Raw genomic sequence first — 112,924 nt, forward strand, 5'->3', positions numbered from 1 at the left:
CCCGGAACACCAGCTTCTGCACATGCCCGATCCCGCGCAGCACCGGCTCGCCCGCCGTACCCATGGCCTGGAGCGCGAACCCGCACAGCAGCGCCACCAGCAGGGTCTGCAACACCTCGCCGCCGGTGAAGGCGGAGACCAGCGTGGTCGGGATGATCCCGAGCAGGAACTCCTGCGTGCTCTCGGCCCCGCCCGCCTTGGCCTGCGCCTCGCCCGCGCTGCGCGCCGCCTCGGTCAGGTGGAGCCCGCTGCCGGGCTCCAGCAGATTGCCGACGAGCAGGCCGATGGCGAGTGCCACCGTCGACATGACCATGAAGTAGCCGAGGGCGAGCCCGCCCACCGCGCCGACCTTCGCGGCTTTGCGGACCGAACCGATGCCCAGCACGATGGTGCAGAAGATCACCGGCGAGATCATCATCTTGATGAGGTTCACGAAGCCGGTGCCCAGCGGTTTCAGTTCCACGGCCACGCCGGGCGCGGCGAAACCGACGGCGATGCCGAGCAGCACCGCGCCGATCACCGCGATGTAGAGATAGTGCGTTCTGTCGCGCCTGGCGGCCACGATGCCTCCTGGTGGTGAAGTCGTCCGGGGAGACCTTCACCCAGGGCTGTGACCCCGGTCACCCTTGCGTTCATTGAGTTCACGACACCGTGCACACTGAGCGCCATGTTCCGCTTCCCCCGGCCCCCGCGCAGCCTCGCCGGCCAGCTCTTCGCCATGCAGGTGCTGCTGGTCGCCGTCGTCGTCGCGGGCTGCGCCGTCTACGCCTACGCCACCGCCCGGGGGCAGGCCGAGGAGGCCGCCCGGCGCCAGGCCGGAGCGGTGGCCCGCGCGGTCGCCGACTCGCCCTCCGTCCGCGAGGCCGTACGGGGAGCGGAGCGCGGCACCGACCCGTCCGCCGAGCTCCAGCCGTACGCGCAGAAGGTCCGCGTGGACTCCGGGGTGGACTTCGTGACGATCATGGCCCCCGACGGGAGGCGCTGGACCCACCCCGACCCGCGCCGGATAGGCGAGCCCTTCATGGGCAACACCGCCCCGGCTCTGCGCGGCGAGACCTTCAGCGAGACCTACACCGGCACCCTCGGCCCCTCCATCCGCGTGGTCACCCCGCTGGAGGACGGGGACCGGATCGTCGGACTGGTCAGCGCCGGGATCACCGTCCGCGCCATCAGCGACCGGCTCGCCGCCCAGCTGTCCGCCCTCGGCTGGGTCGCGGGCGGCGCGCTCGCCCTGGGAGGCGTGGGCACGTACGTCGTCAACGCGCGGCTGCGCCGCCACACTCATGGCATGAACGCCGCCGAGCTCAGCGCGATGTACGACTACCACCAGGCGGCCCTGCACGGGGTCCGCGAGGGCCTGCTGATGCTCGACGGGCAGCGCCGGATCACCCTCATCAACGACGCGGGCCGCGAGCTGCTGGCCCTGCCCGGCGAGGTCACCGGCACCCGCGCCGCCGACCTGGGACTGCCCGCGCCGCTCACCGGGGTGCTGCTCGCCGACCGGCCCCGCGTGGACGAGGTGCACCTCACGGCCGACCGGGTCCTCGTGGTCAACAGCGCCCCGGTGGCGGGCGGCGGCCGGCGCGGCACCGTCGTGACCCTGCGCGACCACACCGAGCTCCAGGCGCTGACCGGCGAGCTGGACCACGAGCGCGGATTCACCCAGGCCCTGCGCTCCCAGGCCCACGAGGCCGCCAACCGGCTGCACACCGTGGTCTCCCTCATCGAGCTGGGGCGCGCGCAGGAGGCGGTGGAGTTCGCCACCGCCGAACTGGAGCTGGCCCAGGCCCTCACCGACGAGGTGGTCACGGCCGTGGGGGAGCCCGTCCTCGTGGCGCTGCTGCTCGGAAAGGCCGCGCAGGCGCACGAGCGGGGCGTGGAACTGGTGGTGACCGCCGACAGCCGCAGCCTGGCCGACCTGGACGGGCTGCCGCCCGCCCGGGACCTCGTCACCGTGCTCGGCAACCTCATCGACAACGCGGTCGACGCGGTGAGCGCCGTCCCCGGCGCCCGGATCGCCGTCACCCTGCGGCCGGAGCGGGACCAGCTGCTGCTGCGGGTCGCGGACAACGGCCCCGGACTGCCCGAGGGGGTGGACGTCTTCCGCCGCGGCTGGTCCGGCAAGGGCGAGGGGCGCGGCCTCGGTCTCGCCCTGGTCCAGCAGGTGGCGCAGCGCTACGGCGGTGCGGTGGTCGCCGCCCAGGGTCCGGGCGGCGGCGCGGAGTTCACCGTACGGCTGCCCGCCGCGGCCCCGCCGGACGGGGTGCCGGGATGACCGGGAGCGAGGTCCGCGTCCTCGTCGTCGAGGACGATCCGGTGGCCGCCGACGCGCACGCCCTGTACGTCGGCAGGGTGCCCGGCTTCACGGCCGTCGGAGCCGTCAACTCCCTGGCCGAGGCCACCCGGGTCCTGGAGCGGACCCGCGTCGACCTGCTCCTGCTCGACCTGGGCCTACCCGACGGGCACGGCCTGCGCTTCGCCCGGGGGCTGCGCGCCGCCGGGCATCCGGTCGACGTGATCGTGGTGACCTCGGCGCGGGACCTGGCCGTGGTCCGCGAGAGCGTCTCGCTCGGCGTGGTCCAGTACGTCCTGAAGCCCTTCGCCTTCCCCACCCTGCGCGAACGCCTGCTGCGCTACGCCGAGTTCCGCGCGACGGCGGGCGAGGCGGCGGGCCAGGACGACGTGGACCGGGCGATGGCCGCCCTGCGCGCGCCCCGCCCGGCCGAGCTGCCCAAGGGGCTGAGCGCGCCGACCCTGGACCGGGTCGCCGCCCTGCTGCGGGCGGCGCCCGAGGGGCTGACGGCGGCGGGGGCGGCCGAGGCGGCCGGGATCTCCCGGATCACCGCCCGCCGGTACCTGGAGCACCTGGTGGACACCGGCCGCGCGGACCGGACCCCCCGGTACGGCCAGGTCGGCCGCCCCGAACTGCACTACCGCTGGCTGGCGGCCGCGGCGGCCGGCTCGGTGTCGAAGGTGTAGAACTTCCGGTGGTCGAGCAGGTCCGCCGGGGTCACGTCGTTCCACGGCCGCATGGTGTCGTTCAGGTCCACCACATTGGTGGTGCCCGCCGCCGGCAGGTAGGTGGACTGCGGGTGCCTCGCCTGCCAGTCGGACCACAGCTTGTCGATGAAGGCGTGGTGCATCCAGAACACCGGGTCGTTGGGGGAGACCCCGGTGGACATCTGGCCGCCGACCCAGACGTGCACCCGGTTGTGAAGGTTGGCGCCGCGCCAGCCCTCCAGGTGGTTGCGGAACCCGTTGGAGGAGCTGTTCCAGGGGGCCATGTCGTAGACCGGCATGGCCAGTACGGAGTCCACCTCGGCCTTGGTCGGCAGCTCGGGGACGCCGCTGCCGAGCGCGCGCCGCAGGTAGGAGCGGCCGTCGACGCGTACCTCTATGTTCCACTTGCCCGTCGCGTAGGCGAAGGGCCCGTCGATGACCTGGCCGTCGCGGGCCCGCCCGGTGCCGCCGAGGAAGTCGGGGGCCCAGAGGGAGGAGCGGCTGGTGCGGTCCACCGTCCAGTCCCAGTAGGGCAGCGCCACGCTCGCGTCCACTTTCTGCAGCGCCTGCTCGAACTCCAGCAGGAAGCGCCGGTGCCAGGGGAGGAAGGAGGGGGAGCGGTGGCCGACCCGGTCGCCCGAGTCGGTGTCGCTCATGATGAAGCCGTTGTGGGTGGTGACGAAGCGGTCGTAGGCGCCGGTGCGCTTGAGCTCCAGCAGGGCCGAGGTGAAGGCGCGCTTCTCCGCGGGGGTCAGCGTGGCCTGGTTCTTGCGGACGGTCACGCCGCACCTCCGAAGGGGACGAGGGGGGCGCCCTGGAGCTCGCGGACCGCGGCGCGGGCGAGCAGGGTGGGGCTGTTGAAGGTCTCGTAGTGGTTGATGACGCTGATCCAGCTGCCGTCGGCGTTGCGCATGACGTGCAGTTCTCTGCCGTCTATCCGGACGGTCGGCTGGCCGGGCGAGTGGTGGTCGCCGTGGCCGCCGTGGTGTCCTCCGCCGCCCTGGGTGATCTGGATGCGGCGGCCCTGGTAGACCTCGTCGACCGTGCCCGGGGGTGTGGGGGTCGCGGGGGTCGCGGCGGCGCTCGTGGCGATGCCGGTGGTGGCGGCGGTGAGGCCGAGGACGGTGAGGGCGCCGGCGGTCGTCCCCAGCGCCTGGCGTCGAGTGATCATGTGCATGGCCGAAGAGGTATCAGGGCGCGGGAAAGGCGTGGCCGTTATCCGGACATGAACGGATAAGTTGCCGGTAGAACAAGTTGGATGATCTTCCCGTCCGGACCGGCTCCGGTGCGTCGAACGGGAAGATCTGCGGCGCTGAGTCTACTGGACAGTAATTTATGCGGCGGCCAGGGGTCCCTATGTGCGGGGTCACACGGGGGAGTCGGCCGGAAACGGAGCGTCAGGCGCCCTCGTGGGCCCATCCGGGGTGTGTGGGCGGGCGATCGCGCGGCTCGTCGCACCCACCGCGACCGGCCTCCCGGATTGGGGGGATTCCTCACTTATAGTCCCGCTATGGCTCTTCATGTGACGAAGGACGCGAGCGCCGCCCCGGACACCGACACGGACGTGTTCGCGTCCACGCTGAGCGGCCAGATCCTCCCCAAGTACCGGATCCCCGAGGACCACTCGCCCACCGAGGTCGTCTACGAACTCCTGCGCAACGAACTCCTCCTGGACGGCAACGCCTCCCAGAACCTGGCGACCTTCTGCACCACCTGGTCGGACGAGGGCGTGCACCGCCTGATGAACGTCTGCCTCGACAAGAACATGATCGACAAGGACGAGTACCCGCAGACCGCCGAGATCGAGTCCCGCTGCGTCAACATCCTCGCCGACCTCTGGAACGCCCCCGCCGGAACCACCGCGACCGGCTGCTCCACCACCGGCTCCAGCGAAGCCGCCATGCTCGGCGGCCTCGCCCTCAAATGGCGCTGGCGCGAGCGCCGCCGCGCCGCGGGCCTGCCCACCGACCGGCCCAACCTGGTGTGCGGGCCCGTCCAGATCTGCTGGGACAAGTTCGCCCGCTACTTCGACGTCGAACTGCGCCAGGTCCCGCTGGAGCCCGGCGCCACCGGCCTGCTGCCCCACCAGCTCGCCGAGTACGTCGACGAGAACACCATCGGCGTCGTCGCCATCCTCGGCGTGACCTACACCTGCGACTACGAGCCCGTCGCCGAGCTCGCCGCCGCACTCGACCGGATCCAGGCCGAGCACGGCTGGGACGTCCCCATCCACGTGGACGGCGCGAGCGGCGGCTTCGTCGCCCCCTTCCTCCACCCCGACGTGGTCTGGGACTTCCGGCTCTCCCGCGTCGCCTCGATCAACACCTCCGGCCACAAGTACGGGCTCGCGCCCCTGGGCGTCGGCTGGATCGTCTGGCGGACCGCCGACCTGCTCCCCGCCGACCTCGTGTTCAACGTGGACTACCTCGGCGGCGACATGCCGACCTTCGCCCTCAACTTCTCCCGCCCCGGCGGCGAGATCGTCGCCCAGTACTACCTGTTCCTGCGCCTCGGCCGGGCCGGCTACACCCGCGTCCAGCAGGCGTGCGCGGACACCGCCCAGTACCTGGCCGGGGAGATCGAGGCGATGGGCCCCTTCACCCTCCTCTACGGGGGCGAAGGCGGACTCCCCGCCGTCTCCTACAAGCTCACCGACCCCGACGGCGCCGGATTCTCCCTCTACGACCTCTCCGACCGGCTGCGGATGCGCGGCTGGCAGGTGCCCACGTACCCGCTGCCCGCCAACCGCCAGGAGACCGTCATCCAGCGGGTCCTGGTCCGCCACGGTGTCACCCGGGACCAGATCGCCCTGCTGGTGGAGGACATGCGCCGGGCCGTGGACCACCTCAGGGCCACGCCCCCGCCGGCCCCGGCCACCCCGCCGCGCTCCGGCTTCCACCACTGAGGGCGGCCGGTCGGCAGGGAGACGGCGGGGCCGTCAGCGGCGGCCGCTCTACCGGGCCCCGAAGTTCTGCGTCCACCAGGGGCCTCCCGCGCCCTGGTGGATGCCGACGCCCAGGTCCTTGAAGGAGCAGTTCAGGATGTTGGCCCGGTGCCCCGGGCTCTTCATCCAGGAGTCCATCACCGACGCCGCGGTCTGCTGGCCCCGCGCGATGTTCTCCCCGTACGTCGACCAGCGGTACCCGGCCGAGGTGGTCCGGTCGCCCGGGTCCCTGCCGTCGGGGTTGGTGTGGTCGAAGAAGTTCCGGGCCGCCATGTCGTCGGAGTGCCTCTGCGCCGCCGCCCGCAGCTGCGGGTCGTCCTTGAGCGGGCCGCAGCCGGCCGCCGCACGCTCGCTGTTGACCAGGGCCAGCACCTGCCCGGCCACACCCGACGGCGGCGCGGGGGCCGGCGCGGGCGCCGAGGCGCGCGGGGTCGGCGAGGAGCTGCGGCTCGCCGTGGGGCTCGCGGACGGGCTCGCCGAAGCGGAAGCCGAGGCGGAGGCCGAAGGTGAAGCGGACGCCGAGGGCGATGCCGAGGCCGAGGGGGAGGCCGACGGCGAGGGCGGGCCGGCGGACTCCGGCGCGGCCAGCGCCGCCACCGGCGCGCCGGTCGCGCCGCCCTCCTCCTTCGTATCACCGGAACCGGGCAGTCCGCCGAGGTAGACCAGGCCGCCGCCCGCCACACAGGCCGCGATCACCGCACCGCCGACCACACGGCGCCTGCTGCGCCGCCGCTGCCGCTGGCGCATCGCGCCCCGGCCGCCGCCCGCATCGGTCACCGGGGTCAGCTGCGTCGCCGCCTCCGCGAACTCGCCCTCGGCGCCGCCGCCGAGCGCGGAGGCGGAGGCCACCGGTGCGAACCCCGTCTCCGTGGCCGCGCGTACCCCGGCCAGCAGCGCCGCCGACACCGGTACGAGCGCCAGCCCGGCCAGCAGCCCCTCCGCCGGGACCAGCCCGCCCCACAGGCCCGAGCAGCGCACGCACTCCCGCGCGTGCCGGGCTATTCGCTTGCGCCACAGCGCCGACGGCTGCCCGTCCCAGCCCGCCAGCAGCCCGTGCAGCTCCTCGCAGCGCGGCCGCGAGTCCAGCGCCCGCTCCACGACCCGCGCCGACTCCAGCTGCGCCTTCATCCGCTGGATCCGGACCGCCGTGTGCTGCGGCGTCAGCTCCAGCGCGGAGGCCACCTCCGCCCGGGTCAGCTCCCCGGCGCACTCCAGCCACCACAGCGACAGCAGCCCCCGGTCCTCGGGCTCCAGCCAGCGCGTGGCCCGCGCCGTCTCGCGGCGCTGGCCCGACAGCTCCAGCCGTACGACGGTCAGGTCGACGAAGTCGGCCCCCGGGTCGGCCACGTCCTGCGCGGTGTCCAGGGTGCTCTCGCCGAAACCGCTCTGCCGGGCCTGCCAGTGCGCCCGTACCCGGTTCATCGCGATGGCCACCAGCCAGGACCGGAAGGACTCGTCGTCGCGCAGGCCGCCCAGCCCGTCGAGCGCGCGCAGCATCGTGTCCTGCACCACGTCGTCCACGTCGCAGGAGCCGTTCAGGGCCCGGCCGACGATGTTGTAGACGAGCGGGAGGTGAGCGCCGACGAGCGCGTCCTGCGCGCGGGGATCGCCCGCGCGGGCCGCTGCCACCAGTGCTGCGGTGTGCTGAGTAGTCATGTGAATGTCCCTGTCCGTACCGGCGGTCGATGATGCCCGATACCTGGGAGACCGTGGAGAGGGGCCTCGATAACAGTTATCCGGAAAATAATTCCGGATGGCGATTCACGGGCCCCCAGCGGGGTCACAACAGCGGTGCCAGCGCCTCGGCCGCGGCCCGCAGCGCGGGGGCGTACCGCTCGATCTCAGCCCGGGGGACCAGGAAGGCGACGGTGGTGACGCTGACCCCGCCGACCGGCCGGCCCGAGGGCCCGAGGACCGCCGCGCCGACGCAGCGGATGGTGGGCTCGTTCTCCTCGTCGTCCACCGCGAAGCCGCGCGCCCGTACTCCGGCCAGTTCGGCGAGGAGTTCCGGCACGGTGGTGAGCGTGTGCGGGGTCCGGCGCGGCAGGCCGGTGGCGGCCGCGAGGGCCCGTACCTCCGCCTCGGGCAGATGAGCGAGGACGCTCTTGCCGATGGCCGTGCTGTGCAGGGGCATGCTCATGCCGATCCGGGAGGCGGTCCGGACGGGCTGGTCGCCCTCCACCTTGCGGATGTAGGTGATGGTCTCCCCGCCGCGCAGGGCCAGATGCACCGTCTGACCCGTCGTCCGCTGGAGCTCGCCGAGGACGCGCCCGATGGTGGCCGGCTCCCCGCCGCCGACCAGCGCGGACAGCAGCCGCAGCCGCGGCCCCACGCCGTAGCGGCTCTCCGGCTCCGGGCGGACGAAGCCCTGCTCGGTCAGGGAGGCCAGGACCCGGAAGGCGGTGGACTTCGGTACGGCGGCCGCCGCGGCCAGGTCGGTCAGCCGGTGCGGGCCGCCGGGCGCCGCCACCGCCTCCAGCAGGCGCAGGGACTTCTCCGCCGCCGAACCGGCGGCGGAGGTGCGGCCGGTGCGGCCGGGGTTCGGGGGGCCGTCGGGCGGGTTTTCTCCGGCGTTCGTGGTCACGGCGGTTCCCGGTGTGTGTAGGGTCTGGACCAATCGGTTCCGCTGTACGGTACGCCGTTCCACTACGTGGAACAAGATGGGGGAGGTTTCCATGCCCGGCCGATCACCCGGACATCCGTACGCCGTGCTCGCCGCCCAGCGGCTGCTGCCGGTGCTGCGCAGCCCCGGCGCCGACGAGGCCGTCCGCGCCACCGCCGCCCTGCTCGCGGCCGGCTGCCGCGCCGTCGAGCTGACCACCACCGTCCCCGGCTGGGCCGAGGCCGTCGCCCGCACGGCCCGGCTCGACGACGCGCACGGCCGCCGCGCGCTCATCGGCGTGGGCACCGTCACCACCGCCGAGCAGGCCGAGACCGCCCTGGACGCGGGCGCCGCCTTCCTCGTCTCCCCGTACCCCGCGCCGGAGGTCCGCGCGGTGGCCGTGCGCCGCGAAGCCGTCTTCATCGAGGGCGGGTTCACCCCCGGCGAGATCGCGGCCGCCGTCCGGGCCGCCGGATCCGCGAAGGTCTTCCCGGCCCATGTGGGAGGCCCGGACTTCGTGCGCTCCCTCCGGGCCGTACTGCCGGAGGCGGTGATCGTCCCCACCGGCGGCATCCGGCCCGCCGAGGTCCCCGACTGGCTCGCCGCGGGCGCCACCGCCGTCGGTGTCGGGAGCGGGCTGCCGGCCGAGCCCGAGGCGCTGGCCGCGCTGTTCGCCGTGCCCGCGCCCGGAGGCGGCCATTGCGGCCCCGTGAATCCGGGGTGCTGACCGTGCCCGGGAGCGCCGACACGGCGTACGACGTGCTCGTCCTGGGTGAGGTGCTGGTCGAGATCCACACCGACACCGCCCTCGGCCGCGCCGCCGAGGGCACCCCGGCCCGTATCTCCTACTCCGGCGACGCCCTCAACGTGGCCGCCGCCGCGGCCGCCGCCGGGGCGCGCACCGCGCTGCTCGCCGTGGTCGGCGAGGACGAGCTGACCGCGCCGCTGCTGCGGCGGGCCGCCCGGCTCGGCGTGGACGTCTCCCACGTCCGCCGCGCCGACCGGCCCAATGGGGCCTACCTGCTCAGCTCCGATCCGGACGGCGACCGGGGCTTCGTCTACTGGCGCACCGGAAGCGCCGGTTCCACCCTCGCGCCCCGGCATGTCGACTCCTGGCACGAGCTGCTGACGCGCTGCCGCGCCCTGGTCACCAGCGGCATCACCGGCGCCCTGTCCCCGAGCAGCCGCGAGGCCGTCGTGGCCGCCGCGCACCTCGTGCACGGCGCGGGCGGGCAGGTGACGTACGACCCCAACTTCCGCGCCCGGCTCACCGGCCCGGCCGAAGCACGCGCACTGCTCGCCCGGATCGCCCCGCTGACCGGGCTGCTCAAGGTGTCCTGCCCGGCCGACGCCCGGGCCCTGGCCGACACCGAGGACGCCACGGCCGCCGCCGCCCGGCTGCGCGCGCTCGGGGCCCGTACGGTCGCGGTCACCGCCGGGTCCGGACCGCTGCTCCTGGCCGACGCCGAGGGCGTGACGGCCCATCCGGTGCCCGCGAACCCCGCCCCCGTGGACGCGACCGGCGCCGGGGACTGCTTCACCGGCACGGCCACCGCCCGGCTCGCCCTCGGCGACCCGCTCGCGGAGGCCGTGGCCCTCGGCCTCGCCGCCGCCTCGCTGTCGGTCTCGGGCCGGGGCGGTACGGGCCGGGTCCCGGCCCTCGCGGAGACGGCCGCGCTGGCGGCCGCCCACCGGGGGATCAGTACTCCTCGGCCGACGTCTCCGGCTCCGTGACCCAGCCCGCGGCGAGGACCAGCCGCGAGGTGCGGTGGACGGCGAGGAAGCCGAACGGCCGGTCGAAGCGGACCCGCGCCCTGCGCACCCGGTAGCGGAGGCGCGGCGGCATGCCGGCGCCGACGAGGTCGAGGGGGGTGATCGCCGCCGCCTCGAAGCCCTCGGCGTGGAACCGGGCCAGTGCCGACTGCCGGGCGGAACCGATGGCCAGGGGCTCGCCGCTGATGCCGGGGAAGTGGCCGCGGCCGGTGTCGCACGCGGCTTCCAGGCCGAACAGCCGGGCGTGGTGGAGGAGATCGTGCTCCGCCCGTATCCCGAAGGCCGTCGTGTCGATCTCCAGCCTCCGTTCGGGCGACGCGGAGCGCACGGTCCCGACGGACAGCCCCGGGCCGGGCTCGCCCGGCGGCAGCAGGCTCGCCCCGGTGGACGGCAGGGCCCGGGTGACGGCCGCGATCCCGCTGGTGAGCGTGGCACCCGCCGGTGCGCCGGGCTCGCCGAGGACGAGGTGCACGTCCACCCCGGCCGAGCCGACCACCTCCAGCAGCGTGACCGCACCGCCCGTGCCGTGGGCGACCCTGACCCGGTCCAGCAGGGCGGTGCTGCGGTACAGCATGCGCAGGGTCAGGCCGCTCCACGGCCCGCTCCCGGCCTCGGACAGCGTCTCATGGAAGGGCCGGATCCAGCCGATGCGCAGGGCGAGAGCGGAGGCGAGTACGAGCGAGGAGTCCTTGTTGAGGGCGACCGGCATCCGCTCGATCAGCCCGTGCGTCCGCTCGCGGGCCCACGCGTCCAGGACCTTCCGGTCCGTGTCCGGATCCCCGGTCAGGAGGCCCCGGGTGCCCGGCGGGAGCCGCCGTGACCAGGGCTCGCGCAGCGGCAGCCCGTCCCGCACCCACAGGCCCGTCGCCGCTTCCAGCCCCCGTACGCGTCCCAGCGCGGCCAGCAGCTCCCGCGCGGCCCCGGCCGCGGTGTCGGCGGACATGCCCAGCGCCTCGGCCAGTTCGGCGCGGGCGGGGCCCTGCGCGCCGTCCGCGAGCAGCGCCAGCAGGGGCCAGACCCCGGCGGCGGTGAACACGGTCCCCGCGTCCCCGTCGGTCCGCGCGGCCCAGTGTGCCGTGAGCCGGTTGACCGCGCTCACCGTCGAGTTCCTCATGCGGGGGAGGGTACGTGGAAGGCGCCGCCGGGCCGGATGGATTTTCCGCGGCCCGGCGGCGCCGGTCAGGGGGAGGCTGCTGCTGAGGGAGGGTCAGCGGCCGCGCAGCCCGCGGTCGACGGCCGTCAGCAGCTCGCCGTCGGAGGTGTCGGCGTCCAGCGACCAGAACATGGCGCCGCCGAGGCCGTTCTCGCGGACGTAGCGGGACTTGGCGCGCAGCACCTGCGGGTCGTCGTAGGTCCACAGGGTGGTGCCGTCGAACAGCCAGGCGTGGCCGCCGCGCCGGTCGCGGTGGATCTGGTAGCTGCCGGAGTCGGCCAGCTTCTTGAGCGCCTTGTAGTCCTCGTACCCGGCGGCCCAGGTGGCGGGCGCCGGGCCGGTGGCGGGCTGCCCCATGCCGTCGCCGCCGCCGCTCACGCCGGTCCAGCCCTGCCCGTAGAAGGGCATGCCCATCACCAGCTTGTGCGCGGGGGCGCCGCGCCGCTTCCAGGCGTCGACGGTGCCGTGCACGCTGAAATCGTCGCGGGCGTAGAGGGCGGACTGCTGGGCCGTCTTCGGCTCCCCGGAGACGTGGAAGTCGTAGCCCTGGAGGGTGACGAAGTCCAGGTCGCGCATGATGCGGCGGACGTCGAAGCCCGCGTCGATCTTGGCGGGGGCGGTCGGGACGAAGGCGCTCAGCTCGTACTTCGTCTTCCGCTTCTGGCTGCGGGCGTAGGCGTCGAGCTGGGTGCGGAACTCCTTGACCAGCTCGGTGAAGTTCCGCTTGTCCTCGGGGCGGTAGGTGGTGTCGGTGTCACCGGCGGAGCCGGGCCACTCCCAGTCGAGGTCGATCCCGTCGAACAGGCCGGCGGCGGCACCGGCGCCGCCGCGGGCGCCGTCCTGCGGGAGATTGCCCTTGAGGTAGAGGTCGACGCAGGAGGCGACGAGGGCCTTGCGAGAGGCAGGGGTCAGCGCGGCGTCGGAGAAGTGCGTGGACCAGCTCCAGCCGCCGAGGGAGATCAGCACCTTGAGACCGGGGTGCTTGGCCTTCAGCTCGCGCAGCTGGTTGAAGTTCCCGGCGAGCCGCTGCTCGGCGGTGTCCGCGACACCGTCCACGGAGTTCGCGGCGTCGAGGGGGCGCACGTAGTCGGCCCATGCGTCGGCCTCGCCGGGGACGTTGCCGGTGAAGCACTTGCCGTCGGCGCTGATGTTGCCGAAGGCGTAGTTGATGTGGGTGAGCTTGGCGGCGGAGCCGTTCGCTTCGAGGTCCTGGACCTGGAAGTCCCGCCCGTAGACGCCCCACTGGGTGAAGTAGCCGACCTTCTTGTACGAGCCGCCACCGCGCGCGGTGTCGTCACCGCCGGCGCCGGAGGCGGAGGCGGCGGGCGCGAAGGCGGCCAGCAGGGAGAGGGAACAGGCGGCGACGGCCAGTCTGCCGAACGTGCTGCGGCGCATGGGCTTCCTTTGCGGCTGCGGGGAGGAGCGGGGGCGTGAGCGCGTGCGGCGGTGCGGGGTGCGGGGTGCGGGGTGCGGGGTGCGGGGTGTGGCGGTGCGGCGGGTGCATGCCGGAAACTATTGGTCTGGACCAGCCGGGTCAAGGGGGCGGCGCGTAAATCGATGGAACGCGCGGCCGGGCCGTGGCAGGGTTGCACCCACCAAAGGGGTGTAGCTCAGTCGGCCAGAGCAGCGGTCTCCAAAACCGTAGGTCGCAGGTTCAATTCCTGCCATCCCTGCCAATGCGGCGCCGCGCGGTGCCGCGCAGTGAGGGAAAGCCGCGCGGGTGCGCGGCTGTTCCGCCGGTCAGGGGCAGCTCTCCTCCAGCTTGACCGTGTGGAAGACGAGCTTGGTGTCGGTCGTGGCCCGGCTGCCGGCGGCGGGGGTCTGCGAGCAGACCTTCCAGTTCCGGTCGAGCACCTGCATCCGGCTCTTGCCGAGCGCGTCGGTGGACCCGAGGTAGAAGAACCCGGCGGCCTGCGCCTGATCCTGCGCGGCCTGCAGAACCTGCCCGACGGCCAGGGGAACGGTCGCCGGAGGGGCAGCCGGGGGAGCGGCGAGTACGGCCGCGGTGTGGTGGGTGCGCATCGCGCCATGCTTGCCGGAATGCGGCGGCTGTGTGGGGTGAGTGGCCGTCTTGTGACATCGGGGTCGTCGGCCGTGGGGGCGGGGTGCCCCCGCACCGGGGTGCGGGGGCCGCCGCGAGAAGGTGCCCGTCGGTCGCTGTCCCCGGGGGGCCGACGGGCGGGTCCGAGTAGCTGCCGCAGCCACGGGGCAATCGCTCGGATGTGATGGGCCGACCGTACCCGCGGGCACTGACAACGGCTCCGCACGCGCGGCGGCCCTCCCGGGGGGAGGGACGGGAGGGGCGCCGGCCCGGGGGAGGTCCGGTGCGCCACACCGTAGACCCGCGGGCGGGCGGAGCGGTAGGCATATGCCGGGGTGGATTTCGGAGATAGGGAGTGTCCGGCATGACGGTCCGGGGGGGCATCCGCGGCCTCGCTTCCCTGGCGCAAGGCGGGCGTGTGGGAGGCGGCTTCCGGTGGGCGGCCGGGGTGGTGTTGCGCCGGCTGTGGGGGACCCGTCCTCTCGTACCGGTACCGGATGTACCTGCCCGAGTCCTCGCTGTTCACGCGGTGCGTCGGGCTCAGCTGGTGTTCCGGTTGCCGGGTCTACTCCGGGGCGATGGTGCATGTCCCGCGCGAGCGCGTGCTCGCTGACATGCTGGCCGGGTTGCCGGAGGAGCGGCGGGAGCGGTTGCTGCGGAGCGAGGCACGGCTGGTGCGGTACCTGGACGCGCGATTGCGGGCGGGCGGGATGGCGCCCCGCCCGCCCGGCGCGGGGCCTAGCCGGCCGTGCCCGCCGGCGGCTCCTGGTAGCCGTACGGGCGGGTGATGATCTCCATCGCGTGGCCCGTCGGATCCATGAAGTAGACGCCCCGGCCGCCGTCGTGGTGGTTGATCTCGCCCGGGTGCTTGCGCTGCGGATCGGCGAAGTAGTCGACCCCCGCCGAGCGGATCTTCGCGAATGCCGCGTCGAACTCCTCCTCCGAGATGAGGAACGCGTAGTGCTGCGGGGTGATGGTCTCCGGCGGGACGGTCGCGAAGTCCAGGGTGACGCCGTTGGCGGTCTCCACCGGGATGAAGGGACCCGTCTGGGGGCCGGCCTCCAGGCCGAGGACATCGGCCAGGAAGGCGGCGGCCTCCCGGGCGTCACGGGAGTGGATGATCGTGTGATTCAGCTGTACAGACATGGGTGAATGCCTCCGGAAGGCATCTTACGGACACCTCCATGCCTCACCCGGTCGGTGACCGACACGCGATGCCGTGATCACGATCCTAGGCACCGGGCGGCGCCGGAGTCCAGGCGGTTTCCCACCCCTGCCCGTGCCGCCCGTGCCCCGCCCCGGATCATGAACTCCCGTACACCGCCTTGACGTTGTCCTGCGCCGGGTGCGCCCGCCCTGCGGGGCCCGCCGCGAAGGCGCGCAGCAGGTTCTCCGTCACCCGGGTGGTCAGCGCCCCGGAGTGCGCGTCCAGCCCGTGGTTGCGTCCGCTGCTGCCGTCGCCCGTCGCGTCCAGCGCCTCCACCCACCGCATCGTGCCGGTCGCGAAGACCCCCGCCCCGCTCGGCACCGTGTAGTACGCCGTGTCCTGATGGCTCGGCCGCCCCTCGCACACGACCGGCGAGTGGGCCAGGATCTCGATCGGCCGAGGCGTCGGAAACGCCGTGTTGACCTTGTCGTACTCCACCCCCACCAGGTGCTCGAAGCGGTCCCCCGCCTTCACCCCCGTGCCCTCGAACAGCCAGTGGCCCGGGTGGGTCACCACGTACGGCGCGTCCACCGGATAGCCGTCGTAGATCACGCCGAGCAGCGAGCTCTCCGGGTCCGCGCCGGGCGCCGAGCGGAAGTCCACCGTGGCCGGGTGGCCGCGCTTGAAGCCGGGGTCCTGGGCGTAGGAGGACTTGTAGCAGACGAGCGTGCGGTCCGGCCCCAGCTCGCTCGGCTCCAGCCGGATGCGGCGGAAGCAGCAGTTCGCGCCCAGGATCGCGATATTGGTGCCGGCGTCGCGGGCGGCCGTGAAATGCGCCCGCTGCTCGGGCGACCAGTACTCGTCGTGCCCGAGCGAGAGCACGGCCGTCGCGCCCTCCAGCAGCCGCTTCTCCCGCGCCACGTCGGTGGTCGTGGTGTAGGCGAGGGGGATGCCGAGCCGTTCCGCGAGGGCGATGAGCGGAGCCTCGTACACGAGGAACAGGCCCGCGCCGTCATCGTAGTCGTACGGCCGGTCGAAGCTCACGGACAGAGAGCGGGAGGCGTAGCCGCCGCTGGGGCCGTCGTAACTGCCGTAGCCGCCCCACCGGTTGTACGCCTGCCAGGTGGCCACGGCGTTGACCACGACGGTACGACCGGCCGGCGCGGCCGACCGCACGGTGACCGGCACGTACCGCTGGCCCTCGCCGCCCTGCGCGTCGAGCCGCAGCAGATAGCTGCCCTCGGGCCAGTCCTTCGTCTCTACGGTCGCGGTACGGGTCCACCGCGTGCGGACCATCCTGGTCCCGGCGTCCACGGAATGCTCAGGCTGCCGGACCCCGGGCAGGGCTTCCGAACGCCATACGAGGCGGGCGCGGGCACCGCCGTACCAGCCCATGCGGTAGGCGGAGACGGTGAACCGGGGGGCGGTGGTGGACACGTACAGCCCGAAGGACTCGCCGGGCAGCACGCTGACCTTGTCCGCGAACCCCTCGACGGCTCGCGCGGGGCCCGCCTTGGCCACGGCCCAGTCGGCGTTCCCGGGCCGGGCGTTCTCGGCCTGGACGTCGAACCCGTGCGCGGGTGCCGTGGGGGTCCCGCCGCCGCCCTTCTGTTCCCCGCCCTTCCCGCCCCCGTTTCCGGCACCCTTTCCGTCGCCGCTCGCGCAGCCGGCCACGCCCCCGAGCCCGGCCGCCGCCCCCGCGGCCACGACAAGAAACCGCCGCCTGCCCGCGCCACCGTCGGCCTTGTCCCCGTACATCTGATCCAGGGGGGTCACGCTATGTCACGCTCGGGCCCGCACTGTCGGCCGGGCGCGCGTGCGGCAGGGCGGTCAGGCCCTACGCGTGGCAGCGGAGCCGGACAAGGACGGCGTCGGCCGGGAGGGTGGCGCGGTATGCCTCCTCGACATCGGCCGCCGCCTCGGGAGGGAGGCAGATCGTCACCCTCAGCCTGGCCATGGGCCCTCCTGATCCGTCCACCCTGTCGAGTCCGCCCTGCCGATGGGGCGGCGGCCATCACGGCACCCGGGGTGGGATGGGCCGCGCCCCGCGTCGTCAGAAGGCGTAGACCGGGTTGCCGTTCAGGGTCGCGGACATCGCGCAGCTGTTGGAGAACGTGTGCTTCCAGGCGACGCGCTTGCCGTTCAGGACGCCGTCCGCGGTGACCGTGACGGGGTCGTACAGCATCGGGCACATGCGCGCGGGGTTCGGGGCGGCCAGCAGGCGGTTGAGTTCGCCCTCGGTAGCGTTGAGGCTGTCGCACGCGGCCCTCGGGTCGGGGTGGGTGCCCTCGGCGGTGTAGGCGCAGGTGAGGGTGGTCGCACGCAGGATGGTGTCGGTGGCGGCGCCGGAACCCTGCGCGATGGTGAAGACCATCGCGGACGGGCCGTGCGCGCTCGTGGGCTGGGCCTCCGCGATGCCTGTGGCGCCCGCGAGGGAGAGGAGGCTGAGGGCGGATAAGGTGATGATGCGGTGGCGCATGACAGTTTTCGCCTTCGATTCGAGGTTGGGTGTGTCCTGGGGCCTGCGATGTAAGGCCGGACAACACGAGCCTGGCAGGTTCCGGTTGAGGTCGCCAAACGGGCGGTCGAATTACGGACAGGACGTTCGGATATCGGTTCCGGCGCGTCGTTTGTGCAGTTGGCCAGGGCGTTCGGCGCTCTTGCGCGGCTCCGCCGCGAAACGCCCATGCCTGGTGACGGCGCTGCGGGCGTAGGGCGCAGCGGCGCAGGGTGGCGGGATGAATACGGTCCGTCCGGGTTGCGGGCGGAGGGAACCGCTCCGGAGGCCGGGGTCTCTGGGGAGGCATGGGCATCATGATCTTGTTCTTCGGTCTGTTCCTCCTGGCCGGGTGGGCCGTGGCTCTCGGGTGGTCCGGCTACGCGTTCTCCGTGCTGTGGCGAAGCCGGGCGCAGCCGTGGGTGCGCGCCCACGGGCATCCCTTCGCCCGGCTGCTGCTCCCCACGCCCGCCTACGTGCGCTTCGACAGGAAGCTCGCCGTGGCCGCGCTGCTGGCCGACCTGTGGCTGTTGTCGGGGATCATCGTGTTCGGGACGGAGGGCATCTTCACCGAGGCGTGGATGGGATACCCCGGCATGATGGATCCCACGGGGCAGGGGTATCAGGCAGACGCGGTCGAGATGCTGCGGACGACCGCTTGGTGGAGCGCCTCCGCCGCGGTCCTCGGGCGGTGTTGGACCACGGCGGTCGTGCAGCTGTCCGTTCTGCCGCTGTCGGCGCTGTGGGTCGCCTCCTTCGACACCTACTACCGGTGACGCGACCGGTGACCTGGCCGGAGCCCCACGCTCCGGCTGCCGTTGTCCTTTCGAGACCCCTTCGCAACACCTTCGACGGTTCCAACTCCCCTTCCCGGACGTCACATTCGCAGACACTGATCGTCCGAAGGGGGACACCATGACGTCGAGCAAGCCCAGCCGCCGCCCCAGCCGCAGCCCCGCGAGATCCGCCCTGCTCGCCGCGCTCGCCGCCGGGGCGGTGCTGCTGTCCGGGTGCAGCGCCGCCGACAGCGGTCACGGACGTAGCGGCGGTGCCGCCCAGGAGGACGTGCGGCGGGCCCCCGGCGGCAAGCCCGCCCCGGCCCGGACCGCGCCCGGCGCCGCCGGGTCGGCCGACGGGGCTGCGCAGGGTGAGGAGGACGGGCGCAGGACCGCCGCGCCGCCCGTGGACCACCTCTCCACCTTCGCCCTCGACGTGGACACCGCCAGCTGGGGCTACGCCCGCCGCACCCTCGCCGACGGCAAGCTCCCCGACCCCGGTGCGGTCCGCCCCGAGGAGTTCGTCAACAGCTTCCGCCAGGACTACCGGCAGCCCGACGGCGACGGCTTCTCCGTGACCGTCGACGGCGCCCGCACCGAATCCGCCGGCTGGTCCCTGATGCGCGTCGGCCTCGCCACCCGGGCCGGCCTCGGCCAGGAACGGCGGCCGCCCGCCGCCCTCACCTTCGTCGTCGACATCTCCGGCTCGATGGCCGAGCCCGGACGCCTCGACCTCGTACGCACCTCCCTGGACCTGATGACCGACCGGCTGCGCGGCGACGACTCGGTCGCCGTCGTCGCGTTCAGCGGGAAGGCCGAGACGCGGCTGCCGATGACCCGCCTGGACGGCAACCGCGACCAGGTGCACCGGGTCGTCGACCGGCTGCGCCCCACCGACTCCACCAACGTGGAGGCCGGTGTCGTCCGCGGCTACGACGTCGCCGTCGAGGGCCGCCGGGCCGGTGCCACCAACCGCGTCGTGCTGCTGTCCGACGCCCTCGCCAACACCGGCGCCACCTCGGCGGACGCCCTGCTGGAGCGGATCGACGGCGCGCGCCGCGAGCACGGCATCACCCTCTTCGGGGTCGGCGTCGGCAGCGTCTACAACGATGCGTTCATGGAGCGGCTGGTGGACAAGGGGGACGGGCACACCGTGTACGTCTCCGACGCGGAGGAGGCCCGCAGGGTCTTCTGCGACGAGCTGCCCACACAGGTCGAACTGCGCGCCCGCGACGCCAAGGCGCAGGTCTCCTTCGACCCGCGCAACGTCGAACGGTTCCGGCTCATCGGCTACGACAACCGGCGCGTGGCCGACGACGCCTTCCGGGACGACTCCGTGGACGGCGGCGAGGTGGGTCCCGGCCACACGGTGACCGCGCTGTACGCGGTGCGGCTGCGGCCGGGCGCCTCGGGCCATGTCGCCACGGCCACGGTCCGCTGGCTCGACCCCGAGGGCCGCGCCCCGCACGAGGAGTCGGGCCGGGTGGAGGCCGCCGCGCTGACCGGCGGCAGCTGGGACCAGGCCGCGCCCCGCTTCCAGGTCACGGCTGCGGCGGCGTACCTGGCCTCGTCGCTGCGTGAGCGGGACGGCGGCTGGGAGGCGGTCCCGGGCGCGGTCGGCCTGGGCCGGCTCACGGAGATCACGTCCCGGCTGGCGGACCGGACCGAGGACCCCGAGGTGCGCCAACTGTCGCAGGCCGTACGGCAGGCTAACCGCCTGCTGGGCTGACCCGCGCGGCCCGGGCGGGGGTCCGGGCCGTCGCGCGGGATCGGCCTGCTCGCGCCCTGTGCCGTGCGCTCCCGCGCGACACAATTGCCGTTCTGCTGGGCGGGTGAGGGGGAGGGGGCCGCGCATGGGGCTGTTCGGGGGGCGAGGGTGGCGTAGGGGCAGGGAGGGCGAGGCGGCCTTGCGGGCCGAGGCCGCGCGTGCTCCCGGGGGCCGGGTCGCCGAGATCGACCAGGCGCATGTGGACGACGTCGACGGATACGTTCCGTCCGAGGCGATCCGCGGGTTCTGGCTCGTGGACAGCAGGGGGAAGCTGACGGGGGAGTACGAGGCGAACCCTCACTACGGCGTGCCGCAGGACGATTTCAGCAAGTTCACCGTGCCCGGTCAGTGGCTCGGCTGGCTCGGTGACGATCCCGTGGCCGTCGTGCGGGAGGGCATCGAGGGGTGCTTGCGCCCCCAGGTGGCGGACGCGGTCGTCGACTGGGTGAAGATCCTCGAAACGCCCCGGTTCCTGTCGGCCATGCTTCCGGTCCCCGGTGATCAGACGCGGGTCGCACTGCTCAGCCGCATGGCGTTCGCCGCGCCCTTCGCCCTGTCCGTACGCACCGCGCAGCACGGACGTTCCGTCCTCCAGGGGGTGTTCTCCTGGGCGGCCGTGAACCTCGCCTCGCCCCGGCCCCGCAGGGACCGCACCTGGTTCGATCTCGGCGTGAGCCTGGACTGGGCCGCGGAACGGCTGACGGAGCGGATCTACGAGCTCGACGACGAGGGCCCCTCCGCCGTCTGAGGGGCGTGAGCGGGGGCCGCCGGGCGGGAGCCCCCGCCCGGCGCCTGTCGCTCAGCCCGCGTCCGCCGCCGTGTGTGCCCGGACCTCCTCCGGCGTGAGGTACTGGTCCGTGTACTCGAAGTCCCGCAGCGTGCCCGGCTTGAACGTCTGGAAGCCGGTACGGACGAAGTCGTCCCCGGCCACGGCGTTCAGCAGCCAGTTCGTCATCACCCGGGTCTTCGCGGCGCCCGTGCGCAGGGCCGCCCAGTGGTAGCCGCGGGCCACGGCCTGGGCGGGCATACCGCGCAGGTCGATGCCGAGCGGCCGGGAGACGCCGTCGCGGCCGCCGAGGTCCACGACCAGGCCGAGGTCCTGGTGGACGTACCGGTGCAGAGGTGTGCCGCGCAGGGTGGCGACGACATTGTCCGCGGCCACCTTGCCCTGGCGTGCGGCATGCTGCGCGGTCGGCGGGCACACCGCGCCGTCCTTCTCCGCCGCGAGGTCGGGCACGGCGGCCGCGTCCCCGAGCGCGAAGGCGCCCTCCGCCTCCGGCACCCGCAGGTCCGGGGTGACGACGAGCCGGCCGCTCTTGGCGGTCTCGGCGCCCAGCGTGGCGATGAGCGGGCTCGCGGCGACGCCGGCGGTCCAGATGAGGGTGCGGCAGGGCAGGACGCGCCCGTCGGTGAGGGTGACGTCCTCGGGGCCGACCTTGGCCACGGACACGCCGAGCGAGACGTCGATGCCCCGGCGGCGCAGTACGTCGAGGGCGGCGCGGCCCAGCCGGTCGCCCAGCTCCGGCATCAGCTTGGGGGCCACGTCGACCAGATGCCAGGTGATCTCGCGGCGGTCCAGCCGGGGATAGCGGCTGACGGCGTTCATCGTGAGCCGCTGGAGGGAGGCTGCCGTCTCGGTGCCCGCGTAGCCGCCGCCGACCACGACGAAGCCGAGCCGCGAGGCCCGTTCCTGCGAGCCGGGTGCGGCGGCGTCGGCCAGGTCGAGCTGGGCGATCACGTGGTCGCGCAGATAGGCCGCCTCGGCCAGCGTCTTCATGCCGTGGCCGTACTCGGCCAGCCCTGGGATGTCGAAGGTGCGGGTCACGCTGCCGGGGGCGAGTACGAGGTAGTCGTACGGCTGGTCCACCAGCTCGCCGGTGATCTTCCGGATCACGCAGACCTTGGCCCGCGTGTCCACGCCCACGGCCCCGCCGGGCACGATGCGGGTCCGGTGCCGGCGGCTGCGGCGCAGCGAGACGGCCACGGACTGCGGGGTGAGCACCCCGGAGGCCACCTGGGGGAGCAGGGGCAGATAGAGCTGGTAGGAGAACGGAGTGACCAGCAGGATCTCCGCCTCCCCGGGTGACAGGGTGCGCTCCAGGCGGCGTACGCAGGCGACGCCGGCGAAGCCAGCGCCGACGACGACGATCTTCGGTCGCGCCATGATGTCCGTCCCTTCTCCAGGCGTACGGGTCCCCGGCACGCCTTCCCCGGCAGGCCGTTCCTGCACGCGGAAAACGGGACGGATGCCTCCGCAGGCTCTGGCGGGTCACCGGAACGGCCGCGTGACGGGCCGCGGTCCCCTCGCCGCCGGCGGTTTTCGTCCGCTTGACGATATGGAGGGCGGGCCTTTATCGTCGTACTGACGAAATTGAGGGGGTCCTCCATGGCAGACATCACCCGGCGCTTCGGCTGGCGGCACCTGCGTTCCGCGCCCACCGCCCACATCCGCCACCACCGGCGCGGCCGGCTCGTGCACGACGGGCGCGGGCTCAGCTTCTGGTACCGGTCGCTCTCCGCGGCGCTGTCCGAAGTGCCCGTCGACGACCGCGAGTTGGCCATGGCCTTCCACGCCCGTACCTCGGACTTCCAGGACGTCGCCGTCCAGGCCACCGTCACCTACCGGATCAGCGACCCGGCCGAAGCCGCCGAACGGCTCGACTTCTCCGTCGACCCCGACACCGGCAGCTGGCGCGGCGCCCCGCTGGAGCAGATCGCCACGCTGCTCACCGAAACCGCCCAGCAGCACGCCCTGGATGTGCTCGCCCGGACCTCGCTCGCCGTGGCCCTGGTCGACGGCGTCAGCTCCGTACGGACGAGCGTCGCCACCGGCCTCGCCGCCGAGCCCCGGCTCCCGGCCACCGGCATCGACGTGGTGGCCGTGCGCGTCGTGGCCATCCGCCCCGAGGCCGAGGTGGAGCGCGCCCTGCGCACCCCGGCCCGCGAGCAGATCCAGCAGGAGGCCGACCGGGCCACCTACGAGCGCCGGGCCGTCGCCGTCGAGCGGGAGCGCGCCATCGCGGAGAACGAGCTGGCCAGCCAGATCGAACTCGCCCGCCGCGAGGAGCAGTTGATCGACCAGCGCGGTACGAACGCCCGCCGCGAGGCCGAGGAGAAGGCCGCCGCGGACGGCATCCGGACCGAGACGGAGGCCGCCCGCAAGGTCCGCCTCGCCCGCGCCGAGGCCGAGGCGTCGCGCGAGACGGGCGCGGCGCGCGCCGAGGCCCAGGCGGCCTGGCTGCGCGTGCACGACGAGGCCGGCCCGGCCACCCTGCACGCCCTGGCGGCGACCCGGCTGGCGGAGAACCTGCCGCGGATCGAGAGCCTCACCGTCTCGCCCGACGTCCTCACCGGCCTGCTCAGCAGGCTCGGCCGTCCGGAAGGCGGCTCGGACGCGTGAGCCTGGCTCCGCGGGCGGTGCTCGTGCACCGCAGGACCGAGTACGAGGAACTGATCGCCCGGCACGGCACGCACGGGCAGGCCGCCTTCTTCCTCTCCAGCCGCGGCCGGTCGATCGACGAGGTGCTGCGCCGCCACGAGCGCACGCGCGAGGCGCTGCGGGAGGTGGCGGCGGCGGTCCCGCTCACCTGGCGCAGCACCCGCGTGGAGCGGGCGGACCTCGACCGCTTCCTGTTCGCCCCGGAGGACGTGGTGGTCGTGGTCGGCCAGGACGGTCTGGTCGCCAACACCGCGAAGTACCTGTTCGGGCAGCCGGTGGTCGGCATCGACACGGACCCGGGGCGCAACCCCGGCGTCCTGGTCCGCCACCGCCGCACCGACGCGTCCGCCCTGCTGCGGGCGGCCGTCGCGGCCGGGAGCGCGGTGGAGGAACTGACCATGGTCGAGGCCGTCGCCGACGACACCCAGCGGCTGGTCGCCCTGAACGAGATCTACCTGGGGCCGCCCGGCCACCAGACGGCCCGCTACAGCCTGGGCTCCGAGGGCGAGGAGGACGCGGGCCGCGCGGAGGCCCAGGCGTCCTCCGGGGTGCTCGTGGGCACCGGAACGGGCGCCACCGGCTGGCTGCGCTCCCTCTGGCTGGAGCGCGGCAGCCCGGCCCGGCTGCCCGCGCCCTGCGAGCGCCGGCTCCTGTGGTTCGTACGCGAGGCATGGCCCTCGCCCACCACCGGGACGACGCGGGTCGCCGGGGAGCTGGGACAGGGCCAGGGGCTGCGGCTGACCGTGGAGTCGGACCGCATGGTGGTGTTCGGCGACGGGATGGAGGGCGACGCCCTGGAGCTGACCTGGGGGCAGAGCGTACGGCTGGGCATCGCGGGCACCTCCCTGCGCCTGGTGGTGTGAGACCCGCGGCCTGCGCCCGTACTCCGGCTCAGGGACCGGTCTCGAACGCGGGCGCCTTCAGATCCTTGAGGCATGCAGTGTCCGCCGAGCCCGGGGTGTCGAAGAAGGACACCGCGATCTCCTGGGCGCACTCGGAGGTGGCGATCACCACGTGCGGCTCGTACGGGACCGTGACCACCTCCACGTTGTCCAGGGTGCGGGCGACATGGGCTCCGTTGTCCGCGCCGGTCTGCGCGTCGAAGCCGCCGGACAGGGCGAGCGTGGGGATGTCGCTGCGGGTGGCGTCCCGGATGGAGGCGGGCGCCGCCGGGACGTCCCAGACCTCGCAGTCGGGCCGCAGGAAGGTGAGCTGCGGAGCCTGGGCCTGCACCGGGCGCGGGTAGGACGGGAAGGCTTCCTGGCCGCCCCGGAGCGCCTGCTCCTCGCTCTCGTACGGGGTCCACTCGCTGCAGAAGACCCCGTAGACGAGGCCGTGCGCGACCCGGCCCATCGCCGCCGGGCTGAGCTTGCCGCCCGCGTACTGCTGGGCGATCCGCTGGGGCTTGCCGCGCGCCAGCTCGTCCAGTGCGAGCGGGACCTGGGGCGCCACGTGGGTGGCGGAGGTCATCCAGTTCACGAGGGCCGTGCCGTCCAGGACCACCTTCACCGGCTTGTCCTGGCCGGGCACGGTGACGGTGGTCGTGACCGGCTTGGCCTCCAGGTCGCGGACGAGCTTGTCGAAGGTGGCCGGGAGGTCCGGATACCGCTTGTTGCAGGCGGGCTGTTGCGCGCACGCCCTGAACAGGCCGTCGAAGCCCTGCCGGGCGCTGCTCCAGGTGGCGGCCGAACCGGAGCGGGAGGGCGGGAGGATGCCGTCGAGGGCCACGGAGCGGAGTCCGTCGGGGTGCCGGCGCATGGACACGAGCGCGAGGTGGGTGCCGTAGGAGATGGCGTACAGGTTCCACTCCTTGACGCCGAGGGCGGCGCGCAGGTCCTCGTAGTCGGCGGCGCTCTCGGTGTCGTTGTAGGCGGCGAGGTCGATGCCGCGGGCGGCGAGCTTGTCGCGGCACGCCTTGGTGGCCTCGACGTGCAGGCGCTCGGTGGCGGGCGTGCCGGAGGCGAGGCCGACGGCGCGGGCGTTGAACGCGTCGATGTTGGGGCACAGGAGGTTCGGCTCGGCGGAGTACGTGCCGCGCTGGGACATGAGGACGAGGTCGCGGTCGCGGTTGAGCCCGCCGTCGACCGCCATCTTCGCCTCGCCGACCGCGTCGTCCCCGGGGCCGCCCGCGAGCCACACGATGGGGTCGGGCTTGGGGGTGGCGGAGAGGGCGGGCACGATGGCGACACCGAGTCTGATCGTACGGCCGTTCGGCTTCGCGCGGTTCTCGGGCACGGTGAGGGTGCCGCAGCGGGCACCTCCCAGGGCCTCGACCGGTTCCGGGGTCCTCGGGCAGGGGCCCGGCGCGTAGCGGGCGTCGCCGACGGTGCGGGGGACGGTGCCGAGGGGGGTGCCGGGGCTGGGGGTGGGGGTGGGGCTCGGGGTTGCTGCGGCGGCCGGCATCGCGAGCAGGGCCGTGGCGAGGAGACCGGCCGTCGCCGTCCCGGCCGCCGCGGTGCGCAGTCCTCGTACGGTACGCAAGCCACTGCGCCGGTGGCGGGGAGCGTGGGGGTGATGGGTCATCTCGCCCTCCGGGTCATTTCGGAACGATCGTGAACGGCGCCGGCTCAAGTCCCGCCACGCAGGAGGTGTCGGGGGTGGTCGGGCGGGCGAAGAACGACCCCAGCACGCGCTGCGCGCACGGCGACTGCGGGACCACCCAGTGGCCGATGCCGGGAACGACCACGGAGGTCGAGCGGGGCAGGCCGGCGGCCACGCCCTTCGCCCAGCTCGCGCCGGTCTTGACGTCGAACGTGCCGGAGACGATGAGCGCCGGCACCGAACTGGCCGTGGCCACCCGCTGGATCTCCGCGCGGTCCGCGACGTCCCAGACCCCGCAGACGGGGTACTGGAAGGGCAGCTGCGGCGCCTGCGCCAGGACGGTGTCCGGCCAGTCCGGGTAGACCTTCCGGCCCGCCTTGAGCACGTCCGACTCCGTGTAGCCCGGGGCCCATTCGGCGCAGGCGATCGAATTCGTCAGCCCGTGCGCGAACTCGCCCACCTTCTGCACGGAACCGGCGGCGCGGGCCTGCGCGAAGCGCTCGGGGTTGCCGCGGCTCAGCTCGTCGAGGGCCGCCGGGAGGTCCTGGGGGCGGGGGGTGAAGGCGACGATCAGGTTGAGCAGGGCACCGCCGTCGAGCACGGTCCTGACCGGCTTGCCGCCACCCTGCGGGGTGACGTCGAGCGTGAGCGGGTTCTGTTCGAGCTTGCGCACCTGCTCGGTGAGCAGCCCGGGGAGGTCCGGGTAGCGCTGGTTGCAGGCGGGCTGGGCGGCACACGCGGCGAAGATGTTACGGATGCCCTCGGCGGTACTTTCCCAGGTCCAGGGAAGCGTGACGGACTCGGGAGGGGAGACGGAGTCGATCGCGAGCGAGCGGATGCCCTGGGGGTGCAGGCGGAGGTAGGTGAGGGCGAGGTTGGTGCCGTAGGAGTAGCCGTAGACGTTCCACTGGGGGATGCGGAGCGCGGTGCGCAGATCGGCGAAGTCGGCGGCGTTCTCGGTGGTGTTGTAGGCGTCGAGGCCGACGCCGTCGGCGACGAGCCGGGCCCGGCAGTCGGTGACCGCCTTCAGCATGATGCGTTCGGCCTGCCCGGAGTCGTAACCGAGGCCCACGGCCCGCTCGTTGAACCGGTCCACTTCCGGACAGGCGAGGTTCGGCCGGTCGTGGAGGTTGCCGCGCTGGGCCATGACGATGAGCTCGCGGTCCTTGTTCAGGCCGGAGTCGACGAGGAAAGGGATGTCGTCGAAGGTGTCGGCGCCTGGACCGCCCGCCATGAACACCACGGGGTCGGGAGCCGGTTTGCCGGAGGCGGCCGGAATTCTGGCCACGGCGAGCCGGATGGTGCGCCCACCGGGCCGCGCCCGGTTCTCGGGCACCTCCAGGTATCCGCAGGTGGCCTTGCTCAGCGCTTGGCCGACGGGCTCGGTCGCCTGGGGGCAGGGCCCGGGGACGAACCGGGGGGCGGGACTGGGCGCCGAGGCCACCGCGCTGCCGGAAAGGACGCCGGACGCTGCCAGACAGGAGAGAGCGGCCGCTGCAGCCACCGCGCGGATGCTGTGCTTGGGCATGGGGTCTCGTTCCTCTGCCGACATCGCCGGCGGCGGCCACCACAACAGCCCGGACCGCACCGAACAACCGGAACGCGCGCGCCCTTCGACGCTACCGGGTGCCGCGAGGGGGTGCATCCGCAGGGGGTGACGGGGGGTGGCGGGTCGGTCACGCGGGCGCGCTTGACCTCTCGGGGCGTCGACCTTGCGGTCGCGTCGGCTCGCCCCGCAGGTGCGGTTGTTCGGTGTGGGGGCGGCGGACTACCGTGCGCGGGTGGACCTTTTCGGGCGTTCCTGGGGTGCTCTGCGTGCAGCCGTCGCTGATCTGCCGGATGCGGACTTTGCGCGGCCCTCGGGGTGTGTGGGCTGGCTGGTGCGGGATCTTGTGTGTCATCTGGTCATCGATGCGCAGGACGTGCTGATCACCCTCGCCACCCCCGCCGACGCGGAGCCGACCGTCGACGCCGTGAGCTACTGGCAGGTCCAGGAGCGGCCCCCGACCGGTGAGGATCCGCTCGACGCCCTCACCGTCCGGCTCGCCGCAGCGTACGAGGATCCGCACCTGCTGCGGTTCCATCTGGACGACCTCGGCTCCGCCGCCGGTCGCGCCGCCGAGCTGGCCGATCCGCGGGCCCGGGTGGGGACCCGGGGTGAGGTGCTGACCGTGGCCGACTACCTCGGTGCGTACGTCCTGGAGTGGACCCTGCACCACCTCGACCTGATCGCCCACCTCCCGGACGCGCGCCCCCTGCCGCCGGACGAGGGGCTGGCCCGGTCCCGCGCCATGCTGGAGCGGATCGCCGGGGCGGCCTTCCCCGCCTCCCTCACCGACCGGGACGCTCTGCTCCTCGGCACCGGCCGCCGCGCGCCCACCGACGCCCAGCGGGCCGAACTGCGTGCGGCGGGGGTGCGGTTCCCGCTGAGTGTGGGTTGAGCCGACTGCCCGCCCCCTGTGGCTGATCGCTGCGCGGGTTTGTGGGCATACGTACCTGTATGAGCTTCTGGAGTGAGCAGCAGGCGCCCGGCATGGACCGGACGTACATGAGCTATGCGGGCGCCGCGGCGGCTGTGGTCGCCACCGCCGTGGCCGGGGCCAAGGCCGTCGACGCGGACAGTGCCTGGTACCGGTCGCTGGACAAGCCGGCGTGGCAGCCGCCGTCGTGGGCGTTCGGGGTGGTCTGGACACCGCTGTACGCGTCCCTCGCCTGGGCGGTCGGCCGGGGGATCAGCCGTGCCCGCGGGCCCGAGCACGTACGGCTGGTCGCGAGCGCGGGGGCCAATCTGGTGCTGAACGCCGCGTGGAACCATCTGTTCTTCGGCCGGCGCGACCCCCGCGCCGGGCTGGCCGGCACCGTGCTGCTGGACGCGAGCAACGCGCTCCTCATCCGCCGCCTGGCCGTCACCGACCGCCCCGCCGCCGCGGCCCTCGCGCCGTACGCCGCCTGGTGCCTGTTCGCCACCGGCCTGAACCTTTCCCTGGCCCGCCGCAACCCCCGGCGGTAGCCGCCGCCCAGTCCGCCCCAGGCGTCAGTCCCACGCGTTGAAGAGGATTCCGCCCAGCGTGGTGACCTCGTAGGAGCGGATCTGCCGCCATTCCGCCCGGGTCAGGGCTGACGTGTCGACCTTCGAGAGCGGCAGGGCGAGCTGCGCGCGGTCCAGCACGGTGAAGCCCAGGTCGGCGAAGGTCCGCGACCACGGAGGGGGCGGCAGGAACTCCTCGGTGTCGGTGTACCAGTCCCGGCGTTTCCCGGCGAAGGTGATCCACGGGTGGTGGGCGTGACACAGGACCACCGCTACCGCGCCCTCGGCGCCCGCCCCCGCGACGACCGCCGCGCTGTGGAACGTACGGGGGTACGCCTGCTCCTCCATCCCCTCCACCCGGCCCCCGGCCTCCCGCGCGGCGGCGTGCAGGGCCGCCCGGAAGGTGCGCGGAAGGGTGGTCGGGAGGGGGGCGCCTCGTGCTCGGGAGAAGCCCGTGGCCCCTGGGGGCAAGGGGAAACCTGTGGCCTTGTCGACAGTCACAGAGCCCATGATCCACGACCCTGATTCGTTGCGGAAACGATGCAACTTTCGCAATATGTCGCTTTTGGTGAGGCTGGACTCCTCGGGACCGCGAGCGCGATGACGGGAGCACCGATGAATCTGCGCGACGAACTTCCGGTCGATCACCCGCTCAGCCGGGTCTACCGCATCGGCGCCGCACTCTGCGGGCTTCTCCTCCTCCTCTTCGGCTGCCTCGGCTTCGCCGGCAGTCTGTCCTCCTTCGACACCGCGGGCCAGCAGATCGCCGGGCTGTCCACGAACGGCCTGCTCAGCACCATCTCCGTAGTCGTCGGGCTGCTGCTGTTCGTGGCCGCGCTGATCGGGGGGAACGTCGCCTCGACCGTCAACATCGTCGTCGGCGTGCTCTTCGTACTGAGCGGCTTCGTGCACCTCTTCCTCATCGGCCGGCCCGCCAACCTCCTCGACTTCGGCATGTCGAACGTGATCTTCAGCTTCCTGATGGGTCTGTTGATCATGACCTTCGGCATGTACGGCCGCGTCAGCGGCGGCCTGCCCCACGACAACCCCTACTGGCAGCAGCGCCACCCCGGCCGACCGGCGGCCGATCCCGCCGCGGCCCGCCCGCGTACGGCATCCGGGGCCCTGGCCAAGGCCCAACTGCCCCGGCGCTGAGGGGGTGAGGGAACGATGGCCGTGAACCATCCACGCGTGCTGGTGGTGGGAGCCACGGGCGAGCTGGGCACGCTCGCCGTGGACGAACTGCTCGGGCGCGGCGCGGAGGTCGCCCTGTGCGGCCGGGACGCGGACCGGCTGGCCCGCCTGGCCGAGCGCACCGGCTGCCCGGCCCGCCGTATCGACGCCTACCAGCTCGACGACTGCGCTACGGCGGCCCCCTGGGCGGCGACCGCGCTCGGCGGGCTCGACGGTGTCCTGGTCACCGTCGGGGTGGCGGGCTTCGGGCCGGCGGCCACCGTCCCGGACGCCGTCGCGGAGCACCTGATGACCGTGAACGCGCTGTGCCCGATGGCGGTGCTGCGCGGTGCCGCGTCCACCGTCGGGGACGGCGGATTCCTCGCCGCCGTGACCGGCGCGATCGTCGACACCCCGCTCACGGGGACCGCCGACTACGCCGCCGCGAAGTCCGCGCTCTCCTGCTGGCTGGGAGTCGTAGGCCGCGAACTCCGACGGCGACGGGTGGCCGTGGTGGACGCGCGGCTTCCGCACATGGCGACGGGCTTCGCCACCCGAGCCGTCACGGGCAGCCCGCCGTCCCTCGCGCGGGCCGCCGACCCCGGCGGGGAGGTCTCCGTACTGCTCGACCAGCTCCTGGGGCACCTGCGCGATGCACCAGCCGCCGTACGGACCTTGCCCCTGCCCTGACCGCCACAGAGTTCGACCCCGACACCGACACCGACACCGCCACCGACACCGATTCGGACGCAGGTACCGAGCCGAGCCCTGGACCGAGACCGACCGAACAGATCGGAGCACATCATGTCCACACCCAAGGTCCCGCCCGGAGAGACGCCCCCGGCAGAAGGCTCGACGGCGTCCGCCCATGTCGAACGCGCCGACGGAGGGGTCTGGGAGCACCCGAAGGCGTTCCTCGCGCTCATCGTTCTCGGGTCGCTCATGGTCGCCGCGTTCTTCATCGCCCGTATCTGGGGGTGGTGATGGCCGCTGCGGGGGACGGGAGACCCGAGGAAGCCGTCGGGATCACCACCGGGGCCGTCGCACGACGCCTCGGCGTCTCACCGACCACGGTGCGGTCCTGGGAGCAGCGCTACGGGATCGCGCCCGCAGCACGCCAGGGCGGAAGGCATCGGCGCTGGACGCCGGACGACGTCGCGATGCTGGACCGGATGTGCCGGCTGACGACGTCCGGGATCCCGCCGGCCGAGGCCGCCCGGGTCGCCATGGCCGGCCGTACCCCGGCAGCGTCACCCGCACCGGACGCGGTAGACCCTGCGACGGCCCCCACGCCCCGGGCCGCCGCAGGCAGCGGCCTGCCCCTGGGGGCGGTGCGGCCGGAGTGCCGAGGGCTGGCCCGCGCCGCCGTCCGGCTCGACAGCCCCGCCATCGACTCCCTGCTCACCGAGGTCCTGCGCGAACACGGCCTGGTCACCGCCTGGGAGGAGGTGATGGCCCCCACCCTCCACGCGGTGGGCCGCAAGTGGGGTACGACAGGGGACCGGTACGTGGAGGTGGAACACCTCCTCTCCTGGCACGTCTCGACGGCCCTGCGCAAGGCCGCCGCGGCAGCACCGCTGGACGCCGCCCCCGTACTCCTCGCCTGCACCCCCGCCGAACAGCACACCCTCCCGCTCGAGGCCCTCGCGGCGGGGCTCGCCGAGCGCGGCTGGCCGACGAGGATGTTCGGCGCGGCGGTCCCGGCGGAGGCCCTGGACGAAGCCGTACGACGCCTCGGCCCCGCCGCCGTAGCCCTGTGGTCCCAGTCCGCCCCCACCGCCGACCCGGCCCTGGCCCGCCGCGTCACCCGCACGGGCTTCGGCCTCCGGGGTGCCCGTACGGCCCCGCTCGTCCTCCTCCTGGGCCCGGGCTGGCAGCCGTCCCCCCTCATGCCGGGCACCTCAAGACCCCGGGGCCTCCGCGCAGCCATCGAAGCGGTCTCCCACCTGTACGCGGAACCCCGCACCCGCTCCACGGCCTGAGCCCGGCCGCGCCCGACGGACGACCAGTACCACCGCGCCCCCGTCTACCCTGGGCCGGTGGCGAATCAGGGTGGGGAAGAGGCCGTGGGGGAGTGGGGGGAGCTCTTCGACGGGATCGAGGCTCTCGTGGGGCTGACCTCCGTGCGGCGGGCGTGGGTGGGTGGGTTGCGGTGCGTCGCGCCCGGGGATGTGCTCGTGCGGTTGCTGGATATGGACAGCTCGGTACTGGATTATCTGCCGGCCGATGCGCTCGATGCCGCCATCGCCCACCCCGATCGCAGGATCCGTGGACGACTCGCGGAGATCCGCCGGGACATGGGCGTCGATCAGTGGGCGCGGCTGATCGCGGGCGAGGAAGCCGGCACCCGCCGTGATCGCTTCCGGGCGCTGGCCGTCTGGCACTGCCCCAGGCCGGATGTGGACCGGTTCGCGCGCTGGGCCCGTGACCCGGACCCGCAGGTGCGGCTGCGGGCGCTGTGGTTCCGGGGGCTTCCGGAGCCGCTGGCCCTCGCGCTCGCCGGGGATCCGGATCCGGAGGTACGTGCCGAAGCCTGCGGGCCCGCCTGGGCGGGGCTGGACGCGGCCCGGCGGTCCGCCCTGCTCGCGGACCCCGCGCCCGAGGTGCGCGAGGCGGCGCGCCTGCGGGCCCGGTACGACCGGCCCATGGCGTGTACGGAGTTCGACGCGCTCGGCACAACGGAGCAGTGGCGGGCGGTCCCCGTCCAGCTGCTCGCCCGCGACCTCGCCGAACACTTGGTCCGCCACCCGGAGAGCGGGCTGCGGGCGACCCTCGTCCGCAACGAGCGCCTGGACCCCGACCTGATCACCGCACTGGCCCACGACGACGACCCCCACGTGCGCGCATCGGTGGCGGTCCGGGCCGACGTCAGTGAGGCGCTGCGCGCCGCGATCCACGCGGGCCTGCCCGCGTCCACCGCGTACTGGCGGGTGGGCTGGGTCGAGGAACTGCACGACGATCCCGAGGCGATGCGCCGCCTGGCCGGATCCGCGAGCATCGCCATCCGGCGCACCGTCGCCGGAGCCCGCCACCTGCCCCCGGACGTCGTGGACCGCCTCGCCCGCGACCCGGACCACCAGGTGCCCTACAAACTGGCCACGTGCTGCGCGGACGCCACCGCCGAACTGCTGCTGGAGCTCGCGCAGCGGCGGTCCGGTGGGCACCTCGCGCTGGACCACCCGAACTTCCCCCGCCACGACCTCCTCCGCTTCGCCGACGACCCCGACCCGCTGCGGCGTCGACTGGCCCTGGAATCCCCGGAGTCCACGAGCGACCTCGCCGAACGCCTCGCCGACGACCCCGACGAGCGGGTGAGGGCCCGCGCCGCGGCCGACCCGCGACTGTCGCCCGCCACGGTCCTGCGCCTGCTCGACTCCACCCCGCAGACCCGCGAGGCCGCCCTCCGCAACCCCCGCCTGCCGGTCCCCGTCCTGATCCGCCACCTCCGCGCAACAGACCCGGCCACCGCCGGAGCGGCCGCGGCCAACCCGGCGATCCCGCCGACGGTCGTCCGGAGACTGGCCCAACTGTGCCTCGCCGCGCAATCGTCCCCTGATCCGTGACGAGCGATCAGTTCACCGATGACGTGTGGATCACCAGCGCGGAGCGCGGGCGGCGCCTAGACTGGGGGTTGTTGATCATGTACCCGTCGAGTCGGAGGAACACACACGCATGCGCTATCTCCCCCTGGGCACGTCCGGTCTGCTGGTTTCCGCCGTCGGGCTCGGCTGCAACAACTTCGGCGGGCGGCTCGACGCGCAGGCCACCCGTGCCGTCGTGGACGCCGCCCTCGACGCGGGCATCACCCTGCTCGACACCGCCGACATCTACGGCAACGCCGGCGGCTCCGAGGTGTTCCTCGGGCAGGCCCTCAAGGGCCGCCGCGACCAGGTCGTCCTCGCCACCAAGTTCGGCTACGACGGCGTCGACATGGGCTACGGCCCCGCCGCCGGGTCCCTCGGCGGGCGGGGTTACGTACGGCGGGCCGTCGAGGAGTCGTTGCGGCGGCTCGACACCGACCACATCGACCTGCTCCAGCTCCACAGCCACGACCCCGCGACCCCCGTCGCGGAGACCCTGGCCGCGCTGACCGAGCTGGTCGCCGAGGGCAAGGTCCGCTACATCGGCCACTCCAACTTCACCGGCTGGCAGCTCGCCGAAGCCGCCCACGTGGCCCGCGAGACCGGCGCGGTCCCCTTCGTGTCGGCGCAGAACGAGTGGTCCCTGCTGGAGCGGTCCGTCGAGCGTGAGCTGGTCCCGGCCGCGCGGCACTACGGCGTCGGCGTGCTCCCGTACTTCCCGCTCGCCAACGGCCTGCTGACCGGCAAGATCCGGCGCGGGGCGGCCGTCCCGGCCGGGTCCCGCCTCGAAGGCCGGGACTCGTACATCACCGAGGAGCGGCTGGACGTGGTCGAGGCGCTGGCCGCGATCGGGGAGAAGCACGACCGCAGCGTCCTGGAGCTGGCCATCGGCTGGCTCTCCGCCCGGCCCGGCTGCGCCTCCGTCATCGCGGGCGCGACCTCCGCCGAGCAGGTGCGCGCCAACGCGGCCGTCGCGGACCGCCCGCTGGACGCCGAGCTGATCGCCGAGATCGACGCGATCGCCCCGGCCGTGCCCGCGTAGCACCGGGAACGCCGACGGGCGGCGGCCGTCACCGGCCGCCGCCCGTCCACATCGCACCACAGGCTCAGGACACGATGTCCTTGCGCGCGAACCCGCGGAACGCCAGCGCGAACAGCACCAGCGCGTACGACACCGACACCACCGCCCCCTTGGCCATCCCGCCCCACTCCAGCTGCGGCTGCAAGGCGTCCGCCCACGCGAACTGCCAGTGCGCCGGCAGGAACTCCCGCCAGGAGCCCAGCGCCGTCACCGCGTCCAGCACATTGCCGACGATGGTCAGGCCCACCGCGCCGCCCACCGCACCCAGCGGCGCGTCCGTCCGCGTCGACAGCCAGAACGCCAGCCCCGCCGTGACCAGCTGCGACACGAACACGAAGGCCACCGCCAGCGCCAGCCGCGGCACCGTGTCCCCGGCCGGCAGCGCCCCGCCCGCCGGGAGTTTCAGCGGACCCCAGCCGTACGCCACCGTGCCCGCCGCCAGCGCCACCACCGGCAGCAGCACGATCGCCGCCAGGCTGAACCCCAGCGCCACCACGAGCTTGCTCCACAGCAGCCGCGCCCTCGGCACCGGCGACGCCAGCAGATAGCGCAGCGAGGACCAGCTCGCCTCCGAGGCCACGGTGTCCCCGCAGAACAACGCCACCGGCACCACCAGCAGGAAGCCCGCCGATACGAACAGGCAGGTCGCGGCGAAGTTCGCGCCCGAGGCCGTGGCCGTGTCGATCAGGGTGATCCGGCCGTTCCCGCGGCCCCGGCTGTCCGGTCCGCCGCCCACCGCGAAGGCGATGATCATGATGAAGGGCAGTGCGGCCAGCACCCCGCCCATCACCAGCGTCCGCCGGCGGCGCCACTGCCGCAGCGCCTCCACGCGCAGCGGCAGCGTCCGGCTCGCCCGGTAGCCCGGGGCCGTCTCCGGGGCCGTTCCCGGCGCCGCCCGCCGCTCGCTCGTCACCGTGCTCACGCCGCACCTCCGATCAGGGTGAGGAACGCGTCCTCCAGTCGCCGGTGCGGCCCCACGGCGGACACCGGCACCTCCAGCCGTACCAGTTCGGCGATCAGCCCCGCGGCCGTCGCCCCGTCGAGCCGTACGAGCAGCCCGTCGTCGGCGGCCACCACGGAACCGACCCCCTCCAGCGCCGCCACCTTCTCGGTGGTCACCTCGTCCACCGGCCCGGCCAGCGTCACCAGCAGGGTGTCCCCGCCGCCGGTGATCTCGCCGACCTCGCCCGCCGCGACCCGCTGCCCGCGGTCCATGACCACCAGGTGGGTGCAGGACTGCTCCACCTCCGACAGCAGATGGCTGGAGACGATGACCGTCCGTCCGCCCGCCGCGTAGCGGATCATCACGTCCCGCATCTCGCGGATCTGCGGCGGGTCCAGCCCGTTCGTCGGCTCGTCGAGGATCAGCAGGTCCGGCATCCCGAGCATGGCCTGCGCGATGGCCAGCCGCTGGCGCATACCCTGCGAGTACGTGCGCACCGCGCGCTCCAGCGCGTCGCCCAGGCCCGCGATCTCCAGCGCCTCCGCCATGTGCGAGTCCTCGGCGGGGCGGCCGGTGGCCTGCCAGTACAGCTCCAGGTTGGCGCGGCCCGTCAGGTGCGGCAGGAAGCCCGCGCCCTCCACGAAGGCGCCGACCCGCGACAACACCGGAGCCCCGGCCCGTACGGCGTGCCCGAACACCCGGATCTCCCCGGCGTCCGGCGAGATCAGGCCCATCAGCATGCGCAGGGTGGTGGTCTTCCCGGCCCCGTTCGGCCCGAGCAGCCCCAGTACCTGCCCCTTCTCCACCCGGAACGACAGGTCCCGCACCGCGTAGCGGTCCTGGGACTTCGCGTACCGCTTGCTCAGTCCGGTGATCTGCAGCGGTACGCCGGCCAGCGCCGGGTCCGGCCCCGCCGCCCCGGCCCCCGCTCCGCGCGAGCCCGCCGGGCCCCGCCCGCCGCGCCGCAGGCCGAGCAGCGCCGCGGCCAGCGCCAGGGCGCCCAGCGGCAGCCCCCAGATCCAGGCGGGCATACCCGCAGTGGCCGTCCGTACCCCGGCGGCGACCGGCACGGCCAGCGAGCCGTCCACGGCGACCGTGTAGGCGGCCGGAGCGACGGGGGAGGCGTAGCCGAGGTCGGTCGCGGCGACCACCAGCCGCAGCCGGTGCCCGGCCGCGAAGGAATGGTCGATCGCGGGCAGCGCCAGCCGCACGGAGGTGCCCTGCTGGGCGCCCTCCACCCGCACCGGGGCGACCAGCTGGGAGGGCAGCACCTGCTGGCGGCCGTCCGGGCCCACGTCGTAGACCTTGCCGAAGAGCACGGCCGCGCCGTCGGCGGCTGTCGACCTCAGGTTCAGGGTGACAGTCGGGCTGCCGGTGATCCGCAGGTCCTCGCTCAGCGGCGCCGATTCGAAGCGGGCGTTCTGGCCGGGGAAGTCCAGCGAGAGCCCGGCCCCGAAGGAGGCGAGCTGCCCGCCGATTCCGGGCAGGGAGGACAGCGCGGGGGGTGCGCCGCCCGCCGGGTTGGTGAACGTCTGCTCCCGCCCGGTCAGCGCGATCTCGCGCGGGCCGGAGGCCAGCCCCGGGTAACGGTCGCCGCTCGCGCCGCGCAGTATCACCTCGCCGTCGGTGGAGTCGATGCCGCCGGAGCGCGAGACGCGGAAGGCCGGGCCGGTGTCCGCGCCCTCGTCGCCCTTGAGGTGGCGGTCGAACCAGGCGGCCACGCGGGCGTCCACCCGGTCCTGCTCGCGCATGCCGCCGTCGTGCCCGCCGGCCGCCCAGTCCACCGCCACGGGCGCGCCGTTGGCCGCGATGGCCTTGGCCATGGCGTCGGCCTGGTCCAGCGGGAAGAGGGAGTCGTCCTGGCCCTGCACGATGAGGGCGGGCACCTTGATGCGGTCCGCCACCGCCGAGGGGCTGCGCCCCTCCAGCAGGGCGCGCGCCTCGGCGTCCGGCTTCCCGGCCACGGCGACCCGCTCGTACATCGCGCACAGCTCGGGGGTGAACTTCCCGCAGACGGGATCCGCGGCAGGCCCGCTCGCGGTCCCAGCATCCGTCCCGGACCCAGCACCCGTCCCGGTTCCCGTGCCCGGCGCGGCTCCCGCCGGGGCCTCGGGCCGCCCGTTCCCGGCGTCCTGGGGGCGCCCGTCCCCGGTCCCCTGCGGCGCGGTGCCGCCCTGCTGCATCCCGTCGGCCGAGCCGGTGGTGAAGAAGACCCCGGACCACAGCTTCTTGAAGACCCCGTTCGGAAAGAGCGAGTCCGCGAGGTTCCAGTAGGTGATCTGCGGGGCGATCGCGTCCACCCGCGGATCGTGCCCGGCCGCCAGCAGCGCGATCGCGCCGCCGTACGAGGCGCCGGCCACCCCGACCCGCGGGTCCCCGGCCGCGTCGAGCCGGACCTCCGGCCGGGCCGCGAGCCAGTCGAGGAGCCGGGACACGTCCTTGACCTCGTGCTCGGGATCGTTCAGCCCGATCCGGCCCCCGGAACGGCCGAAACCGCGCGCCGACCAGGTCATGACGGCGTACCCGTCGCGGGCCAGCCGCTCGGCCTGCGCGCGGACATCGTCCTTGCTGCCGCCGAAACCGTGGCCGAGCAGCACGGCGGGGCGTTTCTCCCCGCCCCGCGCGCCGTCCGCGCCGTCCGCCGTGAAGAAGGAGGTGTCGATCCCGGCGCCGGGCATGTTCAGGACCTGGTCCTGCCGGTGCACGGCGGGCGCGTCGCCGGACGCGGACGCGGCCGTCCACGTACCGGCCCCCGCCACGACGGCCAGCGCGGCGGCGCCCGCGAGCAGGCGGTCCCGGCGGCGCCGGGGCATTCGGAGCTTCATAGAGGCAGCCTAAAGGCCCGGCCACGGGCCCCCGAGCACCCACAGGCGGAACTCCGGCCCTTCTCCGGGAGTACTCCACGGCCCGCCCGTACCGCAGGTGCGGTACGGGCGTCCGACCTGCGCGGTACGCCGCCGGACGGCAGGATGGCCGCATGCTGCTGGCCGATGTCGCACGCGTGTCCCGGGAGGTCGCCGACACCTCCGCCCGTTCCCGCAAGACCGCCCTCCTCGCGGAGCTGTTCGCCGCCGCGCCGCCCGACGAGGCCGGGCTCGTCATCTCCTACCTCGCCGGGCGCCTCCCGCAGGGCCGCCCCGGCATCGGCTGGCGCACCCTCGGCCAGGAGACCCCGCCCGCCCCGGAGCCCACCCTCACCGTCCGCGAGGTCGACACGGCCGTGAGCGAACTCGCCGCCGTCGCGGGCGCCGGGGCGGGCGAGCGCCGCCGCGGCATCGTCGCCGCCCTGCTGGGCGCGGCCACCGGCCCCGAGCAGGCGTTCCTGCGCGGCCTGCTCTCCGGCGAGGTGCGCCAGGGCGCGCTGGACGCGGTGGCCCTGGAGGGCGTGGCCGCGGCCGCCGGGGTCCCCGCCGCCGCCCTGCGCCGGGCGGTGATGCTGGACGGCTCCCTGCCCCGCGTGGCCGAGGCGGTGCTCGCCGAGGGCGCGGCCGCGCTGGAGGCCGTCACCCTGCGCGTGGGGCGGCCCGTACAGCCGATGCTGGCGGGCACCGCCGCCTCGGTGGCGGAGGCGCTGGCCGCGCTCGGGCCGTGCGCGGTGGAGGAGAAGCTGGACGGCATCCGCGTACAGGTCCACCGCGAGGGGGACGACGTACGGATCTACACGCGCTCCCTGGACGAGATCACCGGGCGGCTCCCGGAGGTGGCCGAGCTGGCCCGGGAACTGCCGGGGGAGCGTTTCATCCTCGACGGGGAGGTCATCGGCCGGGCACCGGACGGCCGGCCGGTGCCCTTCCAGGAGATCGCGAGCCGGGTCGGCTCCCGGCTCGACGTGGCGGCCGCCCGCCGCACCCTGCCGGTCGTGCCCTACTTCTTCGACGTGCTCGCGGCGGGCGAGGACGTCCTCCTCGACCTGCCCGTGAGCGAGCGGTACGAGGTCCTGGCCGCCCTCGTCCCCGAGAACGCCCGCGTCCGGCGGCTCGCCGTCCGCGACCCGGAGGCGCAGCGGGCCGAGGCCGAGGAATTCTGGGCCCAGACCCTGCGTCACGGCCACGAGGGCGTGGTGGTCAAGGCCCTCGACGCGCCCTACGCGGCGGGCCGGCGCGGCAAGCAGTGGCTCAAGGTGAAACCGGTGCACACCCTGGACCTGGTGGTGCTCGCCGCCGAATGGGGCCACGGCCGGCGCACCGGCATGCTGTCGAACCTGCACCTGGGGGCGCGGGCCGCCGACGGCGGCTTCGCCATGCTCGGGAAGACCTTCAAGGGGCTCACGGACGAGATGCTGCGCTGGCAGACCGCCGCGCTGACCGCCCTCGCCACCTCCGACGACGGCTTCACGATGCGGGTGCGGCCCGAGCTGGTCGTGGAGATCGCCTACGACGGCCTCCAGCGCTCCACGCGCTACCCGGCGGGGGTGGCGCTGCGCTTCGCCCGGGTGCTGCGGCACCGTCCGGACAAGGAGGCGGCGCAGGCCGACACGGTGGAGACGGTGCTCGGGCAGGAGCACGCGCCCTGAACCCGGCGCACTGCCCGGTCCGGCGCGCAGAGGCGTCGTAGGGCGGCGATAGACCGGCGGGGCAGGGTGGTCCTCCGCGTGCCGGTCCGCGAGGGCCGGTGCGCGGCACGGCGGGGGGCGCCCCCGCCGTCCCGTGTCCCGCCGCCGTGCCAGGAGCCGCCATCGTGGACGTTGACTCCGTGCTGTCCCGCCCGCCGGTACCCGGCGGGCAACGTGCCGCCGCACCGCCGCCGAAGGGGCTGCGGCAGCGGGTCCGGGCCGCCGCGCCCGGGATCCTGCACGGCGGCGCGGCGGTCGCCGCCGTCCTGCTCGCGCTCGCGGCCGCCGGGGCACTGATCGGCGAGCCGGTGCTCATCCCCTCCCTCGCGGCCAGTGCCGCCGTGCTGCACTACACCCCCGGGCTGCCCACGGCGCAGCCCCGTACCGTCGTGCTCGCCCACCTCCTGGGCGCCGCCTCCGGCTACGCGGTGCTCGCGGTGGTGCCGGGCAGTCCCTGGAGCGCGGCCGTGGCGGGTGGGCTGACCTTCGCCGCGACGAGCCTCGCCCGCACCCCGCACTCGCCGGCCTGTGCCACCGCCGTGGTCGTCGTACTCCAGTCCCCGGCGCCCGCGCGGTTCCTCCCGCTGCTCCTCGGCGCCACGGTGGTGCTCGTACTCGGGGGGTACACGGCCTCGCGCCTGCGCCGGGCGGCGCCCCCGTACCCCGTCCGCTGGTGGTAGTCCGGGTAGTACCGCCGGACCACCGACCCGCGATCTTGCCTCAGAGGCAAGGAAGTTTGCCAGCGAGGCAAGTCTCTGACTCAATCGGGGCATGACATCCGGTTCCGACCCCGGTCCCGCCCCCGGCCCCGACGACGCGGGCGACGAGCTGCCCGCCGTCGCACCGCAGCTGCGCGAGCTGCGCCGCCGCGCCGGTCTCACCCTGGAGGCCGCCGCCGCCCGGGCCCGGCTCTCGCCCGCCCACCTGTCCCGGCTGGAGACGGGCCGGCGCCAGCCCTCGCTGCCGCTGCTGCTGGGGCTCGCCCGCACCTACGGCACGACCGTCTCCGAACTGCTCGGCGAGACCTCCGCCGTCGCCGACCCCATCGTACGGGCCGGCGGTCCGGGCGCCCGCGAGGCCGACGGCTGGACGTACTGGCAGGCGGGCGGCTCCGGGCGCGGCATGCAGGCGCTGCGGGTGCACGTACCCGGGGGCCGCAGCCAGGGGGAGCTGGTCCGCGTCCATCCCGGCGAGGAATGGCTGTACGTCCTGGAGGGGCGGCTGCGGCTGCACCTCGGGGAGGCCGAGCACCTGCTGGAACCGGGGGACAGCGCGCACTTCGACTCCCTCACCCCGCACCGCATCGGCGCCGCCACCGCCGGCGGAGCCGACCTCCTGTTCGTCCACACCCTGCTGCAGAGCAGCCTCGCCGGGCTGTGCCTCGGCGGGGCCACGACCACCACCACGCACCACCGATAGGCGAGGAGCCCGCCCATGTCCCCCGTGTCCCCCGCAGACAAGCCCGCCGGCGTACGCGCCCGCTTCGAGGCCAAGTTCCCGCGCGGCCTGATCATCCGGCTGATCGCCTACCTCTTCGTCGGCCACCTCTTCGCCTTCTTCGTCTACCTCCTCTTCGTCCTGGGCGGCCAGAACCAGTAGGCCCGCGGCGGGCGCGAACCGGTGCCGCGCGGCTATGGAAAGGTGAGGGGCCGGTGGCTACCCTCCGCGCATGATTTCCACGGTTGTCTGGGGCACCGGCAACGTCGGCCGTCTGGCCATCCGCGCCGTCGCGGCCCATCCCGCCCTCGAACTGTCCGCCGTCCTCGTCCACGATCCCGCCAAGACCGGCCGCGACGCCGGCGAACTCGGCGGCCTCGACCGCCTGCTGGGGGTCCGGGCCACCGACGACATCGACGCGGTCCTGGCCGCCCGCCCCCGTGCCGTCGTGTACGCCGCCTCCGGGGACGTCCGGCCCGACGACGCCCTCGCCGACATCACCCGGGCCGTCCGCTCCGGCGCCGTCGTCGTCAGCCCCGCGCTGTACCCGCTCTACGACCACCGCAGCGCCCCGCCCGAGTTCCGCGATCCGGTGCTGGCCGCCGTCGCGGAGGGCGGCGGCTCGTTCTTCGCCTCCGGAGTCGACCCCGGCTGGGGCAACGACGTACTCCCGCTGCTGCTCAGCGGACTCGGCACCACCATCGACGCCATCCGCTGCCAGGAGATCTTCGACTACTCCACCTACGACCAGCCCGACTCCGTCCGACTCCTCGTGGGCATGGGCCAGCCGATGGACTTCGAGCCGATGATGCTCCTGCCCTCGGTCCCGACCATGGTGTGGGGAGGGCAGATACGGATGATGGCCCGCGCCCTCGGCGTCACGCTCGACGGGATCCGCGAGACCTCCGAGCGCCGCGCCCTCGACACCACCGTCGCCACCCGCACCATGGGGGAGTTCGCCGCCGGGACCCAGGGCGCCATCCGCTTCGAGGTCCAGGGCATCGTCGCGGGCGAACCCCGCATCGTCATCGAGCACATCACCCGCATCCACGCCTCCTGCGCCCCGGACTGGCCCGCCCCGCCCGACGGCGGCGACGGCGCCCACCGGGTGATCATCGAGGGCCGCCCCCGTATCGAGGTCACCGTCGCCGCCACCGACGAGGGCGAGAACCGCTCGGCCGGCGGCAACGCCACCGCCGTCGGCCGCCTCGTCGGCGCCATCGACTGGCTCACCGAGGCCCCGCCCGGCCTCTACGACGCCCTCGACGTCCCCCTGCGTCCCGCCGTCGGCAGACTCGGAAGGAAACCGTCATGAGGATCGACATCCCCGAAGGCCAGCACCCCATCGAGTACGTCTGGGGCGACATGGTCCCCGGCATCGGCATGGCCGCCGCGAACTTCTCCCTCTCCGTGTACGCCCACACCACCCTCGGCCTGCGCGAGTTCGAGGCGGCCCGGCTGCGTGTGGCGCAGATCAACGGCTGCGTCTTCTGCCTGGACTGGCGCACCGAGCGGGACGGCGCGAAGGTCGAGGAGGAGTTCGCGGACGCGGTCACCGCGTGGCGTACGACGGAGGCGTTCGACGCGCGCACCCGGCTGGCGGCGGAGTACGCCGAGCGCTACACCCTCGACCACCACGGGCTGGACGAGGAGTTCTGGGAGCGGATGACCGCGCACTACAGCCAGCTGGAGATCGTCGAGCTGACCATGAGCATCGGGTCCTGGCTGGCCTTCGGGCGGCTGAACCATGTGCTCGGGCTCGACAGCGTCTGCGTACTCCCGGGGCACTGAGCGGGCAACGAACCGGCACGCGGGGGAGTGGGGCAGTCATGGATGAGGGGCCGTCCGGTGCGTGCGGACGGCCCCTGCCGCTGGGGGGAGACGCGGCGCTACGCGAGGTCGGTGGCGATGATCTTCTCGATGTTGCGTTCGGCGAGTGCGGTGATGGTGACGAAGGGATTCACGCTCGCGTTGCCGGGGATGAGCGCGCCGTCGATCACGTACAGGCCGGTGTAGCCGTGCAGGCGGCCGTAGTTGTCGGTCGCCTTGTCCAGGACCGCCCCGCCGAGGGGGTGGTAGGTGAGGGTGTCGTGCCAGATCCGGTTGCCGCCGAACAGGTCCACCCGGTAGATCGTCCCCTCCTTCCGGTTGATCTTGTCGAAGATGGTCTTGGCCATGGCGATGGACGGCTGCTTCCAGGCCGTCTGCCAGTTGAGGTCGACCGCGCCGGTGGCGGCGTTCCAGGTGAACTCGGCGCGGTGGGGGTTCTTCGTGATCGACAGGTAGAAGGAGGCGTAGGTCTCGATCCCGGTGGGGAGCGGGGCGACCTCGGCGAAGGCGCCGCCGGCGTCCCAGTTGTCGATGCCGGAGCAGGGGATCGTCGACTGGAGTTTGCCGGTCGGGTCCCACATGTGGTTCGCGCGGCCGCACATGACGTTGCCGTTCTCGCCCCAGCCCTTGCCCACCTCGCCGTTGAGGGCGGGCAGCGCCCCGGTGGCCTTGAGCCTGACGAGCAGCTTGCTGGTGCCGACGCTGCCCGCCGCGAAGAACACCCGGTCGGCGGTGACGGTCTTGGTGGCGACGGCGGCGCCGGTGGTGTTCAGCTGCTCGATGGTGACCGTGTAGCCGCCGCCCGCCGCGGGGGAGACCGAGGTGACCTTGTGCAGCGCGGAGACGGTGACCCGGCCCGTGGCCCTCGCCTGCGCGAGGTAGGTCTGGACGAGGGACTTCTTGCCCGCGTTGTTGCCGTAGAGGATCTCCCCGCCCAGGGCCGACTTGGTGACGGTGCCCGCGGCCTCCTTCTTCATGTAGTCCCAGTCGTACACGTCGGGTACGAAGGTCCAGGCGAAGCCGGAGCGCTGCGCGTGCTTGCGGCCCACCCGGGAGAACTGGTAGCAGTCGGCGGTGTCGAACCAGGCCGGGTCGATCATGCCCACGCCGAGACCGGCGTTGGCCCGCGGGTAGTAGACGTCGTACATCTCGTCGGCGTCCACCGACGGGAGCACGGCGGCGAAGTTGGCGCGCCTGGGCGTGACGGCCATGCCGCCGTTGACCAGCGAGCCGCCGCCGACGCCGCGCCCCTGGTAGACGGTGATACCGGCGAACTCCTCGGCGTCGAGGATGCCGGTGTAGCGGGGCACGTCCTTGTCGATGGGGAAGCCGAGGAAGTTGCTGAGCGGGGCCTTGGTCCGGGTGCGCAGCCAGAACGACCGGTAGTCGGGGCTGGTCACCTTCGGGAAGACCTTGCCGTCCGGGCCGGGGGTGTCCCACTGCATCCCCATCTCGACCATCTGCACGTCCACGCCCGCCTGCGCGAGCCGCAGCGCCGCGACGGAGCCGCCGTAGCCGGTGCCGATGACGAGTGCCGGGACGCGTGCGCCGTCGCCGATGGGTCCGGCGGGGGCTGCCGCCGGGGCGGCAGCGGCGGCCGGGCCCGGGGTGAGGGGACCGGCCAGAGCCAGCGCCCCGACGATGGAACCTGTTCTACCGAGGAATCCGCGTCGTGAAATTCCATTGGAGCCGGTTTTGGGCAGGGCTTTTTCGCCCATGTGACGTTCCTCACTCTCGATGGAATGGGAACGAGTTCTACTGCTGCCCGCGTGTGAAGTCACTACATACGTCTAGGTAACTTTCGGTCGTGAACCTGGCCGGAGAGGCCCGGTTGCCGCCTCCGGACCCAGCCCAGTACGAGCACGGAGGCCACCGCCGCGAACGCGCACCAGGTGGAGGCGAATTCCAGCCGCCACACAGCCGCGCAGGCCAGGGCCCCGGCGGCCAGCACCGCGCCGAGCACCCGCAGGGCGCGGTCCCCGGACAGCAGCAGCGCCCCGAGCGTGGCGAACAGATAGCCCGCCAGGACCAGCGGCATCCACGGAACATTCACGCCGTAGCCGATCACGCGGCCCCGGATCTCCGCCGTCACCGGCCGGGTGGCGAGGGCGTACGCGAGCACCGCGGCGGTGGCCAGACCCACCGCCAGGGGCGCCCACAGCCTCCGCCGCGCTCCCGGCGCGGCCGCGAGCAGCACCCCGGCCGGCACCCACAGCGGCAGCACGGGCAGCGCGATCACCGCCCAGGCGGTGGCCGCCGCGGAGCACCCGCCCCCGGTGTTCCAGACCGCGGCCTCCACCAGCTGGTGCACGCCCAGCAGCAGCGGCAGCGCGGCCACCGGCAGATCACGGGCCCGCCGGACCCGCGCCACGCAGACCAGCCCGACGGCGGTGACGCCCGTGCCCGCCACCACATCGGCCGTGGCGCTCCAGCACACGGGATCAGCCCCGCCCCGTCGGGCCGCCCGTCTCCTCCCGCGGTTCCAGCGGCGGCGAGACCAGGGCGCAGTGCGTATGGCACTGCGGATGGCAGGCCCCGGGCGCGGGGGAGCGTACGGTCGCCCAGGCCACCACCGCGCCCGCCACGAAGGCTCCCGCGCACCAGGGCATGGCCCGCCCGAACGCCGCGTCGAACTGGGCCGCCGACCGGTACGACTCCGGCCCCATCCCGGCCAGCAGCGGCAGCGCGGCCACCGCGAGCAGGCCGGCGGCGCGTGCCGCCGCGTTGTTGATACCGCTGGCCAGGCCCGCCCGCCCCGGGTCCACCGAGGCCAGTACGGTCGCCGTCAGCGGGGCCACCACGACCACCAGCCCCATCCCGAGCACCGCCATCGCGGGCAGCACGTCCCCCATGTACGAGGCGTCCGGGCCCAGCCGCAGCGCCAGCAGGGTCCCGGCAGCGCACAGCAGCGGCCCCACGGTGAGCGGGATCCGCGGCCCGATGCGCTCGCCGAGCTCGCCGGAGCGGGCCGACAGGAGCAGCATCAGCACGGTCGTCGGCAGCATGGCGGCCCCGGCGGCCAGCGCCGAGTACCCCGACACCACCTGGAGCTGGAGCACGACGAGGAAGAAGAAGCCGCCCAGGGCCGCGTACACGCAGAGGGTGACCAGGTTGACGGCCGTGAACTGGCGGGAGGCGAAGATGTCCGGCGGCACCATCGGATCGGCCCGCCGCCGTTCCACCAGGACGAAGCCCGCGCCCAGCAGGACGCCGCCGACCGCCGCCGCGATCACCGGGGCGCTGCCCGAGGACGCCTCGATCAGCGCGTAGGTGACCAGGCCGAGGGAGCCCGCGCCGAGCACGGCCCCGGCCACGTCGAAGCGCCCGTGCGCCCGCGGGTCCCGCGACTCCGGTACGTGGCGCAGCGCCACCGGCACGCACAGCGCGGCCACCGGCACGTTCAGCAGGAACACCCAGCGCCAGCCCGGCCCGTCCACCAGCCAGCCCCCGAGGAAGGGGCCCACCGCCGCGCCCACCCCGCCCAGCCCCGACCACAGGCCCACCGCGCGGCCCCGGTCCTCCGCGCGGATCGAGCCCTGGATCAGCGCCAGGGAGCCGGGGGTGAGCAGCGCCCCGCCGACGCCCTGGAGGGCCCGGGCGGCGACCAGTACGCCCGCGTTCGGGGCGAGCCCGCACAGCAGGGAGCCGATCGCGAACCAGATCACGCCCAGGACGAAGATCCGGCGCCGGCCGAAGCGGTCGCCGAGGGCCCCGCCGACCAGGATCAGACCGGCCAGGGTCAGCAGATAGGCGTTCACCGTCCACTGGAGCACGGCCAGATCGGCGTCGAGGTCCTGGCCGATGCGGGGGAGCGCCACGTTCACGACGGTGGAGTCCAGCAGGGCCATGGTCGAGCCGAGCACCGTGGCCAGCAGGATCCAGCGGCCGCGTGCGGACGCGATCGGGACGGAGGGGCCGGGGGGCTCGGAGGGGGCGGGCGGTTCGGCGGGCGCGGTCATGGTTTCAGGCTGGCCCGCGCGGCGGGGAAGGGCCAGCGGGGCGGGTGGCCGGATACGGCGCATCACGCTCATTAGGCCCTCTTGTAATGAGCATGACCGCTGATTCAGCATGACCCCCGCACGTCACGCGCACCCTTCCCGCACATCCCGCACACGGCGTACGAGGAGACAACACGTGGCCCCACGCGACAACCGGTCCGCACGGTCCTCACGATCTTCACAACCAGGCGAACCGGCACGGGTGCCGCGGCGCTCGTGGCTCATGCGGTCCTCAAGGCCCCCTCGGCCCTCCCGGTCCTTACGTGCGGCGCTCGCCGCCGTCACCGCGGTCCTGCTCCTGCCAGTGGGCGCGGGCGCCGCCGCGGCCGCGGCGGACCCGGTACCGGCGCCGACCGCGGCCGAGCGCAAGATCGAACCCAAGCTGCGCACCCAGCTCGACGCCTCCGGCAAGGCCGTCTTCTGGGTCTACCTCGACAGCGCCGCCGATCTGACCGCCGCACGCGGGCAGACCACCCGCGCCGCCAAGGCGGAAACGGTTCTGCGGACCAAGCGCGACCACGCCGCGCGCAGTCAGGCCGAGGTGGTCAAGGCCCTGCGGGGCGCGGGCGCCGAGTACACCTCGTACTGGATCGTGAACGCCCTGCGCGTCGTCGGCAGCGAGAAGCTGGCCGGGACCCTCGCCCAGCGCCCCGAGGTCGCGCGCATCGACGCCGACGACAAGGTGGAGCTGCCCAAGCCCGCCGAGGGCAAGCGCGAGCAGGCCGCCGCAGACGCCGTCGAGTGGAACATCGACCGGATCAAGGCCCCGCAGGTCTGGGAGCGGACCGGTGTGCGCGGCGAGGGCATCGTCGTCGCCAACATCGACAGCGGCGTCGACTACACCCACCCGGCCGTCAGCAACCAGTACCGCGGCAAGAAGGCCGACGGCAGCTACGACCACGCCTACAACTGGTTCGACCCGGCCGGAGTCTGCGGCACCGCCGCACCCTGCGACAACAATGACCACGGCACGCACACCATGGGCACGATGGTCGGCGACGACGGGGGCGCCAACAAGATCGGCGTGGCCCCCGGAGCCAAGTGGATCGCCGCCAAGGGCTGCGAGTCCAACTCCTGCTCCGAGGCGTCCCTGCTCGCCTCCGGCCAGTGGATCGTCGCCCCGACGGACGCCAACGGCCAGAACCCGCGGCCCGATCTCGCCCCGCACATCGTGAACAACTCCTGGGGCGGCTCCGGCGGCGACACCTGGTACCAGCAGATCGTCGACACCTGGCGGGCCGCCGGGATCTTCCCGGCCTTCTCCAACGGCAACTCCGGCCCCGGCTGCTCCACCGCCGGCTCACCCGGTGACTACGCCAGCTCCTACAGCTCCGGCGCCTTCGACATCAACAACGCGATCGCCTCCTTCTCCTCGCGTGGCGCGGGCCCCGGCGGCATCGTCAAGCCGAATATCTCCGCCCCCGGCGTGAACGTCCGCTCCTCCGTGCCCGGCGGCGCCTACGAGGCGTTCTCCGGCACCTCCATGGCCTCCCCGCACACCGCCGCGGCCGTCGCGCTGCTCTGGTCCGCCGCGCCCGCCCTCGAAGGCGACATCGCGCAGACCGAGGCCCTGCTCGACGGCACCGCGCTGGACACCGACAGCAGCCAGTGCGGGGGCAGCGCCGCCGACAACAACGTCTTCGGCGAGGGCCGGCTCGACGTCCTCGCCGCCGTCGACGCCGCCCCGCGCGGGGCCCTCGGCGCCCTCGCCGGAACCGTCCGCTCCGGCGGGCAGCCGCTGGCCGGGGTGAAGATCACCGCCGACGGCCCGATCGACCGTACGACCACGACGGGCGCCGACGGCGGCTACAGCTTCCCCGCCCTCTCGGTCGGCGAGTACACCCTGACCGCCGCCAAATTCGGCTACGGGGACCAGACCGCGACGGCCACCGTCACCGAGAACACCACCGCCACCGGCGACTTCACCCTGACCCAGGCCGCCTCCGGCCGGCTCACCGGCACCGTCTCCTCGGCCACCGGCCCCGCCCCCGGCGCCGCCGTCACCATCGCGGGCACCCCGGTGACCGCCACCGCGGACGCCCAGGGCCGCTTCGAGATCACCCTCCCGCACGGCACCTACGACGTACGCGCCACCCACACCTCCCGCTGCCTCACCGCGGGCACCGCCAAGGTCACCGTCGCCGGTGACACCACCGTGACCGTCACCCTGCCGGAGCGGACCGACTCCTACGGCTACGCCTGCGCCACCACGGGCGACCGGCCGTACGTCGCGGGCACCCAGCAGCTCGCCCTCACCGGCGACAACACCACCGAGCGCATCGACCTGCCCTTCCCGCTCCCGCTGTACGGGAAGACGTACGGCCAGGCGTGGATCGGTACGAACGGCACCGTCAGCTTCGGCGGCAACCACACCGGCGACATCAACGGCGACCTGCCCAGCACGGCGACCCCGAACGCGGCCCTGTACCCCTTCTGGGACGACCTGGTCGTCGGCGCGGCGGGCAGCGGCTCGGGCGTCTTCACCGCCGTCACCGGTACCGCCCCGCACCGGAGCTACGTGATCGAGTGGCGCGAGGTGTCCCACTGGTCGGCCCAGGCCGACAAGTTCTCCTTCTCGGCGTCCATCGGCGAGGACGGCACCGTCTCCTACGCCTACAAGGGCACCGGCGGCACCGGCATCAAGGGCGGCTCCACCGCCACCATCGGCGTGGAGAACGCCACCGGCACCGACGCCTTCGCGTACTCCTTCAACACCGCGGTCCTCAGCGACGGCCTGTCCATCGCCTTCCGCACCACGAAGAGCGGTGTGGTCGCGGGCCGGGTGCTCGACGCGAACGACGGGGGCGGCGTCGCGGGCGCCACGGTCACCGTCGGCAGCGGGGACACGGCGGTCTCCGCCACCACGGCGCAGGACGGCGGATACGTGGTCCAGGCGCCGTCGGGCGCGCGGCCGGTCTCCCTCACCGCCCCGCAGTACGAGTCCGCGACGGCGACGGTGGACGTCAAGGCCGCCGACGTCACCTCGGTCACGCAGTCCCTGCGCACCGGCAGGGTGACCGCCTCCGCGCCGTCGGTGGAGGTCGTCCTCCCGGCGAACCAGCAGCGCACCCGCACCCTGGAGCTGACCAACCCGGGCCTCGGCACGGCCTTCACGGTCTCCGAGAGCGCCCCCTGGCTGACGGCCACGCCCGCGGCGGGCGAACTGCCGACGGGGGCCAAAGCCGCCGTCGGCCTGGCGGTGGACACCACCGGGCTTGCGCCGGGCGCGGTCCTCACCGCCGAGCTGAAGATCACCTCGGCGAGCGGCCGGACCCCGGTGCTGACCGTCCCGGTCAAGGTGGTCGTACCGCGCTACCTGGTCGCCCTGGACGCGGGCTCCGGCTACGGCTCCACGGACGCCCTCGGTGACGCCTGGTCCCCGGACCGCAAGTACACGGCCGGCTCGTACGGCTACCAGGGCGGCGGGGACGTGGTCTCCACGGGCCGCACGATCGCGGGCACGGACGAGCAGCGGCTGTTCCGCAACGCGCGCGAGGGCATGTACGAATACCGCTTCGACAACGTGCCGAACGGCACCTACACGGTGGAGCTCGGCTTCGCGGAACTGTCCTCCACGAAGCCGAACAAGCGCGTCTTCGACGTCCTGGCGGAGGGCACGGAGGTCCTGCCCTCCCTGGACATCTCCCTGGAGGCAGGCACCTACAAGGCCCTGACCCGCAGCTACACGGTCACGGTCACGGACGGCACCCTGAACCTCCGCTTCATCACCCACAAGGGCTACGGCAAGCCCCTCCTGAACACCCTCCGGGTCACGGACCGCCCGGACCGGCCCTGAGCCGGTGAGGGAGGGGGCGGGGCACCCGCCCCGCCCCCTCCCTCCTCCTTCGACCCCGGCGCGGCATTCGGGTGGCAGCGCGGCGACTTCGCCGCGAGGTGCCCGGGTCCGCGCCGTGTCTCGTTAGCGTGAGCGACCATGACGCTCCTGAGCGACCAGGCCGAAACCGTCCGGACCCTCGTGGAATCCACGGACCCCGGAGCCGTATGGGCCGCAGGGGGCCCGGAGGGCGCGGAGGCCGGCTCTCCCGGCCCGGACCCGGGGGCCGTGTCCGGGTCTCCCGGCAGCGACCCGGACGCCCCCGCCCTGGACGTCGACGGGCTGGCGGCGGTGCTCGCGCTCTGGCCCGTCGTCGGCAGCCTGGTCGACGAGGGGGTGCTGAGCCTGCACACGCCGCTTGCCGCCTACGGTGAGCCCGTCGCGGCCGATGCCCCGGCCGGGACCACCGCTCACCACCTGCTCACCCGCCCCGGCGGCGCCGCCGCGCTCACCCGTCTCGTGGAACGCCTCACGGGCAGCCCGCTGGCCGAGCTGGCGGACGTACGGGTCTGGCGGCCCCTCGGCATGTCCGGCACCCGCTTCGACAGCGGCCGGCTCCACGCGCCCCTCGCCGACCTGATCCGCTTCCTGACTCGCCTGCTCCACCCGGACGGCACGGCGGACGGGCCGTCCCCCCTCACGCACGCCTGGACGGCCGAGTCCCTCCGCATCCGCACCGGCGAACTCACCCCCGCACGCGGCCTGCTGTGGCAGCCCGCCCCGCACGGCGTCTGGACCCACCACGGCCCGACGGACCCCGGCCCCGCCCTGTGGGTCTCCCCGCGCCACGGCCGCTGGGCGGTACTCCTGCCCTCCGGGGCGGCCCCCGACGGCCCGCTCCGGAGCGCCTTCCGCGAGGCCGTCTTCGCCGCCCCGGCCGTGGTCCCCCGGGTGTAGCCCTCGGAGCGCGCGGCCGACGACCGGGACGTACGGTGATGCCGAAGTCACCGCCCGTCGTCGTTCGCTGCGGAGGTACCGGATGCGCAAGGCCCAAGGGGCTGCCCTGACCGGCCTCAAGGCCCGCGTCCGGGCCCTGGCCACCCGAGCCGCCGTACGGCCCCACCCCACCCCGACGGCCACCGGCCCGGGGAGCCCGCCCGCTCAGGACCTCCCGGCCGAGCCGGTGGCCGCGCACACCTCGGGGGCCGAGGCCGCGCCCGGTGTTACGGATTGCCCGCACCCCTCAGGCTCCGCGGCCGGGCCCGGCACCACATCAGCCCGGTCCCGTTCCGCGCGCCGGCGCGTGCGGGCCGTCGGCGGGTCGGTGTTCGGGGGACGTCGGGTCGGTCTGCCGGGGGCCGTCGCGCCCGCTCAGGCCGTGGTCGGCGGGCGGGTCGGAGGCGTGCCGGGGAGCGGGCTGAGGGGGCTGGTTCCGCCGTGGCGCCGGACGGGTGGGGTGGCTGTTTCCGGGGCCGTGCTGCGGGCCGTGCGTTCCCGGCAGGGGGAGGCGCCCGTGGTGGTGCGGACCCGGGGCGGGAAGAGCGTGCTGGTATTGCTCGATCCCCGGGATCTGCGGCGGTTCTACGACGAGCCCGCGGGCGTGTTCGCGGCTGAGCCTGCGCGGGCCTGCCCCGGTGCCGACGGTGCCGACTGCTCCCGGGGTGACGCGCGGGCCGAGCGGCGGGAGGTGAGTGTTCTCGCGCTCGGGGCGGGGGTGGCCGTGCATCCCGCGGCCGGGGCCATCCTCGCGGTCGTCGCCGAGGAGGCTCGGCAGCTCAGCGCCGACGGGAGACTCGACCTCGCCCGCGCCCGGCGCGCCGTGCACCGGGCCGCACGCCGGATCGTGCTCGGTGATGCCGCCGCGGATGATGTTGAACTTGCCGGCTGGCTGGCCCAGTTGTGCGCCGGTGGCAAGGGCCCGCGTATGACCCGGGTGCTGGAGGGCAAGGTCCGGGACCGGATCGAGGGATACGCGCGCCACGCCGATGACGCCGCGCTCGTCACGCGGGCCGCGCCCCACACCGACGAGGCCCGGCTCTGGCTGGTGGCCATGGACGCCGTGCCCCAGACCCTGCTGCGCACCCTGCTCCTGCTCGGCGCGCACCCCGCCGAGCAGGACGCGGCCGCGGCCGAAGCCTCCGCCGAGGTGGCCGCGGGGCCGGCCCGCGGGGAACTGCCCCGGCTGCGGGCCTGCGTACGCGAAGCCCTGCGGCTGTACCCCGTCGTGCCCGAGCTGATCCGGATCACCCACGCCGAGACCGAATGGCGCGGCGTACGCCACCCGCCCGGCACCCCCGTGCTGCTGCCCGTCGCCTTCCACCAGCGCGACCCCGAACGGGTCCCGGCCGCGCACGTCTTCGTACCCGGCCGCTGGAAGAACCCCGGCGCCGACCAGGACACGCGCATGGCCCCCTTCAGCCACGGCGGCGGCCGCTGCCCGGGGGACCAGCTCGGCCTGATGGTGACGGCCGCGTTCTGCGCCGAGCTGCTGCGCACCCACCGGATCACCGGCAGCCGGCCGGTGCTCGACCCGGTCGGACCGCTGCCGATGACCGTGGACCCGTACGCCGTCCGCCTCGCCCTCCGCCGCCGCTGACGGACCCGTACGCACATCCCTGCCTGCATCCCCCCGACCCCCCGAGGACCGATCCCATGCCCGACGCCGCGACCTCCGCGTCCACCGCCCCGGACGTCGACCTGCTCGACGCCCCGTGCCGCGCACTTGCCGAGGCCGCCGACGCGGTCGGCGAAGCCGCCCGGTACGCCTCCGGCCTGGCCCTCGGCGCGCGCCTGCCCGCCGCGGCGCTCACCCGCGGAGGCGGTACGAGGCGGGGCTGGCGCACCCTGCTGCGCACCCTCACGGAACCGGCCGGGTTCGGCTGGGCGCCCCGTGGCAGGGGAGTGGCACGGGCCGGACGGCTCGCCGGGATCCTGGCCGGCCGGGAGAGCCTGGCGATCAGCATCGCCGTCTGCGGACTCCGCGCGCGGATCCGGGCGGCCGGCGCGACCCGGCCCGAACTGCTGGCGGATCCCGGCACGGCGGCGGTCCTGCGCGCGGTGGAGGACGGCCGCCAGGCCGAGGCCGTACGGCTGTTCCGGGGCATCGAGCGCGAGCGGGGCGCCGGGCACGCCTACGCCCTGCTGGCTCCCTCGTTCGCGGACATCCTCGCCTGGGACGCCCTGACCGACACCAACCCCTTCAACGACCACGCCGGCTGGCAGATCGCCACCGGCCGGGCCGAGACGGCGGACCCGCTCCTCGGACTCGGCGCCGCCGTCCGCGCGTTCTGCGACCGGGGTACGGGCCTCCCCGCATCCCCCGCCGCCGGGCCGGAGCCGGGCCCCGCGCGCGGACCCGTGGAGCGCCCCGTACTCCGCCCCGTACCCTCGCGCCCGCCACGGCCTTCCGCCCGGCGGCGGCACGGCAGCCTGGACGGCCACGCGAGCGCCCTGAGCTCGCACGCGGTACGGCTGCGCGGGGCGGCCCGTACGGCCGGATGGCAGGACCCGCGGGACGCGGCGCTCCGCGCCGAGGTCGAACGGCTCGCCACCCGCTGCGCGACGGCGGCCTCCGGCCTCGCCCTCGCCGCGGCCCAGCTCCAGGACGGCTGAACCGCCGGGTCCAGGACCTACAGCACCAGCGAGAGCAGGAGCACGCAGCCCAGCCCCACCACCGAGATGATCGTCTCCATCACCGACCAGGTCTTCAAGGTCTGGCCGACGGTCATCCCGAAGTACTCCTTCACCATCCAGAAGCCGGCGTCGTTGACATGGCTGAAGAACAGCGAGCCCGCACCGATGGCCAGGACCAGCAGCGCCGTCCCGGTCGTGGACATGTCCGCCGCGAGCGGTGCGACCAGCCCGGCGGCCGAGATGGTGGCCACCGTCGCCGAGCCGGTGGCCAGCCGGATGGCCACGGCGATCAGCCAGGCCAGCAGCAGGGTCGGGACCGCCCAGTTCTTCGAGATATCCATGATCATCTGGCCGGTGCCGATGTCGATGAGCGTCTGCTTGAAGCCGCCGCCCGCGCCGACGATCAGCAGGATCCCCGCGATCGGGGCGAGCGACTTCTCCACCGTCGCCGAGATCCGCTCCCGGCTGAACCCGGCGGCCCGCCCCAGGGTGACCATGCCCACCAGCACCGCCGCGAGCAGGGCGATCAGCGGAGAGCCGATCACATCGGTCACCCGCTGCACCGGATTGTCCGGGTCGTTGACCACGATGTCGACGAGCGCCTTGACGAGCATCAGCACCACCGGCAGCAGCACGGTGAGGACGGTCGCCGCGAACCGGGGCCGGTGCTCCGCCTCGGCGGCGGGGCGCTGCTGCTCGATCACGCGCTCGGGCGCCGGGATGTCCACCCACCGCGCCGCGTACCGGGAGAACAGCGGGCCCGCGATGATCACGGTGGGGATGGCCACGACGACACCGAGCGCGAGGGTCACACCGAGGTTCGCGTGCAGGGCGTCGATGGCGACGAGGGGGCCGGGGTGCGGGGGTATCAGCCCGTGCATGACCGACAGTCCGGCCAGCGCCGGGATGCCGATCCGCATCAGTGAGTAGTTCCCGCGCCTGGCCACGAGCAGCACCACCGGGATCAGCAGCACGATGCCGACCTCGAAGAAGAGCGGCAGCCCGATCACGGAGGCGATGAGCACCATCGCCCAGGGCATCGCCCGGCCCTTGGCGCGCGCCAGGATGGTGTCGACGATCTCGTCGGCGCCGCCGGAGTCCGCCAGCAGCCGGCCCAGGATGGCACCGAGCGCGATGAGTACGCCGACCCCCGCGACCGTGGCGCCCAGTCCGGCGGTGAAACTCGCGATGGTCTTGGCGAGCGGCGCGCCCGCGAAGACACCGAGGGCGAGGGAGCCGACCGTCAGCGCGAGGAAGGCGTGGAGCTTGAGACGGGTGATGAGCAGGACGATGACGGCGATGCCCGCGAGGACGGCTATCCCCAGCTGGGTGTTCCCGGCCGAGGTGATCGGTGCGGTGCCGGCCGCTGCCAGTGTCTCGACGTTGAGACTGGTCACGGTGACGTTTCCTCAGTTCTCTTGTGTGCTGAGCCAGTTGAGGGCGGCCAGGGCCCGTTCGGTGATCTCTTCGGGGGAGCCGGCGACCTCGACCACGACGCCCGGTTCGTCCTCCTGGAGCGGTTCGAGCGTGGCGAACTGCGAATCCAGCAGGGTCGTCGGCATGAAATGCCCCTTGCGCTCCGCCATCCGCCGCTCGATCAGCGGGCGGTCACCGGTGAGGTGGACGAACACCGCCCCCGGGGCGGCGGCCCGCAGCCGGTCGCGGTAGACCCGCTTGAGGGAGGAGGCGGCGATCACGCCGCCGCACCGCCCGGCGCTGTTGCGGATCCACTCACCGATGGCGTCCAGCCACGGCCAGCGGTCCGCGTCGTCCAGCGGGACGCCGGCCGACATCTTGGCGACGTTCGCCGGGGGATGGAAGGCGTCGCCCTCCGCGTACGGGACGCCGAGCTCCTCGGCGAGCAGCCGGCCCACGGTCGTCTTGCCCGTGCCGGCCACGCCCATCACCACAATGACGCGCTGGGTGCTCACGCCGCCTACCTCGCTGTCCTCGTCGACATCGGTTCGTGGCCCCACTAGAGCGCATTAAGTACTACGTATTCAAGACCCGGGTGAAAAACATCGCATCTTTCACCGACGCGGGCGTGACCGTACGCTTACGCCATGACCACCGAAGGCAGTCCCGCACAGGGCCTCCACTCCCGCGTGCTGGACACCCTCGGCCTCGCCATCGCCGCGGGGGAGCACCCGCCCGGCAGCGTCCTGCGCACCGACGAGATCGCCGGGTCCTTCGACGCCTCCCGCACCGTCGTGCGCGAGGTCGTCCGCGTCCTGGAGTCGATGCACCTGGTGGAGTCCCGGCGCCGGGTCGGCGTCACCGTCCGCCCCACCGACGAGTGGAACGTCTACGACCCCCGGGTGATCCGCTGGCGGCTGGCCGGCCCCGACCGGCCCCGCCAGCTGCGCTCGCTCACCGTGCTCCGCTCCGCGATCGAGCCCGTCGCGGCGGGTCTGGCGGCGAGCCTGGCCACGCCCGAGCAGTGCGCCGCGCTCACCGAAGCCGCCCTCGGCATGGTCCGCACCTCGCGCGGCCACCAGCTCGACGGCTACCTGCACCACGACATCGCCTTCCACCGGGTGGTGCTCAACGCCTCCGGGAACGAGATGTTCGCCCGGCTCGGTGACGTGGTCGCGGAGGTCCTGACCGGCCGGACCGAGCACGCGGTGATGTTCCACGACCCCGACCCGGCGGCGGTCACCCTGCACGTCCAGGTGGCGGAGGCGGTCCGCGAGGGCGACGCGGCCCGCGCCGAGGCCCTGACCCGCCGGATCGCGGTGGGCGCCCTGGAGGAACTGGACGTCCTGGCCCCCTGAGGCCCGTCCGGCGTAGCCGCCCCGCGCCTTCGGGATAATGGCGGCGACCAGCAGGAACAGTGCAGACGCCGGGCCCGTTCCACGGCCCGGCAGGAGAAGGAGCCCCCGATGGACGTGCAGCACTTCGAGCGCATCACCGCTTTCATCGAGGCGCGGCTCACCCCGCTGTTCGACGAGTCGACGGGCAGCGAGCACGGCTTCGCCATGGACGACACCTCCCGCGCGCTGCGCGCCCTGCGCAACTCCGTCCTGGAGGCGTCCGCCGTCAAGGGCCTCATCGCCCAGCGGGACTCCGCCGAGCAGGCCACGCGCCGCGTCATCGACCAGTCCGTCGAGCACCACTGGGACGTGCTGCGGGGCATCGCCCGCCAGTGGGAGGACCACGGCGACTTCCGCCACGAGTTCAAGCACCACGCCTGGGAGCTCGACCACCACCACGCCACCGCGGAGGCGTGACCCCGCCCGCCCCGCTCGCGGCACGGAAACGGGCCCCGGAACCGCGCACGCGGTTCCGGGGCCCGTTCACCGCCCCGCTCAGGCCCCGCCGGCTCCCTGGCGCGGCGTGGTCTGCTGCACCGCCCAGCCGTTGCCGTCCGGGTCGGAGAAGTAGACGAAGGACCCCCAGGGCAGGTCCTGGATCTCCGTCACCTCCACGCCCCGGCCGCGCAGGTCCTCGTACGCGGCCTCGATGTCGGTGACGACCACCTGGAGGTTGTCGAGCGAGCCCGGCGTCATACGGGTCAGGCCCCGGCCGATCGCGATCGAGCAGGCCGAGCCCGGCGGGGTCAGCTGGACGAAGCGGATCTCCTCGCTGACCGTGACGTCGTGGTCGGCGTTGAAGCCGATCTTCTCGTAGAAGGTCTTGGCGCGGTCGATGTCCGTGACGGGCACGGCGACCAGTTCCAGTTTGATGTCCATCCCAGCATCATGCTCCCGGCACCGGCGCCCCGCCGCCCGACACCGCGAACTGGGTGCGGTACAGCTCCTCGTACCGGCCGCCCGCCGCCAGCAGTTCACCGTGCGTGCCCCGCTCCACGATCCGGCCATCCTCGACGACCAGGATCAGGTCCGCCGCCTGCACCGTCGACAGCCGGTGCGCGATGACCACCGCCGTCCGGCCCGCCAGCGCCTCGCCCAGGGCCTCCTGCACCGCCGCCTCCGAGGTCGAGTCCAGGTGCGCGGTCGCCTCGTCCAGGACGACCACCCGCTGCCGGGCCAGCAGCAGCCGGGCGATGGTCAGCCGCTGCCGCTCCCCGCCCGACAGCCGGTAGCCGCGCTCACCGACCACCGTGTCCAGACCGTCCGGCAGCGAGGCCACCAGCCCGTCCAGCCGCGACCGGCGCAGGGCCTCCCAGATCTCCTCCTCGGTGGCCTCCGGCCGGGCCAGCAGCAGGTTCGCCCGGACGGACTCGTGGAAGAGGTGGCCGTCCTGCGTGACCATGCCGAGCGTGTCGCGGATCGAGTCCGCCGTCAGCTCGCGTACGTCGACCCCGCCCAGCCGGACCGTGCCCGCGTCGGCGTCGTACAGCCGCGGGAGCAACTGCGCGACGGTCGACTTGCCCGCGCCGGAGGAGCCCACCAGGGCGATCATCTGGCCCGGCTCGGCGCGGAAGGACACCTCGTGCAGGACGCGCGTACCGCCCCGGTCGTCGAGTACGGCGACCTCCTCCAGGGAGGCCAGGGAGACCTTGTCGGCGGCCGGGTAGCCGAAGGAGACGCGGTCGAACTCGACGGACACCGGTCCCTCGGGCACCCGGCGGGCGTCCGGCTTCTGCGTGATGAGGGGCTTGAGGTCCAGGATCTCGAAGACCCGCTCGAAGCTCACCAGCGCGCTCATCACCTCGACGCGGGCACCGGCGAGCGCGGTCAGCGGGGCGTACAGCCGGGTCAGGAGCAGGGCGAGGGCGACGACGGAACCGGCGTCCAGGCTGCCGCGCAGGGCGTAGAAGCCGCCGAGCCCGTAGACGAGGGCCAGGGCGAGGGCCGACACCAGGGTGAGGGCGGTGATGAACGCCGACTGGGCCATGGCCGTGCGCACGCCGATGTCCCGTACGCGTGCGGCCCGTAGCGCGAACTCGGCGGACTCGTCGGCGGGCCGGCCGAACAGCTTGACCAGGGTCGCGCCGGGCGCCGAGAACCGCTCGGTCATCTGGGTGCCCATCGCGGAGTTCAGGTCGGACGCCTCGCGCTGCATCGCCGCCATCCGCGTGCCCATCCGGCGGGCCGGGATCACGAACACCGGCAGCAGGGCCAGCGCCAGCAGGGTGATCTGCCAGGACAGGCTGAGCATCACGGTGAGGGTCAGCAGCAGGGTCACGGTGTTCCCGGCCACCCCGGACAGGGTGGTGGCGAAGGCGCGCTGGGCGCCGATGACGTCGTTGTTGAGGCGGCTGACGAGGGCTCCCGTCCGCGTGCGGGTGAAGAACGCGACGGGCATCCGCTGCACATGGTCGAAGACGGCCGTCCGCAGGTCCAGGATCAGCCCCTCGCCGAGCGTGGCGGAGAACCGGCGGGCCAGCAGCCCGAGCCCCGCCTCGGCCAGTGCGATCAGCGCGATGAGCAGGGCGAGCCGGACCACCGTGCCGCTCTCCCGGCCCTCCACGATGGCGGTCACGACCCGGCTGGCCAGCACGGGAGTGGCGACCGCCAGCAGCGCGGTCGCGACGCTCAGCAGGAGGAAGAGGGCGATCCCGCGGCGGTGCGGGCGGGCGAAGGCGGCGACGCGGCGCAGACCGGCCCGGGAGAACGGGCGGCGGTCCTGCTGGGCGTTGACGGCGCTGTGCAGCGAGGTCCAGGCGGTGACTTCCATATCCATGAGCCGCACGCTAGGACCTCGACCAAAGTTGAGGTCAAGGAGCCGTCCGTCAGTCGTCGGCCATCTGCCCGCCGCCCGTCCGTCATCCGTCCGGCCCTCAACTCCCTTTCGGAAAAGGGAGAACCAAGCCCGTCCCGGCTGTCGGTGCTCGCTGGCATCATCAGTCCATGACGCAGGGATCCGAGCCCGATCGCCTGGCGACCGGCACCACCGACACCGTCCTGCACCTCTTCGAGCGCTGGGCACGGGACACCCCCGACGCCCCCGCCCTCCTCACCAACCGGCAGCGCCTCTCCTACGGCGAGGTCGACGCCCGCGCCAACCGGCTGGCGCACCATCTGATCGCCGCCGGACTGCCGCCCGGCGGCCTCGTCGCGGTCGCCGCCACCTGGCAGGCCGAACTGGTCGTCGGCATCCTCGCCGTCCTCAAGGCGGGCGGGGCCTACGCCGTCGTCGACGCGGAGAACGCCCGCACCGGGCGGCGCCAACTGGCCGCGCTCCAGCCCCTCGTACCCTTCGCTCTCCTCACCGCCGAGCAGCACCGGGCCCCGCTCGACACCGGCTCGGGGCTGCGCACGATCCGGCCGCATGCGGAATCCGCCGAGATCGACGCCCGGCCCGCCCACGCGCCCGACCGCGCGGAGCCGGCCGACGGCGGGGCCGTCCTCTTCACCGCCGGACAGACCCCGCGCCCGGTTCCCGTCGGCCACGCCCTGCTCCTCGCCGCCCACCGGGGCTGGGCCGAACTGGCCCGGCTCACCCCGCAGGACCGGCACCTCATCACCGCCCGCCCGGACATCACCGCCTTCGCCGCCGGATGGACCCGCGCCCTCTGCTCCGGCGGCGGCCTCGTCCTCCCCGACGCCCCCTCCTGGCCCGCCGGGGACCCGCGGCAGATCCGTACGGCCATCGAGGAGCAGCAGGTCAGCGTGGTCCACACGGATCCGGCCGGCATCGGCTCCCTGGTGGTCGACGGCCCCCGGCCGCATGCCCGGGACCGCCGGACCGGCCCGCGGGCACTGCGTACCCTCCGGCTGGCCACCGTCACCGGCGACCGCCTCCACCTCGACGAACTCGACGCCCTGCACGCCCGCTTGCGGCCCGGCGTACGCGTCCTGAACGTCTACGGCCTCACCGAGACCGCCGGCGTGGGCACCGCCTTCGAACTCGCCCAGCTGACCGCCCCCGTGAGCGAACCGGAACGCCACTCCCTCCTCGGCACCCCCTTCGCGGGCTGCGCAGTCCGCTGCGAGGACGGGGAGATCCACCTCGTCCCCTCCGACGGCGGCGACGCGATACCCACCGGCGACCTCGGCCTGCTCCGCCCCGACGGCCTCCTGGAGTACGCCGGCCGGATCCGCCACCGGATCAGCCTCCCCGAAGGCCCCCTGGAGCCGCAGGAGGTGGAGGCCGCGATCCGTACCCACCCCGGCATCGGCGCGGCCGTCCTCGCCGAGATCGACAAGGACGGGCAGCGCCGGCTCGTGGCCTACGTCGCCCCGCCGCCGGGCGATCCGGCCTGGGACGCCTCCGCCCCGCTCCCCGCCATCCACGAACTGCGCAACCACCTGGCCGGGATCGTCCCCAAGGACATCTCCCCGCAGATCCTCGTCCGGCTCCGCGCCCTGCCGCGCACCCGGGGCGGCCAGGAGGACCGCACCGCCCTTCCGCTGCCCTCGCAGCCGGGCTCCGGCCGGCCCGCGCCGAACGGCGTCAAGTTCACCCCGGGCGCCCCCACCGGAGCCCTCCCCGACGTCGGCGGCCTGCACGCCGGATGCCTGACGTTCGTCCTCGCGCTCGCGGCCCTGGTGTTCACCAACGTGGTCTGGCCGGGCTCCACGGACCTCTCCGCCGTGCCCAACCCCTGGGCGGCCCTCTTCGTCGTGCTCTACCTGGCCGAATGCCTGTCCTTCGGCGCGGGGATCGCCTTCCTCCTCACCGGCTACCGGCGGATGGTCCGCCGGGAGCGCGACCGGCCCGGCGGCTGGACCCGGGCCGCCCACCTCGCGACGTCCTACCTGTTGCTGGCCTGGTGGCCGCAGGACAACGCCTACCGGCTGGCGGCCAAGCACGACTGGCCGCTCCAGGCGCTGCTCGTCTACGCCTTCAACATCCCGCTGATGATCGCCGCCTTCGTGGTGGCCCGCCACCTCACCCGCAGGCCCGCCTCCCCCTTCGACTTCGAGGACCGCGACTGAATCAGGGCCCGCTTCACCGCGCGGCCCCGGTCGGGCCGAACATCGCCCCGACCGCCCGCGCCCCCGACCGCACCAGCTCCTCGGCCGCGTCCAGCGCCTCCGCGCTGTGCGCGGCCACCAGCACCCCCAGCCAGGGCGCCGGTTCGAAGGCCGCCGTCGGGATCGCGGGCACGAACACCGCCCCGGACTCCGCGCAGCCCCACGCCAGCTCCCCGCACAGCTCCGCCAGCTGGGCCTCCGGCAGCCGCGCCCCCAGCTCCACCCGGTCCACGACCCGTACGAGATGCCCCGCGCCCCGCAGCACATCGAGCCGGGCCGCCACCATGAAGGCCACCGAGGGCCCGGTCAGCCGCAGGTTCGTCTCGGTCGGCGCCAGGCGGCCCGTACCGTCCGCGACGAAGTCCACGTCGAACCAGCCCCGGTAGCCGGAGGCCGCCAGCTCCCCGCCGACGGCCGCCCCGAACGCGAGCAGCGGCCCCTCCGCCGACGCGGGCACCGCCCCGGGGCCCACGGTGGCGCCGCCGTAGCAGCCGTCCACCACGTCCATCCGGGCCGCCCCCACCGTGTGCACCCGGCCCGCCTCGTCCACGAAGCCGTCGTACGTCAGATCCCGCGGGCCGTCCCCGTCCGCCGCCGGGCCGTCCACGTACTCCTCCACCAGCAGCGGCCCGCGCGGCAGCCGCCGCAGCACGGCGCGCGCCCCGCCCGCCGCCCGGACCTGCGCGGCCGTCACCACCGTGGTGCCCGAACCGCCGACCCCGTGCTCCGATTTCAGCACCGTACTCTCGCCCGCCCGGGTGCGCGCCGCCAGCAGCCGCACCGCCGCCCACCGGGACGCGGCCCGCCACTGCCCCGGCAGCACGATCCCCGGATGCCCGCCGCCCGCGAGGATCCGCTCGAACAGGCCGTGCGCCGCGTACTTCGACTCGTACCGCAGCTCCCCGGGCCGCCACGGCCGGCCCGCCAGCTCACCGAACGGCCGGGTCCGCCCCCACGGTACGAGGGGTTGCGCGGCCCCGGTCAGCCGCGCGGCCAGCGCAGGCCGGGCGCGGACCGCCTCGCACAGCCCCGGGCCCCGCTCCAGCAGCCCGTCGTACACCTCCAGCCCGGTCCAGCCGAGCTGCCGGCAGACCAGCTCCGTCCAGGCCGCCGGGACGGGCCGGGGGAGGACCAGGGCGGCCGGGTGGGGGCTGTAGAAGGCGGCCAGGCAGGCGTAGTGGTGCGCGGCCGGCTGCTCCCCGGCCAGGGAGGGGTCGGCGAACTGCGCGTTGTACTCGGCGACGTTGCCGATGTGCACGGCGGGCCGCCCGCCGGTCCAGGCCCGCGCCCAGTCGGCGAGCGGGGCGGGAGCCGTCTCGAAGCGGACGAGGGGCGGGGGCGCGACGGGCTCTCCGGCGGCAGGGCGGGGCGGGACCTGAGTCGCGCCCATGGCCCGGTAGAAGCCGGTCGCGTACGGGTCGGAGTCGATGACCAGCCGGCGCACGCCCAGCCCGGCGGCCCGGCGCAGCACGTCACGGTAGAGCAGCCGGCCCACACCCCGCCCGATCGCGGAGGGTTCCACGAAGAGCAGCCCCAGCTGCGCGGTCGGGGCCGTGCCCTCCAGCGAGGCCAGCCCCAGCACCTGCCCCCGCGCGTCCTCGGCCACCACGATCCGGCGGGCCGTCACCTCCCCGGGGCGGATCAGCAGCTCCGGCGCGCACGCGGCCAGGAAGGCGTCGTCGTACCCCCAGTGCGCCTTCGACCTCATCACGAGCCCGGTCAGCGCCCCCGCCTCGGCCGCCCGCGCGGCCCTGACCTCCAGCAATTGCCGACCTCCCCATGGTCCGCGGGAGGGCCGTGCGATAGATTCGGCCTCCCCACGGCTCGTATCTTCCCACTCACCCGGAGACAGGCTTCTCAATGAGCGACATCATCAACGGACTTGGCCGCACGAGCGCCTACGGCGCCCTCGGTCTGGTCCTGCTGATCCTCGGCATCGTCCTCGTGGACGTGCTGACGCCCGGGAAGCTCCCCAAGCAGATCTGGGAGGAGCGCAACCGCAACGCGGCCCTCTTCCTCAGCTCCGCGCTGCTCGGCATCGGCGGGATCGTCTTCACCTCGATCTGGACCACGTACGACGACTTCGGCAAGGGCCTGCTGTCCACGGCGGCCTTCGGAGTGCTCGGTCTGATCCTGATGGCGGTGGCCTTCCTGGTCCTGGACCTGGCCACGCCGGGCAAGCTCGGCGCCATAGTGGTCGACCCGGATCCGCACCCGGCGGTGTGGGTCTCCTCCGCCTGCAACCTGGCCGTCGCCGCGATCGTGGCCGCCTCGATCGCCTGACGCGCGGCACCCCGCGCCGTAGTCCGAGAGCGCCGCTCCGTCAGGGAAGCGGCGCTCTCGGCGTATCCGGTGCTCCGGGGGCCGGGGGCCGGGGACCGCGGGCCGGGGGTGTACGGGGATCAGGCCAGGCCGAGCGCGAAGACCGCGAACCCGGCCGCCAGCACCCCCGCCACCGCCCTGCGTACGACGGGCGACCCGCGCCGGGAGCCCCTTCCGCGGATCGGCGGCGCTTCGAACCGGCGGGTGTACCGGGCGATGACCACCAGCAGCAGCGCGAACACCGGCATCCACGCGGCGCGCGCCACGAGCCAGCCGACGGTCTCCGGCGGCGTCGTCAGCCCGGCCAGCGCGCCCGCGAAGGAACCGGGCACCGCCGCCGCGAGCATGGCCGTCTGGTGCCAGCACAGGATCGTCATCGCGCTCAGGTTGACCACGACCACCGGAGCCCACAGCGCGGGCCGGGCCAGCAGCCGCGCCAGGCGGTCGCGCAGCAGGATCGTGGCGCCCGACTGCGCGGCGGCCAGGGCCAGTACCAGCAACGAGGGCGGGTGCGAGTTGGTGCGCTCTGCGCCCGGTACGCCGACCATCGAGGCCGGGTAGTGGAACACCGCGAGCAGCACCGCGAAGAGCAGCGCCCCGCCCGCCGCCAGCAGCCACGCGCCGCGCCGGGCGATACGGCCCTCGCCCCAGGAGACGCCCAGCTGGTAGGCGAACAGCCAGCCCGGCAGGATGTTCAGCACCGCGAGCCAGGACGGCATCGAGGCGGCGAGCGGGCCGTAACGCAGCAGGTCCACCACGGCCACCGAGGCGAGCAGCGGGGCGGCCGCCCAGCCGCCGAGCCGCTGGGCGGCCCGGACGCAGTACGGGGTGAGCGCGGTGACCACCACGTACACGCCGACGAACCACAGCGGCTGGATCACCAGGGTCGCGCCCGTGCGCAGCGTCGCCTCGGGCACGCCCGCCGCGTACAGCAGGGGTGCGGTGACGGCCCAGACGGCGGTGACGCCGAGTACGGGGCGGCCGAGGCGGACGATCCGGCCCTTGAGCCAGGAGCGGGACGAGCCGGGGCGGCGCCGGTAGGAGAGCGCGGAGGCGTAGCCGCCGACGAGGAAGAAGATGCCGAGCATCTGGAGGACCCAGCTCGCCGGGGCCAGCGCCCCGAAGGCGGAGAGCGGGCTGGCGTTGTGCAGGCCGCCGTCGGGGTCGAGGGTGAAGCCGCCGAGCAGCCAGTGGCCGGTGGGTACGGCGAGCAGCGCGAGGGCGCGCAGGCCGTCGACGGCGCGGTCGCGGTGGGCGGGGGTGCGGCGGTCGATGCGTGCGGCGGTGGCCCGCAGCCGGTCGGGGGTGCTGAGGTGGGTGGGGTGTGTGAGGCGGGTGGGGTGTGTGGGGCGGGTGGTGTTCATCGGGTGTCGCCCTTTGCGATCGCGGCGAAAGCCGTCAGGGAACGGGTGCCGGGGGCGAAGTAGCCGGTGTGGCCCTGGACGTCGTCGGCGGGCACCGGGCGGGCGCCGAAGGCGGCCGAGGTCGGGTCGGCGCCGTGGCCGAGCCCGGCGAAGCGGACGTTCGGGACGTCGGCTATCCAGTCCGAGGGCCCCCGGGCCGCCCACACCCGGGCACCGGTGCGCAGACCGGCGGCGGTGGCCGCGCGCATGCCGGGGGAGCCGAGGGCGACGAGGTCGGAGGCGTCGGTGTCGTGCGCGGCGAGGCCGCAGACCACCGAGCCGTAGCTGTGGCAGAGCAGCACCGGGTCCGGCGCGCCCACCGCGTCCAGCCCGGCGGTGAACCGGGCCAGCCGGGGCGCGGCCGCCTCGGCCAGCCGGCCGTCGGCCGCGTCCAGGCCCACGCCGACCGGGGTGGTGTAGCCGGTCCACGCGACGACGGCCACGTCCGGCCCGGCCGCCGCCCGCAGCGCGCGGGCCATCCCGGCGGGGCCGGTGTACGGGCGGCGGCGCGGGGCGTCGTGGTGGGTGGCGTCGTTGTCCGACCCGGGTACGACCACGGCGACGTGCGCGGCCCGGCCCAGATCCCCGAACACCTCGGCCACCTGGCCGCGGCCGCGCGGGTCGAAGGCGAGGATCTGCCGGTCGGGGGCGGCGAGGGAGGCGTAGCGCGGCTCGCCGGTGGCGGCGACGGCGATGCGGTTGGCCTCGTACCGCAGGGGGAGCGGGGCCCCGTCCAGATTCCCCACCACCAGCGGATGACGGCCTACCAGTACCTCGCTCGCTTCCTCACCCAGCCCGGCGAAGAACCGGGCCACCTCGGCGGGGGCCGCGGTTTCCGGATCGGGCAGCGGACGCCCGGCCACGGAATCGCCCCGCCAGGCGGCGGCCCCCGGCGGCGGCCCGCTGACCACGCCCTGCCGCTCCCCGGACGCCCACCCGGCGGTCCCCCCGACAACGGCCACCGCCAGCACAGCGCTGACCACCGTCCTCCCGATGCGGCGCATGCCCCTTCTCCTCTCCTCGTGACGAGGGGGAAGGTAGAAACCCGACACCACGACACACGTCGCACCAGGGAGCCAAGTCGCATGTCATACCCCGGTAGGGGGTGGAGGAGCCAACAGCCGTCGCCGGCGGCGCAGGGGGGTAACCCGGTTACATCGCGAGGGGGATTGGTGGCAGGGTGAACGCATGGGGGAGCGATGAGAACGCGACAGAAGGGCCCCGGTGCCCCGGAGCCGCAGGAGCCGTGGAACGAGGTCGTACCGGGACTGTGGATGGGCGGCCACTACTGGACCGACGCCACCGGAACCGACCACCCGGTCGTCGTGGAGCGGCAGTTCGACCTCGTCATCAGCCTGTACACCCGCCCGGGACACGGCCCCGCGCCGGGTGTCGAGCACCTGGTCGCGGAGATCCCCGACGGTCCGCTCGACGCCGGGCAGCTCCGTACCGTCCAGGACCTCGCCGCCGTCGCCGTCCGGGCCCTGGGCGAGGGACGCACCGTCCTGGTGCGGTGCCACGCGGGATTCAATCGCTCCGGGCTTGTCGTGGCCCAGGTGCTCATCGGGCAGGGCCGGGACGCGGTGCGGGCCGTCGGGGCCGTGCGGGCCGTGCGGTCGGGGCGGGCGTTGAGTAATCCGGTTTTCGAGGACTACCTCGGGACCGGGCTGGACGTCGCACGGCTCCTCAGCGAGCTGGAGGCGCCCGCGTGAGCGGACAGCGGTGGGGCGGGGGTCACGGGGAGTCGCCCGGGCGGACCAGGCCCGCTTCGTAGGCGAAGATGACCGCCTGGGCGCGGTCGCGCAGGTCCAGTTTGGCCAGGACGCGGCCGATGTGGGTCTTCACGGTCTGCTCCGCCAGGACCAGATGGGCCGCGATCTCCTGGTTCGACAGCCCGCGCGCGATCAGTTCCAGTACCTCCGTCTCGCGCGGCGTCAGCCCTTTCAGCCGCAGCGACGGGTCCTTGCGCGGCGCCGGCCGCTGCTGCACGAAGTCCGCGATCAGGCGGCGCGTCACCGAGGGCGCCAGCAGGGCCTCGCCCGAGGCGACCACCCGTACCGCCGCGATCAGGTCCGCCGGCGGCGCGTCCTTGAGCAGGAAGCCCGAGGCGCCCGCGCGCAGCGCCTCGTAGACGTAGTCGTCGATGTCGAAGGTGGTCAGCATCAGCACCTTCGGCCGGTGCACCACCCCGGGCGGCGGATCGAGGAGTTCCCGGGCGGCCGTCAGCCCGTCCATCTCCGGCATGCGTACGTCCATCAGCACCACGTCCGGGTGCGCCGACCGGGACACCAGGAGCCCCTGCCGCCCGTCGGGGGCCTCGCCCACCACGTCGATGTCCGCCTGCGCCGAGAGCAGGGCCGCGAACCCCGCCCGCACCATGGCCTGGTCGTCGACGATGACCACGCGGATGGTCAACTGCTCTCCTCCGTCTTCCCGTTCGGATCGATGGCCGCCATGTCGCCTCCGGCGGACAGCGGCAGCCGGGCGGCCACCCGGAAGCCGCCGTCGGGCAGCGGACCGGTGTCCAGCGTGCCGCCGGTCAACCGTACGCGCTCCCGCATCCCCACCAGCCCGTGCCCCGTGCCCGCGCTCTCCACCTCCACCACGGCGTCCCGCGCGGGCCCGTTGACCACGAGCACCAGCACCTCGCCCTGGCCCGAGCCCTCCCCCTCGCCCTCGTCCACCGTCACCGAGACCCGCGTCGCCGCCCCGGGCGCGTGCCGCACCACATTGGCCAGCGCCTCCTGCACGATCCGGTACGCCGACAGGTCCACCGCCGGCGGCGCCACCCCCACCGCGGCCGCCGCCAGGGACAACTCCACCGGCTGCCCGGCCCGTACGGTCGCCTCCACCAGCTGCTGGAGCCGCCCGATGCCCGGCTGCGGGGCCAGCGCGGCGCCGTCACCACCGCCGTTCGCGCCGCCGCCGTTCGCCCCGTCACTGCGCAGCACCGTCAGCAGCCGCCGCATCTCGCCCAGCGACTCCCGCGCGCTCGCCGCGATCGCCGCGAACTCCTCCCGTACCGGCTCCGGCATGCCCGGCAGCCGGTACGGCGCCGAATCCGCCTGCACCGTGATCACCGACATGTGGTGGGCCACCACATCGTGCAACTCCCGCGCGATCCGCGCCCGTTCCTCCAGCAGCGTGCGCCGCGACCGCTCCGCCTCGCTGATCACCTCCTGCTCGGCGATCCGCTGCCGCGCGTCCCCCAGACCGCGCAGCGCGGCCGTCAGCGCCAGCACTATCCCGCTGAGCACGAAGAGCAGGGCGGCGGTGTCCGTGGAGCCCGACGGCCGGAAGAAGCCGAGGAAGGCCCCGAGCACGCCCGTCGCGAGCCAGACGCCCACCAGGGTCCGTACGGACTCGCGCAGCCCCAGGCAGGCCATCACCACGAGATAGCCGACGACGGTCATCGGCGGCCACGGCCAGGACTGCCCGCCCACCGTGTCGGCCTGCGTCAGCAGCAGCGCGCCCAGCGTGTCCGCGAGGAGTACGAGCAGCCACGCGGGCAGCGGCCGGGTCACGGCCAGCAGCAGCGGCACGGTCTGCGCCACGCCGAGCGCGCCCGCCCAGCCGCCGTCCGCGCCGTAGTCGCCGATGAGCACGGTGATCGTGACCGGCAGCAGGGTCGTCACGAAGATGCCGACGACGGCGTACGGGAGCAGCCGCTGCCAGGCCCTGGGCGCCTGTGCGAACAGGGGCTGCGCGGTCCGGTCCGGGGTGCGCAGGGCCGGGGCGAGCTGCGCCAGCGCGTCACCGGCCGCCCGGAGGCGGGACCGGCCGCGCGAGGGGGTCGGGGCTTCGTCGCTCATGATCGGTCCAGCCTATGCGGCGCACGGCCGGCCGGCGGGTATGGGTAGGCTGCCGTTCGTCGATCATGGGGAGCGGTGGGCATGGGCGGGGCGGCGGCGCTGGAAAAACTCCTGCCGGTACTGCTGGCCTTCGGCGGGGGCGTACTCCTCGCCCGCCGGGGGATCGTTCCGCCCGAGGCGTCCAAGGCGTTCTCGGACTACGCCTTCCTCTTCGCCGTCCCCTGCTACCTCTTCGGCAATATCTACGCCGCCGATCTCGCCGCCCTCTTCGACTGGCAGGCCATCGGCGGCTACGCGGGGGCGGCGGGGCTCGCCGCGCTGGCCGTTGCGGCGGGAGCGGTCGCGTACGGCCGCCGGGAGCCGCGGGAGGTCGCGCTGCGCGTGATGGCGGGCGTCCAGGTGAACACGGCCTACTTCGCCGTGCCCGTCTTCATCACCGTGTTCGGCACGGCGGCGCCGATCTTCCCGATCCTGCTCTTCCAGGTGTGCGTCCTGTCCCTGGTCGTCATCGCCCTGATGGAACTCGGCCGCCCGGACGCCGGCACTCCCACCGGCACCACCGGCCCGGCCCGGCGGCTCGGCCGCGCCCTCGGGGCCTCCCTCGCCACCCCGCTGGTCCTCGCCTGCAACGCGGGCATCCTGCTCAACCTGCTCTCGGTGCGCGTCCCCGCTGTACTCCTGGACGGGGCCGCCTTCGTAGGGGACAGCGCCTCCCCGGTGGCCCTGTTCGCCCTCGGCCTGCACCTCGGCGGGGCCGGGCTCGGGCTGCGGGACACCACCCGCGAGGAGCTGGCCCTGATCGGCTTCAAGTGCCTGGTGTTCCCGCTGCTGACCTGGGTGGTGTGCGGGGCGCTCGTCGGGGTCCGGGGCGAGTGGCTGGCGTACCTCGTCCTGATCGCCGCGATGCCGACCCCGCAGAACCTGTTCATCTTCGCCCAGCGCTACCAGGTGGGCGTGAGCCTCTCCGCCGCCCTGGTGATCAAGAGCTCCCTGCTGTCCCTCCTGCTACTGCCGCTGTGGCTCCAGACTGTGGTCCCATGACCGCCTCACCGATACCGCCGGTTGCCCCCTCGTCCACCTCGCGCAGGCCGCGGCCACGCGCGGCTGTACGCCGGGCGTGGTCACGTCGCCGCTGATCGTGGTCCCCTTCACCCTGTGGGCGCGGGGGCGGCTGCGGCGGGCCGGGGTGCTGCGGCCGACCCGGGTGCGGGACGTGGTGGAGGGGCTGGCGGTTGCCGCTGGGGCCACCGCGGCCTCGCACGCTGTCGCGCGCCGGGTCCGTCGCCGGTTCGGCTCCTCGTACGGTCGGCAGCCCGGGCCGTGCGCGGGCGCTCAGCCCGTCTTCGCCCCGGCGACCGCCTTCTCGTACAGCTTCCTGATGTCCGCGCCGAAGTACGAGCTGTAGGAGGTGTCCGGCCTGTCGCCGCCGGTCTTCCAGCCGCCGATGACCCCGACTACATCTCCGGTTCCGGTGCGCGCGTCGTAGCGGGTCAGGAACGGGCCGCCGCTGGTACCGCCGGGGTAGCCCGTGCAGTCGATGCGCAGGAAGGAGCCGGGGATCTTCGCGTCCCGGCTGGTGAACTTCGTCGTCCGGTTGACGCACACGCGCGGCCGCGCGGCGGAGGACGGGTGCCCGATCAGGGTGACCCGGGAGTGTGCGTAACCGGCCCCGGTGACCAGCCGGTTCCCGCCGACCACGTCCTGCACCCGGCGGCCGTTCGCCCCCGGCCCCACCTGCGCGAAGGCCACGTCGAGGGCGGCCGCCCGGTTCACGCCCTGGGAGCGGTAGCGCGGGTCGATCCAGACCTTGGACCGCTTGGCGGAGTCCCGGAGGACGGGGAACATGCCGAAGGGGCGCGGCTTGGCCCGGGTGTACTGCGGTACGAAGGCCACCTGCTGGGCGTCCGCGCCGAGCAGGCAGTGCGCCGCGCTGATGACGAGGTTGCGGCCGGGGGAGGCGACGACGCTCGCGGTGCAGAAGTAGGAGCCGCTGCCCTTGACGAGGAACAGCCGGCCGACGACGGGCACCCCGTTGAAGTCCTGCCCGACCCCGGGGCTCACGGCGGGCACCCGGGGTACGACGGGAGGCGCGGGCGGAGCCGGAGGCGCGGGCGCCGGCGGCGGCGAGACAGGCGGCGCGGGCGGGACAGGCGGCGGTGTCGGCTCCGGAGCCGGTGCCGCAGGCGGGTCCGAAGGGGCGGCCGGTGCCGAAGGGGCAGCCGGGGCAGCCGGCGCGGCCGGATCCCTCCGGGGCGGGACACGCGGCACCGGCGGTACGGACGGCAGCGGCGGCATCGGGGCGGCGGTGGCCATCCGCTCGGCGGTCCAGAAGGACTCCGCCTCCTTCGCCCCCCAGCGCCCGGCGGCGGCGGTCGCCGGACCGGGCGCGGGCCGCCCCGCCTCGGCCAGGGCCACCGGCCCCGCGGACACCAGCAGCAGCGCGGCCAGCGCGGCCATCGTCAACGTACGTCGCATGCGGGAGACTCCCTAAACGGCCTGGGGGAAACGGAAGAGCAGGTCCGGGTCGTAGGCGCGCCGGACCTCGCGCAGCCGGGCGAGGTTCGGGCCGTAGTGGGCCTCGCCCCAGCCGTCGAGCTTCGGATCGGTGTAGTTCTGGTACGCGCGCCCACTCGCCCAGGGGCGCAGGTCCTGCCAGAGCCCGTCGAGCCAGCCCTGGTGCCGGGCCACTTCCGCCGCAGAGGCGGAACCGGGCCAGTACACGAGGTACTGGGCGAGGAAGGCGCTGTCGCGGTGGACGAAGGCGGTGGCCCCGGCCGGCACCCGGTTCACGGCGCCCCCGCACACCCCGTCGAGCTGCACCACGCCGGTGCCGCCCCGGGGCGCCTCGGCCGCGTACCGGCGGACGGCCGCGAGCACCGCGCCGGCCGCCGCGTCCGGAAGCCCGGGGTCCGCCCAGAAGTCGGAGCGGGCGGCGTAGGAGTGCCGGCCGAGCCGCCCCCGGGGGTCGCGCCCCGGCAGCGTGCCCGGGAGGCGGCACTGCTCCGGGCTCAGATCCGCGCAGCCGGCCAGGGCCCGGACGGTGTCGGCGTGCGCGCGTACGACGGTCCAGCTGTCCCGGGGCGGTACGCCGACCAGATCGGCCAGCCGCGTCAACTGCCCCTCCAGCTCGGCCCGTCCGTCGAGGCAGAGCACCCGCACGGCGGGCGCCGGCGCCGGAGCCCCCGGCTCCGCCGAACCCGCCTCCACGGTGAACTCCACCTGGCTCCAGAACGGGTCCGGCAGCCCGCCCAGCCAGCGCTGCCAGCCGCGCAGGAGCTCCCCGGAGCGCGCGGCGGGCCAGTGGAGCTCGGCGAAGGCGCAGTCGGCGACCGGGTGCGTCCGGAAGCGGAATTCGGTCACCACGCCGAAGCGGCCGCCCCCGCCGCCGCGCAGCGCCCAGAAGAGGTCCGGCTCCCGGTCGGCGGAGACCTCGCGGACCCGGCCGTCGGCGGTCACCACCCGCGCCCCGGTGAGCCGGTCGGAGGTGGTGCCGTACGCCCGCGACGCCAGGCCGAGACCGCCGCCGAGGGTGAGCCCGGCGATGCCGACGGAGGGGCACAGCCCGGTGGGCACGGACCGGCCGTGCGCGGCGAGCGCGGTGTGCACGTCCCCGAGCCGGGCCCCGGCCCCGATCCGTACGCCGTCGCCGGGCACCCCCGCCCCGACGGACACGGCCGCCATCGCCCCGGTGTCGATGACGAGTGCGCCGGTCCGGGTGGACCAGCCGGCGTAGCTGTGCCCGCCGCCGCGCGCGACCACGGGGACCGCCGAGCGCCGGGCGAAGTCCAGGCAGACGGCCACGTCCGCCGCGTGCGCCGGATAGGCCACCGCGGCGGGGGAGAGGCTGTCGAAGCGCGGCTGGAACAGCCGGCGGGCCTCGGGGTAGTCGGCGTCCCCCGGGAGGACCAGCCGCCCGTCCATCCCGCGCGCCAGGGCGCCGTAGTCCGGGCCCCGGGCCGCCGCGCCGCCGGCGCCGAGGACGGCCGCGGCCGCACAGCCGAGTACGTGGCGGCGTGGGAGGCTCATGCCTCCTTCCTCCCACCGCCCGGCCCGAACCCCGCGCAGGCGGGTCCCAGGCACCGGGGGTTGCCCCCCGAACGGCGCACGGCGGAAACGGTTCGTTTCGTCCTACAAACCCACTGCCCCCACCCCGTACAGCCCCCTGCCGGGCGGTGCCCCCGCCGGGCCCGAGACCCGGTCGGCCGTCAGTTCTTGCGGGCCAGCAGGAAGGCCCGCGGGGAGGGTTCGGCGGACACCGGGGCGCGGAGCAGGCGGGCCGTCTCGGTGAGGCCCGCCCCGGCCAGCAGGTCGGCCATCACGCCGGGCGGGGTGCGGTACACGTCCAGGTCGACGGGATGCCCGAACGCCTCCTCCAGCCTGACCCGCTCGTCGCCCGCCTCGAAGGCGAGCAGGACATGCCCGCCCGGCGCCAGCACCCGGGCGAACTCCGCGAACAGCGACGGCAGTTCCGCGGGCGGGGTGTGCGGCGTCGAGTACCAGGCGAGCACCCCGCCCAGCACCCCGTCGGCCACGTCCAGCGCGGCCATCGACCCCACCTCGAACCGCAGCCCCGGATGGCTGCGCCGCGCCACCGCGACCATCGCCGGGGACAGGTCGACGCCGAAGGCCCGTACCCCGAGCCCGGCCAGGTGCGCCGTCACCCGGCCCGGACCGCAGCCGAGGTCGGCCACCGCCCGCCCGGCGCCGCCCGCCTCATCGCGTACGCACTCGGCGAAGGCCGAGAGCATCGCCCGGTCCAGCGGTCTCCCGTCCAGCTCCGCCCCGAGCAGCCGCGCGCAGTCGACGGCGACGGCGTCGTAGGACGCCCGTACGGAACTCAAGTACGAGGAGTCCGAGGGGTACGGGGAGTACGACGGGTGCGAGGAGGCTGTCATGCCCCTGAACAGTAGCCCGCCCGGAGCCCCGGCTCATCATCCGATCAGCGGATTGGGCAGTTCCGTCCACTGGTCGCCCGGAACCCCCGGACTCAGCCGCATCAGCGTGAGCGCCTTCGTCGGCAGCGGCCCGGTCAGCAGGGCCTCCGTATCGGCCGTGACCGGCAGGTCCGCCGCCTGCGCCAGGTCCTCCGCGAAGGCGTCCGCCGAGCCCGCCGTGGCACCGAGCGCCCCCGCCAGCAGCGAGCCGAACAGCTTGCGGCGCAGCAGGGTCACGTCGTCGTCGACGAGCCTGCCCGACAGCGGCGGCACCGGCACCCCGTGCTCCCGCAGCCGGACCGGGCTGATCCGGATGTCGGCGAGGTCGCGGTAGACCAGCCGTACCGGCGCGCCCGTGGGGGAGAGGACGACCAGGAGGTTCTGGCCATGGGCCTCCAGGGCCACCCCGAGCTCCAGCACCCGCAGGCACACCGACAGCGCCAGCCGGGCGAACTCGGCCCGCCAGGCGGCCGAACGGGCCGGCGGGTAGGAGGCCAGGGAGGCCACCGGAAGCACCCGCTCCCCGGCGGCGCTGTCCGCGTACACCTCGGGCCGCTCCCGCAGTACGGCCCCCAGCTCCGGGCTGTGCGCGGTGGCGGCGCCCAGGGTGCGGGTGATGTGCAGGCGGCCGTCGAGCCGTTCGGCCAGCCCCTGGGCGAAGGCGGACAGGGCCGCCGCCGTCTCGATGGAGTAGACCGAGATGTCCCGGACGGAGGAGGTCAGCCGGGCGCTGAGCGCCGTCTTGACGTGCGGGCCCCCGTCGGCGGGGGCCAGCGTCCGCAGCGCCATCAGCGGATGGGCGGCGAAGCCGGGCCGCAGCCGGTCGTGCCCCCGCATCCGCTCCTTGAGCACGTGCTCCGCCTGCCACGGGTGCACCGGGATCAGGATCCGCCCGCCCTCCCGCAGCTCTGCCGGCCACTCCCCGGTGACCAGGCACTCCTCGGCCCCTACGGCGGCCAGCCCGAGCCGGACCACCGGCGCGTGCTCGGGGGCGTACGCCAGCTCCTCGGCCACGGAGAAACCGGGACGGGACCGGCAGTTCGGGTGGTAGGGGTGGCCGTCGACCACCCGCTGCTCCCACTGCCACAGGGAGTCCGCCGGACCCTCCTCCCCGGCAGCCGCCCGGCCCGCCCGGCCCGCCCGGGACAGCGCCAGGGAGGCCGTGCTCCCGTCCAGCTCCGCCGCGAACCCCTCCCCGTGCGGTACGCCGAGCGCCCGTACGAGGGATCCGGCCCGGCGGTGCGGGCGGCCGTCGAGCAGCACCTCGTCCACGTACGCCGCCGTCGCGTACGGGTCCGGCAGCGGGCCCTCCAGCAGGCGCCCCCCGGCCAGCCGCAGCCTCAGGCCGTCGGCCGCCCGCTCCCGGCCGACGATCCAGGGCAGCGGCTCGTAGGCCAGGGCCCGCCACAACCGGGTCAGCACGGCCGCCCGGGCGCCGTCCAGCGCGGCGGCGTAGGAGGGCCCGAGCCCGGGCCGAAGATCGGCCAGTTCGGTGGCGACTGCTTTTTCGGCCCCGGAAGGGGGAAGGTTCATGCTGCGCTCCGGCATCGGAATATCGCTTTTCGGGATGATCAAGTAATCATTGCTGATACCGAAGATCACGGCTGGTGGTCGCGCCCCGCGCGCCTCCGCCGGCCACCGGATGGACCGAATGGAACCAGTGGACCTCAACGCCGCCGCCGACGCCTACGCCGCCACCCCGCTGCTCAACTGCCTCCTCCGGGAGGCGGCCGAGCCGCAGCGGCCCGACGGCCCGGCCGATCCCCGCGTACACCGGCTGCGCGGCAGCGGACGGCTGCTGCGCGTGCACGGCGGGCGCCGCCCCGAGCGCCCGGAACTGCGCACCTCGGACGGCTGGCACCCGCTCAGCCACAGCGAACTGGTCAAACTGGTCTCCGACGAGCTGCGCCGCTACACCGGCGTCACCAACGACGAGCTGCCCGTCGAGATCGACGACAGCCGCGACGCGATCGCCGCACTGCTGCGGGCCCGCACCGCCGCCGAGCCCCCGGAGGACCCGTACCTGCGCTCCGAGCAGTCCCTGGTCATGGGCCATCCGCACCACCCGGCCCCGAAGTCCCGGGGCGGGGCCCCGGCCGGGAGCTGGCTGCCGTACGCGCCGGAGGCGCACGCCCGGTTCCCGCTGGTGTTCCTGGCGCTGCGCGAGGACCAGGTGGTGGAGGAGGGCGGTCCGGCCGCCGCCGAGGCCCTGGACTCCCTGGCCGAGCTCCTGGACGGGCCGCGCGCCCCCGCCGGCTACCGGCTGCTGCCCGCGCACCCCTGGCAGCTCGACCTGGTGGCCGAGCGGCCCGCCGTCCGCGAGGCGTTCGCCGACGGGCGGCTGCTGCGCCTCGGCGAGAGCCGCCGCCCCGCCTGGCCCACCGCCTCGATCCGGACCTTGTACGTACCGGAGTACGCGGCGGAGCGCGCACCGGACGCGGCGGCCGACCTCTTCGTGAAGTTCAGCCTCGACGTCCGCATCACCAACGACGTGCGCCGGCTGTGGCGGCACGACCTGCTGAAACTGCGCCGCACCGACGCGGCCGTCGTGGCCGGGTTCGCGGCGCTGCGCCGCGACGGGGTCTCGCAGGCGGCCTGGCTCGGTGACCGCGGCTACCGCACCGCCGCCTTCGCCTTCGAGGAGCTGGCCGTCCTGGTCCGCGACGGCCTGCACGCCCACACCCGGCCCGGCGCCACCCCGCTGCTGGCGGCGGGGCTCGCGGAGGGCTACCCGGGCAGCCCGCCGGCCGGTGCGGCCGACCCGCTCCGCTGGTGGCGGGCCTATCTGCGGCAGGTGGTGCCGCCGGTGCTGGAACTCTTCGCGCGGCACGGCGTCGTCCTGGAGGCCCACCTGCAGAACACCCTGGTCGCGGTCGACGCGGAGGGCATGCCGGTGCAGGCCCTCTTCCGGGACGCGGAGGGCGTGAAGCTCCTGTCCGAGCTCGCGCGGGAGGACGCCTGGCAGCGGCTCGTCTACTGCCTGGTGGTCAACAACCTCACCGAGATCGCCGGGGCGCTGGCCGGTCGGTATCCGGACATCTCGCCGTTCCTGTGGCCGGCCGTACGGGAGGAACTGCTCCGCTACCGGGACACCCGCGGGCTGCCCGAGATCACCGCGCTGCTCAGCGCGCCGGACCTGCCGGCGAAGACGAACCTCCTGCTGCGGTGGACGCGGGCGGACGGCGCGGACGCCCGCTACCAGCCGCTGCCGAACCCCCTGGCGGGCTGACCCGGGCGGGGGCCGCGCGGGGGCCTGTAGGCCGGGGCGGGGGCGCATATGCGGGGCGGGGTGCGGAATCGGCCAAGGTGGGCGGCCTGCCTTCACCTAAAGGTATAGACCAATGCTAGGTTGGTCGGGCAGACCGCGCAGTCCTTGACCACCCGTCAGAGGCGTCAGAGGAGAAGCCATGCCCTCCCCTTCGCGGGATGGCGGCCCGGCCGCCATGCCCAAGTACCAGCGGATCGCCGCAGCGCTGCGCCGCGAACTCGAACGCGCCGCCCACACCCCCGGCGGCCGGCTGCCCTCCGAGCGCACCCTCGCCGCCCGCTACCAGGTCAACCGGCAGACCGTCCGGGCCGCCCTCCAGCACCTGCGCGAGGACGGCCTCGTGGTCACCGGCCGACGCGGCAGCCGCCCGGCCGCCCCCGCCGCGGCGGCCGTGCCGGTGGCGGCCGCCGGCCCCCTGGCCTCCGTACCGGCCCTCACCCGCAGTTGGGTGGCCCTGGACACCGCCCCGCCCCCGCTCGCCGCGCTCCTCGGCATGTCCGCCGCCGACCGCACGCTGGTGCGTCACCACCGCGAACGCGGCCGCACCGGCGCGACCCTGCGGCACGCCGCCACCTACGTCAGCCCGCGCGCCGTCGCCCGCAGCCCCGAGCTGGCCGCCTGCCGCGACCGGGCCGCGTACGGCCGCGAGGAGGAACCGGCCCCGCTGCGGCGCTGGCTCGACCGGGCCGCGGCGGCCGGCCGGGTCGCCGAGACCATCACCATGACCCGTACCACCCACCCGCCGGCCCCCTCACCGGCCTGCGGGCTCACGGTCCGCCGCACGGTGCACGACACCTCCGGGGCCCTGCTCGCCGTCACCGACCTGGCCTTCCCGACCTGGGACCGGCTGACCTTCCACCGGGACCCGGCGGCGGTGGGATTCCTCGTCACCTAGCCCCCTACGGCGGGCAGCGGTTCCGGGCGCGGTTCCGCTTCCGGGCGTGAGGTGGATCACCTTTGCGTTTGCTCCGGTGAAGGGCCGGGCATCGGCGCTGCTGGAGCGGAACCACGTCTCCCACCGCTGGTCGGCGGAGTCGTGGCGCACGCGGGCCGATCCCGTCCCGCTCCACGGCCCGCCGGCCCGTCCGGCGCGCGCCGTACCCCGTACGACTCGTGAGGTTCATGTGTCCACGCTCCAGGCCGAGCACGTGTACAAGGTGTTCGGAAGGAACCCCGACGAGAGCGCGGCAGCCGTCCGCGCCCTCGAAAGCGGCAGCGACCGCGACGAATTGCGCGCCGAAGGCGCCACGGCGGCGGTGATCGACGTCTCGTTCGAGGTCGAACCGGGCCAGATATTCGTCGTCATGGGCCTGTCGGGTTCGGGCAAGTCGACGCTGCTGCGCATGCTGAACGGACTGCTCGAGCCCACCTCGGGCCGCATCCTCTTCGGCGGCCAGGACCTCACCGGACTGAGCGCGCGCGAGCTGCGCGCCGTACGGTCCAAGAAGATCTCCATGGTGTTCCAGCACTTCGCGCTGTTCCCGCACCGCAACGTCCTGGAGAACGCCGGCTACGGCCTGGAGGTGCAGGGCGTGCCCCGCGCCGAACGCGAACGCCGGGCCGCCGAGGCCCTGGCCCTGTGCGGGCTCGAAGGCTGGGAGCAGTCCTGGCCCGACGAGCTCTCCGGCGGCATGCAGCAGCGCGTCGGCCTGGCCAGAGCCCTCGCCACCGACGCCGACCTGCTGCTGATGGACGAGTCGTTCAGCGCCCTCGACCCGCTGATCCGGCGGGACATGCAGGACCAGCTGCTGGAGCTCCAGCGCACCCTGCGCAAGACCATCGTCTTCATCACGCACGACCTCAACGAGGCCATGCGCCTCGGAGACGGCATCGCCGTGATGCGCGACGGCCGCGTGGTCCAGCAGGGCACCGCCGAGGACATCCTCACCCGCCCCGCCGACGACTACGTCGCCTCCTTCATCCAGGACGTGGACCGCTCGCGCGTGCTCACCGCCGACGCCGTCATGGACGAGCCCGACGCCGCCGCGGACACCTGCGACTGCCCGACCGTGCACCCCGACACACCGATCGCGGACCTATGCGCGGTCAGCGCGCGGGTCCCGCACGCCGTCGCGGTCACCGACGAGGAGGGCGCCGTCGTCGGCTCCGTCCCGCAGGACCGGCTGATCGCCTTCATCGGTGACGAGCAACGGCCGCCGATGGCCTGCGCGGAGGTGGCCGCCTGATGCCGCGTCTGCACCTCGGCGCCTGGGTCGACAGCGGTGTCGACTTCCTCCAGAGCCACCTGTCCTGGCTGTTCGACGCCATCAGCGCGGTCGTCACCGGCCTCTACGACGGCATCGACGCCGTCCTCTCCGCCCCCGCCCCGCTGCTCTTCGCGGGCATCCTGGCCGTCGGCGCCTGGTGGCTGCGCGGGCTGCTCGCGGGCCTGCTCGCCTTCGCCGGGTTCGCGCTCGTCGACTCCGTCGGCCTGTGGTCCGACGCGATGTCCACGCTGTCGCTGGTCCTCGTCGCGACCCTGGTCACCCTGCTGTTCGCGGTCCCGCTCGGTATCTGGGCCTCGCGCTCGGACCGGGTGAGCGCCGTGCTGCGGCCGGTCCTGGACTTCATGCAGACCATGCCGGCCATGGTCTACCTCATCCCCGGCATCATCTTCTTCGGCGTGGGCGTCGTCCCCGGCATCATCGCCACCATCATCTTCTCGCTGCCGCCCGGCGTCCGGATGACCGAGCTGGGCATCCGCCAGGTCGACGGGGAACTGGTCGAGGCCGCCGAGGCGTTCGGCACCACGCCGCGCGACACCCTCGTACGCGTCCAGCTGCCGCTGGCCCTGCCGACCATCATGGCGGGCATCAACCAGGTCATCATGCTGGGCCTGTCCATGGTCGTCATCGCCGGCATGGTGGGCGGCGGCGGCCTCGGCGGCGCCGTCTACCGGGCCATCGGCAATGTCGACATCGGCCTCGGCTTCGAGGCGGGCATCTCCATCGTCATCCTCGCGATGTACCTCGACCGTATGACGGGCGCCCTCGGCCGTCAGGTCTCCCCGCTGGGCCGCCGTGCCCTCGCCAAGGCGCAGTCCGCCGCCGCGGGCGCGGCCCGCGTGTGGAACCACCGTCCCCAGCCCGCCCACGCCCTCGCGGGGGCCGTCGTACTGGCCCTGGTCGCGGGCGGCCTCGGCACCTTCGGCGGCGGCGCCGCCGAGGACGGCCCGACCGGCGCCGAGAACGTCGGCAAGGGCCGCACGGTGTCCCTGGGCTACATCCCGTGGGACGAGGGCATCGCCTCCACCTTCCTGTGGAAGGAGCTCCTGGAGCGCCGCGGCTTCAAGGTCGACGCCCGCCAGCTGGAGGCCGGCGCGCTGTACACCGGGCTCGCGGGCGGCCAGATCGACTTCCAGACCGACGCCTGGCTCCCCGTCACGCACGCCCAGTACCTGGAGAAGTACGGCGACAAGCTGGACGACCTCGGTTCCTGGTACGGCCCCACCTCGCTGGAGCTGTCCGTGCCCTCGTACATGAAGGACGTGCGCTCGCTGGCAGACCTCAAGGGCAAGTCGGACCGCTTCAAGGGCCGCATCATCGGCATCGAGCCGAGCGCCGGGGCCATGTCCATCCTCAAGGACAAGGTCCTCAAGGAGTACGGCCTGGAGGGCGAGTACAAGGTCGTCGACGGCTCGACGCCGGGCATGCTCGCCGAACTGAAGCGCGCCTACGAGCGCAAGGAGCCCGTCGCGGTGGTGCTGTGGTCGCCGCACTGGGCGTACTCCACGTACGACCTGACCAAGCTGGAGGACCCGAAGGGGGCCTGGGGCAAGGGCGACGGCATCCACACCCTGTCCCGCAAGGGCTTCGCCTCCGACGAGCCGGAGGTGGCCGAGTGGCTCCGCTCGTTCAAGCTGACGGAGGAGCAGCTGACGGGCCTGGAGGCCAAGATCCAGGAAACGGGCAAGGGCAAGGAGCAGCAGGCGGTCCGCGCGTGGCTCAAGGACCACCCGGAGATCACGACTCCGGCCTCCTGACCCCGAGGTCTCCCAGCCCCACCCCACCGGCCGCGCCCGAAGAGCCCCCGAGCTCTCCGGGCGCGGCCGGTCTGTTGTGCGCGGGGGCTGCCGGGCGTTACGGCTTCGGGTCGGGGGGTGGGGTCGCGGCGCGGACGAGGTTCTGTTCCAGGCGTTCCAGGGTGCGCAGGGATTCCGCGCGCTCCGCCTCCGAGAGGCCCGCTGTGGAGATGTCCTCCAGCTGGCTCCACACCCGCTCGACCTCCTGCCGCAGCGCCTGGCTCGCCGCCGTCGGCTCGATGATCGAGACCCGCTTGTCGGTGGGCGACGGGCGGCGGCGGACGAAACCGGCCTGTTCCAGGCGGCGGACCGTGCGGGTCATGGTGGCCGCGTCGGAATCCATCAGGCGCACCAGGTCGATCTGCCGCTGCGCGCCCAGCTCCCACAGGTGCATCATCACCAGCTCCTGCCCCGGGTGCAGCCCGATCCGCCGCAGGAGCTGCCCCGCGTACATCCGGTGCAGCCGGGCCAGCCGGAAGATCGCGTGGCTGATCGGACCGCTGCCCGCCGCGCCCGGTACCGGGACGGTGGGCGACTGCGCGCCCGCTTCTGGGGTTCCTTCGGCTTCCGGGCTCGGCCGTGGCATCTGATCCTCATTCCGCTGCTTGGACAGCATGATTCTAGCCCGGCGGCGGGCTGCGGGTCCGCCGGTCTCTCCGTGGTGCGTGCGTATGCCCAGCTCGGAGGCGATTGCGAGGGTGCGGGGGAGGGGGGCGGGAATGGACCGGGTGGGTTTACTGTTCAGACAAGTGATTTACTTGTTCGGACAGGCAATCGCCGCCTCCGACCCCGCCCGCCGGGGTTCGCAGCGGCCCCCACCCACCCCAGGAGCCCAGCCATGACCACCGCATTCGACCCGATCGTCCTCGGCGGCCGCACCCGCCTCGCGAACCGCCTCGTGATGGCGCCGATGACCCGCAGCCGCGCCTACGGCCCCGGCGCCGAGCCGACCGCGCTGATGGCCACCTACTACGCCCAGCGCGCCGCCGCCGGCCTGATCGTCACCGAGGGCATCCAGCCCTCCGCCGTCGGCCAGGGCTACCCCGACACCCCCGGCCTGCACACCCCCGGCCAGGTCCGTGCCTGGCGGACGGTGACCGACGCCGTGCACCGCGAGGGCGGCGTGATCTTCGCCCAGCTGATGCACACCGGCCGCATCGGCCACCCGAGCCTGCTGCCCGACGGACTGACCCCGGTCGCCCCCTCGGCGGTGGCCGCGCAGGGCCGCGTATTCACCCATGAGGGCCCCAAGGACTACGTCACGCCCAAGGAGCTGACCGACGCGGAGATCCGCCGGACCGTCACCGACTTCGCCGACGCGGCGCGCAACGCTGTCGAGGCCGGCTTCGACGGCGTGGAGATCCACGGCGCCAACGGCTACCTCCTCCACCAGTTCCTCGCCGACAACACCAACCACCGCACCGACGCCTGGGGCGGCTCCACCGAAGGCCGCATCCGCTTCGCGGCCGAGGTCGTCACCGCCGTGGCCGAGGCGATCGGCGGCCACCGTGTCGGCCTGCGCATCTCGCCCGGAAACCGGTACAACGACATGACCGAGGACAACCCGGGCGAGATCTACGGAGCCCTGCTCGACCGGATCGCCGGCCTGGACCTGGCCTACCTGCACCTGATGGAGGGCCCGGACCGCTCCCTGACCGCGCGGCTGCGCTCGGCGTGGCCCGGCACCTTCGTCCTGAACCCGTTCACCTACCCCGAGGTCACCGGCCCCGACGCGCTCAAGCTCATCGAGGACGGCAGCGCGGACGCCGTCGCCTACGGCGCCCTGTTCCTGGCCAACCCGGACCTGCCCCGACGGCTCAGCGCCGGCGGCCCGTTCAACACCCCGGACCAGTCCACCTTCTACGGCGGCGACCACAAGGGTTACACCGACTACCCCACCCTGACGATCTGAGCCCAGCCCCCGCCGAAGCCCTCACCCCGCACCCCCCTACGGGAGTACTCCATGTCCCACGCCATCACCTTCTCCGCGTACGGCTCGCCCGACGTCCTCCAGCTGTCGGAGGTCACCCCGCCGGAGCCCGGCCCCGGCCAGGTCCGCATCCGGGTACGGGCCGCCTCCGTGAACCCGCTCGACGTGAAGCTCCGCTCCGGCCTGATGGCCGCCGCGGCCCCGGCCCGCTTCCCCGTGATCCCCGGCCTCGACGCCGCCGGTGTCGTGGACGCCGTCGGTGAGGGGGCCGGAGCGGCGGTCGGCGACGAGGTCCTCGGCTCCGCGGTCGGCGGCGCCTACGCCGAGTACGCGCTGCTGGACCGGCCCGTGGCCAAGCCGGAGGGCATGCCGTGGGAGCTCGCGGCCTCCCTGGTCACCGTCGGCCGCACCGCCGCCCGGGTCCTGGGGGAGCTGGGCGTGGAGCCGGGCCAGACCCTGCTCGTCCACGGCGCGGGCGGCAGCGTGGGCACGCTCGCCGTACAACTGGCCACCGCCCGCGGCATCACCGTGATCGGCACGGCGGGCGAGCGCGACCTGGAGCGCGTCACCTCGTACGGGGCCACCGCCGTCCGCTACGGCGACGGCTGGGCCGAGCGCGTACGGGCCGCCGCGCCCCAGGGGATCGACCGCGTCCTCGACGCCTCGGGCGCGGGTGTCCTGCCGGACTCGGTCGCCCTGACGGGCGCCAACGCCCATGTCCTCACCATCGCGGACCTGAACGCCGCCCAGCACGGAGTCCGTTTCAGCGCGGGCGGGCCCGCCGCCCCCGGCGAGGACTCGTTGCCGCAGCTGGTCCGGTCCGCGGCCGCAGGCCACCTCGCCCTCCCCGTCTGGCGCACGTACCCCGTGGCGGAGGCCGCGGCCGCCCACCAGGCCCTGGAATCCCACCAGAACCAGGGCAAGATCGTCCTCGCACCCTGACCGATCCGGGCCGGCCGCCCCGCCCACGCCGACGGGACTCAGCGTGACGCGGTCGTCGCCTCCGTGGTCGGGGCCGGGTCCGGGCCCGCACCCGCACCCGCACCCCAGGCCCCCGCGCCCGAGCCCGCCCACGGGCCCGGGCCGCGGGAGTCGGCCGCGGTGACGCCCGTGCCCGGCCCCTCCGCCGTCCCCGGCCGTACCGGCCGAAGGCGGTAGCCTCGGCGTCATGGCGGCCGTCTCGGTGATGGTCGCGGCCCTGCTCCTGGTCGCCGGGCGCGCCCACCCGGTGGCGGTGCTCGCGGACATCCGGGCCCTCGGCACGGTGGTGAACCTGACCACCCCGCAGACACCGCACTTCCCGCTCGGCCTGGTCGTCGCCCTCTACTCGGCGGTGCGCTTCACCCGCCCCGCCGTCGCTGCGGCGGCCATGGCCACGGCCCTCCCGCTGGTCCCGGCCAGCACGGCTGGCCCCTGCCCTTCTGATGGTCCCGGCCAGCACGGCTGGCCCCTGCCCTTCTGATGGTGGGGGCTGGCCGGGAACGCGGTGGCCACCCTCCTGCCCGTCGGCGCGGCCGTGGTGGTCAGGCACCGCCGGCGGGAGGCCGACGCCCACCGGCTGCTGCTCGCAGACCGGGCGGTGGCCGCGGAGCGCCGCCGGATCGCCCGCGAGCTGCACGACTTCGTCGCCCACCACATCACCACCATGCAGCTGATGGCGGGCGGCGCACGGGCCAACCTGGCGTACGACCCCGAGGCGGCCCGCGAAGCCCTCGTCAGGCACGAGCGCGTCGCCCTCCAGGGCGGCCCTGGACGCCGCCCCGGCGGCCAGCGGCGGCTTCCGGGTGGCGGCCCGGATCCCCCTGCCGGTACCGGGCGCGGTGGCGGGCGGGAGAGAGGGCCGGCACGGATGATCCGCGTGCTCATAGCCGACGACCAGCCGCTGGTCCGGCGCGGACTGGCCCTGATCCTCGGCCCGGACCCGGAGTTCGAGGTGGTCGGCGAGGCCGAGGACGGCGCCCGCGCGGTGGAACTGGCCCGGGAGCTGCCCCCCGACGTGGTCGTCATGGACATCCGTATGCCGGTCCTCGACGGGGTCCGGGGACCGAGGAACTCGCCCGCGCCCTTCCCGGGGCCCGTGTCCTAGCGCTGAGTACCTTCGACGTGGACGAGTACGTGGTCGCCGCCCTGCGCGCCGGCGCGTACGGGTTCCTGCCCAAGGACGTGTCCCCGGAGGAACTGGGCGCCGCCGTCCGGATCGTCCACGCCGGTGAGGCGGCCTTCGCGCCGCGCCTGCTCACCCGGCTGCTCTCCGCCTACGTCCGCACCCCGGCCGCGTACGGGGGCCGCCCCCGGCCGGCCGCACCCCGCGCGAGCTGGAGATCTGGCGGCTCGGGGCCACTGGCCGGGGCAATGCGGAGATCGCCCTGGACCTGGACATCAGCGTCTCCTCGGTCAAGAACCACATCACGGGCGTCTTCGGCAAGCTGGCGTACGGGACCGGGCGCAGGCGGTGATCGCGGCCTACGAATCGGGGCTGGTGGCGGCGGGTGGGGGGAGCGGTTGATCCCATGTGCCCGGGTGAGGGCCGGAATCAGCCTGGCGACCCTACCTCTGACCAGCCAGAACACTGGATGATCCGCCCGTGCGGATGGGGACCGGTCCATGACACAGTGCGATCAGCCCGACCGAACGCCGCACGACCAGGGAGCCTCCATGCGCGATCCGCACGCACCACCGCTCGCGGCCGCCCCCGACTGCCCGCCGGACCCCGGCCCGCTGCCGCGGTGCCCGGTCTGCGCGGACGCCCCGCTCCGCATCTCCTGGCGCCAGCGCCCGAACCGTCCGGTCCTGTTGTCCTTCGACCCATGCGGTCACACCTGGTCCACCCCGACCCCTCCCACCCTCACCCCGACCGTCCCGCGCCCATGAGCCCCTGGCACAGTGCCGGATCATGAACCCCGACAACTTCTGGCTCCTCGTGGAAGAGGCCCGCTCCCAGAACCGTCGCCTGCCCCGCCTGGCCGCGCTGCTCCTGACGGACGAGGCCGTCTGAGCGGGCAGTCGCCGCTGCCTCGGCTTCCGTTCACGGGGCGACGGCGTCCGTATTCGGGCCGTCTTCGGGTGGGGTTGGGCCCGTTGGGTGCCGTGTTTGAAAGTGCTTCTTTTCTGGTGGCTTCGAGCACCATCTTTCAGGTAGGGCCTTCCGGGCATTATCTTGCCCGGAGCATGCCAATGGGTTGTGGCTGCGGTCCGCGTTGTACGCCGAGGAGCCGTCGTATGAGACTGCCGAGCATTCGCCGGAGCCGGGGGCATCGGGCTCCCCGAGTCTCCCGTGCCACCCCCGTCCGGGGGGATCGCCGGGGCCCGTTACCCCCGGCGTTCCCCTTCCGCCGCCGGAGCCCCCGTCGTATCGCCTCCGCCCTGCTGGCCGCCTTCGCCGCCGTCGCCGGGCTGGCCGTGGCCGGGCCGCTCGGCGGGCCCGTCGCCGCGACTGGCCCCGGGCCTGCCGCCGAGCCGATCGTGGAGCTCTACGACACCCAACCGCGCGGCGTCTCCTCCCTCAGCCACTACACCAACGACGGCCTCACCACCCGCACACCCGCCCGCCAGCGAGCGGACGTCACCCCACCGGCGGCCGGATCCGGAGGCGTCCCCGATACAGCCGGCGCCCCCACGGTCGGCTACGCCCGTCAACCCGCCCGGCGTAGCGCCAAGTCCACCCCTCGCGTCGCATCCGCCCGCACAGCGACCGCGCCCAAGAACGTCACCCCCGCCGTCGGCGCCGCCACGGGCGGCCACGCCCGCCCACCGGTCCCGCGCAGTGGCGAGGTCACAGCGCCCGCGCCCGCGTCGGCGTCTGCGTCCGCCCCCACGGCGGCCGGGTCCGGGGGCGTTTCCGTCACTGTCCGCGCCCCTGCTGACGTGCCGTCCGCCCCCGCCGACGGCGCCGGCACGCTGCCCGTCACGTCCGGTACGACGACAGCCGCGTCCCCCCGCTCGGCCGCCGACGTTGCCCTCCCCCGGGCGGAGGCGCGGCCCGCGCACCCCGTAGACCCGATGGGTCGGCACCCGTCCGCGCGTTGCGCCGGGGGTCCGGACCCCCGTAGCGGTGGCGGGGACGGGTTGCCGCCCGGGCCCTGGGTCGATCCTGAGCCAGGCCCATACCCAAGTCAATCCTCCGGTTCCCTGCACAGCCCCAAGCGATAGCTTGGGGCTGTGACCCTAGACGACCTCCGCGTGTTCGTGGCCGTCTGCCGTGCCGGCAGTCTCAGTGCGGTGGCCCGCGATCTCGGATGCACCCAGTCCGCCGTCAGCCAGCACGTCCGCCGCCTGGAGAAGGAGACCGGCACCCGCCTGCTGGAGCGCCACGCCCGCGGCGTCGTGCCCACCGAGGCGGGCCGCATCCTCCAGGCGGCCGCCGCCGACGGCATCGCCGGACTCGACGGCGCCCTGCGCCGCGTGGACGACCTCGTCCGCGGAGCCGGCGGTACGGTCCGCATCACCACCGGCGCCACCACCGTCCGGCACTTCATGTCCGAGGCCGTCGTCGCGTTCCGCCGCGCGCACCCCGGGGTGAGCCTGGAGTTCCAGACCGAGAACTCCAGCCGCGGCTGCTTCGCCGCCCTTGCCGCCCACGACCTCGACCTGGCCTGGATCACCATCGGCGCCGCCGTCCGCGGCATCGAGCAGCGGCCCGTCATGGACCTACCGTGGGTGCTGGCCGTCGGCGCCGACGACCCCCTCGCCGCCCGCACCGCGCTCGACCCCGCCGACCTCACCGGCATCCGCCACATCCGGCTCCCCGAGAACTCCGCCTCCCGCGCCCACCTCGACGCGGCCCTCGCCGCCGCCGGGATCCGCGTCCGCTCCGACACCGGCGCGGCCGACTGGGACACCGCCCTGCTCCTCGCCGAACTGGGCCTGGGCCATGCCCTCGTACCCGCGCTGCCCGGCTGGCAGGTGCCCGGCTCCGACGGGCCGCTGCGCCTCGTACCGGTACCCGCGCTGCCGCCCCTCGCCGTCGGATGGGCCACCCGCGGCTGGGCCGCCCTGTCCCCGCCGGCCCTCGCCTTCGCCGCCGCCGTCTCCCGCAGCTGCCGCGCCCGCGCCGCCGGGCAGCAGTGACGCCGCGACCAGCCCCAGCGCGGCCAGCCCGGCCAGGGCCGCCAGGGACGGCCCCCGCATCCCGGCACCCGCGGCGACCGCGATCCCGAGGGCGGGGCCCACGTTCATCGCCGTCTGCTTGAGCCCGCCGACCACCCCCGCATGCCCGGCCGGGGCATCGGCGACCACCGCCCCGGTGGCCGTGACCATCACCGCGGCGAAGCCGGCGCCGAGCACCCCGAAAGCCACCCCGGAGCCGGTGCCCAGCGCGGCGATCCCCGCGCCCACCAGCGCCGTACCGGCCAGCGCGGTCCGCCGCGCCCCGTACCGGCGCAGCGCCGCACCGGCCAGGGGCGCCCCCGCCACCATGAGCGCGGTCAGCGGCAGCACCCGCAGGGCGGTGGCAAGCGGGTCCAGCCCCTCGGCGTCCTGGAGCCGGAACGTGGCCGTGAACAGCGCCCCGAACATCCCCGCGGAGACCACCAGCAGCAGCGCCATCGAGGCCGTGACCGAGGTGGTCCGGGCCACGGCGGGCGGTACGAGCGGCCGCGCGGAGCGCCGTTCGCGGCGTACGAACAGCACCCCGAGGGCGAGGGACCCGGCGAGGCCCAGCCCCGTCGCCGTCCCCGTCCACCCGTGCTCCGGTACGCCCACCAGCGCGTGCACCAGCACCGCGACCGCCGCCGCGAGCAGGGCCGCGCCCGGCAGCTCCGGCCGCCCGGTGTCCGTACGCGCCGTCGCGGGAGCCCGTACGGCGAAAGCCAGCGCGGCGACGGCCAGCGCGACGGGCACGTTCAGCGCGAACACCGCCCGCCAGTCCCACCGCGCGACCAGCACCCCGCCGAGCAGCGGACCGGCCGCCGCGGCCACACCGATCGCGCTGGTCCGCAGCGAGACCGTCCGCGCGAGCCGGTCCGGGGGATACGCGAGCCGCAGCAGGGCCAGCGTGGCGGGCTGGAGCAGCGCGCCGAAGAAGCCCTGCGCGGCCCGCAGCCCGATCACCCAGCCCACCCCGGGCGCGTACACGATCCCCGCCGAGGCCACCGCGAAGCCCAGTACGCCGACGAGCAGCAGCCGGGCATGCCCGTACCGGTCGCCGAGCCGCCCGGCGAGCACCAGGAACGCGGCGACGGTCAGCAGATAGGCGGTACTGGTCCACTGCACCTGCGCCACGCTCGCCCCGAGGTCGCGCCGCAGGCTCGGCTGCGCCATGGTCAGCACGGTGCCGTCCAGCGCGACGAGCATGGCGCCCGCGACGCTGACGAGCAGGGCGAGGCGACGCCTCACGCGGGGCCGTCTCACGCGGGCCCGTCTCACGCGGGGCCCCGGCCGAGGTGCGCGTCGACGGCGGCGCCGACCAGCCGTTCCACGTCCACGGCGGGATCACCGTCGAGCGTCAGCGGCAGGCTGCCCCAGCGCCACAGCTGCGCCACGCCGTGCAGGTTGGCCCACAGCGCGGCGGCGGTGACCCGCGGCTCGGCCGCCCCGCAGCGTGCGACGAGGCCGACGAGCAGACCGAAGAGCGGCAGCGTCGACTCACGCAGCCGGGGGCCGCCGGACGGTGGCAAGTCACCACTGTCCAGCAGATCATGACGGAACATCAGCTCGAACATGCCGGGGTTCTCCAGCGCGTAGCCGACGTACGCACACCCGAGCGCCCGGACCTGCTCACGCGGCCCGGCCTCGGCCGCCGCCCCCTCCCCGGCGGTGAGCGGCGCGATCCGGCGGCCCAGGTCGGCGAAGCCGCGCCGGGCGATCGCGGACAGCAGGGACTGATGGGTGGGGAAGTACCGGCGAGGCGCCCCGTGCGAGACGCCGGCCCGGCGGGCGATCTCCCGCAGCCCGAGCGCGCCCGTCCCCTCGCTCATGACCAGCTCCACACCGACGTCGACCAGTCGCTCCCGCAGCGGGCTCTCGATCTCCATACGGCCTGTCTACCAGCACGAGTAGACAGTGTCTACCCACCCCTGACCGGCTGCGATGCCTGACAAGGACGGGCGGCGTGGCGCGATGGATGATGGAGGGGGCGGGCGCGAAGGCCAACGGGACCCCGCCGCCCGGTGGAGGAGGTGCACGTACATGACGGAGCACGACGGCGGCCCGAACGCGCGGAAGCTGGAGGAGGGCCGGCTGCTCAAAGAGCTGGAGGCCATCCACCGCACGCGCCACGAGACCCTGCTGCACGGGTCCGACGACGCACTGGTCACCCACACGAAGCGGATGAACGAACTGGAGCACGAGTACGTACGCCGCCACCCCCAGCGCGCCCAGACCGCAAGCCGCACCCGCTCAGGCGCCCGCGCCCGCACCCCCGGCGAGCACGAAGATCCCCCAGCGGGATGACCGGGCTTCCTGCTCCTCCGCCTGTCACCCCACCGGGTGGTCCAGGTAGGCGCCGAAGGCCGACGGCAGGTGGGTCCAGGCGTCCGGGCCGGCGGCGTACTCCGCGTCCGTCAGCAGGCAGGAGTCCAGCAGGCGGGTGTGCGCCGCGCCGTCGAGGTCCGGGCCGGTGAAGACCAGGTGCTGACGGCGGTCGCCGTGCTCGGGATGCCAGTCCAGCGCGGCGGCCGCCCTCCGCACGGCCGGGACCAGGTCCCACGCCGCGTCGGGCAGCGCGGCCAGCCACGGCCCGTTGTTCTCGATGCAGAGCGCGCCGCCCGCGGCCTCCCACGACAGCAGGGTGTCGGGCCGGTCGGCGAGCCAGAGGCGGCCTCGGCTGCGGGCGGCCGCGCAGGCCAGTTCCTCCAGGGCGGCGTGCAGCCGTTCCGGGTGGAAGGGCCGGTGGCGCCGCCACACCAGGGTGGTGACCCCGGCCTCCTCCGCCTCCTGGGGGAGCCGCGCGCAGGCCGGGTGCTGCGCGGCGGCCGCGGCCCGCGGGTCGAATCCGGCGAGGGCGGCCCGCGCCAGCTCGCCGGAACCGGCCTCCACCCGGCGGGCCGTGGGGTGGAGCTGGCGGAGCAGGGCCAGGTCCGCCGCGCTCGCGGCGGCGCCGCCGGCCAGGGCGAGGACGGGGGCGTACTCCAGCTGCCGGGCCCAGGTGTCGGCGACCGTGCGCCGGTCGGTGGCGGCCGCCGCGAGCCCGGCCTCGGCCAGGTCGTCGCCGTTGTCGAGGCAGGTCAGGACCAGCGCCGGGTCCACGGCCGTGATCACGCCGGTGAGCCGCACCGCCCCGCCCCCGTACCCGGCGAGCACCTCGGCCATCGGGCGCGGTTCCACGGAGTCCCACAGCTCGACGACGGCGAGCCGGGCCGTACCGTCCTCGGCCAGCCGCCGCAGCCGGGGGATCAGGTCTTCGCGCAGGGCGCAGCACGCGCAGTCGTTGACCAGCGGCGCCTCGTCCCGCGCGAGCTCACCTCCGGCGTCCCGCACCACGACCCGTACGGAGCCCTGGGCCGCCGGGCCGAGGTCGTGGTGGAGGGCGACGGCGCCGGGCACCGTGGCCAGCAGCTCGCCCACGGTGCTCCGGCGCGCCTCGGCGTGCAGTCCGGCGACGATGACGACAGGAAGGGGCACGGGCAGGGTCACCGCTCGCCCTCGGCACGCCCGTAGCGCCGCTGGAACCGCTCGACGCGGCCGGCGGTGTCCAGGACCCGGGCGGTACCGGTGTAGAAGGGGTGGCTCTGCGAGGAGATCTCCACGTCGATGACGGGATAGGTGCGGCCGTCCTCCCACTCGACGGTCGTGGTGCCGGTGGCGGTCGACCGGGTGAGGAAGGCGAAGCCGGCGGCCTTGTCGCGGAAGACGACGGGGCCGTAGGCGGGGTGGATTCCGGGCTTCATGGTGCGGTCCTTTCGGAGGGGGAGTGCAGGCGGAGGCGGCGCCGGGTCAGCGTTCCTCGCGGAAGTCGACGTGCCGGCGGACCACCGGGTCGAACTTGCGCAGCACCATGCGGTCGGGGTCGTTGCGCCGGTTCTTGCGGGTGACGTAGGTGTAGCCGCTGCCCGCCGTGGAGCGGAGCTTGATGATCGGGCGTACTTCGTTGCGTGCCATGGCGCCCAGTATATGGAAATGAACACCATTTTCAATAAGCGCTGAAAAGTGGGGCGGCTTTGCTTCGGATGAGACAAACTTGTATTGTTCGACGCGAAGGAGGCTCACGCGATGATGAGCGAAGAAGAACTGCTGGACGGCGCCGCCCGCGTCCTCGCCGGTGACCACAGCGCCTCGATGGTGCAGATCGCCGCCGGGATCGGGACCAGCCGCGCCACGCTCAGCCGGCGCTACGCCACCCGCGAGGCCCTGCTGAAAGCCGTCGCCGTCCGGGCGATCGAGGTGGTCGACGGCTGCCTCGCGCCGCTCGACCTGGACCGGACCGCCGACGCCGACGCCTTCGACGCCGCCGTCGAGGAACTGGTCGTCGCGCTCATCCCCGCCGCGCACCTCTACGGCTTCACCTCACGCGATGCCACCGTGCTCGCGGACCCCGAGTTCCGCGCCGGCGTGGACCGCCAGGACCGGCGCGCGCTCGCCTTCCTCGCCCTCGGCCAGCGGCTGGGGAGGCTGCGCGCGGACCTGCCGCCGTACTGGATCTGGTACTCGCTGTGGGGTCTGCTCGACGCCGCCGCCGAAGGGGTACGCGACGGCCACCTCGCGCCCCGGCAGATCGGCCACCTGGTGCTGACCTCCTTCCTCGGCGGGACGCGCCCGCCCGGCCGCCCGCCGCTCACGCGCCCCCCGGCCGACGCGCCCGCCGAGACCCGGCAGACGCCCCCCGAGCCGTGATCGGCTCCCCCCATCCGTGCACCCGTGCGATCCGCACCCGTGCACACACGTGAACGGAACCTCATGCACACCCCCGCGCTGGACCCCCGCCGGTGGACCGTCCTGGCGATCCTCTCCGGCAGCCTCCTGCTCATCTCGATGGACACCACGATCCTGAACGTGGCCTTCCCCTCGCTCGTCGGCGACCTCCGGCCCGGCGCCGTACAGCAGCTGTGGATCATCGACATCTACGCACTCGCCCTGTCCGGCCTGCTGGTCACCGCCGGGGCGCTCGGGGACCGCTGGGGGCGCAAGCGGCTGCTCATGGCGGGCTTCGGGATCTTCGCCACCGCTTCCCTCATCGCCGTGCTCTCCACCGAGGCATGGCATGTGATCGCGGCCCGTGCCCTGCTCGGCGTCGGCGGCGCGGCCATCATGCCGTCCACCGTCTCCATCCTGCGCAGCGTCTTCACCGACGCCAAGGAGCGCGCGTTCGCCCTCGCCGTCTGGGCGGCCGTCTTCGGCGGCGGCATGGCCTTTGGGCCCGTCATCGGCGGACTCCTCGTCCAGGACTTCGGCTGGCACTCCGCCTTCCTGCTCAACCTCCCCGTCACCGCCGTCATCGTCGCCGCCGGTCTGCGCTACCTGCCCGAATCCCGCGCCCCGCGCAGCGGCGGCGGCTGGGACTGGTGGGGCGTCGCCCAGTCCGTCGTCGGCATGCTCGCCCTCGCGGGCGGCATCAAGCAGCTCGGCAAGAGCGGTGTCGCCGACCCGCTGCCCTGGGCGCTGCTCCTGGTCGCGGCCGTCACCCTCACCCTGTTCGTGCGGCGCCAGCTGCGCGTGGACAACCCCCTGCTCCAGGTGCGGCTGTTCGCCTCGCCCGCGTTCAGCGTCGCCGCCACCGCCATCTTCCTGCCCATGGTGGGCATGGGCGCGATCCTCTTCCTCGTCACCCAGTGGTTCCAGTACGGCGAGGGCTACACCCCGCTGGAGGCCGGGCTGCGCCTGCTGCCCGCCCCGCTGGCCCTGATCGCCGCCTCGATGGTGGCGCCCTCGCTGATGCAGCGGTTCGCCATCCGCCACGTCCTCGGCGCCGGACTCGTCGTGCTCGCCGCCGGCATGGCCCTGCCGTGGACCTTCCAGCAGTTCACCGACCTCGGCTACCCGGCCTTCGCCGCCGCGCTGACCGTCATGGGGCTGGGCGCGGGCATCGCCACCACCGTCGCCTCCGTCACCCTCGTCTCCGCGGCGCCCGCCGCCGAGGTGTCCAGCGCCGCCGCCATCGAGGAGACCTGCTACGAGCTCGGCTCGGCCATGGGCGTCGCCGTCCTCGGCTCCACCGCCGCCGCGCTGTACCGGGGCAACCTGCCCGCCCTCGACCTCGACGGCCCCACCGCCGCCGCAGTACGGGACTCCGTCGGCGAGGCCGCGCACACCGCCGACCGGATCGGCGGCGCCGTGGGCCAGGCCCTGCTCGACACCGCCTCGCACGCCTACACCCTCGCCATCACCCCGGCGTTCCTCATGGCCGGCGGGCTGGCCGTCGCCGCGGCGGCCACGACCTGGTCCCTCATTCCGCGGGACCTGCGCCCCACCGAGAACCACTGACCCGGGCCGCCCGGAACACGGGCGCCGCCGGGGCCGGGCCCAGGGTGGTGGTCCCGGGCGCCGCCCGGTGCCCGAGCCCGGTGCGGTAGGCGTCCATGGCGGCCTCCACCCGTCCCGTCCGGCGCAGCAGATCGCCCAGCAGCCGGCACAGGTCCGCGAGATCGCCGCTCGCCCCGCTGCGCTCCAGCAGCGCCAGCGCCTGTACGTAGTGCTCCTCGGCGGATTCCGTCTCGCCGCGCTCCTCGGCCATCAGGCCGAGGAGCCGGTGCGCGCCGCCCGCGTGCACGGCGCCCAGCCCGCCGCCCGTCCCCAGCAGCGCCGACAGCAGGCCCGCCGCCTCCTCCGGGCGGCCGAGCCGGCGCAGTACGTCGGCCAGCTCGACCTCCACCTGAGCCGTGAACAGCCCGGCCCGGCGCGCCGACAGCATGTCCCGCGCGGTCCGCAGCTCCCGTTCCGCGGAGGCCAGTTCGCCGTTCTGCGCCTGGACGTAGCCGCGCATCCAGTGGCAGTGCGCCAGATCCGTCCGCAGCCGCAACTGCCCGTAGATCTCCTGGGCCTTGGCCAGTGAGGCGTCCGCGTCGGCGATCCGGCCCTCCGCGAGGAAGGTCCGGGCCACCTGCCGGTGCATGCCCGCCACCAGTGCCGGATCGCCCACGCGCGGGGCCAGCGCCAGCGCGAGTTCGGCGGCATGGGCGGCGCGGGCGTGAGCCCCCATGTCCATGTACGGCCCGATGGCCGCCGCGTACAGCAGCACCAGGGCGTCGGGGTCCGCCAGGCCGCTCGCCCCCAGCTCGTCGATGGCGGATTCGAGCAGGTAGCAGGCATAGCGCAGCTCGCCGGAGAGCAGGTGCGCCACCGCCCGGCCGCGGATCGGGCGGGCCCGGGCGGGCAGCGGCTCAGCAGCGAGCAGCCGCTCCGCCTCCTCGAAATGGGCTATGGCGTCCGGGAGTTCGCCCGATTCCAGCGCGCAGTCACCCAGCCCCAGCCGGGCCTGCGCCTGCTCGGCGGCCAGCCCCAGCTCCTCCGCCTGGGCGAGCAGCCGCCGGTAGCACGCGGCGGCCTCGTCGGCCGCGCCCGTGGCCAGGGTCCGCTGCGCGTCGGTGAGGGCCAGCCGCAGCTCGGTGGCCAGATGCGCCGGGCGGCCCGTGGCCAGCTCCTCGTACGAGGTCTCCAGGCGGGTGGCGAGGAAGCGCAGCGCGGTCTCGGACGGGCGGACCTTGCCCGCCTCCAGGGTGGAGACGTAGGCGGAGGTGTAGGAGGGGTGCGCCAACTGCTTCTGCGTCAGACCGCGTTCGACGCGCATCCGCTGCACCCTGCGGCCGATCTCGCCCGGTTCGTCCATGGAATCCCCTCGGTTGCTCGAACTCCCCAGTATTCAGCCGGAGTACGCCATTGCGCACCTCCCGTGCGGCGCCTAGTTTAAGCAGCCGATTCAGTGCGCTTATCAAGCCACTTAACTTCCTTTTCCCGTGGAGGACTTCATGGATCGAGTCAGACGTCCGGGCCGCCGCCGCCCGGTGCTGCGCGCCGCCGTCGCGATGGTCTGCGCGACCGCCGCACTGGTGGCCGCCGGTCCCGCGGGCACGGCGGACGCGGCGGACCGGCCCGTCCCGGCACGGGTGAAGGTCGAGATCCCGGGCCCCGAGCAGGACGACACCGCCGGCTCCGGGCACCTCCTGGTCCCGGCCGCGGGCAGCCCCGCCAAGAGCGCGGGCCGGCTCTCCGAAGCGGGGCGGGCGGCCGACGGCACGGTCACCAAGATGATCGACAACGGCCCCACCGCGGACCGGCTCGACGTGGTCGTCATCGGCGACGGCTACACCGCGGCCGAACTCGGGAAGTTCCACACCGACGCCGCCCAGAAATGGGCCGAGGTGGCCGCCGTGGAGCCGTACACCACCTACCGCGACCTGTTCAACGTATGGACGGTCGACGCGGTCTCCCACGACTCCGGCGTCTCCGGCGACCCGGACCCGGCGACCGTCCGCGACACCGCCCTCGGCTCGTACTTCTGGTGCGGCGACATCGAGCGGCTGCTCTGCATCGACCAGCCCAAGGTCGACGCGTACGTGGCCAAGGCACCCGAGGCGGACCTCGTCCTCGTCCTCGCCAACAGCGCCAAGTACGGCGGCGCCGGCTACAACGAACGCAGCGCCACCCTCGGCTACGAAGGCATATCCACCGCCTCCGCCGGCCACGCCAAGTCCGGGCAGGTCGCCATCCACGAGACCGGCCACTCACTCGGCAAGCTCGCCGACGAGTACTTCTACCCGGGCGTCCCGGACTACGAGCACTACACCGGGCCCGAGCCCGCCGAATCCAACAGCTCCACCCTCACCGCCGACCGGATGGCCGCACAGCGCGCCAAGTGGTACCGCTGGCTCGGCGCGCAATCCCCCGACGGCGGCACGGTCGGCACCTACGAGGGCGGCAACTACTACGTCACCGGGCTCCAGCGGCCCACCGACAACTCACTGATGCGGGTCCTCGGCAAGCCCTTCAACCTGCCCGGCGTGGAAGCGATGATCGCCGGCTTCTACCAGCACGCCCGGATCACCACCCCGCTCACCCCCACCGACCGCACCCTCCGGCTGCGCCACACCGCCAAGGTGTCCGTCCCCCGGCTGCACACCGCGGACGGCCGCCAGCCCGTGGTGCGCTGGTACCTGGACGGTCGCGAGCTCAAGCGCTTCGAGGGCCGCCGACAGGTGGCGGTGGCGGAACTGTGGCTGCTCGACCTGCGCACCCACCGCCTGTCGGTGACGGCGGAGGACCGCACCCCGTCGGTCCGCGACCCCGAGGCCACCCGCACCCTCCGCTCCACCACGGAGTGGACGGTCCGCCTCTGAGGCACCGGCACGCGCCGGGGGAGCCGGTACCCGATCCGCCGCCCCGCCCCGCCCGGACCGTGCCGGGCGGGGCGGGGAGCGCACGGATCACATGGGGTCCATGCCCCGGTCGTCCATGCGGCCCTCCATCTCGCTCTGCTCCTGGAGGCGGCGGGCCTTGTCGCGCAGCCGGCGGCTTTCCTCCGCGTCCGTGGAGCGCTCGGCGGCCGCGTTCAGCTCCTCCGCCTTGGCGCGCATCTGCCGGGACCGGCCTCGGGACTCGCCTGACGTACTCATCGATCGCTCCTCGGATCCGTGGGGGAGAGCGGGCGGATCCAGCGAACCAGCACCGCCCCGCCCCCGCATCCCGGAGCGTCCCCGGAGGTGACCCGCGGGCACCGCGCGCGCCGCGGATCAGGCGAAGTCGGCCGCGGCGTCCGCGCCGATCGTGGTGGTGAGGGTGAACAGGGCGCCGTCCGGGTCGCGGAGCGTCACCCACCGCTCCATGGCGTTGGAGGTGACGTCCGAGACCATGCGCCCGCCCAGCGCCAGGGCCGCGTCCACCGCCGGCCGCAGCCGCGGCACCCGGAAGTGGACGTGCCAGCGCGGCCGGGTGTGCGGGGAGTAGGAGGCCAGCTCGACCGGCCCGCTGTTCAGCCGGGCCACCGGCTCGCCGTCCTGGCGCAGCACGACCTGGTCCTCCTCGTACGCGACCTCGCAGCAGCCGGACCGGCCGGTCGCCCACTCCAGCACCGGGCCGTAGAACATCGCCGCGTCGAGCGCGTTGCGGGTACGCAGCTCCAGCCACGCGGGAGCCGGGCCCTTGCCCACCCGCCAGTCGGCCGCCACCGCGCCCTCCCAGATCCCGAAGACCGCCCCGTCGGGGTCGGCGACGAGTGCGGCGCGGCCGCCGGAGTCGAAGGACACCGGGCCGACGGCGATGGTGCCCGTCCGCTCCCGGATCCGGTCCACCGCCACATCGGCGTCGTCGACGGCGAAGTACGGGGTCCAGGCCGCGGCCACCGCCAGATCCGCGGCCAGCGCCCCGATGCCCGCCACCGGCACACGGTCCTCGAAGGCCACGGCGAACGCCTCGCCCAGGCGGGCCGGCCGGAACCGCCACCCGATCACCGCACCGTAGAAACGCTGGGCCGCCACCAGGTCGCGGGTCATCAGGCTCACCCAGCACGGGGCGCCGAAGACCTCCCGAGTCGAAATCTCCACAGCTCGCTCCGTCCCTGACGCACGCACCTGTGTCTCCCATTCTGGTACGTATCATGACGATCTTCGTCGTTGGGAGCGGCGAATGCGCACACCGCGTGGTCAGGCGTCACGCCACGTGTCCGCCGCCCTCGCACCGGGGCCGATTAACGGGCGCCCCGGCCCCTTCGGCAGGATGGGGGCATGACCGAGATCCGCACCCCCCGACTCCTCCTCCGCCGCTGGACCGACGACGACCTCGTCCCCCTCTCGGAGATCAACGCCGACCCCGATGTGATGCGCTGGATCGGCGACGGCTCCACCCGAGGGCTGGACGCGACCGCCGAGGACATCGAGCGCTGGGAGGAGGAGTGGGACGACGAGGGCTTCGGGATCTTCGCCGTCGAGCTCCTCGGCTCCGGCGAGCTGATCGGCGCCGTCGGCCTGTCGGTGTGCGAGTACCTGCCCGACGCGCCGGGCGACATCGAGATCACCTGGCGGCTCGGCCGCCCCTTCTGGGGCCAGGGCTACGCCTCCGAGGCCGCGCACGCCACCCTGGAGTTCGCCCTCCAGGACCGGGGCGTCGATCGGGTCGTCGCCGTCAACCGGGTGGGCAACACCGACTCCGAGAACGTGATCCGCAAGCTCGGCCTGGTGGCCGACCGCGCCACCACCGACCCCCGGCACGGCCACGCCGTGCAGATCCACGTCATCGACCTCACGGAGTACGAAGCCTGACCTCGCCCCCCTCAGGCGGGGTCCGCGCCGGGTGCGCAGGCCCCGCCGCCCGCGTGGATCGCGGCGAGGGCGGCGGCGTGCAGGGCGGCCGGGTCACCGTGGTGCGGGCGGGGGCTGCCCGTCAGCGTGTACCACTCCTCGGCGTCCTTGTACTGGACCTCGAACCGGGCCCGCCCGCCCTCCTCCGCCGTGGTGCGCAGCGTGAGCGGGCCGGTGACGACACCCACCTCGTCGGTCATCGCCCCGCCCGGCCCGGCCAGTACGTCGTCCTCCCACCGGCCCGTGCCCGGCGCCTCCGGCCCGGTCATGAGGCGCAGGTGTCCAGCATCGTGGTGAGCATCTTCTTCTCCGCTTCGGTGACGGTCAGCTCGTACGTGGATTTCACGGTGGTCCAGGCCCGGCCGTACTGGCACCAGCTCGCCCGGTCCGGCGGCTGCCACAGATCGGGGCTCTGGTCGCCCTTCGACCGGTTCGAGGCGGCGGTGACCGCCAGCAGCTGCGGGTGCGTCAGGTCGTTGGCGAACGCCTTGCGCCGGGCCGCGTCCCAGCCCGAGGCTCCCGAGCGCCAGCCCTCGGCCAGCGGCACGATGTGGTCGATGTCCATCTTCCCGGCGTCGGTGACCACCACCCCGTCGTAGAGGCTCTTCCAGGTCCCCGACACCGCCCGGCACTCGGCGTCCTGCTTCACCTCGGCGCCGTCCCGCTTGAGCACGGCCTCGCGCGTGTCGCACTTGTTGCCCTGCTCGGCCCAGTGCGTGAACTTCGCCCGGCTGTAGCCCGCCATCGTGCCCACCGGAGCCACCTTGAGCGCGGCCAGCTGGGTACGGGCCACGGCCGTGGTGACCATGCCCGGCAGCACGTCCCCGCCGGCCGGCGCCCCCGCGGGCGGCGCGTCGGAGGAGCCCGCCCGCGACGGCGACGCCTTCGCGTCCGGCCCGCCCGGAACGGCCGTACCGGAGCAGCCCGCCCCGGCGAAGACCAGCAGCGCCGCGGCCAGCACCGCGCCCGGCACCCGTATCTGACGTCCCATAACCCCACCCCGAGCCGGTCCCGCTCCGCACACTGTCCGCGAGAGCCTACCCAGATCCGGACAATCAACCTACGGGGGCCCCTCGGACGGGCGTTGTCAGTGGGGCTCGCTAGTCTCCCCGCATACCGCAGCTCAGGGGGCTTTTCGGACCCCCTGTCAGGGCTGCGCGCACCCAGTACGGACAGGCGGAGGGGCACGGCCGATGGCATGGCTTGCGGCGGGCGAGGGGTACGAGATCGCCCTGGTGGAAGGGCGGGTGGCGGCGAGGTCCGTCACCGGCCGCGCGGCGGGACGGCAGTTGAAGACACTGCCGAAGGCGCTCAAGGACCATCCGGAGGTGGACCGGCTGCGCCGGCTCGCCGAATGGCTCGACCGGCACGCCGACACCTGCGTGGCCCAGGTCGACGCCTGGATGGTGTCCTCGCTGCCGGTGCCGACGGAACTGCTGGCCCGGGTCTGGCCGGACGAGGCATGGCAGAGCGCCCTGCGCGACCTGGCCGTCGTCGGTGACGACCCCGACGAGGTGGGCTTCCTGCGGGACGCCACCGCCGACGGCGAGCTGAAGGTGGTCAACCTCGACGGTGAGACCGTACGGCTCTCCCCGCGCACGGTGACCCTGCCGCACCCGGTGCTGCTGCCCGACCTGGAGGACGTCCGGGAGTTCGCCGCCGAACTGGGCATCGAGCAGCGCGTGGAGCAGATCCACCGCGCCACCTGGATCAAGCCCGCCGGACTGGCCGGCACCGCCACCGAGGTCCGCGACTACGCGGGCGGCGTCTTCCCGCACCGCTTCGGCCTCGCCGCCCGCGCCACCTCGCTGGGCTACCGGGTCTCCGGCGGCTACGCCACCTGCAAGGTCCGGGACGCGGGCCCGGGGCGGGCCGCGGAGGCCGCCGTCTGGATCGGCGAGCCCTACTACGAGGACGAGACCACCACCGGCTCCCTGACCTGGCACGACGAGGAGGGCCGGTCGGTACGGCTGACCGAGGTCGGGCCGGTGGCCTGGTCCGAGGGCATGCGCATGGCCGCGGCGCTCTACGCCGGGCGCGAGATCAAGGAGGGCGGGGACGCGTGAGCACCAACGGGAGAGACGCACAGATGAACACCGGCACGACCACCAGCGCGACCACGGGCACGACCACCGGCACCGACATGACCGGCGCCACGGCCGAACTGCTGCTCAAGGCGGGCGCCGTGCTGCCGAGCGGCACCCCCGGAGCGGGCGCCGCCGCCGTGGACCTCACCGCCCGCACCTACCGCCACCCGGGCCTCGGCGACGAGCGGGTCGTCATCCGCCTCGCCCCCGCCGAACTGGGCGCGGCCGAGGACCTGGCCGCCGGGTTCCTGGGACTCGTACGCGACGAGGAGGAGCCGCCCGTCGTCGGACTGAGCCGGCGCCAGGCGCTCGGCTTCCCCGAGTGGGTGCTCGTGCACCACCCCGAGGACGGACACCACGCGCTCGCCGTGGTCCCCGAGCTCGACCGGATCGCCCAGCAGGCCAAGACCAAGCCCAAGGCGGCCCTCGACGCCTGCCTGGAGCTGGCCGGCCGCCTCGCCGCGTCCGTCCCGCACTTCCTGCCGCTCTTCCACGAGCAGGCCGCGCGGCTCTTCCTCGCCGTCGAGAACACCACCTACGCCTCCCAGCTCTTCGGCCGCGCCCGCACCGCCGAGGCGCAGAACGGGCTGCCCGTCGACGAGGACCGGCTCGACGGCGTCTTCCTGGAGTTCGCCCTGGCCGGCGCCCTCCCGGTGAAGGTGCTCAGCGGCTACGGCAAGGCCCTCGCCGCCCGCGTCAGCCCCGCCGAGGCGTACGAGCGCTTCCGCCGCCTGTGCGTGCGCCGCACCGCGGGCGGACTGCCGCCCTCCGCGCAGGCCGCCACCGAACTGCGCCGGCTCGCCCGCGCCGCCGGCCTGACCGGCACCGAACCCGAGCAGGACTACCTCGCCGAACTCCTGCCCCTGCCCGCCACCCTGCGCGCCGCGCACGGCTGGTGGAAGGCCCACCGGACCGCCCTCGTCGCCCTCGCCCGGCGCGTGCCCGCCGTACGCGGCACCCTGCTCGGGCTGACCCCGCCCAGCGGCGGCGACGGCGAGCTCAGCGACCTGTGGCTGGACATCCTGGAGGAGTCCGGAGCCACCGCCGGGCTCGCCGACGGCAGCCTGCCCGAGGAGGAGCGCTGCGCCGACGGCACCGCCGGCTGGCTCGAACGCTTCCACTCCGCCCGCCACTCCGGCTGGGGCCGCCGCAAGCCGCTGCCGCTCCTGGTCACCCTCGTCGAGCGGTCCGCGCCGCAGCTGCGCGCCGAACTGGCCGCCCCCGGGCGCGAGACCGGCCTGCGGATCGGCCTGGAGGACGTGGACCTCCTCGACCTGCTGCTCGCGCTGGACGTCCCCGTCGCCGACCCCGACCGCCCGGGCGGCAACAGCCGCCACGGCGCGCTGAACCTCTCCGAGTGGGCCTCCGGCGAGCACCGCCGCGATCTGCTCGCCCTCGGCGCCGACCCGCGCTTCCACCCCGCCTTCGACCGGGCCCTGGACAACTTCGGCGAAGGCTCCGCCGAGGACGTCCGGCGGATCGCCGCCGCCCCCGGTGGCCGCCCGCTGCTGACCGCGTGGATGCAGCGCGTCGCCGGCGCCTCCACCGCCGTCGGCCTGCCCAGGATCCCGAACGCCATCCGGCGCCTGACCTGGCTGCCCGCCGAGGCCCTGGAACTCGCCCGGGAGGAGGTCGCCGCCGCGGCCGCCGCCGACCTCGCCGCGAGCCTGACCCGGACCCTGCGCACCGGCCTCTTCGAGGAACTGGCCTGGCCCGCCTGGGAGGAGGCCGTCGCCGAACTGGCGCCCCGCCAGGACCGCCAGGACCTCACCGTGGTCGAAGCCTGGCCGTATCTGATCGTCGCGAACAACAGCCAGGTCCGCGTCCTCGACGCCGACTCCACCGTCCTCACCCACGACCTGCGGGTCCCGAGCGGAACCGGCCACCACCGCCTCGGCTTCCACTACGTCGACGGCGAACTGCTCGTCTTCTGGAGCTCCTGGCAGGACAACGAGACCCGCGGCTACTGGCACACCGCCCCCGGCACCGTCGTCTCCCTCGGCTCCGAGCGCCGCTACTGGTCGATGCGCGGCGACTACCTCTCCCTGCCGCTGGCCGGCGGCGGCCGCACCACCGGCGCCGGGGTCCTGCACCGCGGCGACACCCAGCTGCCCGACGAGCGGGCCGTGATCTCCGACGGCATCTCCCACTGGGTGTGGCAGAGCCGCGACCGGGAGACGGGCCAGGAATCCGGCTGGCGCGAGTACGACCCGGTCGGCGCGGCCTACGGCAGGCTCTCCCAGCCCGCCTTCTTCGCCGACGCCCCGCACGGCCAGGCGGCGTTCGCCCACCAGAGCGGCAGCGCCAACTGGCTGCGGCCCACCCCCACCGTGCCCGGCTCCGTACTCGGCGCCCCCGTCGACGGCCTGCTCGGCTGGCGCATCGAACGGACCCCCGGCCAGGGTTGGCGGGGCACCGACACCGCCGGGCGCACCGTCACCCTGCCCGGCGGCGGCCACGCGCCCCTCGCCGCCCTCGCCTTCCCCGGCGACGACCGGCCGCGGACCCTCACCCAGGACTGGCGCGAGCTGCGCATCAGCGACCCGGAGGGCGTCCTCACCACCAAGTCCGGCGGCGACCACCGCGGGCACCAGAACACCTTCCGCACCGGCATCGTGGACCACCCGCCGCTGGCGTACTGGTACGCCCTGCGCCCGCGCGACCTCGACGGCTCCGTGGCCCTGCGCGCCCTCGACCGCGACACCGTGGCCAAGCTGCTGGAGGCGGCCGCCGCCGCGGCCAAGGCGACCGACCTGCCCGAACTGGTCGGCGCGGCCCTGCCGCAGATCACCTCGCCCGAGCTGGTCCACGGCATCTGCGAGGTCGTCCGCTTCACCCTCACCCAGCAGCAGGCCCTCGACCGGGTCGCCGACCGGCTCGCCGGCGGCGCCGCGCCCGCCGAAGCCCGCGTACAGGGCCCCCACGACCGCCTGTTCGCCGACGCGGTCAGCGGCCTCATGGGCTCCGCGGCCCTGCGCTGGGGCGGCGACCACGACGGCGCCCACCACACCCTGAGCCTGCTCGGCGCCGCCCTCGCGGGGACCGACCACGCCCAGGTGCCGGGCCTGCTGCACTTCGACACCCCGGAGCTGCCCCACTACAGCTTCTGGTGGACGCAGCTCCTCGACGAGCCCGCCGCCCTCGCCTACCGCGCGGCGGCCGTCCCGGCCACCGACGAGGAGCGGGCGGTCCTCCTCGGGCTGCTGCGCCGGATCGACGGCCTCGGCCTGGCCTCCGCCCAGGGCTCGGCCGGCACCTGGCGGCGCGTCCTGCTCCACCTCGGGCAGGCCCACCTGACCGGCCCCGACGGCCAGGACCGCAACGTCTACCACCGCAGCCTCCTGCCGCTGGGCGGCGGAGCGGTCCTCGCCCTCACCGAGCACGGCGAGTCCCTGCCCGACGGCCACGAGTTCGGCGCCCTCTTCCACGACCCGACCGGCGGCTTCACCGCCCCCGGCCCCTACACCGTCCGCGGTACGGCACCCCTCGGCGACCGCACCCGGGACGCCGCCTGGCTGACCGCGTTCCTCGACGCGGCCGCCGCGCACGGCCCGGCGCCCTTCCACCCGGAGGCCGCCGAGGAGTTCGCCCGGCTCACCGGAGTCTCCGGCACCCTCGCCCGCCTGGTGGTCGCCGGTCTGCCCAACGTCGACAGCGGTGAGCGCAACTTCCTGTCCCCGGAGGTGCGCACCGCCCTCGGGGTCAAGGCCGCCGAGGCCGCCCACGCCCGTACCGAGCTCGGCGCCGTCGAGGGCCCGGTCCGCCGGGCCGTCGTCGGCGCGCTGCTGCCCGCCGACCCGGCGAAGCTGTGGAGCGAGGGCCCCGACGCGGCCGCCGCCGCGCAGGTGTGGAACCAGCGCGTGGGCCGGCGTACGCCCGTCCCCGAATGGCTGGGCACCGAGGCGGCCCGCGCCGTCCGCGGCGGGCGGCCCGCACACCGGGTGCTGGCCGCGATCCTCGACCCGGCCGCAGCCACCGAGCTGTCCGTGGACGTGCCGTGGACGGTCTCGGGCGACCACGTCGTGCCCGCCGAACCGGCCACCGACCCCTTCGACGCGCAGGTCCTCACGAGCACCGTGGCCATGGCGGGCTGGCTCGCCCACCGGCTGCCCGCGGGGCACCCCGTCCGCGCGGCCCTGCCGCCCGCGCTGACCGCCGTACGGCAGCGGCTCGCCTCGCCCGAACTGCTCCTGGAGATCGCGTACTACACGAGCCTCCCCGACTTCCGGAAGGCCGCCGGCACCCCCACCGAGACGGGGGAGGGCTACGAGCGCTACGGCGCGGTCGTCATGGCCACCTACGACGACCGGCCCAAGCCCGCCGTGCGCACGGCGCTGCTGGACTCCACCGGCTCCGACCCCCACCTGCCCGCCCTGCGCGGCGAGGACCAGCGGCCCTCCGGTATCGAGACGGCCCTGCGCACCGCGCAGGACCCGCGCTTCGCCGAACTCCTCGCCGACCCGGGCGCGCCCGCGGCGGGCACGGCCGACGCGGAGGGCACCTGGTGGCCGCAGGACGCGAGCCGTTCGGTCCCCGACCTGGTGGCGGAAGTGGCCGCCGAGTACGGGCTGGGCGCCGACGCGGCCACGCTGTACCTCGTGCTGCTGGCCATGCCCGACCCCTCCGACCGGAACACGGCCCGGTGGACGGGCTGGAAGCCCGCCCGCCTCAAGGCGGCCCGCGCCGAACTGGCCGCCACCGAGCTGGTGGTGACCGCCGACCGGAGCCGGGCCGGGCGCTCGCTGTTCCTGCCGGGCGGCTGGGCCGACATGCCGTCCCCGACGCTGCCGGTGGAGCAGTGGAAGCTGCCGCTGTACGGACTCACCGCGGGCGGAAGGCCGCCGCTGGGCGTGCTGGCCCCGGCGGAGCCGGTCGCGGCGCTCTACCGGCGGGCCTGGCAGCGGGTCCGCGAGGGCGACGTACCGCGCTTCGAGGAGCTCAAGGTGAAGCGCGCGCGGGGCCGCAGGCGCTGATTCCGGCCGCCGGGCGCGGCGCATCGCGATCGTGTGCGGTGCGCCGCGCCCGCCCCTCCCTCTGTCTTTCTGTCTTTTTGTCTTCCTTTCGTACACCTTCCGAGGATTTCTGATGACCGTCACCGAACACACCGCCCCCGCCGCGCGGCAGGTGCTGCCCGCCGAGGAGCGGTACGCCGCCGAGCTGGCCTTCCTCGCCGCCCAGGACACCGGCCCCCGGCCGCCCGGCTGGGCCCTGACCCCGCGCGCCGTCGTCACCTTCGTCTGCGGCAGCGACGGGGCCGAACTGGCCCTGCCCAAGCGCACCGCCGGACTTCCCACGAAGCTGGCCATCGCCTCGAAGTTCGTGGGCGAGCGGGCCCTCGTCGAACGCTGCGTGGTCACCCTCGCCGGAGAGCGCGGCCTGCTCCTCACCGGCGAGCCCGGCACCGCCAAGTCGATGCTGTCCGAACTGCTCGCGGCCGCCGTCAGCGGCACCAGCTCCCTCACCGTCCAGGGCACGGCCGGCACCACCGAGGACGCCTTCCGCTACGGCTGGAACTACGCGCTCCTCCTCGCCCAGGGCCCCACCCCGCAGGCCCTGGTGGACTCCCCGGTGCTGTCCGCCATGCGCACCGGCCGGGTGGTCCGCGTCGAGGAGATCACCCGCTGCCTGCCCGAGGTGCAGGACGCGCTGGTGTCGATCCTCTCCGACCGGCGGGTCAGCGTGCCCGAACTGACGGCCACCGAGGACGCGGTGGTCTCGGCGGCGCCCGGGTTCACCGTCATCGCCACGGCCAACCTCCGCGACCGGGGCGTCTCAGAGATGTCCGCCGCCCTCAAGCGGCGCTTCAACTTCGAGACGATCGCCCCGATCGCGGACGCCGACGCCGAAGCCACGCTCATCCGCCGCCAGGCGGTGGCCGCGGTGCAGCGGGCCGGTGCGGCCTTCGGGGTCGACGACGCCGTGCTCGACGCGCTCGTCACCGTCTTCCGCGACCTGCGGTCGGGGCGGTCGGCGGAGGGCTGGGACGTGGAGCGTCCGGGAACGGTCATGTCCACGGCGGAAGCCGTGCAGGTCGCCGCCTCGCTGGGGGTGGCCGCGGCCTATCTGCCGGGCGGGGACGTGCTCGACCTGTTGCCGGGGCATCTGCTGGGCGTCGTACGCAAGGACGACCCGGCCGACCACGGCCGTCTGCTGGGCTACTGGGACGGGCCGGTCCGGCGCCGCGCCGAGGACGGGTCGCCGATGTGGCGCCGCCTCTGGGACCTGCGCGGGAGCCTGCGTTGACGTACACCGACCCGCGCGCCGCGATCGACGCGCTCGCCGGGAGCCGCGCGCCGTACCTGATCGGCGTCCGCCACCACAGCCCGGCGCTGGCGGCGGTGGTCCCGGCCCTGCTGGACGCCTCGGGGGCGGAGGTGGTCTGCGTGGAACTCCCGGCGGACTTCCAGCCGTGGCTGGAGCACCTGGCCGACCCGGAGACCGTCGCCCCGGTCGCCCTGGCGGGCACGGGCGAGGACGGCCGCCTGGCTTTCTACCCCTTCGCGGACTTCTCCCCGGAACTGGCGGCGATCCGCTGGGCGCGGGGCGCGGGCGCACGCGTCATCGCGTGCGACCTGCCGCTGGCGGACGGGGGGTGGACACGGGAGACGAGCCCGTCGGATGCGGTACCGCCGCTGGACGCGGGCCTGCCGCCGGCGGATGTCGCCGGCGATGCGGGTACTGCCCCGGAGGGGCCGGTGCCGACGCCACGCCCGGCCGAGGGCGTCGCCCCCGACGAGCTGGACGATGCCCCGGGCCGGGGTGCGGCCGGAGCGGCGCGGCGGGTGAGGTCGTTCGCGGATGCGCTGGCCGCTGCCGGTACGGGCCGCGAAGGGGACGACATGTGGGACCGGGCGGTCGAGGTGCTGGCCCCCGGTTGCTCCCCGGACGCCGTGCGCCGGGCGGCGCTCGGCGTCGGGTGGGCGCTGCGCGAGGACGGCGAGGTCCCGGCCAGGGACCTCGCCCGCGAGGCGCACATGCGCGCGACCATCGCGGAAGCCGCGGCATCGGGCCACCGCGTGGCCGCGGTCATCGGCTCCTTCCACGCCGCCGCACTGCTGGACAGCTCGGTTACCGCTACCCCAGGCCGCGAAGCGACCGACTGCGCACACGGCGGGGCAGCGGCGCCGGGCGGCGCCACCGACGCGGAGCCGGACACGTCCGGCGCGGCACCGGCGGGCGGCACCACCGGCGCCACCGTGCCCGCCACCGGCGCCACCGTGCCCGGGGATCCTGCCTCGGGGGGTGGCGTGCCTGGCGCCGTTGCGCAGGGCGTCGCCGCCCCCGGCGAACCTGGGGGAGGGCCTTGCGCCGCCTCGCCCGGTGGCGCCGATGCCCCCGGCGGGCGGCCCGGTACGGGCCGCGTCGCCGCCCCCGGCGGGAAGGCCGGGCGGGGCCGTGCGGACACCGCCGGAGCGGGGAAGGGGCCCTCGGCCGGCGCGCCGGCGGAGGGTGCCGCGGTCACGTCCTTCGTGCCGTATTCCTTCGATCTGCTCGACTCCCGGTCCGGGTACCCCGCCGGGATTCGGGATCCGCTCTGGCAGCAGGCCGTGTTCGAGGCCGGCGGGGATGCCGGGCGGGTGCGGGAGGCGGCTTCCGTGGCGTTGACCCGGCTCTGTCGCGAGCTGCGCCGCGCCGGGCACACCGCCGGGACCGGGGAGGCCGCCGAGGCGTTGCGGCTCGCCTGCGATCTCGCCGTGCTGCGCGGGCTGCCCGCGCCCGGCCGGGGGGAGATCCTGGAGGCCGTCACCACCGTGCTCGGGCAGGGCGAACCCCTCGGGCGCGGGCGGGCGCTGGCCCGTGCGCTGGAGGCGGTGTTCGTAGGGACCGCCCGCGGCCGGATCACCCCGCACGCGCCGCGCTCCGGCCTCGGCCCCTCCGTCGAGGCCGAGCTCACCGAGCTGCGGCTGCCGTCCCCCGAGGACCCCGCCCCCCGCGAGATCCGCCTCGACCCCCTCCGCTCCGCCCTCGACGGCCGCCGCGAGGTGCTGCTCCAGCGGCTCCTCGTGTGCGGCGCGTCCTACGGCGAGCCCCTCACCGTCGCCGCCACCGGCGACGGCACCGCCCTCGGCACCAAGTGGCGGCTGTCCTGGACGCCTTCCGTCCCGGCCCGCCTGGACCTCGCCGGGGTCCGGGGCGTCACCGCCGCCCAGGCCGCCGCGGGCACCCTCCGCGACACCGCCCGCCGGGCCGCCGCCGACGGCGGGCCGACCCCGGAGCAGATCCTCGCCGGGCTGGCCGCGGCCGCGCGGTGCGATCTGCCCGAGCTGGTCGGCGTACGACTGCACGAGGCGGCCACCGTGCTGCCGCAGACGGCGACCCTGCCCGAACTCCTCACCGCCCTCGACCTCCTGGAGGCCCTGCACCGCGGCCACCTGCCCGGCACCGACCCCGGCTCCCGGGCCACCAGTGCCGCCCTCACCGGCGACCTCCTCGAGGCGGCCGTCCGCTCGCTGCCCGGCCTCGCCGGCAGCGACGACCCCGCCGACGCCGCCGCCCTGGTGGCCCTCGCGGACCGCGCCGCCGCCCACCACCTGGGCCTGCGTACGGACGCGGCGCTCGCCGCCCTCGCCGGAACGGCCTCCCCGCTGATGCAGGGCGCGGCCCTGGCCGTACGGGTGCTCCTCGACCTGGATCCGGCCGCCGGGCTCGGCGAGCGCGCCGCCGGGTGGATCGACGGCGCGGGCACCCCCGACAGCCGCCGCTCCCTCACCCGCCGGCTCGCCGGACTCCTCACCGCGGCGGGCCCTCTGCTGCAGTCCTCCCCGGCCGCCCTCACCCCGCTGCTCGACCGCGTCGACCACCTCCCCGACCAGGACTTCCTCGACCGGCTCCCCGCCCTGCGCGGCGGCTTCGACGCCCTGGCACCCGCCGCCCGCGACCGGCTGCTGGACACCGTCACCGAACGCCTCGGAGACCGCCTCGACCTGTCCCTCGACGCCCCGCCCGCCCTGCTGGCCCTCTGGGCGGCCGCCGACGCGGCGGGCCTCGCCGCCCTCAAGGCGCTCCCGCTGCCCGCGGCGGAGGCTCCCGCGGAAGCGGCCGAGGTCCCGGACACCGCCGATGCCCCGGCCCTCCGTACCCCGGCGACGGCCGAGCCCCGCCGGCTCGCCCCGCCCGACCGCTGGCGCCTGCTCCTCGGCCGCGAACGCGACCGCCTCCCCGCCGGTGCCCGCCGCTACGCGCACGCCCTCGACGAGCTGTACGGAACCGGGCGCGGCGAAGGCTCCGACGGCCTCGAAGGCGGCCGCGGACCGGGCCAGGGGGGCGCCGGCGGCGGCCAGGAGGCGTCGTTCCCGACGGCCCGGGAGTGGTCGGAGGAACTGGAAGCGCTCTTCGGCGCCGACGTACGGGAGGAAGTCCTCGCCGGGGCGGCCGAAGCGGGCCGCACCGACGTACTGGCGCAGCTCGACCCGGCGTCCGTGCGGCCCTCGGTGGAGCTGCTGAGCTCCGTGCTCTCCCTCGCCGGAGGTCTGCCCGAGGCCCAGCTCGCCCGGCTGCGGCCCCTGGTGCGGCGGCTGGTCGACGAGCTCTCCAAGGAGCTCGCCACCCGGCTGCGCCCCGCCCTGTCCGGCCTCGCCACCCCGCGTCCGACCCGCCGCCCCGGCGGCACGCTCGACCTGGCCCGCACCCTGCGCGCCAACCTCGCGCACACGCGGCGACAGCCCGACGGCACGGTGGTCGTCGTACCGGAACGGCCCGTCTTCACCACCCGTGTCAGCCGGGAGGCCGACTGGCGGCTGGTCCTGGTCGTCGACGTCTCCGGCTCCATGGAGGCGTCCGTGATCTGGTCGGCGCTGACGGCGGCCGTGCTGGGCGGCGTACCGACGCTGTCCACACACTTCCTCGCCTTCTCCACCCAGGTGGTGGACCTCACCGACCGGGTCGAGGACCCGCTCTCGCTGCTCCTGGAGGTTCGCGTCGGTGGCGGCACGCACATCGCTGCCGGTCTTGCCCACGCCCGCTCCCTGATCACCGTGCCGAGCCGCACCCTCGTCGTCGTGGTGAGCGACTTCGAGGAGGGCGCGCCGCTCGGCGGGCTGCTGGGCGAGGTACGCGCCCTGGCCGCCTCCGGCGCCCACCTGCTGGGCTGCGCCGCGCTCGACGACTCGGGGACGCCCCGGTACTCGGTGCCGGTGGCGCGGCAACTCGTGGCGGCGGGCATGCCCGTGGCCGCCCTCAGTCCCCTCGCCCTCGCCCGCTGGGTGGGCGAACGCCTCCGTGGAGAGACCCGTTGAGCACCGAACTGCCGCCCGTAGCACCCGAGGTGCTTGCCGAGGCGGTCGAAAGCCTGAGCGCCCGGCTCCGCCGGAAGCTGGACGAAGCCACCGCGGGCTGCGCGGAGGGCGCGGCCTCGGAGCCGGACGGGGCCGTCGTCTTCCGCTTCGGCGAGGACGCGGTGGTGACCTTGCGGCCGGGGGCCGGGGGGATCGTCTCGGAGGCGGGCCAGGC

95 protein-coding genes, 1 tRNA gene and 4 pseudogenes (1 of these 100 cut by a window edge) are annotated in these 112,924 nt (G+C 74.6%); 56 read left to right on the plus strand and 44 right to left on the minus strand.

Features of this window, described 5'->3' with window-relative positions; all coding sequences use genetic code 11:
• On the minus strand, window positions 1–562 hold a 562-nt coding region (locus ABZ873_RS08235; protein WP_360867079.1), incomplete at its 3' end, for a cation:dicarboxylase symporter family transporter.
• Window positions 563–667: 105 nt separating this feature from the next.
• Here ABZ873_RS08235 and ABZ873_RS08240 point away from each other — a divergent pair.
• Both ABZ873_RS08240 and ABZ873_RS08245 read left to right on the plus strand, forming a co-directional pair.
• The gene (locus ABZ873_RS08240; RefSeq protein WP_360867082.1) at window positions 668–2,275 is read left to right on the plus strand and encodes a sensor histidine kinase; all 1,608 of its coding nucleotides are present in this window, start codon (window positions 668–670) and stop codon (window positions 2,273–2,275) included.
• Complete coding sequence (locus ABZ873_RS08245; protein WP_360867085.1) at window positions 2,272–2,979, plus strand: response regulator; 708 nt, start codon at window positions 2,272–2,274, stop codon at window positions 2,977–2,979. Before ABZ873_RS08240 ends, ABZ873_RS08245 begins: the two co-directional genes overlap by 4 nt.
• Here ABZ873_RS08245 and ABZ873_RS08250 read toward each other — a convergent pair.
• Together ABZ873_RS08250 and ABZ873_RS08255 are read right to left on the minus strand one after the other, a co-directional pair.
• Window positions 2,931–3,782, minus strand: coding sequence for a tyrosinase family protein (locus tag ABZ873_RS08250; protein WP_360867088.1), 852 nt, complete (start codon window positions 3,780–3,782; stop codon window positions 2,931–2,933). The two genes, ABZ873_RS08245 and ABZ873_RS08250, sit on opposite strands and share 49 nt — an antisense overlap.
• On the minus strand, window positions 3,779–4,177 hold the full coding sequence (locus tag ABZ873_RS08255) for a tyrosinase cofactor (protein WP_360867090.1): 399 nt from the start codon (window positions 4,175–4,177) through the stop codon (window positions 3,779–3,781). The genes ABZ873_RS08250 and ABZ873_RS08255 overlap by 4 nt, the downstream gene beginning before the upstream one ends.
• 333 nt (window positions 4,178–4,510) lie before the next feature.
• On the opposite strand from ABZ873_RS08255, the gene ABZ873_RS08260 reads away from it, so the two are divergent.
• Window positions 4,511–5,905 (plus strand): glutamate decarboxylase, encoded by a 1,395-nt coding sequence (locus tag ABZ873_RS08260; RefSeq protein WP_360867093.1) that lies wholly within the window; start codon window positions 4,511–4,513, stop codon window positions 5,903–5,905.
• 48 nt (window positions 5,906–5,953) lie between these two features.
• Here the strand turns inward: ABZ873_RS08260 and ABZ873_RS08265 are convergent, their stop codons facing one another.
• Together ABZ873_RS08265 and ABZ873_RS08270 are read right to left on the minus strand one after the other, a co-directional pair.
• Window positions 5,954–7,600 (minus strand): sigma-70 family RNA polymerase sigma factor, encoded by a 1,647-nt coding sequence (locus ABZ873_RS08265; protein WP_360867096.1) that lies wholly within the window; start codon window positions 7,598–7,600, stop codon window positions 5,954–5,956.
• Window positions 7,601–7,724: 124 nt separating this feature from the next.
• Window positions 7,725–8,528, minus strand: coding sequence for an IclR family transcriptional regulator (locus ABZ873_RS08270; RefSeq protein ID WP_360867099.1), 804 nt, complete (start codon window positions 8,526–8,528; stop codon window positions 7,725–7,727).
• A gap of 91 nt (window positions 8,529–8,619) precedes the next feature.
• Between ABZ873_RS08270 and ABZ873_RS08275 the strand changes: the two genes are divergently transcribed.
• Window positions 8,620–9,273 (plus strand): bifunctional 4-hydroxy-2-oxoglutarate aldolase/2-dehydro-3-deoxy-phosphogluconate aldolase, encoded by a 654-nt coding sequence (locus ABZ873_RS08275; protein WP_360867102.1) that lies wholly within the window; start codon window positions 8,620–8,622, stop codon window positions 9,271–9,273.
• Window positions 9,274–9,275: 2 nt separating this feature from the next.
• The gene (locus ABZ873_RS08280) at window positions 9,276–10,280 is read left to right on the plus strand and encodes a PfkB family carbohydrate kinase (RefSeq protein WP_360867104.1); all 1,005 of its coding nucleotides are present in this window, start codon (window positions 9,276–9,278) and stop codon (window positions 10,278–10,280) included.
• On the opposite strand, the gene ABZ873_RS08285 is transcribed toward ABZ873_RS08280, so the two are convergent.
• Window positions 10,246–11,433, minus strand: coding sequence for a serpin family protein (locus ABZ873_RS08285; RefSeq protein WP_360867107.1), 1,188 nt, complete (start codon window positions 11,431–11,433; stop codon window positions 10,246–10,248). The two genes, ABZ873_RS08280 and ABZ873_RS08285, sit on opposite strands and share 35 nt — an antisense overlap.
• Window positions 11,434–11,526: 93 nt before the next feature.
• The gene (locus ABZ873_RS08290; RefSeq protein WP_360867110.1) at window positions 11,527–12,867 is read right to left on the minus strand and encodes a glycoside hydrolase family 18 protein; all 1,341 of its coding nucleotides are present in this window, start codon (window positions 12,865–12,867) and stop codon (window positions 11,527–11,529) included.
• Between the two features lie 204 nt (window positions 12,868–13,071).
• Here ABZ873_RS08290 and ABZ873_RS08295 point away from each other — a divergent pair.
• A tRNA-Trp gene (locus tag ABZ873_RS08295) sits at window positions 13,072–13,148 on the plus strand.
• A gap of 64 nt (window positions 13,149–13,212) precedes the next feature.
• Here the strand turns inward: ABZ873_RS08295 and ABZ873_RS08300 are convergent.
• From ABZ873_RS08300 to ABZ873_RS08315, 4 genes are all read right to left on the minus strand, one after another.
• Entirely contained in the window at window positions 13,213–13,494 is a 282-nt protein-coding gene (locus ABZ873_RS08300) for a hypothetical protein (RefSeq protein ID WP_360867112.1), read from the minus strand.
• Between the two features lie 757 nt (window positions 13,495–14,251).
• Entirely contained in the window at window positions 14,252–14,659 is a 408-nt protein-coding gene (locus ABZ873_RS08305) for a VOC family protein (protein WP_360867115.1), read from the minus strand.
• Between the two features lie 157 nt (window positions 14,660–14,816).
• A complete protein-coding gene (locus tag ABZ873_RS08310; protein WP_360867465.1) occupies window positions 14,817–16,418 on the minus strand; it encodes a N,N-dimethylformamidase beta subunit family domain-containing protein in 1,602 nt (533 codons plus the stop codon).
• Window positions 16,419–16,713: 295 nt separating this feature from the next.
• Window positions 16,714–17,139: a subtilase-type protease inhibitor gene (locus ABZ873_RS08315; protein ID WP_360867118.1), complete on the minus strand. Its 426-nt coding sequence runs from the start codon at window positions 17,137–17,139 to the stop codon at window positions 16,714–16,716.
• A 326-nt stretch (window positions 17,140–17,465) separates the two neighbouring features.
• On the opposite strand from ABZ873_RS08315, the gene ABZ873_RS08320 reads away from it, so the two are divergent.
• The 3 genes from ABZ873_RS08320 (at window position 17,466) to ABZ873_RS08330 (ending at window position 20,449) form a co-directional block, all read left to right on the plus strand.
• Window positions 17,466–17,933: a hypothetical protein gene (locus ABZ873_RS08320; RefSeq protein WP_360867120.1), complete on the plus strand. Its 468-nt coding sequence runs from the start codon at window positions 17,466–17,468 to the stop codon at window positions 17,931–17,933.
• A 139-nt stretch (window positions 17,934–18,072) separates the two neighbouring features.
• Window positions 18,073–19,662, plus strand: a complete 1,590-nt coding sequence (locus ABZ873_RS08325; protein WP_360867123.1) for a von Willebrand factor type A domain-containing protein — start codon at window positions 18,073–18,075, stop codon at window positions 19,660–19,662.
• A gap of 178 nt (window positions 19,663–19,840) precedes the next feature.
• Window positions 19,841–20,449 carry a hypothetical protein gene (locus ABZ873_RS08330; RefSeq protein WP_360867126.1) on the plus strand — a complete coding sequence of 203 codons (609 nt, stop codon included), beginning with the start codon at window positions 19,841–19,843 and terminating at the stop codon, window positions 20,447–20,449.
• 51 nt (window positions 20,450–20,500) lie between these two features.
• On the opposite strand, the gene ABZ873_RS08335 is transcribed toward ABZ873_RS08330, so the two are convergent.
• Entirely contained in the window at window positions 20,501–21,865 is a 1,365-nt protein-coding gene (locus tag ABZ873_RS08335; RefSeq protein WP_360867128.1) for an NAD(P)/FAD-dependent oxidoreductase, read from the minus strand.
• A gap of 222 nt (window positions 21,866–22,087) precedes the next feature.
• On the opposite strand from ABZ873_RS08335, the gene ABZ873_RS08340 reads away from it, so the two are divergent.
• Together ABZ873_RS08340 and ABZ873_RS08345 are read left to right on the plus strand one after the other, a co-directional pair.
• Window positions 22,088–23,101 carry an SPFH domain-containing protein gene (locus tag ABZ873_RS08340; RefSeq protein WP_360867131.1) on the plus strand — a complete coding sequence of 338 codons (1,014 nt, stop codon included), beginning with the start codon at window positions 22,088–22,090 and terminating at the stop codon, window positions 23,099–23,101.
• A complete protein-coding gene (locus tag ABZ873_RS08345; protein ID WP_360867134.1) occupies window positions 23,098–24,003 on the plus strand; it encodes a hypothetical protein in 906 nt (301 codons plus the stop codon). Before ABZ873_RS08340 ends, ABZ873_RS08345 begins: the two co-directional genes overlap by 4 nt.
• A 28-nt stretch (window positions 24,004–24,031) precedes the next feature.
• On the opposite strand, the gene ABZ873_RS08350 is transcribed toward ABZ873_RS08345, so the two are convergent.
• Both ABZ873_RS08350 and ABZ873_RS08355 read right to left on the minus strand, forming a co-directional pair.
• A complete protein-coding gene (locus ABZ873_RS08350) occupies window positions 24,032–25,621 on the minus strand; it encodes an alpha/beta fold hydrolase (RefSeq protein WP_360867137.1) in 1,590 nt (529 codons plus the stop codon).
• 55 nt (window positions 25,622–25,676) lie between these two features.
• Complete coding sequence (locus tag ABZ873_RS08355; RefSeq protein WP_360867140.1) at window positions 25,677–27,209, minus strand: alpha/beta fold hydrolase; 1,533 nt, start codon at window positions 27,207–27,209, stop codon at window positions 25,677–25,679.
• A 253-nt stretch (window positions 27,210–27,462) separates the two neighbouring features.
• On the opposite strand from ABZ873_RS08355, the gene ABZ873_RS08360 reads away from it, so the two are divergent.
• Both ABZ873_RS08360 and ABZ873_RS08365 read left to right on the plus strand, forming a co-directional pair.
• Window positions 27,463–28,122, plus strand: coding sequence for a maleylpyruvate isomerase N-terminal domain-containing protein (locus tag ABZ873_RS08360; RefSeq protein ID WP_360867143.1), 660 nt, complete (start codon window positions 27,463–27,465; stop codon window positions 28,120–28,122).
• Window positions 28,123–28,181: 59 nt separating this feature from the next.
• Window positions 28,182–28,691 (plus strand): TspO/MBR family protein, encoded by a 510-nt coding sequence (locus ABZ873_RS08365; RefSeq protein ID WP_360867146.1) that lies wholly within the window; start codon window positions 28,182–28,184, stop codon window positions 28,689–28,691.
• 24 nt (window positions 28,692–28,715) lie between these two features.
• On the opposite strand, the gene ABZ873_RS08370 is transcribed toward ABZ873_RS08365, so the two are convergent.
• Window positions 28,716–29,210 (minus strand): hypothetical protein, encoded by a 495-nt coding sequence (locus tag ABZ873_RS08370; protein ID WP_360867149.1) that lies wholly within the window; start codon window positions 29,208–29,210, stop codon window positions 28,716–28,718.
• Window positions 29,211–29,324: 114 nt separating this feature from the next.
• Between ABZ873_RS08370 and ABZ873_RS08375 the strand changes: the two genes are divergently transcribed.
• The 6 genes from ABZ873_RS08375 (at window position 29,325) to ABZ873_RS08400 (ending at window position 34,505) form a co-directional block, all read left to right on the plus strand.
• A complete protein-coding gene (locus ABZ873_RS08375; RefSeq protein ID WP_360867152.1) occupies window positions 29,325–29,864 on the plus strand; it encodes a DUF4383 domain-containing protein in 540 nt (179 codons plus the stop codon).
• A 15-nt stretch (window positions 29,865–29,879) separates the two neighbouring features.
• Window positions 29,880–30,572, plus strand: coding sequence for an SDR family oxidoreductase (locus ABZ873_RS08380; protein WP_360867155.1), 693 nt, complete (start codon window positions 29,880–29,882; stop codon window positions 30,570–30,572).
• A 114-nt stretch (window positions 30,573–30,686) separates the two neighbouring features.
• Complete coding sequence (locus ABZ873_RS08385) at window positions 30,687–30,866, plus strand: DUF6480 family protein (RefSeq protein ID WP_360867158.1); 180 nt, start codon at window positions 30,687–30,689, stop codon at window positions 30,864–30,866.
• Window positions 30,866–31,864 carry a MerR family transcriptional regulator gene (locus ABZ873_RS08390; protein ID WP_360867161.1) on the plus strand — a complete coding sequence of 333 codons (999 nt, stop codon included), beginning with the start codon at window positions 30,866–30,868 and terminating at the stop codon, window positions 31,862–31,864. Before ABZ873_RS08385 ends, ABZ873_RS08390 begins: the two co-directional genes overlap by 1 nt.
• A gap of 57 nt (window positions 31,865–31,921) precedes the next feature.
• Window positions 31,922–33,445 carry a PE-PGRS family protein gene (locus tag ABZ873_RS08395; protein ID WP_360867164.1) on the plus strand — a complete coding sequence of 508 codons (1,524 nt, stop codon included), beginning with the start codon at window positions 31,922–31,924 and terminating at the stop codon, window positions 33,443–33,445.
• Between the two features lie 109 nt (window positions 33,446–33,554).
• The gene (locus ABZ873_RS08400; RefSeq protein ID WP_360867167.1) at window positions 33,555–34,505 is read left to right on the plus strand and encodes an aldo/keto reductase; all 951 of its coding nucleotides are present in this window, start codon (window positions 33,555–33,557) and stop codon (window positions 34,503–34,505) included.
• A gap of 64 nt (window positions 34,506–34,569) precedes the next feature.
• Here the strand turns inward: ABZ873_RS08400 and ABZ873_RS08405 are convergent, their stop codons facing one another.
• Both ABZ873_RS08405 and ABZ873_RS08410 read right to left on the minus strand, forming a co-directional pair.
• Window positions 34,570–35,457 (minus strand): ABC transporter permease, encoded by an 888-nt coding sequence (locus tag ABZ873_RS08405; RefSeq protein WP_360867468.1) that lies wholly within the window; start codon window positions 35,455–35,457, stop codon window positions 34,570–34,572.
• A 5-nt stretch (window positions 35,458–35,462) separates the two neighbouring features.
• Window positions 35,463–38,312 carry an alpha/beta fold hydrolase gene (locus ABZ873_RS08410; RefSeq protein ID WP_360867170.1) on the minus strand — a complete coding sequence of 950 codons (2,850 nt, stop codon included), beginning with the start codon at window positions 38,310–38,312 and terminating at the stop codon, window positions 35,463–35,465.
• A 152-nt stretch (window positions 38,313–38,464) separates the two neighbouring features.
• On the opposite strand from ABZ873_RS08410, the gene ABZ873_RS08415 reads away from it, so the two are divergent.
• From ABZ873_RS08415 to ABZ873_RS08440, 6 genes are all read left to right on the plus strand, one after another.
• Window positions 38,465–40,000 carry an ATP-dependent DNA ligase gene (locus ABZ873_RS08415; RefSeq protein WP_360867173.1) on the plus strand — a complete coding sequence of 512 codons (1,536 nt, stop codon included), beginning with the start codon at window positions 38,465–38,467 and terminating at the stop codon, window positions 39,998–40,000.
• Window positions 40,001–40,164: 164 nt separating this feature from the next.
• Window positions 40,165–40,719 (plus strand): HPP family protein, encoded by a 555-nt coding sequence (locus tag ABZ873_RS08420; RefSeq protein ID WP_360867176.1) that lies wholly within the window; start codon window positions 40,165–40,167, stop codon window positions 40,717–40,719.
• Between the two features lie 91 nt (window positions 40,720–40,810).
• Window positions 40,811–41,458 carry an XRE family transcriptional regulator gene (locus ABZ873_RS08425; RefSeq protein WP_360867179.1) on the plus strand — a complete coding sequence of 216 codons (648 nt, stop codon included), beginning with the start codon at window positions 40,811–40,813 and terminating at the stop codon, window positions 41,456–41,458.
• Between the two features lie 15 nt (window positions 41,459–41,473).
• On the plus strand, window positions 41,474–41,638 hold the full coding sequence (locus tag ABZ873_RS08430; RefSeq protein WP_360867183.1) for a DUF6126 family protein: 165 nt from the start codon (window positions 41,474–41,476) through the stop codon (window positions 41,636–41,638).
• A gap of 70 nt (window positions 41,639–41,708) precedes the next feature.
• Complete coding sequence (locus tag ABZ873_RS08435) at window positions 41,709–42,791, plus strand: dihydrodipicolinate reductase (protein WP_360867186.1); 1,083 nt, start codon at window positions 41,709–41,711, stop codon at window positions 42,789–42,791.
• Window positions 42,788–43,267, plus strand: a complete 480-nt coding sequence (locus ABZ873_RS08440) for a carboxymuconolactone decarboxylase family protein (RefSeq protein ID WP_360867188.1) — start codon at window positions 42,788–42,790, stop codon at window positions 43,265–43,267. Before ABZ873_RS08435 ends, ABZ873_RS08440 begins: the two co-directional genes overlap by 4 nt.
• 98 nt (window positions 43,268–43,365) lie before the next feature.
• Here ABZ873_RS08440 and ABZ873_RS08445 read toward each other — a convergent pair whose 3' ends face one another.
• The 3 genes from ABZ873_RS08445 to ABZ873_RS08455 form a co-directional block, all read right to left on the minus strand.
• Entirely contained in the window at window positions 43,366–45,024 is a 1,659-nt protein-coding gene (locus ABZ873_RS08445; RefSeq protein WP_360867191.1) for a GMC oxidoreductase, read from the minus strand.
• A gap of 62 nt (window positions 45,025–45,086) precedes the next feature.
• Window positions 45,087–45,743, minus strand: a complete 657-nt coding sequence (locus ABZ873_RS08450) for a DUF6629 family protein (protein WP_360867194.1) — start codon at window positions 45,741–45,743, stop codon at window positions 45,087–45,089.
• A gap of 4 nt (window positions 45,744–45,747) precedes the next feature.
• Window positions 45,748–47,265 carry a DHA2 family efflux MFS transporter permease subunit gene (locus tag ABZ873_RS08455; RefSeq protein ID WP_360867197.1) on the minus strand — a complete coding sequence of 506 codons (1,518 nt, stop codon included), beginning with the start codon at window positions 47,263–47,265 and terminating at the stop codon, window positions 45,748–45,750.
• Window positions 47,266–47,608: 343 nt separating this feature from the next.
• On the opposite strand from ABZ873_RS08455, the gene ABZ873_RS08460 reads away from it, so the two are divergent.
• From ABZ873_RS08460 to ABZ873_RS08475, 4 genes are all read left to right on the plus strand, one after another.
• Window positions 47,609–51,100 carry a S8 family serine peptidase gene (locus ABZ873_RS08460; protein WP_360867200.1) on the plus strand — a complete coding sequence of 1,164 codons (3,492 nt, stop codon included), beginning with the start codon at window positions 47,609–47,611 and terminating at the stop codon, window positions 51,098–51,100.
• A gap of 138 nt (window positions 51,101–51,238) precedes the next feature.
• Window positions 51,239–52,036: a serine hydrolase gene (locus ABZ873_RS08465; RefSeq protein ID WP_360867203.1), complete on the plus strand. Its 798-nt coding sequence runs from the start codon at window positions 51,239–51,241 to the stop codon at window positions 52,034–52,036.
• Window positions 52,037–52,592: 556 nt separating this feature from the next.
• Complete coding sequence (locus tag ABZ873_RS08470) at window positions 52,593–53,675, plus strand: cytochrome P450 (protein ID WP_360867206.1); 1,083 nt, start codon at window positions 52,593–52,595, stop codon at window positions 53,673–53,675.
• Between the two features lie 56 nt (window positions 53,676–53,731).
• Window positions 53,732–54,691, plus strand: coding sequence for a hypothetical protein (locus ABZ873_RS08475; RefSeq protein WP_360867209.1), 960 nt, complete (start codon window positions 53,732–53,734; stop codon window positions 54,689–54,691).
• 17 nt (window positions 54,692–54,708) lie between these two features.
• Here the strand turns inward: ABZ873_RS08475 and ABZ873_RS08480 are convergent, their stop codons facing one another.
• Window positions 54,709–56,109: a gluconate:H+ symporter gene (locus ABZ873_RS08480; RefSeq protein WP_360867212.1), complete on the minus strand. Its 1,401-nt coding sequence runs from the start codon at window positions 56,107–56,109 to the stop codon at window positions 54,709–54,711.
• 12 nt (window positions 56,110–56,121) lie between these two features.
• Window positions 56,122–56,643 carry a gluconokinase gene (locus ABZ873_RS08485; protein ID WP_360867215.1) on the minus strand — a complete coding sequence of 174 codons (522 nt, stop codon included), beginning with the start codon at window positions 56,641–56,643 and terminating at the stop codon, window positions 56,122–56,124.
• 132 nt (window positions 56,644–56,775) lie between these two features.
• Here ABZ873_RS08485 and ABZ873_RS08490 point away from each other — a divergent pair, with 132 nt between their 5' ends.
• Window positions 56,776–57,486: an FCD domain-containing protein gene (locus tag ABZ873_RS08490; protein ID WP_360867218.1), complete on the plus strand. Its 711-nt coding sequence runs from the start codon at window positions 56,776–56,778 to the stop codon at window positions 57,484–57,486.
• Window positions 57,487–57,594: 108 nt separating this feature from the next.
• Entirely contained in the window at window positions 57,595–57,942 is a 348-nt protein-coding gene (locus ABZ873_RS08495) for a hypothetical protein (protein WP_360867221.1), read from the plus strand.
• Window positions 57,943–58,020: 78 nt separating this feature from the next.
• On the opposite strand, the gene ABZ873_RS08500 is transcribed toward ABZ873_RS08495, so the two are convergent.
• A complete protein-coding gene (locus tag ABZ873_RS08500) occupies window positions 58,021–58,404 on the minus strand; it encodes a VOC family protein (protein WP_360867224.1) in 384 nt (127 codons plus the stop codon).
• A gap of 7 nt (window positions 58,405–58,411) precedes the next feature.
• A complete protein-coding gene (locus ABZ873_RS08505; RefSeq protein ID WP_360867226.1) occupies window positions 58,412–60,301 on the minus strand; it encodes an ABC transporter ATP-binding protein in 1,890 nt (629 codons plus the stop codon).
• Window positions 60,302–60,468: 167 nt separating this feature from the next.
• On the opposite strand from ABZ873_RS08505, the gene ABZ873_RS08510 reads away from it, so the two are divergent.
• On the plus strand, window positions 60,469–62,499 hold the full coding sequence (locus tag ABZ873_RS08510; RefSeq protein ID WP_360867228.1) for an AMP-binding protein: 2,031 nt from the start codon (window positions 60,469–60,471) through the stop codon (window positions 62,497–62,499).
• Between the two features lie 13 nt (window positions 62,500–62,512).
• Here the strand turns inward: ABZ873_RS08510 and ABZ873_RS08515 are convergent, their stop codons facing one another.
• A complete protein-coding gene (locus tag ABZ873_RS08515) occupies window positions 62,513–64,303 on the minus strand; it encodes a GNAT family N-acetyltransferase (protein WP_360867230.1) in 1,791 nt (596 codons plus the stop codon).
• Window positions 64,304–64,398: 95 nt separating this feature from the next.
• Here ABZ873_RS08515 and ABZ873_RS08520 point away from each other — a divergent pair, with 95 nt between their 5' ends.
• On the plus strand, window positions 64,399–64,821 hold the full coding sequence (locus ABZ873_RS08520; protein WP_360867233.1) for a DUF350 domain-containing protein: 423 nt from the start codon (window positions 64,399–64,401) through the stop codon (window positions 64,819–64,821).
• 119 nt (window positions 64,822–64,940) lie between these two features.
• Here ABZ873_RS08520 and ABZ873_RS08525 read toward each other — a convergent pair whose 3' ends face one another.
• Both ABZ873_RS08525 and ABZ873_RS08530 read right to left on the minus strand, forming a co-directional pair.
• Complete coding sequence (locus tag ABZ873_RS08525; protein WP_360867237.1) at window positions 64,941–66,224, minus strand: acyltransferase; 1,284 nt, start codon at window positions 66,222–66,224, stop codon at window positions 64,941–64,943.
• On the minus strand, window positions 66,221–67,267 hold the full coding sequence (locus tag ABZ873_RS08530; RefSeq protein ID WP_360867240.1) for an alpha/beta hydrolase: 1,047 nt from the start codon (window positions 67,265–67,267) through the stop codon (window positions 66,221–66,223). The genes ABZ873_RS08525 and ABZ873_RS08530 overlap by 4 nt, the downstream gene beginning before the upstream one ends.
• 195 nt (window positions 67,268–67,462) lie before the next feature.
• Between ABZ873_RS08530 and ABZ873_RS08535 the strand changes: the two genes are divergently transcribed.
• On the plus strand, window positions 67,463–67,975 hold the full coding sequence (locus ABZ873_RS08535; protein WP_360867243.1) for a protein phosphatase: 513 nt from the start codon (window positions 67,463–67,465) through the stop codon (window positions 67,973–67,975).
• A 22-nt stretch (window positions 67,976–67,997) separates the two neighbouring features.
• On the opposite strand, the gene ABZ873_RS08540 is transcribed toward ABZ873_RS08535, so the two are convergent.
• Window positions 67,998–68,678: a response regulator transcription factor gene (locus ABZ873_RS08540; RefSeq protein ID WP_360867246.1), complete on the minus strand. Its 681-nt coding sequence runs from the start codon at window positions 68,676–68,678 to the stop codon at window positions 67,998–68,000.
• Entirely contained in the window at window positions 68,675–70,075 is a 1,401-nt protein-coding gene (locus ABZ873_RS08545) for a histidine kinase (RefSeq protein WP_360867249.1), read from the minus strand. Before ABZ873_RS08545 ends, ABZ873_RS08540 begins: the two co-directional genes overlap by 4 nt.
• Before the next feature lie 81 nt (window positions 70,076–70,156).
• Between ABZ873_RS08545 and ABZ873_RS08550 the strand changes: the two genes are divergently transcribed.
• Together ABZ873_RS08550 and ABZ873_RS08555 are read left to right on the plus strand one after the other, a co-directional pair.
• Window positions 70,157–71,116 carry an AEC family transporter gene (locus ABZ873_RS08550; RefSeq protein ID WP_360867252.1) on the plus strand — a complete coding sequence of 320 codons (960 nt, stop codon included), beginning with the start codon at window positions 70,157–70,159 and terminating at the stop codon, window positions 71,114–71,116.
• A gap of 28 nt (window positions 71,117–71,144) precedes the next feature.
• Window positions 71,145–71,360, plus strand: a pseudogene (locus ABZ873_RS08555) (HXXEE domain-containing protein); the annotation flags it as partial.
• A gap of 47 nt (window positions 71,361–71,407) precedes the next feature.
• Here the strand turns inward: ABZ873_RS08555 and ABZ873_RS08560 are convergent.
• From ABZ873_RS08560 to ABZ873_RS08575, 4 genes are all read right to left on the minus strand, one after another.
• Window positions 71,408–72,550 carry a trypsin-like peptidase domain-containing protein gene (locus tag ABZ873_RS08560; RefSeq protein ID WP_360867255.1) on the minus strand — a complete coding sequence of 381 codons (1,143 nt, stop codon included), beginning with the start codon at window positions 72,548–72,550 and terminating at the stop codon, window positions 71,408–71,410.
• Window positions 72,551–72,562: 12 nt separating this feature from the next.
• Window positions 72,563–74,101: an FAD-binding protein gene (locus ABZ873_RS08565; RefSeq protein WP_360867258.1), complete on the minus strand. Its 1,539-nt coding sequence runs from the start codon at window positions 74,099–74,101 to the stop codon at window positions 72,563–72,565.
• Window positions 74,102–74,280: 179 nt separating this feature from the next.
• On the minus strand, window positions 74,281–74,970 hold the full coding sequence (locus tag ABZ873_RS08570; protein WP_360867261.1) for a class I SAM-dependent methyltransferase: 690 nt from the start codon (window positions 74,968–74,970) through the stop codon (window positions 74,281–74,283).
• A 36-nt stretch (window positions 74,971–75,006) separates the two neighbouring features.
• Entirely contained in the window at window positions 75,007–76,542 is a 1,536-nt protein-coding gene (locus ABZ873_RS08575) for an IucA/IucC family protein (RefSeq protein WP_360867263.1), read from the minus strand.
• Between the two features lie 109 nt (window positions 76,543–76,651).
• Between ABZ873_RS08575 and ABZ873_RS08580 the strand changes: the two genes are divergently transcribed.
• The 4 genes from ABZ873_RS08580 (at window position 76,652) to ABZ873_RS08595 (ending at window position 82,259) form a co-directional block, all read left to right on the plus strand.
• Window positions 76,652–78,238, plus strand: a complete 1,587-nt coding sequence (locus tag ABZ873_RS08580) for an IucA/IucC family protein (protein WP_360867471.1) — start codon at window positions 76,652–76,654, stop codon at window positions 78,236–78,238.
• A 178-nt stretch (window positions 78,239–78,416) separates the two neighbouring features.
• Window positions 78,417–79,172 carry a GntR family transcriptional regulator gene (locus ABZ873_RS08585; protein ID WP_360867266.1) on the plus strand — a complete coding sequence of 252 codons (756 nt, stop codon included), beginning with the start codon at window positions 78,417–78,419 and terminating at the stop codon, window positions 79,170–79,172.
• Window positions 79,173–79,401: 229 nt separating this feature from the next.
• A complete protein-coding gene (locus ABZ873_RS08590; RefSeq protein ID WP_360867474.1) occupies window positions 79,402–80,463 on the plus strand; it encodes a betaine/proline/choline family ABC transporter ATP-binding protein in 1,062 nt (353 codons plus the stop codon).
• The gene (locus tag ABZ873_RS08595) at window positions 80,463–82,259 is read left to right on the plus strand and encodes an ABC transporter permease/substrate binding protein (RefSeq protein WP_360867269.1); all 1,797 of its coding nucleotides are present in this window, start codon (window positions 80,463–80,465) and stop codon (window positions 82,257–82,259) included. The genes ABZ873_RS08590 and ABZ873_RS08595 overlap by 1 nt, the downstream gene beginning before the upstream one ends.
• Window positions 82,260–82,356: 97 nt before the next feature.
• Here the strand turns inward: ABZ873_RS08595 and ABZ873_RS08600 are convergent, their stop codons facing one another.
• Window positions 82,357–82,884, minus strand: coding sequence for a MarR family winged helix-turn-helix transcriptional regulator (locus ABZ873_RS08600; protein WP_360867272.1), 528 nt, complete (start codon window positions 82,882–82,884; stop codon window positions 82,357–82,359).
• Window positions 82,885–83,136: 252 nt separating this feature from the next.
• Here ABZ873_RS08600 and ABZ873_RS08605 point away from each other — a divergent pair, with 252 nt between their 5' ends.
• The 6 genes and pseudogenes from ABZ873_RS08605 to ABZ873_RS08630 all read left to right on the plus strand — a co-directional run bounded on the left by ABZ873_RS08605 (window position 83,137) and on the right by ABZ873_RS08630 (window position 89,295).
• Complete coding sequence (locus ABZ873_RS08605; RefSeq protein WP_360867275.1) at window positions 83,137–84,210, plus strand: alkene reductase; 1,074 nt, start codon at window positions 83,137–83,139, stop codon at window positions 84,208–84,210.
• 51 nt (window positions 84,211–84,261) lie between these two features.
• Window positions 84,262–85,170 (plus strand): NADP-dependent oxidoreductase, encoded by a 909-nt coding sequence (locus ABZ873_RS08610; RefSeq protein WP_360867278.1) that lies wholly within the window; start codon window positions 84,262–84,264, stop codon window positions 85,168–85,170.
• A 226-nt stretch (window positions 85,171–85,396) separates the two neighbouring features.
• A complete protein-coding gene (locus tag ABZ873_RS08615; RefSeq protein WP_360867281.1) occupies window positions 85,397–85,690 on the plus strand; it encodes a hypothetical protein in 294 nt (97 codons plus the stop codon).
• A 117-nt stretch (window positions 85,691–85,807) separates the two neighbouring features.
• Window positions 85,808–85,951, plus strand: a pseudogene (locus ABZ873_RS08620) (histidine kinase dimerization/phosphoacceptor domain-containing protein); the annotation flags it as partial.
• Window positions 85,952–86,077: 126 nt separating this feature from the next.
• Window positions 86,078–86,734 (plus strand): annotated as a pseudogene (locus ABZ873_RS08625) (response regulator transcription factor).
• 1,652 nt (window positions 86,735–88,386) lie between these two features.
• Window positions 88,387–89,295 carry a LysR family transcriptional regulator gene (locus tag ABZ873_RS08630; RefSeq protein WP_360867284.1) on the plus strand — a complete coding sequence of 303 codons (909 nt, stop codon included), beginning with the start codon at window positions 88,387–88,389 and terminating at the stop codon, window positions 89,293–89,295.
• Here the strand turns inward: ABZ873_RS08630 and ABZ873_RS08635 are convergent.
• Window positions 89,281–90,519: pseudogene (locus tag ABZ873_RS08635) on the minus strand (MFS transporter); the annotation flags it as partial. The gene ABZ873_RS08630 and the pseudogene ABZ873_RS08635 overlap by 15 nt on opposite strands.
• A gap of 68 nt (window positions 90,520–90,587) precedes the next feature.
• Window positions 90,588–91,199: a TetR/AcrR family transcriptional regulator gene (locus tag ABZ873_RS08640; protein WP_360867287.1), complete on the minus strand. Its 612-nt coding sequence runs from the start codon at window positions 91,197–91,199 to the stop codon at window positions 90,588–90,590.
• Window positions 91,200–91,353: 154 nt separating this feature from the next.
• On the opposite strand from ABZ873_RS08640, the gene ABZ873_RS08645 reads away from it, so the two are divergent.
• Entirely contained in the window at window positions 91,354–91,617 is a 264-nt protein-coding gene (locus tag ABZ873_RS08645; protein WP_360867290.1) for a DUF6158 family protein, read from the plus strand.
• A gap of 24 nt (window positions 91,618–91,641) precedes the next feature.
• Here the strand turns inward: ABZ873_RS08645 and ABZ873_RS08650 are convergent, their stop codons facing one another.
• Genes ABZ873_RS08650 through rpmG form a run of 3 tightly spaced genes read right to left on the minus strand, consistent with a single transcriptional unit; the run spans window position 91,642 to window position 93,264 of the window.
• Window positions 91,642–92,787 carry a GTP-binding protein gene (locus tag ABZ873_RS08650; protein WP_360867293.1) on the minus strand — a complete coding sequence of 382 codons (1,146 nt, stop codon included), beginning with the start codon at window positions 92,785–92,787 and terminating at the stop codon, window positions 91,642–91,644.
• Between the two features lie 8 nt (window positions 92,788–92,795).
• A complete protein-coding gene (locus ABZ873_RS08655) occupies window positions 92,796–93,053 on the minus strand; it encodes a type B 50S ribosomal protein L31 (RefSeq protein WP_360867296.1) in 258 nt (85 codons plus the stop codon).
• Between the two features lie 46 nt (window positions 93,054–93,099).
• Window positions 93,100–93,264, minus strand: a complete 165-nt coding sequence (gene rpmG / locus ABZ873_RS08660; protein ID WP_360867298.1) for a 50S ribosomal protein L33 — start codon at window positions 93,262–93,264, stop codon at window positions 93,100–93,102.
• A gap of 111 nt (window positions 93,265–93,375) precedes the next feature.
• Here rpmG and ABZ873_RS08665 point away from each other — a divergent pair, with 111 nt between their 5' ends.
• Window positions 93,376–93,996 (plus strand): helix-turn-helix domain-containing protein, encoded by a 621-nt coding sequence (locus ABZ873_RS08665; protein ID WP_360867301.1) that lies wholly within the window; start codon window positions 93,376–93,378, stop codon window positions 93,994–93,996.
• A 63-nt stretch (window positions 93,997–94,059) separates the two neighbouring features.
• Entirely contained in the window at window positions 94,060–95,583 is a 1,524-nt protein-coding gene (locus tag ABZ873_RS08670; RefSeq protein ID WP_360867304.1) for an MFS transporter, read from the plus strand.
• Here the strand turns inward: ABZ873_RS08670 and ABZ873_RS08675 are convergent.
• Window positions 95,546–96,925 carry a helix-turn-helix transcriptional regulator gene (locus ABZ873_RS08675; RefSeq protein ID WP_360867307.1) on the minus strand — a complete coding sequence of 460 codons (1,380 nt, stop codon included), beginning with the start codon at window positions 96,923–96,925 and terminating at the stop codon, window positions 95,546–95,548. The genes ABZ873_RS08670 and ABZ873_RS08675 overlap by 38 nt on opposite strands.
• A gap of 139 nt (window positions 96,926–97,064) precedes the next feature.
• Here ABZ873_RS08675 and ABZ873_RS08680 point away from each other — a divergent pair, with 139 nt between their 5' ends.
• Window positions 97,065–98,432, plus strand: coding sequence for a M64 family metallopeptidase (locus ABZ873_RS08680; protein WP_360867310.1), 1,368 nt, complete (start codon window positions 97,065–97,067; stop codon window positions 98,430–98,432).
• A gap of 87 nt (window positions 98,433–98,519) precedes the next feature.
• Here ABZ873_RS08680 and ABZ873_RS08685 read toward each other — a convergent pair whose 3' ends face one another.
• Together ABZ873_RS08685 and ABZ873_RS08690 are read right to left on the minus strand one after the other, a co-directional pair.
• Window positions 98,520–98,708 carry a DUF6381 family protein gene (locus ABZ873_RS08685; RefSeq protein WP_360867312.1) on the minus strand — a complete coding sequence of 63 codons (189 nt, stop codon included), beginning with the start codon at window positions 98,706–98,708 and terminating at the stop codon, window positions 98,520–98,522.
• Window positions 98,709–98,825: 117 nt separating this feature from the next.
• Window positions 98,826–99,584, minus strand: a complete 759-nt coding sequence (locus ABZ873_RS08690; protein WP_360867477.1) for a VOC family protein — start codon at window positions 99,582–99,584, stop codon at window positions 98,826–98,828.
• A 231-nt stretch (window positions 99,585–99,815) separates the two neighbouring features.
• Between ABZ873_RS08690 and ABZ873_RS08695 the strand changes: the two genes are divergently transcribed.
• Window positions 99,816–100,349: a GNAT family N-acetyltransferase gene (locus tag ABZ873_RS08695; protein WP_360867315.1), complete on the plus strand. Its 534-nt coding sequence runs from the start codon at window positions 99,816–99,818 to the stop codon at window positions 100,347–100,349.
• An 11-nt stretch (window positions 100,350–100,360) separates the two neighbouring features.
• Here the strand turns inward: ABZ873_RS08695 and ABZ873_RS08700 are convergent, their stop codons facing one another.
• Together ABZ873_RS08700 and ABZ873_RS08705 are read right to left on the minus strand one after the other, a co-directional pair.
• Complete coding sequence (locus ABZ873_RS08700) at window positions 100,361–100,657, minus strand: hypothetical protein (protein ID WP_360867318.1); 297 nt, start codon at window positions 100,655–100,657, stop codon at window positions 100,361–100,363.
• Complete coding sequence (locus tag ABZ873_RS08705; RefSeq protein ID WP_360867321.1) at window positions 100,654–101,379, minus strand: HNH endonuclease family protein; 726 nt, start codon at window positions 101,377–101,379, stop codon at window positions 100,654–100,656. Before ABZ873_RS08705 ends, ABZ873_RS08700 begins: the two co-directional genes overlap by 4 nt.
• A 202-nt stretch (window positions 101,380–101,581) precedes the next feature.
• On the opposite strand from ABZ873_RS08705, the gene ABZ873_RS08710 reads away from it, so the two are divergent.
• The 5 genes from ABZ873_RS08710 to ABZ873_RS08730 form a co-directional block, all read left to right on the plus strand.
• Window positions 101,582–102,454 carry a DUF4132 domain-containing protein gene (locus ABZ873_RS08710; RefSeq protein ID WP_360867323.1) on the plus strand — a complete coding sequence of 291 codons (873 nt, stop codon included), beginning with the start codon at window positions 101,582–101,584 and terminating at the stop codon, window positions 102,452–102,454.
• A gap of 77 nt (window positions 102,455–102,531) precedes the next feature.
• Complete coding sequence (locus ABZ873_RS08715; RefSeq protein WP_360867480.1) at window positions 102,532–107,448, plus strand: DNA-binding protein; 4,917 nt, start codon at window positions 102,532–102,534, stop codon at window positions 107,446–107,448.
• Window positions 107,449–107,560: 112 nt separating this feature from the next.
• Window positions 107,561–108,718 (plus strand): AAA family ATPase, encoded by a 1,158-nt coding sequence (locus tag ABZ873_RS08720; RefSeq protein ID WP_360867326.1) that lies wholly within the window; start codon window positions 107,561–107,563, stop codon window positions 108,716–108,718.
• Window positions 108,715–112,710, plus strand: a complete 3,996-nt coding sequence (locus tag ABZ873_RS08725; protein ID WP_360867329.1) for a DUF5682 family protein — start codon at window positions 108,715–108,717, stop codon at window positions 112,708–112,710. The genes ABZ873_RS08720 and ABZ873_RS08725 overlap by 4 nt, the downstream gene beginning before the upstream one ends.
• A protein-coding gene (locus tag ABZ873_RS08730) for a hypothetical protein (protein ID WP_360867331.1) crosses the window boundary here: on the plus strand, window positions 112,707–112,924 show its start. 1,726 nt of this gene lie beyond the right edge of the window; 218 of the gene's 1,944 nt are visible here — the first part of the coding sequence; it begins with the start codon at window positions 112,707–112,709; the stop codon falls past the right edge of the window. The genes ABZ873_RS08725 and ABZ873_RS08730 overlap by 4 nt, the downstream gene beginning before the upstream one ends.

The sequence above is a fragment of the Streptomyces sp. NPDC047014 genome, assembly GCF_040644195.1.
GTDB lineage: Bacteria > Actinomycetota > Actinomycetes > Streptomycetales > Streptomycetaceae > Streptomyces.

Excerpts from the sequence above, each read along its gene's own strand:
- ABZ873_RS08710 (WP_360867323.1), top strand. The coding sequence starts at position 101,582 with ATGGCATGGCTTGCGGCGGGCGAGGGGTACGAGATCGCCCTGGTGGAA.
- ABZ873_RS08525 (WP_360867237.1), bottom strand. The coding sequence starts at position 66,224 with ATGAACACCACCCGCCCCACACACCCCACCCGCCTCACACACCCCACC.
- ABZ873_RS08275 (WP_360867102.1), top strand. The coding sequence starts at position 8,620 with ATGCCCGGCCGATCACCCGGACATCCGTACGCCGTGCTCGCCGCCCAG.
- ABZ873_RS08385 (WP_360867158.1), top strand. The coding sequence starts at position 30,687 with ATGTCCACACCCAAGGTCCCGCCCGGAGAGACGCCCCCGGCAGAAGGC.
- ABZ873_RS08500 (WP_360867224.1), bottom strand. The coding sequence starts at position 58,404 with ATGGACATCAAACTGGAACTGGTCGCCGTGCCCGTCACGGACATCGAC.
- ABZ873_RS08320 (WP_360867120.1), top strand. The coding sequence starts at position 17,466 with ATGGGCATCATGATCTTGTTCTTCGGTCTGTTCCTCCTGGCCGGGTGG.
- ABZ873_RS08560 (WP_360867255.1), bottom strand. The coding sequence starts at position 72,550 with ATGCGACGTACGTTGACGATGGCCGCGCTGGCCGCGCTGCTGCTGGTG.
- ABZ873_RS08425 (WP_360867179.1), top strand. The coding sequence starts at position 40,811 with ATGACATCCGGTTCCGACCCCGGTCCCGCCCCCGGCCCCGACGACGCG.
- ABZ873_RS08510 (WP_360867228.1), top strand. The coding sequence starts at position 60,469 with ATGACGCAGGGATCCGAGCCCGATCGCCTGGCGACCGGCACCACCGAC.
- ABZ873_RS08335 (WP_360867128.1), bottom strand. The coding sequence starts at position 21,865 with ATGGCGCGACCGAAGATCGTCGTCGTCGGCGCTGGCTTCGCCGGCGTC.
- ABZ873_RS08495 (WP_360867221.1), top strand. The coding sequence starts at position 57,595 with ATGGACGTGCAGCACTTCGAGCGCATCACCGCTTTCATCGAGGCGCGG.
- ABZ873_RS08580 (WP_360867471.1), top strand. The coding sequence starts at position 76,652 with ATGGACCGAATGGAACCAGTGGACCTCAACGCCGCCGCCGACGCCTAC.
- ABZ873_RS08300 (WP_360867112.1), bottom strand. The coding sequence starts at position 13,494 with ATGCGCACCCACCACACCGCGGCCGTACTCGCCGCTCCCCCGGCTGCC.
- ABZ873_RS08390 (WP_360867161.1), top strand. The coding sequence starts at position 30,866 with ATGGCCGCTGCGGGGGACGGGAGACCCGAGGAAGCCGTCGGGATCACC.
- ABZ873_RS08380 (WP_360867155.1), top strand. The coding sequence starts at position 29,880 with ATGGCCGTGAACCATCCACGCGTGCTGGTGGTGGGAGCCACGGGCGAG.
- ABZ873_RS08455 (WP_360867197.1), bottom strand. The coding sequence starts at position 47,265 with ATGACCGCGCCCGCCGAACCGCCCGCCCCCTCCGAGCCCCCCGGCCCC.
- ABZ873_RS08355 (WP_360867140.1), bottom strand. The coding sequence starts at position 27,209 with ATGCCCAAGCACAGCATCCGCGCGGTGGCTGCAGCGGCCGCTCTCTCC.
- ABZ873_RS08435 (WP_360867186.1), top strand. The coding sequence starts at position 41,709 with ATGATTTCCACGGTTGTCTGGGGCACCGGCAACGTCGGCCGTCTGGCC.
- ABZ873_RS08550 (WP_360867252.1), top strand. The coding sequence starts at position 70,157 with ATGGGCGGGGCGGCGGCGCTGGAAAAACTCCTGCCGGTACTGCTGGCC.
- ABZ873_RS08595 (WP_360867269.1), top strand. The coding sequence starts at position 80,463 with ATGCCGCGTCTGCACCTCGGCGCCTGGGTCGACAGCGGTGTCGACTTC.
- ABZ873_RS08285 (WP_360867107.1), bottom strand. The coding sequence starts at position 11,433 with ATGAGGAACTCGACGGTGAGCGCGGTCAACCGGCTCACGGCACACTGG.
- ABZ873_RS08575 (WP_360867263.1), bottom strand. The coding sequence starts at position 76,542 with ATGAACCTTCCCCCTTCCGGGGCCGAAAAAGCAGTCGCCACCGAACTG.
- ABZ873_RS08265 (WP_360867096.1), bottom strand. The coding sequence starts at position 7,600 with ATGACTACTCAGCACACCGCAGCACTGGTGGCAGCGGCCCGCGCGGGC.
- ABZ873_RS08720 (WP_360867326.1), top strand. The coding sequence starts at position 107,561 with ATGACCGTCACCGAACACACCGCCCCCGCCGCGCGGCAGGTGCTGCCC.
- ABZ873_RS08665 (WP_360867301.1), top strand. The coding sequence starts at position 93,376 with ATGATGAGCGAAGAAGAACTGCTGGACGGCGCCGCCCGCGTCCTCGCC.
- ABZ873_RS08305 (WP_360867115.1), bottom strand. The coding sequence starts at position 14,659 with ATGTCTGTACAGCTGAATCACACGATCATCCACTCCCGTGACGCCCGG.
- ABZ873_RS08415 (WP_360867173.1), top strand. The coding sequence starts at position 38,465 with ATGCTGCTGGCCGATGTCGCACGCGTGTCCCGGGAGGTCGCCGACACC.
- ABZ873_RS08530 (WP_360867240.1), bottom strand. The coding sequence starts at position 67,267 with ATGCGCCGCATCGGGAGGACGGTGGTCAGCGCTGTGCTGGCGGTGGCC.
- ABZ873_RS08610 (WP_360867278.1), top strand. The coding sequence starts at position 84,262 with ATGTCCCACGCCATCACCTTCTCCGCGTACGGCTCGCCCGACGTCCTC.
- ABZ873_RS08400 (WP_360867167.1), top strand. The coding sequence starts at position 33,555 with ATGCGCTATCTCCCCCTGGGCACGTCCGGTCTGCTGGTTTCCGCCGTC.
- ABZ873_RS08465 (WP_360867203.1), top strand. The coding sequence starts at position 51,239 with ATGACGCTCCTGAGCGACCAGGCCGAAACCGTCCGGACCCTCGTGGAA.
- ABZ873_RS08375 (WP_360867152.1), top strand. The coding sequence starts at position 29,325 with ATGAATCTGCGCGACGAACTTCCGGTCGATCACCCGCTCAGCCGGGTC.
- ABZ873_RS08585 (WP_360867266.1), top strand. The coding sequence starts at position 78,417 with ATGCCCTCCCCTTCGCGGGATGGCGGCCCGGCCGCCATGCCCAAGTAC.
- ABZ873_RS08695 (WP_360867315.1), top strand. The coding sequence starts at position 99,816 with ATGACCGAGATCCGCACCCCCCGACTCCTCCTCCGCCGCTGGACCGAC.
- ABZ873_RS08570 (WP_360867261.1), bottom strand. The coding sequence starts at position 74,970 with ATGACAGCCTCCTCGCACCCGTCGTACTCCCCGTACCCCTCGGACTCC.
- ABZ873_RS08505 (WP_360867226.1), bottom strand. The coding sequence starts at position 60,301 with ATGGATATGGAAGTCACCGCCTGGACCTCGCTGCACAGCGCCGTCAAC.
- ABZ873_RS08475 (WP_360867209.1), top strand. The coding sequence starts at position 53,732 with ATGCCCGACGCCGCGACCTCCGCGTCCACCGCCCCGGACGTCGACCTG.
- ABZ873_RS08670 (WP_360867304.1), top strand. The coding sequence starts at position 94,060 with ATGCACACCCCCGCGCTGGACCCCCGCCGGTGGACCGTCCTGGCGATC.
- ABZ873_RS08605 (WP_360867275.1), top strand. The coding sequence starts at position 83,137 with ATGACCACCGCATTCGACCCGATCGTCCTCGGCGGCCGCACCCGCCTC.
- rpmG (WP_360867298.1), bottom strand. The coding sequence starts at position 93,264 with ATGGCACGCAACGAAGTACGCCCGATCATCAAGCTCCGCTCCACGGCG.
- ABZ873_RS08315 (WP_360867118.1), bottom strand. The coding sequence starts at position 17,139 with ATGCGCCACCGCATCATCACCTTATCCGCCCTCAGCCTCCTCTCCCTC.
- ABZ873_RS08240 (WP_360867082.1), top strand. The coding sequence starts at position 668 with ATGTTCCGCTTCCCCCGGCCCCCGCGCAGCCTCGCCGGCCAGCTCTTC.
- ABZ873_RS08680 (WP_360867310.1), top strand. The coding sequence starts at position 97,065 with ATGGATCGAGTCAGACGTCCGGGCCGCCGCCGCCCGGTGCTGCGCGCC.
- ABZ873_RS08545 (WP_360867249.1), bottom strand. The coding sequence starts at position 70,075 with ATGAGCGACGAAGCCCCGACCCCCTCGCGCGGCCGGTCCCGCCTCCGG.
- ABZ873_RS08640 (WP_360867287.1), bottom strand. The coding sequence starts at position 91,199 with ATGGAGATCGAGAGCCCGCTGCGGGAGCGACTGGTCGACGTCGGTGTG.
- ABZ873_RS08440 (WP_360867188.1), top strand. The coding sequence starts at position 42,788 with ATGAGGATCGACATCCCCGAAGGCCAGCACCCCATCGAGTACGTCTGG.
- ABZ873_RS08615 (WP_360867281.1), top strand. The coding sequence starts at position 85,397 with ATGGCGGCCGTCTCGGTGATGGTCGCGGCCCTGCTCCTGGTCGCCGGG.
- ABZ873_RS08365 (WP_360867146.1), top strand. The coding sequence starts at position 28,182 with ATGAGCTTCTGGAGTGAGCAGCAGGCGCCCGGCATGGACCGGACGTAC.
- ABZ873_RS08705 (WP_360867321.1), bottom strand. The coding sequence starts at position 101,379 with ATGGGACGTCAGATACGGGTGCCGGGCGCGGTGCTGGCCGCGGCGCTG.
- ABZ873_RS08290 (WP_360867110.1), bottom strand. The coding sequence starts at position 12,867 with ATGCGCCGCAGCACGTTCGGCAGACTGGCCGTCGCCGCCTGTTCCCTC.
- ABZ873_RS08310 (WP_360867465.1), bottom strand. The coding sequence starts at position 16,418 with ATGTACGGGGACAAGGCCGACGGTGGCGCGGGCAGGCGGCGGTTTCTT.
- ABZ873_RS08490 (WP_360867218.1), top strand. The coding sequence starts at position 56,776 with ATGACCACCGAAGGCAGTCCCGCACAGGGCCTCCACTCCCGCGTGCTG.
- ABZ873_RS08520 (WP_360867233.1), top strand. The coding sequence starts at position 64,399 with ATGAGCGACATCATCAACGGACTTGGCCGCACGAGCGCCTACGGCGCC.
- ABZ873_RS08685 (WP_360867312.1), bottom strand. The coding sequence starts at position 98,708 with ATGAGTACGTCAGGCGAGTCCCGAGGCCGGTCCCGGCAGATGCGCGCC.
- ABZ873_RS08600 (WP_360867272.1), bottom strand. The coding sequence starts at position 82,884 with ATGCCACGGCCGAGCCCGGAAGCCGAAGGAACCCCAGAAGCGGGCGCG.
- ABZ873_RS08325 (WP_360867123.1), top strand. The coding sequence starts at position 18,073 with ATGACGTCGAGCAAGCCCAGCCGCCGCCCCAGCCGCAGCCCCGCGAGA.
- ABZ873_RS08675 (WP_360867307.1), bottom strand. The coding sequence starts at position 96,925 with ATGGACGAACCGGGCGAGATCGGCCGCAGGGTGCAGCGGATGCGCGTC.
- ABZ873_RS08430 (WP_360867183.1), top strand. The coding sequence starts at position 41,474 with ATGTCCCCCGTGTCCCCCGCAGACAAGCCCGCCGGCGTACGCGCCCGC.
- ABZ873_RS08410 (WP_360867170.1), bottom strand. The coding sequence starts at position 38,312 with ATGAAGCTCCGAATGCCCCGGCGCCGCCGGGACCGCCTGCTCGCGGGC.
- ABZ873_RS08255 (WP_360867090.1), bottom strand. The coding sequence starts at position 4,177 with ATGCACATGATCACTCGACGCCAGGCGCTGGGGACGACCGCCGGCGCC.
- ABZ873_RS08245 (WP_360867085.1), top strand. The coding sequence starts at position 2,272 with ATGACCGGGAGCGAGGTCCGCGTCCTCGTCGTCGAGGACGATCCGGTG.
- ABZ873_RS08655 (WP_360867296.1), bottom strand. The coding sequence starts at position 93,053 with ATGAAGCCCGGAATCCACCCCGCCTACGGCCCCGTCGTCTTCCGCGAC.
- ABZ873_RS08445 (WP_360867191.1), bottom strand. The coding sequence starts at position 45,024 with ATGGGCGAAAAAGCCCTGCCCAAAACCGGCTCCAATGGAATTTCACGA.
- ABZ873_RS08340 (WP_360867131.1), top strand. The coding sequence starts at position 22,088 with ATGGCAGACATCACCCGGCGCTTCGGCTGGCGGCACCTGCGTTCCGCG.
- ABZ873_RS08260 (WP_360867093.1), top strand. The coding sequence starts at position 4,511 with ATGGCTCTTCATGTGACGAAGGACGCGAGCGCCGCCCCGGACACCGAC.
- ABZ873_RS08645 (WP_360867290.1), top strand. The coding sequence starts at position 91,354 with ATGACGGAGCACGACGGCGGCCCGAACGCGCGGAAGCTGGAGGAGGGC.
- ABZ873_RS08690 (WP_360867477.1), bottom strand. The coding sequence starts at position 99,584 with ATGACCCGCGACCTGGTGGCGGCCCAGCGTTTCTACGGTGCGGTGATC.
- ABZ873_RS08535 (WP_360867243.1), top strand. The coding sequence starts at position 67,463 with ATGAGAACGCGACAGAAGGGCCCCGGTGCCCCGGAGCCGCAGGAGCCG.
- ABZ873_RS08565 (WP_360867258.1), bottom strand. The coding sequence starts at position 74,101 with ATGAGCCTCCCACGCCGCCACGTACTCGGCTGTGCGGCCGCGGCCGTC.
- ABZ873_RS08715 (WP_360867480.1), top strand. The coding sequence starts at position 102,532 with ATGACCGGCGCCACGGCCGAACTGCTGCTCAAGGCGGGCGCCGTGCTG.
- ABZ873_RS08700 (WP_360867318.1), bottom strand. The coding sequence starts at position 100,657 with ATGACCGGGCCGGAGGCGCCGGGCACGGGCCGGTGGGAGGACGACGTA.